The following is a 115,343-nucleotide window of genomic DNA, read 5'->3' as shown; positions in this document are numbered from 1 at the left end:
GTGCTATGGCGATAACCGGAGCCGATATTTCTTTCATGGCATGGTAAGTAGCCTCTTTTGGAGACATCTGGTGCTCATCGATATAGTGCTGAACGGCTTCAACTACGATAATGGCATCGTCCACCACAATACCTATCGCCAGCACAAAACCAAACATGGTTAATGTATTAATCGTAAAGCCCAGCGGAATAAAGAAGCAGAATGTTGCCAGTATAGAAACCGGGATAGCTAAAATAGGAATGATAGTAGAACGCCAGTTCTGCAAAAACAGGAATACTACAATAGCCACCAGCCCCAATGCTTTTAATAAGGTGCCAACCACCTCATTCATTGAAACTTTGATGATGGTAACCGACTCAAATGGCACCACATAATCAACATCCTTAGGGAATGACTTTTTGAGTTTAGCAAGAGCAGCATACACGTTCTCTGCTGTTTGTAAGGCATTACTGCCAGGTGCCTGGTAAATTTGTATGGTTGAAGCACGGTTACCATCCACAAAGGCATTGCTTGAAAACGTAAACTTACCCAGTTCAACCCGGGCTACATCCTTTAGATGTATCAGTTGCCCAGTGCCGGGAATGGTTTTAACGACAATCTTTTCATAGTCTTTAGCTTTATTCAGCATGCCGTGAACCAACAAGCCCTTCTCAAAAACCTGTGTAGAAGCTTGTGGCGGAGCACCAACTGATCCTGCTGCTACGTAAACGTTTTGAGAGTTTAAGGCCGCAATTACATCAGCAGGTGTTAAGCTATAGGATGCCATTTTATCAGGATTCATCCATATCCGCATACTAAAGTTATCGGTACGCGCACTCACATCGCCTACACCCGGCACCCGCAGAATAGCATCCTCAATAAATGTATTGGTGTAATTATCCAGAAAGGTAATGTTGTGCGTATGCTTTGGGGAGTATATGGCGACCAGCATCAACTGATCGGGGTTACTTGCACGCACCGTTAACCCCAGCTTGCTCACTGCCGATGGTAGTAAAGGCGTGGCAATACCTACCCTATTTTGTACGTTCAAGGCAGCAATATGCACGTTGGTGCCTATTTTAAAAGTGACGCGTACACCCATACCCCCGCTGTTGGTATTGGTACTGGTCATGTATTCCATGCCGGGCGTGCCGTTAATCTGCTCTTCAATAGGTGTGGCCACTGTTTGTTCAACAGTTTGGGCATCAGCACCTGTATATGAGCCATTTACAGATACACTTGGCGGTGATATATTAGGGTATTGGTCAACGGCAAGGTTAAAAAGGCTGATGATACCCGAGATTACCAAAACCAGGGATATCACAATTGCGGTGACCGGTCTTTTGATGAATGTATTCGCTATCATGCTTGATGGTCTTGATGTAACTGCCTTGATTTTTCAATTTCATACTCCAGTTCCGGGTCAATGTTCTGCGCTTCTACCTTTTTGGCTTTTTCTTTCAAATCAGCCTGATGTGCCCTTAAATACGCCAGTTTTTCTTTACCATAAGAAAGGCGGGTGATGACCACAAAAAGCACAGGCACAATAAATATGGCTAAGGTAGATGCAGCCAGCATGCCCCCTAACACGGTATAACCGATAGTGCGGCGGGCTACTGCACCCGCTCCGGTTGCCAGTACCAATGGCAATACGCCTAAGATGAAAGCAAGCGAAGTCATGATAATCGGGCGCAAGCGGAGCCGGACAGCTTCCAGGGTGGATTCGAGCAGGTCTTCGCCCTGGTCAACCCTTACCTTGGCAAACTCCACAATCAGGATGGCGTTTTTTGCGGCAAGGCCTATCAGTGTAATTAAACCGATCTGCGCATAAACGTTGTTAGTGAGATCTGGCACTAAAAATAAGGCAACGATAGCCCCCATGGCGCCAACCGGAACGGCAAGTAATACAGAGAACGGAACCGACCAGCTTTCATATAAAGCCGCCAGGAACAGGAACACGAACGTAATAGAGAAGATGAAGATATAGATCGTTGTGGAGCCGGCCTTAACCTCTTCATAACTTAGTCCCGAAAACTCGTATTCATAACCTTGAGGTAAAACCTGCTTGGCAAGCTGTTGCATCGCTTTAAGTGCATCTGTGCTGCTGTAACCCGGAGCAGCTGAGCCATCAACTTCCGCAGTTCTGAAAATATTAAAGTGCGAGATCAGCGGCGGCGCGTCGACCGGTTTATAACTAATCAGCGTTCCCAAAGGCACCATCGTACCCGCCTGGTTGCGTACATAATATTTATCGACGTTAGATACCAGCTTGCGATAGGCCGTATCTGCCTGAACTACAACGTGGAAAGTGCGGTTGTAAGTGGTAAAGTCGTTTACGTAGAGGCTACCCATGTAAGCCTGTATGGTAGTAAACACATCAGACACATTTACGCCAAGTTTCTCGCACTTTTCACGGTCAACGTTAAGGCTATAGTTAGGCGTGTGCGATGTATAGAATGTAAACGCTTTGGAAATGACCGGATTTTTATTGGCCTGTGCCACAAAATTATCGACCACTTTCTGAAAAGCCTGCGGGTTATCGGTAGTGCTGCGCTGCTCTATCTGCATACTAAAGCCTACCGTAGTACCAATCCCTGGCAATGGAGATGGTTGTATGACCTCCACATTGGCATCCTTTACGCCTGCGTCAGCAATACGCTTTTGTAATACACTGATGATGCCGGGTACTTGTTCGCTGCTTTTCCCACGTTTGTCCCAGGGCTCCAGCTGGCAATAAATGGTGCCGTTATTGGAGTTGCTGGCATTGGTCACCACGTTTAAACCAGACAAGGCCGCATAATGCGCCACACCCGGGGTTGAGCCTACTACCTTCATCAGTTTAGACATTACTTCAACAGATCTGGCTGTGGATGATGCTGCCGGTAGCTGAAAGGTCACATACAGGTTTCCGTCATCCTCTGAAGGGATAAAGCCAGATGGCTTCTGCTGGAAAAGAAAGTAAGTACCCGCACAAATACAAACCAGCAGGATGATGATTAACCGCGAAGCTTTAATACATTTTTTTACGCCTTCGGTATAGCGTTCGGTAATTCGGTCAAACCATTCATTAAATCGCAGGAACAACTTATCAAGCCCCTTAGCCTCTTTTTTTGATGGCGAAGGTTTAAGCAACAAGGTACATAAGGCAGGTGTAAGCGATAGGGCGATAAAAGCAGAGATGATAACCGAGATGGCAATGGTAATGGCAAACTGCTGGTATAAGCTACCCACAATGCCCGGGATAAAGCCGACAGGTACAAACACCGCCGCCAGTATCAGCGCAATGGCAATAACCGGTGCCGATATATCCTTCATGGCGGTGTATGTAGCCTCTTTGGGCGACATTCCGTCATGATCGATATAGTGCTGCACGGCCTCTACCACAATAATGGCATCATCCACCACAATACCAATAGCCAGCACAAAGCCGAACATGGTTAATGTATTGATGGTAAAACCCAGCGGTATAAAAAAGCAGAACGTACCGAATATAGATACCGGAATAGCCAGCACCGGTATTAATGTAGAACGCCAGTTTTGCAGAAACACAAACACCACCACAGCAACCAGGGCCAGTGTTTTTAATAGTGTGCCTACTACATCTTCCATGGAGACTTTAACCACCGTAACAGATTCAAAAGGAACGCTGTACTGCACATCGGGCGGAAAGTTTTGCTTCAGTTTTGCCAGTGCGGCATAAATGCCATTTGCTGTTTCAAGTGCATTGCTACCCGGTGCCTGGTAAATTTGCAGGTAAGATGCCCTGCGACCATCGACAAAAGAGTTGCTTGAAAATGTAAATTTACCCAACTCAACCCTGGCCACATCTTTTAACCTTACCAGTTGCCCTGTACCGGGGATAGTTTTAACAATTACGTTTTCAAACTCCGATACTTTGCTTAAACGCCCGTTTACCAGAATACCCAGCTCGTATGTTTGTGTGGATGCCTGTGGCGGCACGCCGGCTGTACCTGCGGCTACCTGCACATTTTGTGCGTTTAAGGCGGCAATCACATCAGATGGAGTAAGGCTGTAGGATGCCATCTTATCAGGATCCATCCATATGCGCATGCTGAAATCATCCGTAAAACGGTTAATACTGCCAACCCCGGGCACACGCAATAGTGCATCCTGAACAAATATATTGGTGTAGTTATCTAAAAAAGTGATGTTGTGGCTTCCCTTTGGAGCATATATGGCGACCATCATCAGCATGCTCGGATTAACCGCACGTACGGTAAGGCCAAGTCGGCTTACTACAGCGGGTAATAGCGGCGTAGCAATACTTACCCTGTTTTGTACATCCAGCGCAGCAACGTCTATATCCGTTCCTGGTTTAAAGGTAACGTTCAGGCTCATCTGGCCGTTATTTGTACTATTACTTTGCATGTATTCCATGCCAGGGGTTCCGTTTACCTGCTCTTCTATAGGCGTAGCAACAGTTTGTTCAACAGTTTGGGCATCGGCTCCCGTAAACTGCCCATTCACCTGCACAATAGGCGGTGTGATATCAGGATATTGATCTATAGGTAAAACCAATATGCTTACCGTACCGGTAATCACCAATACAATAGATATGACTATTGCTGTTACCGGCCGTTTGATAAAGGTATTTGCAATCATAAGTGTCTTTGTGTAAAAGATTAAAAGTTCTGACTACGACGTTACTATCGGCCACCTCTACCACCTGCGGAAGGAGCCATCTTGTTTGCCGTAGTAATCGGCGATCCGTCATGAAGTAGTTGCACGCCATCTACGATCAAACGTTCACCATCGCTAATACCACTTGTGATGATGGTGTTAGGGCCGATGGTTTCGCCTACCTGAACTTTTTTCTGCTCGGCAACCAGTTTTTTGATCTTGTATTTAGCTGAGTCGGCGCCAGCCTTTGGATTATTCATCAGGCTATCTTTGGCGGTGTACACAAAGTATTCGCCCATTTGCTCAACTACGGCTTTACCCGGCACCAACAGCTGCGGACCGGCTTCCTGGTTATGTACGCGTACCACACAGCTCATGCCTACCCTTAATAGACCATTGCTGTTAGGGAAAACCAGCCTGATAGTAACCGACCCTGTTTGTGCATTTACAGCCCGGTCTATCACAGACATTTTTCCGGTATATGGATAAACTGTATTATCAGGCAGCAGAATGGTAAAAAGCGAATCTACCGGCTGATGCTTCTGTTGCGCAAGGCGCTCAAATTTTGGAAGCTGTTTTTCATTGATCACAAAATCAACAGCCATAGGATTATCTGTAGAAATGGTAGTTAGTATGGTAGAGCCTGTGTTAACAACGTCCCCCAGTTTAACCTGACTGAAGCCTATGGTGCCATCAAAAGGCGCATAAACAGTCGCATAATTTAAGTTAGTTCGTGCTGATTTTACAGTTTGTTCAGCAGCCTTTACCTGCGCCTGTGCATTTTGCAGCGTAATTACGGCATGGTCATACAACTGCTTTGCAACCGCATTGTACTTATTCAGATAATCATAGCGGTCTGCATCTTGTTTAGCTTGGGCAAGGGTTCCTTGTGATACTTTATAGTTGGCAATAGCGGCATCGTAATTATCCTGATAGATGCGCTTATCAATTTCAAAAAGTTTTTGCCCTTTCTTTACATGGGTGCCTTCTTTAAAATATATACCGGTAATGGCTCCCTGAACTTGCGGCAAAAGATTAACCTGGCTAAGTGCGGCAGTAGTTGAGGGATAGTTATCATAATACAATACTTTACGTGCGTTTACCTTTATAATATTAACCGGTATATCCTGGTTAGCAGGCTTCTCTTTTTTGTGGCATGCACTTAAAATAAGAACAGCTATAAAAACGGGGATCAATGATTGCTTATTCATCGTAATAGTTTTAATCGTTAATAGGTGATTTCTCCCATCGCTTTCTCAAGATCTATCTTGCTCGATAGCAATTGGAATAAGGAGTTAGTGTAATTGATTTCTGCGGTAATTAGGTTTGATTCGGCAGTTATGACATTTAGATAAGCCACAACACCCTGCTTATATTGCAGGTTTACTACAAAGTATACCCGCCGGGCCATAGCGACATTCTTTTGCTGTACCCGGAAACTGTATAGGTTACTTTTATAATTTGCCAGTGCCGTAGTGTACTCTTTATAGATTTGCAGCTTCAGGTCAGTCTCGTTCCAGTTAATCAGTTCTTGCTGCAGTTTGGCTTTATGTAGGTTGTGCAAACGGGCAAAACCTGTAAATATCGGTATGCTGACAGACAGGCCTACCAGCGAGCTTGGGTTGGATCTGGATAGCAGGTTTGAAAGCGTATTGTTGCCATATTGAAGGCTGTAATTAAAAAAGCCGGATAACGTTGGCAGATACGAGTATTTGTAATAACCGGTAAGCTTACTTTGCAGGTCCTTCTGCGTTTGTAGCTGTTGATATTCAATGCGTTTTTCATAGGCCAACCTGCGGGTAGTATCGATACGGATATCATTCATCATTTGAGTTGTATCAATACTTACATTAAACTGCTTTTCGGATTCATAACCCATTAATTGTTTTAATGCGGCATATTGCGGTATAATGTTTTCGTTAGCCTGTTTAAGCTGCGCAACAGAGTTGTTCAGAGAAATACCGGCTTGCAGGTAATCCGTTTCATCAACTATACCGCCTTTATACTGATGATAAGTATCACGTAATGTGCGGCCAAGGCGTGCGGTATCCTCTTTCAGTACGTTAATTTGCTCAAGGGTAAGCAATACATTATAAAATGATTTGCTCACTGCCGATACAACGTAAATCTTTGTACTGTCGGTAACCTGGTTGGCTTGTTTAACCAGTAGTGGGGCTGTTTTGGCAGCATAGATCAGATTAGGGCTTACAATAGCCTGTGAAACTGCAAGTTCGGGGATAAACGTATTGACGTAGCTCGTACGCACATTACCCGTGTTCCCGGCATTACCGCTACCGGTGGTTGATCCGGCATTGGTGCCAATGCCAGTGGATATATTGCCGCTTGACTGTTGCAGGTAATGGATAAAATTACCATTGGTATTTACCTGTGGCAGCCAAGCCGACAAATTGATCGAGTTATTGGTTTTAGCAATATCTGTATTGATCAGTGCTTTGTTAAGCCCGGGTTGATGGGTAAGTGCATAATCTATACACTGCCTCAGCGTTAAGAACGGTCCGGGATTTTTAGTCGAGTCAGGAACGGGTAAAATAGGGAATCCTAATTTAGAAGTATCCGGCATAGGGTCTTTAGGAGGCACAAAACTGCTGGACTTTTTTTTCTGCGCGGTGGCAGTTAAGCATAAGCAGCATGTTAAAGCAGTTACAAGAAACGCATGCAAACCGCTTAACTTGAAAAACTTATTTTTCATTTGTTAAGGATATAAGCTTGAATTATAGAGGGTGTATACATACTTACCCTACCATCAGAAATTGACGGTGATAAGCCGGTATCAAACCCTGAAATAAATTACATGTACCAAAAAATGGCGTGGAAAGTCATAGTCGAATACGGCTGCCGCAAAAAAGCATCCCTATTCAATGTAATTAAGCTAATACGAAGATCAAATTCTGAGTGTGCGTAACGTAAGGTACGCATGAGGAGTAATGATATAAACTGGTCTTAACCGCCTTGTTGACGTTGCAACAGGTTTAAGCAGGTAAAGACAGCTAAAAACAAGTGAAAGAAACAACACACAAGCTTCTAATTTGGGAACAATTACTTTTCGCTTATTCTCGAATGTAGAACGGAGACCGCCATGATGTATAGAATTTCCGTTTGTAGTGCTGTGATTCTTATGGATAAACTCGCTACCAACAGAAGTTGAGAACAGTACTTTATGTAAGTTAGGCAGGTAAGCAATGTGCGTTAACGCAACAAAAAAATACACAAGTACAATTGTCATAATTGTACATTGTTGTATTGTATTTCTTTGTCTTTTCACAATTCGGGCGTTTGTTAATGTTGACAAACAAATATACAACGGTTTAACGGTTGTTGTTTGTAACTGTTCAGATACAAAACCGTTGTTATATAATTGATCATAAAAGCAAGTGCTTATAAACGGAAAATGCAAAAAAGTAATCCTTGTTACTTAATAACATTTCCACTACTGGCGTTTTCCTTCATCATTAATGCTTTATTACCAGAATATATCATTACTTGGAATCATTTTTCATTTTTTACCATTTTATTTCAGGAATATTTAAAGATTATGATTGTTCTATATAATTTATTTTAGATAAATCATGTGAATTTTAGTTAATGTGATATATTTTTTGATATAAAATTATCCTACATCGAAATAATCCGAAAAAACCTGTTATTAAGATGAATTTTTCATTAAAAAGCTGATTTTATTACTAATTTGCCATGATTTATTTTACTTAATTAAACTATTGGCAAATGAAAAAGATTTTACTTATCCTTTTTGCATTCAATCTCTTTGCTATTCAATATGCAATAGCCCAAAGCCGTAAAATTTCCGGAATTGTTATCAGCGCTGATGATGGCTTACCAATCCCAGGAGTATCTGTTGTGATACAGGGAACTAAACAAGGCGTACTTACATCGGGTGATGGTTCCTTTACCATTAATGCAGCAACCGGAAAAATCCTGGTTTTTACCTCGGTTGGTTTTGCACCGCAGCAAGTAACTATACCTTCAGGTGCATTCCCCTCAGTAAAAATGAAGTCAGATACGCGCATGCTTTCAGAAATTGTAATTAAAGATGCGTATGGCTCCCAATCTAAAAAATCATATACTGGTGCAGCGAGCGTAGCTTCAGGTGCTGCAAATGAGAACAAGCCGTTTTCTACCTTCCAACAAGCGTTACAAGGCCAGATACCAGGCGTTAACGTCCAGATCAACAGCGGCCAGCCTGGTGCGCTTAATCAGGTACGTATTCGTGGTATAAACTCCATCAGTAGTCTGGCTGCTGCACAGCCGCTATACGTCATTGACGGTATGATCGTCAATGGTGGCAGCGACCTTACGCAAAGAGGCGGTGCAACACTAAGCCCTTTAGCTGGTATTAATAATAATGATATAGAAAACATTACTGTTTTGAAGGATGCTGCAGCAACCGCTATATATGGTTCGCGTGGATCAAACGGTGTAATTGTGATTAACACTAAAAGAGGAAAATCGGGTAAAACCGTTGTTCGTTTTGACGCAGAAACCGGTGTAAGTTCAAACTTATCGCTGCCTGACGCAGGAAAGCCCTTAACACCAGATCAATACCGCTCCATGTTTAATGAAGCTTTTTCAAACGCTGGTTATACCGATGCGCAAATTGCTACTTTAGATAACACTTATGCACTAAACAGCCAGGGCAATAACTGGTATGATTTAGTGACCAAAAGAGGAAGCCAGCAACAATACAACGTTTCACTAAGTGGTGGTAACGAAAAAACAAGAATATTCTCATCTGTTGGCTATTTTAAGCAAGATGCTACTGTATTAAAATCTTATATGAACAGGGTATCAGGTACACTTAATGTAGATCATACTATTAATAGCCGTTTTTCTGTTTCTACTAACTTAAATATATCCAGCATTAAGCAAAATGCGCCATTGCAAGGCAGTGCTTATTACAGCAGCCCACTTGCATCTGCCTATTTTTTAAGACCATTTCAACTGGGTTATAATGCTGACGGAAGCATCAACTCTTCTGTAACCGGAAATGGTAATTTCCCAACTTCTTCAAACTCTAACCCGCTTTACATTGCCGAGCATGATCAAAGGGGAATTAACAATTTAAGGTTATTAGGTGCAGAAACCATTCATTGGAACATCTGGGATCAGTTAAAATATACAGGTTACGCAAGTATTGATTACCAGACCAACGAAGAAACCAGTTTTTTAAATGCACAGATGGGTGATGCCCGTAGCTTAAGCGGCTCCGGAACCAGCCAGTATGGAAGGTACTTTAACTGGCTGGTGCGCAATCAGTTAGACTATCGTTATAATGTACCCGGAATACAGGATTTTTATGCTGATGCAACGGTAGGTTACGAAGCTCAAAGATCAACCAGCTATTTTAATACTGCTTACGCAACAGGCTATCCGCTTACCCAGCCCACTTTAACAGCTGTTGCAAACGCCGCAACCCCAACCACTGCTTCTCAAAACATGTCTAATTATACTTTTGATGCCATTTATTCAAGAGTAGGTATCAATTATCAAAACCGATATTCATTAAGCGGATCATACCGGCGTGACGGTGGTTCGAGGTTTGGAACCAATAACCAGTATGGTAACTTTTACTCTGTTGGTGGTGCCTGGAATATTGACGGAGAAAGCTTTTTCCAGAAACAACACATACTCACAACAGCAAAAATCAGGTCATCATACGGTACCACAGGTAACGCTAATGTACTGGGCAACTACCAGTGGCGCCCAACAGCAGGATATGGCTTTAACTACAATTTAGCTAACGGACAGGCTTATAATACGGTAGGTAACCGTAACTTAACCTGGGAGTCTTCCAAAAAGTTGGACATTGGTATAGATTTCGGCTTTTTGAATGACCGTTTAGTATTCAACGTTGATTACTACAAAAATGATGTTGACGGCCTTATCCAGATCGTGAACGTACCTTGGGAAACCGGCTTCAGTGGTACCCAAAGCGGCCAAGCCCAAAACGTCGGTGCTTTGCAAAATAAAGGTTGGGAATTTGCGCTTAAAGGCGTACCCTTTAAGACTAAAGATTTTGTATGGAACGTTAACCTGAACGCTGCTTATAATGCTAATCGCATGACCAAGCTGGCTCAAAACAACCAGGCTAATGGCAGTTTCTGGTTAGCAAACAATTATTCCTATTACACCTATTATACCCGCATTTATGCTGGTGTAGATCCTGCTAATGGTAACGCGCTATGGTACGCTGATGCAGACCGTACAAAAACCACTACTAATTACAGCGCCGCAGCACGTGTACCTTATGGCCACGCAGACCCTAAAATTACCAGTGGCTTCAGCAATAGCTTTACCTATAAAGGCATCAATTTAACAGTTGATTTTTACGGCAATTTTGGTAACCGTATCAGTGACAGCTGGTCTTACTATCTTAATGATGGTACGTATATTACAGGTGCCAATAAATACCAGTATACCTGGCTAAACCGATGGACAACACCTGGACAGGTTACCGATGTTCCGAAAAATGTTTATGGTGGTGGTTCTTCATCAAGCTCATCAAGTTTTTCATCACGCTTCTTGTACTACGGCGATTATATCCGCCTGAAGAACGTTTCATTAGGATATGATTTCAAGGATCTTGCTTTTATTAAAAATGCAGGGATCAGCAAATTGTACTTATATGCGCGGGGTACAAACTTATGGACAAAAACTTATGATAAACGCTTACCGTTTGATCCCGAAGTGCCTATCAACGGATTCAATACCGAAGATATTCCACAAATCAGAACGATTACAATCGGTTTAAATGTTGGCTTTTAATTAAGAACAAAATGAAATTTAATAAAATCACCTATATACTTTTGGGTTTGGCAACTGTAATGACAGCTTGCAAAAAAAGTTTCCTTGACGAAGAACCCAGTACATCTGTAACTGTAACAGAGTCCATAAAAACCACTAATGACCTGGCCGATGCTGTTAATGGTATGTATAACGTAATGAAAGCCACAACGCTTTTCGGACGTGATATACCAGTATTGGGCGATCTTCTTGCTGATAATACCTATGTTAACGTTTCAAACTCGGGACGTTACTTACTGGAAAATAACTATCAGTTCATACCCACAACTGCCGAACCAGCTAACATCTACTCAAGGGCCTATTATTCCATATTACAGGCAAACCGGATTATTTATGAAGGCAAGAAGCTTCCGGCTACAAGTGACAATAATCAATTGATAGGCGAAGCTTATGCATCAAGGGGTTTAATCTACCTGGAATTGGTTAACTGGTTTGGCGCACCATATACGGTAAACCCCAATGCCAGCGCTGTTCCTGTTATTACCCAACCGTCATACGCAACCGGTTTCGACATTAAACTGCCGAGAGCTACTGTTACTGCTGTATACAATCAGATTATCAGTGATCTGGATAGTGCCTATACACTTATGCCTGAAGCGGGAACATCTTTCCATGCAACCAATTCTGATTATATTGCAAAGTATGCTACCAAAGCTATCGAGGCAAGGGCTTATTTATATAAAGGCGACTATACGAATGCCCTTACCGCAGCACAGCTTGTTGTTGATAAAGGAGGATATAGCCTTGCTCAAAATGCAACTACGTTTTCAGGTTATTGGTCTAACCCGGCTGCACAAACCGGCAAGCTGGAAACAATTTTTGAATTAAACCAAAATGCATCAAGCAACTTAGGTAACACCGGCTTAGATGCCATTTTTTCTCAGGCTGGCTACGGCGATATTCAGGCAACTGACGATCTATATAAAGCTTATACTGCCACAGACTTAAGGAGAACCCTGATTGTAAACGGTACAAGAGGCGGTCAGCAGGCATGGATTATCAATAAGTTTCCGAACTATTCAAATACAGATAAAGACGAAACAAAAATCATCCGCTATGCCGAGGTTATTCTGACGCTGGCTGAAGCTGCTGCCCGTACAAACGACCAGGCAAAGGCGCTCACTTATTTAAACCAGTTGGCTAAGCTTCGTGATCCGTCATTTGCCGGTTACACCTCTACCGGTGCACAGCTTATTACCGATATTTTGAATGAGCGAAGAAAAGAACTGGCGTTTGAAGGATTACGTTTCTTTGATTTTACCCGTTTAAACATGGTGATCAACCGCCCTAAACAAGCGTACGGTTATGTTTCATATCCAACAGTTTCATTGACTGATTTCCGCAGAATACTTCCTATTCCGCAATCAGCAATTGATGCAAATAGTAACCTAACTCAAAATCCGGGTTATTAAAAATCTTATTAGTTCAGAAGTTACCCAAGATGGCCGGAGGATAATATCTTCCGGCCATCTTGCTTTTTAGTGCGATGTAAGCTAAAACAAAATAATGCTCAGGTGTTTCAAAAGCTTACGCATTTTGTCGAGGGCAATGCTGATCTGCCGCTCAACCGTTTTCGGTGAAAGGTTAAGTTCTTCAGCAATTTCTTTATACTTCTTATTTCCGAAACGGCTCATCACAAATATTTCTCGGCATTTTTCGGGCAAAGCATCAAGCGCAGTTGTAATCTGGCGGCTCATCTCTTTTTCAAAATAGCGGCTTTCTGTAGTTTCTATGATCTCATTAAGCAGATGATTCCTTTCCAGGTAACTTACATACAGATTCTCAATTTTCTTATGCTTTAAATGGTTTAGGCAACGATTTTGCACCGCTTTAAAAAGATAACTGCTTAGTGTTCCGGTAAAATTTATTTCGTGTCCTTTTTCCCATAAAACAGCAAAAACATCACAAACAATTTCCTCTGAAACGTCCAGGTCGTTTACAAAACGGTTGGCAAATAAAATCAGTTTACGGTAGTAAATTTTAAATAAAGACTCAAATGCCGCTTTATCATAAGCAGTAAGTTTATTTACAAACAGATCTTTTTCGGCAGGCATCAAGTCTGAATTTCTCTAAAGGAAATGAATTTGAAAACAAGATAATTATAATCTTGATAATTGCATAATTAACATAGATCTCATTATAAATTTATAAAGGCCTCAATGCTATAACAAATATTTAAAAAAGTTTGAGGGAAACCCCGCTTTCAGTTGTCTTTAATATATACACATGAGTAAAGACGACATTAATCTGTTATTAACAAGGTACATTACCAACCAGGCTTCAGATAAAGAGATACAGGAAGTTAAGGAGTGGCTTGCCCTTCACCCCGAAAACGAATTGTATTTTATTGAGATGTATGAAGCATGGCAGAATATGTTGTATACCAATGAGAACATTGTTGATGAAGATGCCGCTTTTGATAAATTGAACAACAGGCTTTTCAACAAAAAGACTTATTCTAAAACATGGCTTTACATTGCGGCGTCATTAATCATTATCGCCTCTGCCGCTATCATTTTATATCCAAGACAACTTGTTTCACAGCGAAACACCATTGCTGCAGGTAAAGGAGTTATTAAAAAGTTTATATTAAAAGACGGCACGCAGGTATGGCTGAATGCGGGTTCTGTAATGGAATACGACAGCGGCTTTGGCATCACCAACAGAAATGTTAACCTAAAAGGCGAAGCGCTTTTTGATATTGGCCACCGTATTAAAAACTTGCCATTCATCATTAAAGCTAAAAATTATATCATCAGAGATATTGGTACCCGTTTTAATATAAAAGCCTATCCGGGAGATAAAAACCTGGAAGCGGTAGTTTTACAGGGAGAAATTGCTGTTGAAGATAATGCCGGCACAACTGGTGAAGGTAACAGGATATATGTAAAGAAACATCAGCTACTTAAGATCAACGGCCAGTTAAAAAACGAGAACAAACCCGATCAAATAAGTGATGCCACATATAATAAACTTAATGATGTGCAGATCATGCAGATCGATTCATCACAGACATACATATATGAAGGCTGGAAAGATGATCATTTAGTTTTTGAGGATATCTCATTCGCTGAAATGGCTAAGGTATTGGAAAGAAGATACAACGTTAATATCACATTTAATAGCCAGGACTTAAAGGACATCCGTTACTCGGGATCTTTTAGAGGTATACCAAACATTGAAAAAGTGCTGGCCATTATCAGGCAAAACACCCCTATTAACTATCAAATTCAAAACAATAATATTTTATTAACCAAGGTTGAACACTAAGTTAAACGAGGCTTATGAAAGAAAAATAATTACTACTGCATGAAAAAAGCCCGGAATGCAGGAACATACCGGGCAACAAATCTTATTAATAGCTAATACCCGACGCTTGGGGAAGCACTGTATTAACTAATAACACCACAAATCTATGATTAATTTCTATAGGAGGCATTGTATTGCCCTTACCTACTGGCAAAAAACGCTCAGAATCATGAAGCTTGCTACAATTTTGCTCTTTGTTGCAGTAATGCAGATACATGCAACTGCTTACTCTCAGAAAACATTTAGCTTCAACGAACATGAAGTAACTGTAAAGCAGATGTTTAATAAGATTGAGCAAAACTCAAAGTATACCATATTTTACAGGCTTGATCAGGTTAAAACCAACCAAAAAGTTGACGTTGACCTTAAAGACGTTGATATTGAATCAGTAATGAAAGCCGTGCTGCAAAACCAGCCGCTTGATTTTCAACTGGTGGATAATATGATTGTCATTAAGCCTGTGAATATTAATGTTACAGCACAAACCACCACCGGTACGGTTACAGATGCTACAAACGCACCGTTACCGGGCGTTACAGTAAAGCTTAAAGGCACTAATATAGCAACCACCACAAACGGACAGGGTAAATATAGCTTAAACATACCAGATGCCCAGGGAACGCTTGTATTTTCATTTCTTGGTTACGCTACACAGGAAATAGCCATTGGCGGCAGAAGTGTGATAGACGTAAAAATGAGCGAAGCGATAAAGGGTTTGAATGAAGTTGTAGTGGTGGGTTATGCAACGCAGAAGAAAAGAGACCTTACCGGAGCCGTTGCCGTAGTTGATGTTGCCAACCTTAACAAAACACCAACATCTTCAGTAAACACACAATTACAGGGACAGGCATCAGGCGTTACGGTAATCGGATCGGGCCAGCCAGGGGCTGAGCCACAGGTTAGAATCAGGGGGTTTAACACCTTTGGCAATAATTCGCCGCTATATGTGGTAGATGGTATACCTACGCAGGATGTAAGTACCATTAACCCTAATGATGTAGAAACCTTTCAGATACTGAAAGATGCCAGTTCAGCTTCTATCTATGGTTCACGTGCCTCTAACGGTGTAATTATTATCACAACCAAAAAAGGTAAAGGCAAAGTAACCATTCAATACGATGCTTATTATGGAAGGCAGGTACCCAAAGGCGGCAACGTTTGGAATACGTTAAACCCGCAGGAAATGGCTAACCTTAAAAGGATAGCACAAACCAATTCGGGTATCACAAATTTTGATGATCCGCAGTATGGCGACGGTCCTACCTATGTACTACCAGATTATATTGCCCCAGCGGGTGCACATGCAGGTGACGCTTCTGTAGATCCATCTCTTTACTATATCAATCCTTATTATACCTCGGCAGACGATTACAATTCATTCTATCGTATCGTTAAAGCCAACAAAACAGGCACCGACTGGTACCATGCCATATTTAAAACAGCGCCAATGACCAGCCACAATCTTGCTATAAGCGGTGGCGGTGAACAGGGCAGCTATTTATTTTCTTTAAATTATTATAACCAGCAGGGTACCCTGATTGATACTTATGAAAAAAGGTATACTATACGCTCAAACAGCACTTATAACTTCAACAAAAACATCCGCATAGGCGAAAACCTGGCTTATTCTATTACACAAAATCCGCAGGTATCCACTAACAATCCGGATGCGGTAATTACTATGGCTATCCGTGAGCAGCCAATCATCCCGGTTCACGATATCTTTGGCAACTATGCCGGCAGCTACGGCACCGGACTGGGGGATGCCAATAATCCGGTGGCTATACAGGAGCGTTCGCGCACTAACCGTTCTAATTTTTATCGCTTATTTGGTAACGTATTTGCTGAAGCCGACTTTTTGAAGGACTTTACCATCCGTACCAATTTTGGTGGCGAAACCGCTTCTGGCATTTCCAGCTACTTCACCTACCCTACTTATGAAAACGCTGAAAATTCGATCACCAATGGTTACAATGAGGACAGCTACAGTAACTATAACTTTACCTGGACTAATACCTTAGCATGGCATAAAAAAATAGCCAAACATGACATCCGTGCAGTTGTGGGCACCGAAGCTAACGAAGAACACTCAAGTGTATTAGGGGGCAGCCGTAAAAATTACTACAGCTTCGATCCCGACTATGTAGATCTTTCAACCGGCGATGCTTCAACGGCATCCAACTATAGCAATCGCAATGTTACTTCACTGTTCTCTGAATTTGCACGGTTGGATTATACATTTGATGATAAATACCTGTTTAACGCCACAATAAGGCGCGATGGTTCATCCCGGTTTTCAACCAAGTATCAATATGGCTGGTTCCCGGCATTTAGTGCAGGCTGGCGCATATCACAAGAGTCGTTCCTGAAAAAGGCCGCATGGTTAACAGACCTGAAACTTAGGGGCGGTTACGGCATTATGGGTAATCAGCTGAATGTTGATCCGGCCAACCGCTTTGCAGCTTTTAGTTCTGATATAGGCCAGTCTTACTATAACCTCAATGGCACCAATTCGGTTATTCCTGGATTTTACCAGTCAAGAATAGCCAATCCTAACGCTCGCTGGGAAAAAGATGCCAATAGCAACTTTGGTTTCGACGCCTCTTTCTTTGGCGATATGCTACAGGTAACGGCTGACTATTACCGAAAAGACATACGTGACCTATTATTTGCGGCCGAACTGCTTGGCACCAATGGTAATGGCGCTGCACCGGCTGTAAATATTGCACGCATGAGGACTGACGGTATTGATGCATCGGTAACCGGAAACTTTAAAATTCAAAAGGATTTCAGGATCAATGCGACCTTAACTTTTACCAGCTATAACAATAAGATACTAAAGCTGAGCGATAATGCTACTTACTTCGATTCTGATATCTCGAGAAGATTCGACAATACATTTGTACGCAACCAGGTTGGCCACGCCATCGGTGAGTTTTATGGATACAAGATTGTTGGTTTCTGGAATAGCCAGTCGGAAATTGATGCAGCTAACGCAGGTGCACAAAAAGCGAGTGGCGACCCTAATGCGGTTTACCAGACAGATACCAAAGTTGGCCGTTTCCGTTATCAGGATACCAATGGCGACGGTAAAATTACAGATGCCGACCGTACCTTCCTGGGCAACCCAAGCCCTAAGTTTAATACAGGTTTAAACCTGGGTGCAGTTTACAAAAACTTCGATTTCAATATTTTGCTGTATGCCACAGTTGGCAATAAGGTTTGGAACAACGTAAAATACTGGCGCGATTTCTATTCGTCGTTTGAAACGGCAAAAAGCAGCACTGCGCTATATGATTCATGGACACCTCAAAACCATAACGCCAAAGCGCCGATTCAGGAGCTTGATGCTTCTTTCAGCAGCGGCTCGGTTCCTAACTCTTACTTTGTTGAAAATGGCTCGTACCTGCGTGCAAGAAATGCACAGCTGGGGTACACCTTTGCTGCAAAGGCGCTGAATCGCATCGGGGTTAAAAAGCTAAGGGTTTACGTGTCTGCCACTAACCTGTTCACCATTACCGGATACTCGGGTATTGACCCTGAGCTAAATGGCGGTGTAACCAATTTTGGTATCGATGAGGGTACTTATGCTACGCCGCGTACTTACCTGTTGGGTGTTAATCTTTCATTATAACCTTATATAAATGCTTACAATGAAAACAAAAATATTTATTTCGCTAAGTGTAGTTGGTTTAATGTCACTTAGTGCCTGTAAGAAATCATATCTGGAAAAAAACCTTACCGGATCGCTCGAAACACAATTATTAGACACCAAAGATGGTGTAAACGGCTTACTTGTGGGTGCCTACGCTGCACTCGACGGGCAACAGGGCGGCGACGCTGCCATTGGCGGCGGCGGCGCATGGGAAGCCTCGCCGGATAACTGGATTTATGGTGGTGTTGCGGGCGGCGATGCCTCAAAAGGAAGCGTAGCGGGAGACCAAACGCCGATTGAACCTATTATGAAATTTACCAGTGATGCCAGCAATGGCTTTTTCAACAGTAAATGGAAAGCTGATTATGAAGGTATATCACGTACTAATAATATTTTAAAGGCCGTAGCCAAGGTGAGCAGTTTCACTGATGCTGAAAGGAAAAACATCATTGGCCAGGCACGTTTCTTAAGGGCGCATTATTATTTCGATTTGAAGAAGATGTTTAATAAGGTGCCTTATATCGACGAAACAACAACAAACTTCAATCAGCCTAATAACACAGATATATGGCCTAAGATAGAACAGGATTTTATGTACGCCTATGAAAATTTACCTACAACACAATCCAGTGTTGGCCAGGTAAACAAGTGGGCAGCAGCAGCATATCTTGCCAAAACTTATTTGTATGAGCATAAGTATACCGATGCAAAGCCTTTGTTTGATGCAGTTATCAGCCAGGGAGTGACATCGGGCGGATTAAAATACCAGCTAAACAAAAACTTTGACGACAACTTCAGGCCCGAAACTAAAAACAGTTCAGAGTCTGTATTTGCCGTTCAAATGGCTGCCAATGTTGACCCCAACGGGCCTTCAAACGCCAACAACGGGGATATGCTTAACTTCCCTTACGGCAATAGCAGCCCTTTTAGCTGCTGCGGTTTTTATCAGCCTTCTGTTGATCTGGTTAACCATTACAGAACCAACCCAGCAACCGGGCTTCCGTATCTCGATAATTATAACACCTATGCAATAAAGAACGACATTAATGTTGCATCAAGTGATGATTTTGATCCGGATGAAGGCACGATTGACCCGCGCCTTGACTGGACAGTTGGCCGCAGGGGTATTCCTTACCTTGACTGGGGCATTCACCCGGGTGCCGACTGGATCCGCGACCAGGATTATGGCGGACCATATTCGCCGATCAAGAACGTTTACTGGCAAGCTACACAAAACACTTATGGCGATAACCACTCCTGGGCACCGGGGTCAGCCAATAATTACGATGTGATCCGTTTTGCAGACGTTTTATTAATGGCTGCAGAGGTTGAAGCACAAACAGGTAATGTTGGCCAGGCAGAAATGTATGTAAACATGGTACGCAACCGTGCCGCCAACCCGGACGGATGGGTACATACCTATAAAGATGAAAATAAACCTACTGCCGGATTTACAGATGAACCTGCAGCCAATTATCTGATCAGCCCTTACCCTACCGGCACATTTGCAGCTGGCGGAAAAGATTTTGCATTAAAAGCCATTTATTACGAGCGTAAACTGGAACTGGCTATGGAAGGGCACCGCTTTTTCGATCTTGTAAGATGGGGAACTGCCGAGCAGGAACTTAATGCTTACTTCCAATATCAAAGCACCATTACCAATGATGTAAAAGGTGGACATTACGTAAAAGGCAAAAACGACTACTACCCTATCCCGCAAAGGCAAATTGACTTAAGTGCAGTTAGCGGAGCAGCAGTATTAAAACAAAATCCCGGCTATAATTAAGCGATAAAGATCTTTCTTTTACTGATTAGTTGAATAAATCCCGTTGGGTACAAAAGCCGCTGAATTAGCGGCTTTTGTTTTTATAATTTGCTGGTTCAGTGAAACACACCTCACTGGCACCGGGTACTTTCAATAACTGCTTTCCTGTGTGCCCTGCTTAGCGGGATATCAATTTCTCCAATCTTAACATACTGCAGCCCTATACTACTAATATAAGCTCTCGCTACAAGGTATGATTTATGGGTACGTATAAAACCACTTTCAGGAAGCTGCGCTTCAATACCTTTCAGGCTGGAGTAAACAGTATACTTGCGCGCGGAAGAAAAAATGTTTACATAATTGGCCATTGCTTCTATGTAATGGATGTCAGCTATGTAGATTTTTTCTAAACGCTGATCACATTTCACATACAAATAGCCGGGTTGTTGTTTCAGCAGGTTTACTCCCGCTATACTGCTTACGTTACCAAGCGCCCGTTCACAGGCTTTTGCAAAGCGTTCAAAAGTTACCGGTTTGAGCAAGTAGTCAGCAACCGCCAGGTCGAAACCCTCTATTGCATACTCCGGAAATGCGGTGATTAAAATGACTTGTTGTATAACGTTCTCTGTACGCAGAAATTCAATACCTGTCATCTGTGGCATTTGTACATCCAACAATATCAAATCAACCGGATTATTATTCAGTATCGCTTTAGCCGCAACGGGATTAAGCGCTGTACCTGCCAATTGCAGAAAAGGCAGCCTTTCTACATAGGAAACAAGCTGTTGCCTTGCCAGCGGTTCATCATCTACAATCAGTACTTTAAGCATATATGAAGGTTTACCTGGTAAATATGATTTTCTGTATTGATGTTTAACTTCTGACGGTCACTATATAACAATGACAAGCGTTTTCGCACATTGTCAAGGCCAATACCATTACCATGGTCATTACTTTGAAAAGTGTTTATGCATTTAAAATGCAATTGATCATTATTGATGGTAATAGTTATTTCAATAAAATTATCCGCAAGGTCATCCGATACATGTTTAAATGCGTTTTCGACAAAGGTAATGAGCAATAGAGGTGCGATTGACAAACCATCAGTAATACCTTGCTTAATATATCTTACGTTGCAATTATCAAGTCTCAGCCTTTGCAGTTCGATGTAATCTTCAAGATAAGTTAAGTCTTTCTCTAACGGAACAAATTGCTTACCTGAATCATAAAGCTGGTAACGTAACATATCAGCAATTGAAGACAAAGTGCCTTTAGGATCACCCGTACCAAGTTCCAGCTGGCTATATAAGCTATTGAGTGAATTAAAAAGAAAATGCGGATTAAGTTGTGCTTTCAGATAAGCAAGTTCAGCCTCGGTATGCGCCTTTTCCAAAGCGGTTAAGTTGCGGCGTAGCTCAAACCGATCAATAGCCAATTTCACAAAGATACCCGCAAGTACACCAACAACAGCCATTAACAGACGATTGTACTGCATATCTTTATAAGTCCAGGTAAAATTGAAATGAATGGGAACTATCATATGATGTAACATCAGATTCATTAACCACACAGAAATAACGGTAAGTACCAGAATAAACAAACACGACATTAATAATAACTTAACCCAATGCTTGTGTCTGAAATATGAAGGCACCAGATAGGCATATACGCCATAAAAAGCCACCATGATCAGCCCGGTATCTAATGCAGAAAAATAAAGTTTGTTCCATTCATTGTCTATGTAGAAATAAAGCAACCTGTTCCACATCAGGAAAAACACTAACCAGAAGATTGCATGCAGCAATATTTTTCGCATCATCTAAAATAGCCATCAATTTACAATGATGTTTACCGCTTGCATAATTTTTTCAACCGTTCGTATAATAACTTTTTAAGACAACTTATCGCCTTATATTTTAGTTGCATGAAGAAACTTTTGTTCCTGTTATGCATTGCCATTCAAGCACACGCACAAAGCGAATTGGCTGCTCAATATTTTAAAGAAGCAAGGACAACTTCAAAGAATCAAAAACTTTGGAAATTGCCCCTGTACGGGCCCATGCTCTTCGTTGACCGGCAAACCCGGATGACTTATGCCAACATGCCGGATAGTACGGGCATTCTAAAACCTGAAGGAGAAATATTCAGTGGTACTTTGCCTGAAAGCGTAATGGTGGCTAACACTGCCATTCATTGGGGAGGCCGCACATGGTCGGTAATCTTATGGCCCCTGCCTAACGATAGTAATGAACGTTTAAACCTCATATTGCACGAGTCCTTTCACCGTGTACAAGAAGATCTGGGTTTTCCAGGCAAAAGCCCTACAGCAGACCACTTAAGTAGTATGCAAGGCAGGGTGTATTTTCTTTTAGAACTTAAAGCGCTTGAAACTGCTTTAAAAAAACCGGTTAACAAACGCCAGGCTGATCTGGCGAATGCTCTTGGCTTCAGATACAAACGGCAAAAGCTTTTCCCAAAAACTTTTGGCAACGAACGAATACTTGAAATGAATGAGGGGCTTGCAGAATACACGGGAGCTGTGCTTGGCAGAAATGATTTGCGCCAGCACCTTTATTCACAGGTAGACACTACAGGTAATCGTAAATCTTTTATTCGCTCTTTCGCTTATCTTACCGGGCCGCTTTACGGCTTGCTTTTACAAGAAAAGGCGCCAAGCTGGACTAATAAAATAGATTCTACTGCTGACTTTCCTAAATTGATTGGTTTATATTATAAAGTAAAGCCTTCCACATCGCCAAACGAGCATCTCTATAACGGCGAAGCAATACGCGCTTCAGAACAAGAAAAAGAAGATGCACGCCTACAAAAAGTAGCTGATTATGTAACTACTTTTACATGCAAACCTGTGTTAACTATCACGTTGATTAAGATGAACATCTTATTTAACCCAAATACCCTCTTTGATCTGGGCTCTTATGGTACAGTTTATCCAACCGGCGAAATAAGCGATACATGGGGGTATCTGAAGGTTGACCATGGAGGTATGTTATTAAAAGATTGGCATATAATTACAGTGCCGTTTTCATCTCCATTAAATTTTGATTCTAAAACTATAAAAGGAGACGGCTGGACATTAAACCTTGCAGACGGATGGAAACTTATAAAGGATGACGATTCACATTATACACTAAAACAGGATAACAAGTGATAATAGTGCCAAATATCTTTCCCATTAATTAACAGCCTTTCAGTTCCTTGACATCCGTTTCAAAACAAGAGCCGCTGAATCAGCGGCTCTTGTTTTAATCTACCAAGGGCAGCTTGCAGGCTCAGGAAAATACTCTTCACTGATAAATTTACCGGTTGGCCCATCATGCCCTATAAGTGCATATTTGGCAATACGTGCACCTGCTTCCTGGGCAGTACTTGTCCCCTGCTGATTGGTAAAATCCGTTTTGGTATAACCCGGACAAACCATATTCACTTTAAAAGCTGTATCACGCAATTCATAAGCTAAATTAACCGTATACATATTCAGCGCTGTTTTGCTGGACTGGTAGATAGCGAGCTTATTGTGGTAGGTGCCACCCGATGGGTCACCCGCCAATGTTAGCGAAGCCATTGCTGTGGTTACATTTACGATACGTGGTTCGGTGGATTTTTTGAGCAAACCGATAAATGCTTGTGTAACCCTGATTACTCCGAAAAAATTGGTTTCAAAAACGGTTTGATATTCATCGACTGGTGTACCCAATGCCGATTGCGGCAGTACACCGGATATGCCTGCATTGTTGACTAATACATCCAAAACTTCGCTTTTATTTGCGATGGTTTGCGCAGCAGTGTTTACCGATTGTTGGCTGGTAACATCTAATTCAATATCTTCAACATTATTAAAGCCTTCTGCCTTTAGCTTTTTAATTGCAACGCGGCCATTCTCTATGTTTCGACAACCCAGATAAACAAAAAATCCGTTTTGGGCAAGTTGCTTTACAACCTCAAACCCGATGCCTTTATTTGCACCGGTTACTAATGCTGTTTTCATTTTTGTATGATTATTAAGTTCATGGCAAAAATGGCACATGTATAACTTACAGCATTTACCATTTGGTAAAAAATACTCAATGGATATTTTTTCTGATCCTACTTAATGATTGCTGCGTAACGCCAATGTAAGAGGCAATATAGCCAAGCGGAACACGATTGATAAGTGAGGGATAATTTTCTATAAACTCAAGGTAACGGGTTGTTCCGTCTTTTGAAATAACAGGCGCTTTTCTCGATTTTTGATACATGCAGACCTGTACCATTTTATTTCTAATATTGTCCCACCCTTCTACAAGTTCAGAAAGCGAATCCCAATTCTTTTTTGAGAATACCATGAGCCTGCAGTTTGTGCAAGCCTGTAAATACTCGGTAGATGCAACAGCTGACTCAAAGTTTAAATAATCAACTACCAGGTTATTCTCACTGATAAAACAGCGTGTTATTTCCTCACCAGTATGATCATAATAATATCCACGCATTACTCCTTCCAAAATGAACCCAACCTGATGAGGTACTTTTCCCGCTTCAGAAAAAAGCTCATCTTTTTTAAGTGATATCTCTGTCGCCTTGCTTACAATCAGTTCTGTTTCCTGATTATTCAAGTTGCCATATTGTAAAATATATGCTATTAATTGCTCCATATGCGCCTCATAATATGGCTAAAGTATAACTACGAAGTTGTCTGCTATGTAAAATTTAAAAATAGCCTGAACTGATAGAACGTTTCACTGTGTTCTAAGCGCATTCGTTTATTACGCCGCCCTTATCCTGCAAAATTAAGTTTATATTTATATTACTTTTGTATATGGTGCAACAGCAAGCCAACAACCCGCTTCATGGCAAAACCCTGGAAACTATATTAAACGAACTGGTAGCCTATTATGGCTGGCCTGAACTGGGGTCTCGCATTCGCATCAATTGTTTTAATGACAACCCAAGCATTAAATCAAGCCTGAAGTTTCTTCGCAAAACAGACTGGGCAAGAAAAAAGGTGGAAGACCTTTACGTTTCCACCTCATTCGATATTTAATTAAAAAAATTGTACAATGGATTTCCATTGACTAAGCATTTAATGCTTCTTCTTATTGGTCATTTTGGCTTTTAAACCAGCGCCGTAATTGTATGTTTTAGCATTGCTGGCCTTCTTTTGATGAAAAGCGGCTCCGGGGGCATCGTCATCTGCTTTTGTTTTGGCAACTTTCTTTTCAGCGGCATCAGCATACGATCGTTCTTTTTCAATAATCAAATCTCCCGGCAACTCGCCCAATGGAATTTTCTGGCCGGTGGCTTGCTCAATTTTTTTTACTGCAGTTAGTTCAAGATCTGTAGCAAATGTAATGGCCATGATTTCGTCTTCAACATCCGACGAATCTTTCGCCACTCGGCTGATATAAGTTTCTTTTTCACCCGGCAATTCAAAATGAATCAGGAAAGGGATATCATCCAGATCCAGCTTCTGTTCTCCATCGTTAACCACAATTAATACACGGGTGGTTGAATTTTTAAACTCATGCAGAGATGCAAAGCCATCCATCTCGAAAAACCAGGGGTTTAACAAAGCAACTGTATTTTTCCGGTCATGCAAGGTTTTGTAAAGTTTTTCTGCTGTTGGGCGGGTGTTTACAAACAGCACTACTTTGGTAAAAATTTCTTCATCTTGCATAAACAGGTTCAGCAGGTTCACTTTGGTACCAAAGTTAGGCAGCAGGTATAACAATTGCGGGTGCATTTCAAACTGCGGCTCCCCTATTTCTTCAACCTCAACAGTGGCCGGCTGTTTCATGAAAGGCGTTATCATTTTATTCAAACGCTCATGCATTACTTCTGTAAAAACAAGGTGCTGGCATTTAGGGATGCTATGAGCCAGTTCAGCAACGGGTAATTGCAAACCTTGTTTAACAACCAGTTCTGCATCATCAATAACCAGCAATTCTATCTTATTTACATCAAGGCCAAGTTTCAGGTAAATAGCACGCGCCCTGTCGGGTGTTGCAACCACAATATCTGCACCATCTGCCAGGGCATTCATCTGTGCTTCTGTGCCAGGTGCTGCAAATAATGGAACTATAGAAAGCGTTTTATTTTTATTGATCTGACTGATTTTAGCAATAACCTCTTCTACCTTTTCTTTATCGGGTACCAGTATTAAAACTTTGGGCACGCCATCAGGGGTATAGTTAAACTTGTTGAGCGTGGCTAATATATATGTTGTGGTTTTACCGCAACCTTCGGGGCCAACCACTATTACGTCCTGACCGCCGTTAATACGCGCCAACGTTTTTTGCTGAATTTCTTTAGGAGCTACAAAACCTGCTTCATTTAAAGATTGTACCAACCCTTTTTTCAGCTTTAATTTATCTAACCACGCCATATCATGTATTTTTTAAAAATCCCGGAGGGGCGACAAATTTATCCTTTTTAAGGCGCATTTTAACGCCTGGCTTAAAAATGATTTTAAAAAGCAGCTTAATATCAGTTTGTTGGGTTTAGCCATCATTGCGGTAAGCCATCTATTAAATGGCTTATATTCTTTTTATATATTCGCATTAGCCATCAATCACAAAGGTCATTTAATGAAACATCATCTACTCTTACCGACCGTTTTTTGTCTGTTTTCACTGGGCGCATATGCGCAAAATAAACAGTCATCCCTTATTCCCGTTCAACCCTCGCAGGCACCAGATTATTTTTGTACCTGGAACATTCAAGGCTATGTTACCAGTTACAAGTCACCTGAAATAATGAGGCAAAGCATGACTGGGCAAAACGTTTTTGGAAACGGCACTTATGAGCATTGGGCCAAAATGTTTTCAAAATTGCACAAAGATCTTTTTCTGGTATTGGATGATGACTGGGAAACACCACTTAACGGAGATCGAAGCTATTACGGAAGCTTAATTACCGATGATGGCCGTTTTCCTTCGGTAAAAGGTTTAACCCCCGATCAAAAATTAAAGTGGTTATCCACAAAATCAAAAAGCTTTGGATGGAAAGGACTGGGTTTATGGATATGCGCACAGCAGGCGCCTAAATATAAAACCAAAGATAGCGTAGCTTATTGGACAAAACGCCTTACCTGGATGAAGAACGCAGGAATTAACTACTGGAAAGTAGATTGGGGCAGTGATTCGGAAAAAGCCCACTGGAGAGCATGGCTAACCAAATTAGGCAAACAAGTGGCCCCAAATCTTATTATTGAACATGCTATGACACCGGCTGTACTATCAACAGCCGATGTGTATCGGACTTATGACGTGGAAAATATTATTGCTATACCGCATACCATTGACCGCATCAGCAAATTGTTGACCGCTTTGCCCAAATACCGGGCCGTTAGCATTATCAATTGCGAAGATGAACCTTATATCGCGGTAGGTACTGGCTGCGCTATCGGCATTATGCGACATGAATTTAATGGTAACTTGCCCGATGGCAAGCAGGACAATGTGTTTCCGCCGGTTGGCCGTGATCTGAAAAGCAGGCTTGACGAAGTGACCCGCGCAGTAATGTGGCACAGAATAGCCTTGCCGTTTGGCATTGATAAAACAGACTTTTATATTGATACTACCTTACTCCATGACAACTGGTTAATGAAAAAGGACGAATCATGGATGAAAGACCATGGCGAAGGGTATGTCAATACTTATCAAGCTCCTGCTGTTATCACTCGCGGACTGGAAAAACCTGTAATTACGCTTGAAAAAGGCGATACAATGCCTCCTTACATTCTGGCATCCCGCTATCCCAACGGCGCTATCGCAATAGCAGCTATCGGCCGCACCATTAAACACGATTACCTGACTCCACGTGCTAATGTAGTATTAAAGGTTGAGGGAATAGAAAAACCTTTCGGCGTTTTTGGCCATTACAACAGCCTTACGTTACAGGTAGCTCATCTTAAACCTTACCGTAAGGTATTTGCTCAGGATTTGGCAGGAAATGTACCTGTAGATATTACGACCCAAATAATCAGAAAAGGAAATTCAATTACTTTGACAGGAAAATTGATTGATCAGGTCGGTTTGGCCGCAAGATCAAAAAATGACAAGTCAGAGCCTGGTCTTGTATTGATATTTAAACCTTAGTTTACACGCATTTTATCTTCTTAAATATGCCAGGTCGCATTTACAATTAAAAGTAGCAGTTATTATCGAATACTTCCCAAAAGAAAAAACAGACACCGCCTCGCGCTGTGTCTGTTTAAACTAACTAACTGACAGAAAATTTTAATGTTCTTATAAAGAATAGCTTATGATTTGAATTGCTATTAGCTTAATATTATAAATAGCCTCCCGCACAGTGCGCTGACTAATTCCTGCGGGATTTAGTGACATCAGTTTTTATAAATTTCTCTTAACTTATTGTCCAAGTCTTCGCCGCGCAGGTACTTAGCAACGATACGTCCTTGCGGATCAACCAAAAAGTTCATTGGTATTGCTTTTACGTCGTAAAGAACGGCAGCAGAGTTGGTCCAGCCTTTTAAGTCAGACACCTGGGTCCAGGTTAAACCATCGTCTTTAATGGCTTTCAACCATTTATCTTTAGCTTCAGGTTTATCAAGCGAAACACCTAACACACGGAAACCTTTATCTTTATACATGGCATAAGCTTTAACCAGATTAGGGTTTTCGCGGCGGCAAGGTGCGCACCATGATGCCCAAAAATCCACCAGTACGTAGTGCCCTCTGAAATCAGAAAGCTTAACCGGTTTACCATTCACATCATTCTGTGTAAAATCAGGAGCAAGCTCGCCTTCCTGTGTTTTCTTTACTTCAAGTATTCGTTTTAAAGATGATTGTCCAAGCTCCGTGTTTCTAACTTCGGGGCTAAGCTTATTGTATATTTTTTCAGTGCCTGCCGCATCAAAACCATCCTTCATGGTTGAATTAAGTGCAACAATAGCCAGGTATGAATTGGGGTGAGCAAGCGCATAGTCCTGCTTTGCCTTAACCGTTTCATCTTCAACATCCTTAGCCCTTTTTTCTAAGGATTGAATATATTCACTGTTAGATTGTTCCGTAGGATTTTTGCTTTCGTACTCTTTGTTTAAGGCTGTAAACTTATCGTATATAGGTTTCAGGTAAGCTGTAAGCTTTGCATTCTCATCATTTAATGGAGAACCGGTGATTTTGGCATTTTTAATAGAATCGGTAGCTACGATGGTGATGTCTTTGTTTTCAATATAAAAAGGAAACAGATCCCATACTGGCCTTACTGTAGGGCTTTCTGGTGCATCATCATGCTTTACCCTGATACCAGCTTCTCTCACACTGTTTACTTTTCCCTTGAACTCGAAATTACCGTTAACAATGTATGTAGAGTCTACAAGCCGGTTATCGCCAATTTTATATGACAAATAAGCTTTAGCCGGTTTATTAAGGTTGCCTATTTTACCATGAATAACATATCCCTGCTGCGCCGCGCATAACAGAGGTGCAAATAAGCCTGCACATAAAATTGTTGTGATCTTTTTCATATTTAATGTTTTAGTTCTTTAAAATTTATTGAATTAATTACCGGTGCTTGCCAGCGTTTTACCTTGCAGGTAGGCATTGTATAGTTGTGTATTATCCAGTATTTTTTGCGCCTCTTTTATGCTGGTATTTTCAGTATTAATAATGCGCAAATAGTTTTCTCTGCCCACATAAACCTGATTAGCTACCTGGCCTTTTATTTCAAGAGCTAACAGATCAATCAAGCGTTTTTTATATTCTTTCGATGGTTTAAGCCCCTTTTGCTCGGCAGCTTTCACAATGCCGTTAATTATATACTTAGGCACTTTGTAACCTGCAGCAAATGATTGGATATCCGGATAGGTATTTTTAATCTGCTGGCGTTGTGTGTCAGCAATTTTCCACGATGCCTCATTTACGAAACCTTCTGATGCTAATGACTTAAGCCATGATGCTTCTTGCAAAGTATCTAACGGCACAAACTTATCCGGCGTAATACCGCCACCTGCGTAAATGGTGCGCTTGTTAACCAATGTTTTAAATTTTAGTGAATCTGGTTTTGGTTGACTCGTTTCCTTAAATAATTCACCCGTAGTGTATCTGTTGCTAATATCTGCTTGGTAGTTTACCCCTTTATATGGTTTTTGAACCGATCTGCCGGCAGGGGTATATAAACGACCAGAAGTCAATTCAAGCACAGAGCTGTCAGGTAAAGCAATTGGCTGTTGTGTAAGCCCTTTACCAAAACTGCGGCGGCCAACTATCACTCCCCTATCCCAGTCTTGCAGTGACCCGGCAAGTATCTCACTGGCCGAAGCTGTGTTTTGATCTATCAACACGGCTAATTTTCCGCTCCATGAAGTACCAGACTGCGAAGCATAGTAATAATCCTTGCCTTTATCCTGCGTCATAACATAATAAACCAGCTGGTCACGTTTAAGAAACTCATCTGCAACGCCTAAAGCTGCCTGTACGTAACCGCCGCCATTGCCTTGCAAATCAAGTATTAATTGTTGCATACCTTCCTGCTTTAACTTCTTTAAAGCATTTTCAATTTCGTTACGTGTGCTTTGACTAAATATGCGGATAGCGATATAACCGGTCTTTTTATCATCGAGCATATAAGCAGCTGTAACAGAACGATCCACTACCGAACCGCGGGTAATACTGAAATCAAGATCCTTTTTGGCAACAGGGCGATAAACCTCCAGCTTTACAACCGTTTTATTTTCACCTCTTATGGCATTCAGAATATCCATGTAAGATTTCTTTGCACCTGCCACCTTCTCATTATTGATCTTTAACAAACGGTCACCAGCCATTAAGCCCGCTTTTTCAGCCGGTCCGTCAGGTAAAACCTGTGTAAGATACACCGTGTCGTTCTGCATCATGTATTCAATGCCAACACCTACAAAACTGCCGCGCATGGCACTGGTCATTGCTTTGGCTTCTGCTTTACTGAAATATTTAGAATGCGGATCAAGCTCAGCAAAAATTCCTTTTATAGCTGCATCTACCAGTATTTGATCACTCAATGAGTCTATATAATTTTTCTTGATCGCATTAATGGCTGCCTTTAGTTTATCCTGCTGCGAAACCTGCGCATTGGCCACTAATGGCGCGGATAACACCAGGGCAATAATTATCTTTTTAAACATCTTATTTGTCTGCTTTTAATAATTCGATGGCATATGATATTTCATCTACCAGTTCACTTGGGCTGCCGCCGTAACCTTCGGTTGTATAGCGCAGTACACCATTTTTAAGAATAATTTTGCGAGGAATACCCGAAGAATTAAACAGTTTAGCATACGTGGCGAATACCTCGTTTTGCTCACCTGTTTTCTTATCTACGCCATCATGCAGCACTTTAAAGCGCCAGCCTTCGCGTTTCATAAAGTCCTTTACTTTTTGCTTGTAATCGCCAAACTGCATGGTACCAACAAAGTAGAAATCTACATCAGGGTCCTTTGCATATTTGTCAACCAGCATCTGCATGCCAGGGAATGCCATGATACAAGGGCGGCACCAGGTAGCCCAAAAATCAATGACTACAATTTTATCTCCCCAGTCTGTTGAACGCACTATGTTTCCGTTCATATCTTCCATGGCAAAAGGCATCACATCCTGATTAAGCATGTGCGCTTTAACTGACGCATGCAATTCTGACATTTTATCTGCCGACTTTAACGAAGCGAGGTAATTATCGTAACCATCAAGGTTACCGTGCTGTTGTATATAGAGTTGCTTTAAGCGATCGAACATTGCCGGTGTAACTGCATTAGCCTTGACACTACTTTCCAATACCGGTTGCATCAGTTGCTTTTGACCTGTTTTGTCCAGCATTTCTACGTGAATGGCATTTAGATCAGCATCGGCATATTTTTCCTGTGGGCGAAAAACATCAAAATACGTCAATGCACCTTTATAATCGCCTGCCTGGTAATGGATATTTATCTGGTCTCCGGTACGGTTTTTTAATTGTTCATAAGCATTCTCTTGTGCCTGATTTTTTGAATCAAAATCAACCATGTATGAGCCATCATTCACTTTTGTTAGCAATCCTTTGTAAAGGCTGTCTGCAAGGGGTTGTAGTTGGCTTAACGGGACCCTTTTGCTCATGTATGCCCGCATAACATTCCAACGGTAAACCTCATTCTGTGTTTTAAAATCCCAATCAGGGCGAAGGCGCAGCAAAGCATCATAGTTGCCAGTATCAAAATAAGACGTAGCCAGGTTACGGTAAACACCATAATAAACGTAATCCTGATTGTTGGGATGTTTACGCCATTCTGCAATAGGAAAATTTTTCAGAAATACTTCGCTGTTAGCAATAATTTCCTCTTTAGTACTGTGAGTATTTATAGTTTTTTGGAAAGCTTCTAACCTTGCATAATTGCCATGAGGATATTTTTCTAAAATCTGTTTTTTTAGTTTAAGTCCGCCGGCTTCATCTTTCAACTCAAATTGCATTACACGCTGAATTTCTTCCATGCCCCCTTCTGATAAGTCAGGGTCTTCCAGTAACTTACTGAGCAGTGCAGGTGCTTCAGCTTTAAACTGAGTACCTTTAATAGCACGTTGCAGCGCTAAATATTGGTTTACAAATTTTGATGGCTTACTACCCTTTTGTTTTAACTCTTCGTTTAATAATAAAGCAAGCGAGTCTGAGGACATTTTTGCGGTGTTACCTTCAAAATAACCCGGCAAGCCGCCGCTGTATCCCGGTAGTTTAAACAAGGCTTGTGCTAACGCACCGCCAGGCAGTTTTTTACCTTTTGCATTAGTTATGGCTATAGCGAAGCCTTTTTCCTGATTATTATCAGTCGAATCCGGCATACGCAAACTTCCCTGGTAAAATTTTACAGCAGCAAATGAGGCTTCAGGCAACAGGTTGAATGTAGCCTTAACGTTGCTGCCCTGAACTTCCATAATAGCGGTATCAGTATGCCATTTATAATCGCTGAATTGATAAAAAGCGGCTTTTACCTGTTTGCCATTATTAAGCGGGCCAAGTTTTACGTTGTAGGTTAACTCTACAGGTTTACCCGGCGCGGGTTTTTGAGGCACAACCGATAAACGGTTTGAGTTTACCTGCGCCTTAGCGCAGGTAAACAGTAGCATTAATGATGCCAATGAATATTTAAACATAGATATGATTTTACTTATCGTGGATTTTGCTGTATCTCGGGATTCATCAGGATATACTTTTGCCCTATCGGATACACGTAGCGGTTACTAGTTGGCGCAAGTGTATAAGTTACTCCTTTAAACACCCTTGTTTTTGTTACTGCAAAGCTGGCATCGAGGTTTAAACGCCTTTGATCAAACCAACGGAACCCGCGACCGGTAAACTCGCGTTCGCGTTCGTCAACAACAATTTTAAGTGCTGCATTAGCGTCTGCTGCTGTAAGGTCAGTATAGTTTGCATCCAGAAAGCGTTTTTTACGAAGCGCGTTTACAACAGCCATCGCACCTGCGGCATCTCCCTGGCGTGCAAGGCATTCTGCTTTGGTTAGCATTACCTCTGGTACAGACGGGCCGGTTTGTATGGCCGACTCGCCGTTTAACATGTAACGCCAGTTTGCGCGACCTTTAAAGGATGGGAAGAATGCAGAACCATCGCGTGTAAACATCGTATAACGCAAATCGTTGGTACCTAAAAGATTTAAAGCATAAGCGCTGATAGGTATGCCTGCATAATATCCGTTTACAATTTTTGATAAGATTACTTCTGGGTCAACAAGCCTTTTTGGTATAGTACCAGGTTCATCGCTGTAAGCTTTCAGGTCAAGCAGTGTGTTCTGCAATTGCAGGGTGCTATCAGCATATAAACCAGCGGTTTTAAAGTCACGCAGGTTTAAGTATGTTTTAGCTAAAAGCGCATAGCTTGCTGCCTTTGACGGGCGGATGTTATAAGTCGGCAAAGCAGGCAACGCCGCTACAGACCGTTTAAGGTCATCCAAAATCTGGCTGTAAACAGTGGCTACCGTTGCTCTTTTTAAGTTAGCAAAAAGATCCGGGGTTAATAAAAGCGGAACACCCAAATCTGTTGCAGCGGTTGCGGCATTATATTGTTTGCTGTAAAGCGTAACTAAAGTAAGATAGCAGTTAGCGCGGTGTACCAATGCTTCAGCATATAACTCACGCTTCATTGCATCTGATCCGCCTTCTGATTTCATTACGCCATCGGTTACTGCATTACAATTATAAATGATATTGTATAACTTCTCCCAGTCCACATCGCCGGCTGTTTCCGGTACATAATAATCACTCCAGGTATAGGCATTTGCCCAACTGGTTTGTATAACATTTTGCTGTTTGGGATCAGTATATTCTGTATCGTCGCCAGATAATATAGGCGTGCTGTAACTACCTTCAAAAGTCTGCGAATTATCAAGCAGGTAGCGATAGTCGGTTGTATATTTCAGCGTACGGATACCCGGTTGAGCAATTTCAACATATTTACGGCAACTGGTTGCTGTAGCAGCCAGCACTAATATCGTATATATATATTTTTTCATGTCTTTCTTAAAATGAAGCATTTAAACGCAGTAAGTAATTTCTTGCAGGCGGCAGGTTAGCGTAGTTAGCCGTGTTGGTAAATAATGGGTCCAGGTGATCTTTATTAGCCCGCCATATGATGCCCAGGTTTTGCACATTTGCTCCTATTGATAAGGCTTTTATTGCATTTTTAGGCAATAGCCTGGTCGGAACATTGTATGAAAGGCTTATTTGTTGTAACCTGATATGGTCGCCTTTTTCTAACATTGCATCTGAGTACTGGTAACGATAAATACTGTTATAGCTTGAGTATTCTATACCTGGTACGTTGGTTATCGCCTCATCGCCCGGCTGGCGCCAGCGGTAAGCCATATCCTGCGTCTTACCAATTGAACCGTAAAATTGCGAATTACCACTGGTTGGATAATTATTAGTAGTTACAGACTGGCGCATAAATACGCTACCGAAGTAATAAGTCATTTGTGCGGTAGCGGTAAACGGCCCTACGGTAAAAGTGTTAAAGAAACCACCTGTATATGGCGGGTAAGTAACGCCTGCATATTTTAAATCAGCACGCGTAAAATTTAAAATAGACGTGTTAGCGGATATTACTTTACCATTTCTATCATAAATCTGAGATTGCCCCTGGTTGTCAAGACCGGCCCAACGATAAACAAAAAGCGACCCTACCGGCAAACCGTTCACACTTGAGGTTCCGGATACCAAATTATTAGCCTGAGTCTCAAACCTTTCGTCTGTTATTTTATTGGTGGTGTAACTAAAGTTAAAAGTAGAGCTCCAGTGGAATTGGCTTGATTTAATAATCTCACCTGTAATACCCAGGTCAATTCCATGACCGGTCATTTTTGCAGTATTGTAGTATAAACCAGACCAACCATAAGTTGGGTTAAATGGCAGGTACCTTACAATTCCGTCTGTCCTTTTATTGTAAATGTCGAAACTTCCAATTAAACGGCCTTTGAAAAGGCTAAAATCTGTCCCTAAGTTTAATTGTCTTGTAGTTGACCATTTAAGAGACGCATTAGCTGGTGTATTGATAGCAGCTGCTGTTAAACCTGTACGGTTATCTGCTAAATTTCCTACACTAATTACGGTAACATTTGAACCTGTTGTAGGTATAGTACCAGAGGTACCGTATGAGGCGCGAAGTGCTAAACTTGATAACCAGCTAATATTGCTTAAGAAATCTTCTCTTGTTGCATTCCATCTTAAGCCTGTTGACCAGAAAGGCCTTGCCCTTACACTGCGTGCCACACCGACAAGCGTTGCATCGTCAAAACGGAAACTTCCGGTTGCAAAATATTTATCTTTAAAACTATAACCAGCGTTACCATAATAAGATAAATATCTTCTCCTTGTCTCAGTTATGCCTGAAAGATTATTACTTAAAGTTTGAGAATAGCCATACAATGTCATGTAAGGCACTGAGGGATTAAATGGCCCTAAGCTGTTCGCGTCCTGATTAAAACCATACCTGGTAGAATTGGATTCTTTACTTCCTGTTTCGCGTATTTCTGTACCCAGTAAAGCCGTTACCTGGTGATCATTCTTAAAAGTATGATCCAAATTCAGTTGCCCTCTGAGATCTGAATCATAAGCACTGTTATTGTCTTCATAATAAGTGCCTCCATAAGGAAGCCCATAAACCAATTGCCCGTTATCTGCAACAGATGTTGCCGTATTTAACTGAATACGGTTAGCATAACTGTTCAGTTCATTTACACCAACAATGCCAAGCACTTGTCGTTGGCTCATAGCAGAAATGTCAGCGTTTAACCAATTCGTAAATTTGCCTGTTAAGCCGGCAGTTACCCTGAAATTGTTGGTTGTAGATACTGTGTTTGAATAATTCAACTCATCAAGCGCATTGTAACTAAATGGCAGATAACCTTGCCTTACTAAACTATCTGCAATTGATTGCCTGAAAAGATAGGTGCGTTGTATGTGGTTGCCATTTGCATCTACCAGATTATCATACGGCCTTAACGATGTGGTTGTATTGGATAATGCATCAATTGCGGCACCATTATATTGCGTATTATCATACTGATAATTTAACCCGGTATGAAAAATCAGGTGTTTGTTAAACAAGCCTGAAGAAAGGTTTGAATTTAAATAAAATGTTTTCCCGTAGTTATTCTTGTAGAAAGGTATATTTTTTGTATAATTTCCAGATACACTGTAAGTTGTATTTTCGGCCCCGCCAGACACAGAAATATTGGCTTGCTGTGTAACACTGTTTTGCAGCAGGTATTTATTGATCTGTTGGCGCGAGTCGTGTGTGCTTAGCTCAGCCAGGGCAGCATCACGTTGGGCAGGTGTCGCTGTCCCTCTTTGTACACGAAACATCCATTCTGTAGCATCGCTGTTATTTTGCGTGTAAATGGCATTGTAGCTTGGTGCCAAAGCAGGGTCTGTAAGAATACCACGATTAACCAGTTCCTGTTCAAAATCAATATACTGGCTGCTGTTCATCCACGCCAATTGATTAAGATTAGGACGCTGGGTAACACCTAATGTATAATTTACATTAAGAACCGGCATGCCTTTTTTTCCCTTACGTGTTTCAATAACGATAACACCATTTGCTCCGCGTGACCCCCATATGGAAGTTGCAGATGCATCTTTTAATACTGTGATCTGCTCGATATCGTCCGGATTAAAACGGTTGATGATCGCATTACCTGCTACGCCGCTTAGTGGTGTAGTAATTTGCGGTTGATCATTTGGGCTGATCAGTGGAAAACCATCAACAACAATTAGCGGTTGGCCAACGGTGGAATAATCGTTTACCCCCCTTACCTGAATAGTATTTGACTTAAGATCAAAATTTACGCCCGGCATTTTACCTACAAGCCGCTCCATCAAATTGGCGCTTGGAGTTACCTGAAGTTCTTCATGTCCAAGTGTTGCATAAGCACCTGCTGCACGTTCTTTAGAGATTGTTTGATAACCATCATATACCACCTTAACCTCGTTTAATCGATTCATGGACGGCTTCATGATGATTTTGAAGGGGCTTTTGTCGCGGGTATTGAAGTATACTTCCTGGGTTTGATAACCTACATAAGATACGACAAGTACTACACCGGCTTCACCTACGTTAGGAACAACAAACTCGCCTTTTGAGTCTGCCATATACCCCACTTTACTAAACTTTACATAAGCTGAAGCACCAGGAAGTGTATTGCCAAGACTATCTGTTACAATACAACGAATATCGACAGATGCAGGGAGGACATCCTTTATTTTGTCTATCAGCGATTTTTCCCTGATAATGATTTTTTTATTATCTACCTCGAAATAAAGCTGCCTTCCTGAAAGAGCGGAAGCCAGAGCCACCTGAATGGTAGCGTCTTTTAAGTCAAGTGTTACAGGTTTTGCTTTATTTACAACATCAAGGTCATAAACAATGTCAAAACCGCTCTGACGATGTATTTCTTGTAATACACTTTCAAGCGAAGCATTTTGCTTCTTCAGCGTTACGTGCTGGGCCAGGGTTGCCGCACTAACCTGAAGAAGACCAGCCAGTAGAAACAGGGTCGTCCATCGCATAATACGCAGGGTTTTTTGGAGCTGTCGTTTGGGTACGACAAAATCAATAGTATAAATTTTATACATTTGTTAGTTTGTTATTGCAAAGCGCTATTGTTTGGAAGCATCAGCGTTTTTGCAGGTTTAAATGATAGTTTAAATTTGGGGAAAGCCCAGGCAAATTACAGCCAGAAGTGTTCGCAGCACTTTTGGCTTTTTTATTTTATGGGCTTGATGATGTGTAGTTTTACTCCGTAACCAAAACCCTCCTTCCTTCAAGTTTAAGATGAACTTTGCCGGTGGCTTCTATCATATTAAGCACATCTGACAAATTGTTTTTCCGTGAAATCCATCCGCCTAACATCAGGTGTTGGGGAGCACCAGGCAGATAAACTACATCCACATCGTACCAGCGGGCAATCTTTCTTAACGCACTGCTCACGTCTTCATGAAACACAAAGTCACCGTTTTTCCATGCAATGGCCGCTTCAGTATTGGCCTGCACTACATCAAAATTATGCTTTCCGTTTATTAATTGCTGACCCGGATGCAGCAGGGCTTCACGCTTTTGATCAGCATCCGTCACCTTCACACTACCTTCAAGAAGCGTAGTTACCGCATCGGGTTCGTCCTGGTAACAGTTAACATTAAAGTGTGTACCTAATACCTCTATATACTGTACTTTACCATTTGCATTTGGTGTGGTTTTAACAGTAAATCTTATTCTTTTGCCTGTCTTAGAATCAACCAAATGCGCTACCTCAAAATATCCCTCTCCGTTTAGTTCTACCTCCCTGCCATTTTCAGGGAAGGCTTCGGGATACTTCAATGTAGTTTTGGCGTTGAGCCAAACCTTTGTCCCATCCGGTAAAACAACCATGTATTGCCCTTTTGCAGGCGTTTCAATGGTATTAATGCCAACCAGGCCTTTATCGGCCAAATTTGATTTAGGATTTATTTTGTAAACAACCTGTCCATCGGCATTTTTAGAAATACTGATTCCCTTTTCATTTATAAGCAATCCGGCTTTGGCATTGGTCAGGTCTATCTTTTTACCATTAGCCAAAACAAGCAGTGCATTGTTACCACCCGGTGTTACATCATGTTTTTTGTTATAGCTATAATTATTAGCAGTAGTCTTATGTGCAACAATAAAGTATGCACCAATAGCTATCAAAGCCAATACGCATGCAGCTGCGTAATAAAATATGTGATAAGGTTTAAGTTTTTTAACGTTTTGAGAAGACTGTTTTATGCTTTGTTGCAGCAGTGTATATTGCGCTTCTGCCTGCTGTTGTGCAGCAACCATGCCTAAGCCCGTAACAAAATTTTTAAGTTTAGTTATTTCAGCCTGATCTTCCGGATGTTCATTGATCCATTTTTGCCAATAAAGAATATCACTCTCGTTTTTTTCGAGACAGTAATTTATAAACGATTCGTCTTTTAGTAGCTTTTCAGACTGAGTTTGATCCATTTCTATTGTTTTTCACACAATAGAGTAATTAAACTCCCGTTTTCACTATCCTTATTTGAAAAAAATTAAAAAAAATAAAACAAAAATGGAAACCAGGCTATAAAGAAGTAAATCTTCGTCATTAATATTGTCGCGGAGATTAGAAATAGCCTTATATATGGTGTTATAAACTGTATTTATAGAAACATTATTAGTATCAGCTATCTCATTGTACGAAAGGCCAAGATAAAATTTCTGATAGATCATTAAACGCTGCCGCTCGGGCAACTGGTTCACCACTTTAAGTAGTGCTTCGGTATATTTAGTGCTATTATTATTGTAAATATGAATGGTTTCTGCCGAAGGCACCAAAAGAGATTCCGGAAGATCTGTTAAACCGGCAATGTCCTCTGTTTTTATATTATCGTCTTTGTAAAGCTTACGCAAAAAAGAAGTGATCAGATAGTTGTGATGATTTTTAACGTGTAACAGGCGATCTGAATTTTCCCATATATATAGGAATAACTCATTTATAGTATCTTGTACCAATACTGCATTAAATCCTTTTTTGTTGCCAATAAAGGATAAATAATGGTAGTAATGCGTATAGATACGCTTAAAGGCTGGCTCACTTGATTGATGAAGGAAAGTATGCCAGTCAGACGCTAAATCGGATCCTCTTGAAATTTTATCTGCCCAACCGTTCACAACAAACATTTTACATTCACCTAAGATAAACATAATATGGGGATAACATACTATAGCTGGTAAATTGATTAGGCCTTACATGTCAGTTGATTTAAATCGGCATATCTATTTATCAAAATTCACCTAACCACTTTTTCAGTTGTCCTGACTTTTCGCGACTTAGCAGTATGCCTTCATCCGTTGATGGATTAAGTTCAATTTTTATTTGCCCATTGAAGGACTGTGTAATTTTACCGACAGCTTTAACACAAACAATGATCTGCCGGCTTGCCCTGAAAAACTTCGACGGATCAAGCTCTTGTGCTAAACTTTCAAGCGTTTGATCGATAGCATAACGTTGCGCGTTATGCATAATAATGAACGTGGTTTTATGTTCTGAAGAAAAGTAAGCGATATCTTCAATAGGGATAATGATATACCTATCGCGGTAATTAACCAGAAACCTGGAACGGTATATAGGCTGCTGCACCTGCATGCTTTTAATCAATCTCAGCAAGCTATCATCGCTTGTTTTGCCACCCATCAGCTTTGCCTTTTTAAGTGCCTTGTCTAATTTATCAGCGTCCAGTGGTTTTAGCAGATAATCGATACCATTTACTTCAAAAGCTTTCAGCGCATACTCGTCATAAGCGGTGATAAAAATTACAGCTGTTGTTATTTTAACGGCATTAAATATTTCAAAGCTGATACCGTCCGTAAGGCGGATGTCCATAAAAATAACGTCCGGATGTGGATTGGCACTCAACCACTCAATGCTATCCTTTACGGTTTGCAGGCTCGCTAACACCTCAATGCCGGGATCGGCAATACCTAGTAATTTCTTAAGCCTTTGTATATTGGGTAATTCATCCTCAATAATTAACGCAGTTGTCATTTCAGGTATTTTGTAGTTCGTCTATATTAATCAGCTGTACTTCTACCCTGAAAACATTGGGCAGGTCAGAAATTATTGGCGGCGTTTGATTCATCAGCATATAACGTTCACTTATATTTTTAAGTCCCACCTGCGTGCTGCTTTCCTTGTCTGAGACAAGCCTTTTGTTGTTTTCAACAACCAAGCGATTATCATAAGTAAAGGTAATGTTGATCTTTAACGGCGAAGCCATACTAAAGGTGTTATGTTTAATGGCGTTTTCTATCAAAAGTTGCAGCGTAAGGGGTGGCAGTCCCATAGCGGTTTTATTAGCAGTATCATCAATCGTTACAATAATACCTTCACCATAACGCACCTGATATAAATACAGGTACGATTTAATAAAGTCGAGCTCGGCACTAAGTGGTATTACATTTTTTAACCTGGTGGTGAGCATGTACCTGTATATAGAAGATAGATTAGAGATATAAGAAAGTGCCGTCATTGGTTCAGTATCGATAAGTGCAGAAACCGTACTGAGATTATTGAACAGAAAATGAGGATCAAGCTGCAATTTAAGTGCATCGAGTTGTGCCTGTGTGGTTAACTTTTCCATTTCGACACTCATTAAACGGGCGTCGTTCCATTTGTAGAAAAAGTGCTCCGCTGCAAAAACAGCCGTGATCAGCAATGAAAATATGATGCCGATAATAATGGTTTGCCTTTCCATGGTGGTATCATATCCAAAATATGCCGGGAATCTGAATGTGAAAAACAGGCGGATCATTACATAAATTATAATGATATGCAGCACAAATTGTAGTACAAACCGTGTTTTTAAGAAGTTCTCCCATGACCTGAACCGGTTGAGCAATGCGGTAAGTTGTATCCCGGTTTCAAATAACAATATCGTGTAAGCGATATTAAAGCCAAACTCCAGTAAAAAATCAGTCGCCGCATAGTTACGCCAGCTTTTGTAAACATTATCCAGTGGGTTTATTAAGATAAGGATAAGGTATAACAGCAGGGCAAAGCCGGGATAGCCATAGATGCGAAATAATTTATAACTGTGTTTACGCATGCACGAATATAATTAAGATACGATACCCTAAATCATTTTAATCGCTTCCAGGTTTCATTAAAACTTAAAAAGCCCCATTTAACCTTCAGTTGCAACGCCTCACCATTATTGTTTAGAATAAATTTGCCGTTATACTGCTTGTTATCTTTAGGGTCTATAACCGTACCTTCAAAAACAGTGTTTGAAACGGGCTTTAATTCTTTGGCTACTATTTTACCGTTATAAGGTTTGTCCTTATCCGTTTGTGTATTTACCTGCCTGGCAATAATTGCAGAACCATCGTTATAAAACTCGATAACGTCTTTATCAGGCGTTTCCCACTTTCCAATAACGGTGATGGGTAATTTTTGTGCGTAGGTTAATGAGCTAAAGGCTAAGCCCATTATTTTAGCTAAAATTAGTCTCTTTTTCATGATTGATATTTAATTATAGTGGAGCTTTGATACCTATAAGGGCACTTATGCCGCTTAAATGTGTTGAAGAATTTTTAGGCAGATCGGGTATCGTTGATCCTTGCCCTTCCAAGAAAATGGTGAACGAGCGCGAGATTTTGTAGTTAATACCGGTACCTATGTTGAAATATAGGTAGTTGCCCGAATTGGTTGTGTAGCTAACCGTTTGTGTACTGCTGTTAAAGTTTGTTGCTGGTACATCAATAAATGAAACCCCTGCCCCGGCAAGCACAAATGGCTGCCACCTGCCATAAGTACGCTGATAACCTGCTGCAAGGCCTAAATTAGTGCTGTTTGCCTTTGCGTTTACGCTGGAGGTAATGGCGCCAAATTGATTTTGCGATTTAAAATCTACCGTTGTTTGCCCAAATTGTAACCTGAGCAAATAATTCTGGTGATAGTTTAATTGCAATACTGTCATGGCGTTTGAGCCATTTTTTGTAGTGGCATTTTTAGCATTATCAACCGGGATGAACAAGCCAACCGAGCCGCCAAAATCTAAATAAACTTTTCGCAATGCAGGGTCATCATTAGCCTGTGCATGCGCAGCATTTGCAGATAGACAAACAATGGTCACAATGGCTAAATAGCCAAGCAATGTATTCTTCATAGGGTATTATAAAATGTTTCCTGCTGCCTTATAATATCCGGCAACAGCTGTGAGGTAATCAAAAACGCTTTGGGTATAATCATTATCGGCTTGCAGCAATTGCAATTCCGCATCGGCTACATCGGTATATTTTGCAAAGCCCATAGCCCATCTGGCTTTAATAAAATCAAGCGCCTGTTGGCGTGCTGAACGGACATTTTGAAGCCCTTTCATTTTTAGCAAGTTTTCCTTGATCGACAAGCGGTTGTTGCGCATTTGTAAATCTGCGGCGCTCAGCAATTGGCTGCGTTCGGCATAAGCTTCTTCAAGTACAAGCCTGCTTTGTTTCACCCGCGCTTCGGTACGGAAGCCGGTAAAAATTGGTATAGTGAGTTGCAGCCCTACATAAAAGCTGTTTGGATACGCATACCGGCTGAAGTCAAAATTATCTGACTGGGCCTGCATCATGTATTGGCTTACAAATCCTAATGATGGCAGATACTTTGATTTTTCAGTTTTGATCTGCTGTGTGGCACTTGCAGTTTTCCACTCGTTGGCTTTCAGGTCCGGGCGGTTGGTCTTACTCACTAATGAAGTATCGTTTAAATTAGCTATGCTAATAGGAAGCAAGCCTGCACCAATGGTATCTGTAAGGTTTACCGCAGCATTGGCGGGTAGGTTAAGTAAGGATTTCAGGTAATTTTGTGACTGGCTAACAGCGGTAATTGCTTTGTTAACATTGATTTTCATCAATTCAACATTAGCGCTTGCCGTAAGCGTATCACTTTTGTTGGCGTAGCCTTTAGCAAAAAGCTTACGGCTGTCCTGCATGTTACGTAGCGCACGCTTGCGTGCGGCTTCTGTAAACTGCTGATTCTGTCGGGCGATCTGGCAGTTGAAGTAAGCCTTTCTTATTTCGTCGGCCAGTTCCCAGCGACTAACCTCAACGTTAGCTTTATTAAGGTTTTCATTCAGGTGGGCTGTGGCAACATTACCATCAACTTCTTTATTAAAAATAGGCATGTTTAAATTAACACTTCCCGAATACCCATTTTTAGCCGTTGCCGGGATAGCCTGAAATTTGCTGTTATCAAAAACGATTTGCGAAGATTGGTTAATACCGAATACAGGTAAGAAGAATACGGAAGGCTTGATATTTCTGATATAATCGGCAGAGATATTTATCTGAGGATACTCGTATGACTGTGCTTCCTTTAACCCATATTTGGCTTTTTCCGCTTCGAACTGGGCAATCTTTATCTGCTGGTTATTTTGAAGCCCGGTAGCAACTGCCTGTTTTAATGACAGCTGTTGTATTTCCTGCGCCTGGGCATTGTTTATAGTACCTAACATGCTTGCCATTATAATAACAGAAGCAAGCGCTGTCATTTTTACCATTTTTGGCTGGCCCTTATTTGCCTTGAAGCGGTCTTTAATTGCAGCAACAACACCATATACTACAGGCACAACAATAAGCGTAAGGAACATACTGCTGCTTAGCCCGCCGATGAGCACCCAGGCCAGCCCGCTGCTGAATGCCGATGAACCACCAGTAGCCAGCGCTAATGGCAACATACCGATAACCATTGCCAGGGTTGTCATCAGTATAGGCCTTAAACGTGCCTTTCCAGCTTCAATCAGCGCATGATTTACCGATGTGCGGCTGGTATCTTCCCCAACAATTAAATTGGTTTTATCAACCAGCAAAATGCCGTTCTTCACAACCAAGCCCATCATCATAATCAAGCCGAATATGGAAAACACATTCATTGATTTTGCAGTTAGGGCAAGTGCCAGTAAAGCCCCGCAAATAGCCAGCGGTATAGAAAAGAGAATAACCAAAGGATAAATCCAGTCGTTATATAAAACAACCATGATGAGGTAAACAAGGCTGAATGATACCAGTAACGCAATGCCGAGATCGGTAAATGAATCATCCTGAAGCTCAAGATCGCCTTCATACAATACCTTTACTCCTTTATTGATGTGCAGTTTGTCTATGGTATTTTTTATGCTTTCACCAACATCGCCAACCGGCCTGCCTGATACCTGTGCAAGTAAAGTAGCACAAGGCTGACGGTTACGGCGTTCAAGCTCAGAAGGTGATGATTCTTCAACCACATGTGCAAACTGGCTCAGATAAATCAGCTGCCCTTCGGTATTTAAGAAGGTCATGTCCATTAGCTGCGCCGTATTTTCACGGTCTTTAATATCCAGTACAATGCGTGTGTCGGTCTCTGTTCCGTTAATGCGGAACTTTTGCTCATCATCACCAAAAACTGCCATGCGTAATGTTTGCCCTACCAATGCTGTGTTCAGATGCAGTTTGGCCATCTGATCGGGATCGGTCACCAGTTTCATTTCTGGTTTACCTGCATCAGCAGTCATTCTTGGGTTAATTAAACCTTCTACAGGCGTTATGCCTTTAAGAATTGTAGCGGCAGCTTTATTTACACTATCCCTGTCTGTACCGGTAATTACAAGCTTTACAGGCGCCTCATTAGCCCCGAACAGGCCAATAGGCGATACACGTGCGCGTACACCCGTAACCTGCATAGCTATATTTTTAAGTTGCCGCGAAAGCTGCGAAAGCGTTTTTTCCCGTTTATCTATAGGCACCAATGACACATTGATGGTAGCAACGTTGCTGGCGTATTTTTCATTAAAGCCATCGTTTTGATAACCGCTGTTTGAAAATAATTTGGTGATCTCGGGAATCGAATGCAGTTTAGCTTCTATCGTTTTTACAGCGGCTTTTGTCTCTGGCAACTCGATTCCGGGTTGTAGGTCAACGAATAAAGAAAGTTCCCCTTTGTCAGCAGCCGGAAGAAATTCTGTACCAACAATGCCGGTAACCATTAATGATAGTGAACCAACCAATATGGTAAAGGCAGTAATACCAACTATCAGTTTCTGTTGCAGTCCCCATTTTAAAATTCTTCCATAAACCATTGTAAGCTGATGAATCTTTTCTTCAAACCATAGGCCAGCCTTACCCATCAGCGTTGCCGGATTTAAGTGCTCCAGTTTTGCAAAGCGCGAGGCAATCATTGGGGTAAGGGTAAACGATACTACCAGGCTCGATAGCGTTGACACCACAATTACCAATGAAAACTCCTTGATCAAACTGCCAACCAAACCCGGTACTAATGCCATCGGCAGAAATACAACCACGTCCACAAGGGTTATGGCCAGTGCAGAAAAGCCAATCTCGTTACGGCCATCCAACGCAGCATCCCTTGTATTTTTACCTTTTTCAAGATGATGGTAGATATTTTCCAAAACCACGATAGAATCATCCACCAACACACCGATAACCAGGCTTATGGCCAGTAACGTCATCAGGTTAAGCGAATAATCAAGTGCATACATCATGATAAATGCACTGAATAAGGATGCAGGAATAGATACCATGATGATTAAGGAATTGCGCACGCTATGCAGAAAAACCAGCATTACCAGTGCAACAAGCAATACCGCAATGCCAAGGTCATCATATACCTGGTGGGCAGCCGCCAGTGTAAACTCAGAACTGTCTTGTGCTACGTTAAACTTTATGTTTTTCCCTGAATAGTCTTGCTCAATGGATTGCAGTTCTTTACGTACGGTAGCTGCTACTTCAGCAGCATTGGCACCCGATTGTTTATTGATAAAAACCGCGATAGATGATTTACCGTTAAGGCTACTACCTACCGCTTCATCCTTCTGCATTAGTCTCACATTGGCAACATCGCCCAGGTACAGGCTGCTGCCGTCGGGATAGTTTTTGATTACCAGTTTTTTTACCTGGTTAGTATCTGTTAGTTTACCCGCCAGCCTTACACCAAACTGTGCATCCTTGTCTTTAACCGTGCCCACAGGATAGTCGAGATTAGCATTTCTGACGGTTTCATACAGGTCAGTAATGCTGATGTTGCGGGTTTTTAATTCGTCAAGCTTTGCTGAAACGCGCACCTCGTTAGGTGCACCGCCAAGTATCTTGATGTTGCCCACGCCTTTAACCTGGGCCAGCCTGTTTTTAATCTTTTTATTAACCAGATCATAAAGCTCGGCGGGTGGTACATTTGCAGTAACAGCCAGTTTTAAAACTGGAAGATCGTTCACGTTAAATTTTTCAAGCACCGGGGCTTTTACGCCTGTGGGGAAATCAGCCACAACGCTGTTAACCGCTCTTTGTACTTCCTGTAATGCCTGGTCGGGGTCTGCATCGGCTACAAATTCAATAGATACCAGAGAAAGGTTATCTGAAGAAGTGCCATTTACTTTTTTGCTTTTACTTACCCCTGCAACCGCATCTTCTATTTTTTTGGTTACGCTGTTTTCTACATCTACAGGCGATGCGCCTGGGTAAGCAGTGATCACTGTTATGGTTGGTGTAGCCAGGTTAGGCAGTAACTCATATTTAAGCTTTAAATAACTCATTACACTTAGCCCACCCAAAACCAAAAAGAATACGATGAATAAGATCGGCCTTTTAATGGCCAGCCCTGTAATACTCATGACAGATAGATTTAAAAGTGATTAGTTGATGATGTGAACCTGTTGCAGCTTTTTGTCTGCACCTACATTAAGCTGCCCTTTGGTCAGCACAGTATCGCCGGCTTTTAATCCTTTGGATACCGTGAGATAAGTACCAACCGGCTTGCCCGTAATTATCGGCCTAAGTACCGGCGAATTGTTACCACGCACAACATAAACCGCATTATTAGTATCAATTTTGGTGATCGAAGTTCTGGGTACTGCCAGCACTTTAGCAATAGTACCCTGATTGAATTGGACATCAACGCTCATCCCGCCCATAAGAGCGAAGCCTTTTGTATTGGTGCATCTTATCTCAACCGGGTAAGTACTGGCGGCAGATGCAACCGGAATAACGGCGTAAATGCGTCCTTTGATTATAATGTTAGGTGAAGAAACTGATTGAATCGATACTGCATCGCCTCTTTTAAGTTGACCTACCTGTTCTTGTTTTACGAAAACCGTGATGCGTACAGAATCTAAACAGGCAACAGAGCCAATCTGTGTACCTGTGCTTACAAATTCGCCCTGGTTTACTTTACGGTCAACTATGATCCCGTTAACCGGAGACAGCACAGTGGTTTGGCCAACCTGCTTACGGCTGACAGCCAATTGCGAAGCGGCATTCTGCATGGCTAGCTTTGCGTTTTCAACTTCCATACCCGAAGCATTTCCGGATTTGAAAAGTTCACTTAATTTCAGGTAATCGCTTTGTGCTTTTGTGTAAGCATCCTGGCTTAAACGGTAAGATGAAGACCGGATAGTTCGATCTACTTTAAGCAGCGTTGCGCCCTTGTTAACCGATTTTCCGTTCTCTAAACCCGAATACGTGATTTTGCCATCGCTTTCTGCACTTAGAATAACTGTTTTAATAGGCTCTACCGTACCGCGATAGGTAAAAGCTTTAGAAATTGGTATTTCTTTAACCAATATGGCTTCCGCATTGTAACCGACAGGTTTAAGTTCTTCGCGGATCTCCGTTTTAATATCTGCCTGATTTTTTCGTAGTTGAAAAATGACAGCTAAAATTGCTGCGACAAATACGCTTAACAGCAACAGCTTTTTGTAGTGTTTTTTTATCGTCTCCCGGAACATTTTACATTACTTTTAATGCAAATCTGCCCAGACATTGCACGCAGTTTATATAAAATGTGACCGAGTTGCCTTAATCAGCAACTGAAGTGACAGGAAACAAAGCTGAGTATTGATACCTTTAACGAGAAAATTTAATGGTGCGCCTTATAAGGTTTTAGAATAACTTACAACAAAGTCATTAAATGCTTGCTTATAGTTTTTCCCTATTGGAACAGCATAGTTACCTAATAGTATTTCAGCATTGTTGTAACCAGTAACATAAAAAGGATTAAAAATAAAGGAACGGTGAATTCTTACAAAGCCTGATTTAGAAAGCCGTTCTGTAAACTCAGTAATCGTATTTTTAACAAAATAAAAGGCACCGTTAACACAAAGTTTCAGATCGTTGCCCTGGCTTTCTATAAAGATAATATCATCTACTTTTATCTTTCTGTTTACACCCTCAGATTTGATCATGATACTATTTTCGAAGTCATTACCGACCTCTCGTTTCAACTTGTTTATTGCTTTAAAAAAGCGCTCAAAAGTAATCGGTTTTAAAATGTAGTCTACTGCCTCAAGCTCAAATCCTTCCACAGCAAATTCACGGTAGGCCGTTGTAAAAATCACTTTAGGTTTTTTGTCAAGCAACTTCATTAATTCTATGCCACTTAAATCAGGCATCTGAATATCTAAAAACATCAGGTCAACGTGCTGTTGTTGCAAGATCCGGTGGGCATCAATGGCATTTTGGGCAGTACCAACAAGCTGGAAACCATCTACCTTTTTCAAATGGCTCTCCAGTAATTCTATGGCCAGCGGCTCATCATCAACTATGATACACTTAATCATTTTTTGCAGGAGTAACGATCTCTACACTGAACCATTGCTTATCAGATTCAACTTTTAACACGTACTTATTTTTATAATATAACCGCAATTGCTCATCTGTATTATTAAGGCCAATGCCTGTTTTGTTATTTATTGGTTTTAAGGTACTGCTGTTTATTATTTTGAATATTGAGGCGGTAGCGTTCGTCTCAATTTCAATATTTATATCGAATATCCCATCAGCATTATGGCCACCATGTTTAAATGCATTTTCAACCAGTGAAAGATAAAGTAAAGGCGGTATTTGGTTTTGTAAGTTCAACGATATTTTCTTGTTCACATTCAATTTACTACCATATCGAAGTTCTTCCAGTTCAATGAAACGTAGAATTGCAGTAATCTCTTCATCTACCAATATCATTTTTTGAGGCCCTTTGTAAATTACATGATCCATTATCTCGGCAAAGCCGGCAATGTAATTAGGTGTTTTATCAGGATGGTTAACTGATAGCGAGTAAATATTATTAAGTGTATTGAACAAAAAATGCGGATTAAGGCGCGACTTCAACACTTTTAACTCAAGCTCTGCCTTCTCCTTCTGCAACTGTAAATTACTTTGTCGCTCATTTTTGTACCTAAGTACGTGCATAAAGCAAATGAAAATGAACGATGAGGTTACAATAGGAAATAGATAATGAATACTCAGGTAATCCAGATCTGTTAAAATCGAAGTAATACCATCCTGCGATGCATGCACAAAAAAAGGTTCGGCCACATAAACAATAAAAACACGATTGAATACGGCTAACAAATAAAGGGTAATAGCAAGACTGATTAAAAACACTAAATATTGTTTGCGCTCAAAAAAGGATACCACCAAATAATGGTAAATGATATTGGCACTTATAATTTGAAAAAGCAGGTGACAGCCATTATATATGGCTATTTCTTTTAAAGACACGGTATTAGCGTGATCATAAGCTTGCCCAATGCCAAAAAGAAAAAGAGCGAGCCAGAATATAACCTGATAAACAAGTACATTTAATGTATTACCGTCAAGGTTCTTTTTCATAATTGCAAAGCTAATGATAAGCATCTTTTAGTATCGGCAATTAACATATACAACAAGATTTTAGGACAGACAACTTCATTTTAAACATGAATGGCTTAAAGCGACACTCGTCCTCTAAAACATGGCTTACACACTTCTTCACAATTAGTACAAAATATTATAAAAGCTTTGCAGAAACATGAAAGAAAACAGATTACACGGACTGGATCATTTAAGGGCAATAGCAATACTGCTCGTTTGGTTATATCATTACCGTGCTTTCAATCACCCAGGATGGCTTGATATCGTAGGAGTGTATGGCTGGACTGGCGTTGATCTGTTCTTCGTGCTTAGCGGGTTTTTAATTTCCAGCCATTTGTTTAAGGAAATAAAACTGCATGATACAATCAGGCTAAAAAGCTTCTTTATCAAAAGATTTTTCAGAATCATTCCGCCATTTGCTTTTACTGTAGCTATTTATTTCTGCTTTCCATTTTTCAGAGAGAAAGAGGCTTTACCCTCATTATGGAAGTTTATAACGTTTACACAAAATTATAACCTCGATAATTTACACGCGGGTACATTCTCGCATGCATGGTCATTATGTATAGAAGAACAGTTTTACCTGCTGCTTCCATTCACGCTTCTTCTTTTTATGAAAACACGCTTATTACACCAACTTAAATACATTTTATTAGCACTTATTTTAGCTTCCATCCTGTTAAGGTTTCTTTCTTGGAATCATTTTGTAGTACCTGCTCTTCAGTCTGACGATGTGTGGAGAATATGGTACATGCATATTTATTACCCTACTCATACTCGATTAGATGGATTAGCTATAGGTGTTCTCATTGGTTTTCTTCATGAATATTCTGCAACCTTCAAAAAGTTTATGCATGCTAATGGAGTTCTATTTTTTATTACAGGGATAATTATGCTGGCCCTGTCGTTTTGGGTTAGCAGTCCGTTTTCTGGAACATCTTCTGTTTTTGGATTTACATTAGTTGCAGTGGCTTACGGATTACTGGTTATTGCCGCCATTTCTAAATCATTTCTACTTAGCAGGCTATCATTTTCATGGACGCGCCAACTGGCTGATCTATCTTTTGCAGTCTATCTATCTCATAAAGGCATAATTCATATGATACAATCAGCATTAAAACATACAGCCGTTCCTGAAAATTTATTAATGATCGCCTGCTTTATCGGATGCTTAATTGCAGGGCTATTTTATCGCTATGCCATTGAGCACCCGTTCCGTAACATCAAAAACAAATTATTAAAATATCAAAAATCATGAATAGAGTAATTATTGCAATTCTTTTAATGCTTTCAATAACTACAGTAAAGGCGCAAAAATTTAACAAGGAAAAGGCTGAAATCAACACCATTATCGGTCAGTTCAGAGAATGTATTATTAAAAAGGACTCTGCCACATTCATTAACCTTTTTACCCCTGAAGCTTTTGTGTGGGCTGGGGTACTAAAGAATCGAAATGTCAACCTTAAGAACTGCTACTTTAGCAACTATCATAACTTCTATAAGTTTCTGACTGCCAAAGAAAAGCAGGAAGAAGTTTTTAAGAATATCAGGATAACAAATGATGACGTAATTGGTAGTGTTGTTTTTGATTATAGCTATCTCGAAGATGGTAAAATGACTAACCAGGGAAAGGAGTTTTGGCATATAATTAAAATGAACGGCAAATGGAAAATTGTAAGCGTGATCTATTCCATAGGGACAACCGATAGTTAAAACATCAAAAACTTACATCAAATATTCCACCCGCAACAGCGCCTTTACGAGCTACAACTGGAAGGTGTTACGAATTGCATGATTATAAAAGAGAATTAAAAAGATTAAATAACCTCTTTAAGTAGTAGAAAACAGGCTATCGCCTGCTTTCTACGGTATATACAAAGCTATCAGCTTTATAGTACCCTAAATTGTATTCTATTGGCCGCTCTCCCTGGTCAAAAACAAATCGTTTTCTGAACAATACCGGGTCGCCTACTTTAATCTGTAGTTTTTCTGCAATTACCTCATCTGCAGCATGGGCGCTGATCTCTTCTTTAGATAATGAAGCTACGGTTGCATGCTCGTTCTCCAGCATTTCGTAAAGCGGTTTTTTAAAATCCTCGTCTCCAGTAAGTCCAACCCTCGGATGAAAGTAAGATATAAAATAAACAAATGGCCCGTCCGGCTTGCCCCGCACACGTTCCATTTTCAGGATTTTTTTATCTGATTTAATCTCAAAAAAACTGATCAGCTGCTCATCAGGCTGTTCCCAGGTTACATGAAGTTCAAAATTCTTGATGGTGATGCCACGCAGTTTCATTTCCTGCGAAAAGCTTAACCAATTATTTGATTTTGAGCTTACTACAGACTGGTTAACCTTAGTTCCCATTCGTTTTTTACGAATAAGCAGGCCTTCATAAACCAGCTTATTAATGGCCTGCCGAAGTGTGCTTCTGGAAATGGCCAGCAGTTTGGCAAGTTCAATTTCGTTTGGTAACAACTTGCCATTCTGGTAAGCTTCTTCTGCAATAAGTTTCCTTAACAGTTCTTCTGCCTGTGCATGTAGGGGGACCGGGCTCTTATGATCAATAGCGTATTTCATCAATTATCTTCTATGCAATGATAGTTAACTTACACGTTACCTACAAATGTACATACATATTAAAGTGCCTAATCTGTAACTTCAGAAAAATATTTGTGGTTAGTATTTGCATGTATCTATTTTGTTTATATGTTTGTACATAATTATAAACCATTTTTTTCAAGCGATAACTATTTAATACAATTTTGTAACAGACGCTATGCTGTAACAAATTAAATGTATGAACATATAAACATATGAGTGATAAATACAATCTTGATCCGACCATACATGCTGAGCAACAATTGCAACTGAGAAAAACAGAGCAATTTCTGATGCCTGCACAGCTACCGTCTTCCCTTGCTAATGCGGGCACCTACAATATTTACCCTACGGCTAAAATCGGTTCTGGTAAAATATTCAGCGGATTTGAATCATTAGCAGATTACATTTCTCAGAGCAATGCTGTTATTATCGACGGTTATGTTGGGGTGTTTTGGGATCGTATAAAAGATAGCCTTCAAAGTTATTTTCAAGAGAAAGGGTTAAATGTCAATTGGATTCACACTTCTGATTATTTTAAACATGAGCACGAAATTGATCAGCTGATTAGCCCCTTCCTTGGTGAGCATCGTTCGGTTTGGGGAACAAAGACAAACTTAGCATTAGCCGACATTTTCACAGAGAATCTTTTCTCGCAAAGCGTTGATAAATCGTTTGATCTAAATATCATCATCGGTTCGGGGGCAGCATTATCAAATTGGGATGCCCCTATAATTTATATAGACCTGCCCAAAAATGAGTTGCAGTTCAGAATGCGGGCAGGCAGTATCCATAATCTTGGTGCTACAGCGCCAGACGAACCTTTTCAGATGTATAAGCGCTTTTATTTTGTTGATTGGGTAATACTCAACAACCATAAAAAAGATATACTTCATAAAATTTCTGTATTTGCGGACGCCCAGTGGCTTGATACCATAAATTGGATGCATCAGGCTGATTTGCTTGCCGGCCTTAAACACGTTAGTACTTCTGTATTCCGAGTAAGGCCGTGGTTTGAGCCGGGTGCATGGGGAGGACAATGGATGAAGGAACATATCAGCAACCTGAATACTGATGTAGTGAATTTAGCATGGTCTTTTGAATTAATTGTGCCCGAAAACGGGATTGTATTCCAAAGCGACGATAACCTTTTAGAGGTTTCATTTGATATGCTGATGTTCAGCAATCATGAAAATGTATTGGGTCGCCACGCGGAAACATTTGGTTTTGAATTCCCGATCAGGTTCGATTTTCTGGACACATTTAAAGGCGGCAACCTGTCTATACAATGCCATCCAAGGCTTAAATATATACAGGAAAACTTTGGCGAAACCATTACCCAGGATGAAACCTATTATATTTTAGATTGCGATGAAAAAGCTTCAGTATATCTCGGCTTTCAGGAAAATATTGAGCCTGATACTTATCGTACCGCATTAGAAAAAAGCCAGAATACGGGGCAAGTATTAGAAATTGAAGACTTTGTGCAGGTACATTCTGCCAAAAAACACGACTTATTCTTAATACCAAACGGCACTGTTCATAGCGCAGGTGCAGGTAATCTGGTGTTAGAGATCAGTGCCACCCCTTACATTTTTACTTTTAAAATGTATGATTGGGTGCGCCTTGATCTGGATGGTAAACCCCGACCGATCAATATCGAACATGCCTTTAACAATCTTGACTTCAATCGTAAAGGCGAACTTGTAAAAGATGAACTGATCTCGAAGCCGGTAGTTATAGAAGAAACTTCTGAGTATTCCCTCATCCATCTGCCTACGCATAAAGAACATTTCTATGATGTTCACCGGCTGGAATTTGATGATACCATACAGATAAACCAGGACAATACCTACCATGTATTGATGCTGGTAGAAGGCACCAATGTAACAGTTGTAACCGATGATGGAACCGAACAATCATTTGCCTATGCAGAAACATTTGTGATCCCTGCGGCTACGGGCGGTTACCGCCTTATCAACCATGGAACACAACGGGCTAAAGTGATTAAAGCATTTTTAAAATGATGGGAATGACAAACACAGCACAGCCTATAGTAACTAAGAAAAGCAGCTTTTATCTTTATTTGGTATGCGTTATTGCTGCACTTGGCGGTTTCCTTTTTGGCTTTGATACAGCGGTTATATCTGGCACAGTAAGCTTAGTTAAGACGGATTTCCACCTCAATGCCGTAAGCGAGGGATGGTTTGTAAGTTGTGCCTTATTGGGCTGCATTATAGGCGTCGCATTTTCAGGTATACTAAGCGATAAATACGGCCGAAAAATAGTACTCATTATTTCTGCAGTCCTGTTCCTTTTGTCGGCAGCCGGTTGTACATGGTCGCAATCGTTTTCACAGTTAATTGCCTTCCGGTTAATTGGCGGATTAGGTATCGGTGTGGCATCAATGGTTTCGCCGCTTTACATATCTGAATTCTCGCCGGCCAGGTTACGCGGCATGATGGTATCCCTTTACCAGCTTGCGCTTACCATTGGGATTGTTATTGCTTACTTTTCTAATGCCTACCTGCTCAATCATGCTACAAATCAATTCTTTGGGGCGGGTTTTAAACAAATATTTTCTGATCAGTCTTGGCGTGCTATGCTTGGCCTGGGCAGTGTCCCTGCTGCTATATTCCTGTTTTCATTATTCGCGGTACCGGAATCACCCAGATGGCTGCTATTGAAAAACCGGGTATCAAAAGCCAGAAATATCCTGATTAAAATTGACGGGGAACAGTCGGCAGAACAGGAGATCAATGATTTTCATACAAGTGAAAAAACAGATGACCAGCAAAGCATCAAAGAGTTATTAAAACCAGTATACCGTAAGCCTTTACTAATCGGCTTGTTACTACCTCTATTTTCTCAGCTATGCGGCATTAACGCAGTAATATATTATGGCCCTAAAATATTGGAACAGGCCGGGTTTGCATTAAATAATGCACTCGGCGGGCAGGTAACCATTGGCCTTGTAAATGTTATTTTCACCTTCGTAGCTATTTTCACAGTTGATCGCTGGGGAAGAAAACCTTTATTATTTGCCGGTATCGGCGGCGCCGTTGTTGCGCTTGTTCTTATAGGCATACTTTTCTTCGCAGGCATAGTCTCGGGCTACTGGATACTCAGCGGCATCCTACTGTTTATTGCCTGCTTTGCATTCTCCTTTGGCCCGGTTTGCTGGGTAGTAGTTGGCGAGATCTTTCCGCGCGCCATACGCGGCAAAGCCATGTCACTGGCAACACTTTCGCTTTGGGTCGGCAACTTTTTCGTTGGGCAGTTAACCCCGGCATTTTTAGAGGATTTGGGCCCGGCATTTACCTTCTGGATTTTTGCAGCCTGCTGCGCTCCCGCCCTTTGGCTTACCTATAAACTGATACCCGAAACCAAAGGCAAATCATTAGAAACCATAGAGAAAACGTGGGAAGATAATTACCTGCAAAGTAAAAAACAAGCATAACCCATGCCGCTAATATGTAAACCCCATTAATAACCGATTTACCAATTAAAACCAACAAAATGAGATCTGAATTTTTACTTAAAACAAAAGAAATGCGAAGGCATGTATATCGGGCGGCCATTCCGGTGCTACTGCCCGCTGCATTTCTGTGCCTGAACCCGCCGGGTGCTTACGCCAAAATCAATAAAGATGGCAGCACCAAATTGAGCAATGTCGCAAGCATTGTGGTAACCGGTTTGGTTACCGACGAACAGGGCCGGCCGCTGCCTGGTGTAACAGTAAGATTAGTGAATACCACGCTGGGTACCATAAGTGATGTAAACGGTAATTATAAATTAACCGTTCCGGATGCAAACGCGAATGGTTCATTATCATTTTCGTTCATCGGGTACCTTACACAGACGGTAGCTATCGGTAACAAGACCCAGTTAAACATTAATTTAAAGCCAGACAATACCAAGGCATTGAATGAAGTTGTGGTGGTGGGTTATGGTACACAACGCCGCGCTACCATCAACAGTGCCATTGGTACGGTAGGTGCTAAAGACATCAATGATAAGCCGGTATTAAACCCGGCGCAGGCTTTGCAGGGGCAATCACCCAACCTGATCATTCAGCAAAGCTCGCTTGACCCGGGAAGCAGCCCGAGCATTAACATTCGTGGCGTTGCAACAACTGGCAACAATGATCCGCTTTTGGTTATCGATGGTATTGTTTCTCAATCTATTAATGATCTTAACCTTTTAAACCCAAATGACATTGCCAGTGTAACTGTACTTAAAGATGCAGGTTCAGCAGCTATATATGGTTCACGTGGCGCTAACGGCGTGCTTTTGGTAACCACTAAAACCGGCAAACTGAACCAGAAACCAACCGTAACTTATAATGGTAATTTCGGTTTGCAACAGCCTAATGTTTTAGTAAAAAAGGTAAGCGGTGCAGATAATGCTTATTACAAAAACGAGGCATTGGCAAACTCGGGCCTCCCTCCTGCTTACACACCAGAGCAAATACAGCAACTGGCTGCACAGGGAGATGGTAACTGGGATATTAACCACCTGCTTTACAACGCACCACAAACCTCACAAAACGTAAGTGTAAGTGGTGGCGGCCCAACAAATACATTTTATATTTCAGCAGGTTACCTTAACCAACTGAGTAACTTTATTGGCAATGGCGGCTCTGGTAACAAGTTCGGTTATCAAAAATATAACATCAGGTTAAACGAATCGGCTACCATTGGCCGGTTTAAGCTGTCAGGCATTTTAGATTATACCAAATCCAGGAACAAAACCAACAGCGTTGGCGACAATAACATTTTTGCCGACGCAAACCGGGTTCCGCATAATTACAGCTGGACAGATGCCGATGGCAACTATCTGACTAACCCCGTAGCTTCACAATACAATGAATACGGCATACTTGAAAAAGGTGGTTTTAACCAGGCTGACAACGACCGCATATTCGGTAACCTGACCGGTGTTTTAAGTATTACCAATGAACTAAGCCTGACCGGCGTTTTCGGCGGTACGCTTCAAAACAACGGCAACTTTTTCAGAAGAACACAAGTAAACTATCTGCCTGCAGGAGTTTATGGAAATGACCTGACTACCTACGACAATAACTCAAAAGATAACTCATTCAATACCCAGGTTTTTCTGGGCTATAACAAGTCCATTGGTGCGCATAACATCAGCGCCACATTAGGTGTTTCGAGCGAAATGTACAGCCAGCGCGGGTTTCAGTTGCAAAAAACGTTGACCGACCCGGTCTTTGGTAACGCGACCACTGGTACATTGATCGATGCAACTAACTCATACAATAGTATCACGGTTCAGGCCAACAGCTTACAGTCTGCTTTCGGAAGGATCAGCTATGATTACAGCAACCGTTACTTCTTGGACTTTGTCTTCCGCGATGATGCTTCGTCAAAGTTTGCAAAAGGTCACCGCAATGGCTTTTTCCCTTCTGTAAACGCAGGTTATGTGATCACAGAAGAAAACTTTATGGAAGGTATCAGAAACACGCTGAACAACCTGAAATTAAGGGCAAGCTATGGTGTAGTGGGTAACAATCAGTCGGCCGGTAATTATACTTACCTGACTACTTACTTCAACTATCCTGGTGCTTATGGTTTCAACAACGTGATACAGGGTGGCGCAGGTACTAATTTATCTAATCCCCTGCTTACCTGGGAGCGTGCGCATACCTTTAACATCGGTTTTGATTTTGGGCTGTTTAAAAATAAGCTGACAGGATCATTCGATTATTTTAACAAGGTAACCAGTAATATCCAGCAAACCCCGCTGGATGTCCCATCCATCTTTGGAGCTGCTCCACCGGTAGCCAACGTTGCTAAAGTAGGCAATCATGGCTGGGAGTTAGAACTTACCTACAACTGGAAAACACCTAAGGTGAGCCAAAGCTTTAGCGTAAACGTAGGCAACACACAAAACAAGTTGCTGCAATTAACCGGCAACACCCAACAGATTATTTATAACCAGGATGTTTACCAGTTAATCAGGCGTGTAGGCGAGCCTATCACACAGTATTATGGTTATGAAACCAATGGTTATTTTCAGACTGCTGCCGAAGTTAACAGCTATCCTAAACCGGCAGGTGCCATTGTAGGTGTTGGCGATGTTAAATTCAAAGACCTGAACGGCGATGGAAAAATTGACGATAAGGATAAAACCGTGATCGGCAATCCCTTTCCGCACTATACTTTCGGCTTTAACTATCGCGTAGCTGTTGCAGGTTTTGATTTGTCGCTGTTTGTTCAGGGAGTTGGCCAACGTGACGAGTTTCTACGTGGCGAACTTGTAGAACCTTTCCATTACAATTATGGTGCTACCTTATATGAGCACATGACTGATTATTGGACACCTAACAACCCGGATGCCCGTTATCCAAGACTGGCTACCATCGGGTCTCCGTCAAATACCAACAACTGGCGTACAGGTTCAGATCTGTATCGTTACAATGCCGCCTATGTAAGGTTGAAGAACGTTAACATTGGTTACACCTTACCAACGCAGCTTACCCGCAAAGCAGGTATGCAGCGTGTGCGTGTTTCTTTGATCGGACAGAACCTGCTGACGCTTTCAAAACTAAAATTCATAGATCCTGAAACAACTGAATTTGGGAATAATGTAAGCCCTAATTCATCATCAAACAGTGCGAGAAACTACCTGCTGCCTATCTTCTATGGTGCCGGACTCGACATCACTTTTTAACCTATTATTTAGAAGGACATGAAAACATTATATAAATCATTCTCCATTGCTGCGCTGGTATTAATTGCCGGATGCCGCAAATTAGATATTGCGCCTACGGATGCTTATTCAGAGCTTAACTTCTGGAACACCGATGCCAACGTTTATAATGCATTAAATAACAACTACAGCCTGATGTATAACAGTGGATTATACTTTAATGCTGAGGCTTTGTCTGATAATGCTTATTCGCAAACCAATGCCGATGCGATACAAATTGCCAGCGGTACCGCAAACGCACAAACACCTAAGTTTGCAGGCGACTGGGCTTACTACTATTCTACTATAAAATCCTGTAACCAGTTTTTAGCCAATGTAGATAAAAACACAACGCTTGGTGCAACTAACCTTGCACGTTTAAAGGCAGAAGTTCGTTTTATCAGGGCTTTTGAAGACTTTAACCTTACCAAATGGTATGGCGATGTCCCTCTGGTAAATAATGACATTTCACAAGAAGAAGCAAAAAACATTGCCCGCACACCTAAGGCAGATGTCGTTAATTTTATTTTGGGCGAGCTTGATGCAATTCTTCCTCCATTACCATCAAAAGACCAATTGCCTGCCGCTGAAAACGGCAGGATAACCAAAGGTGCAGTACTGGCCTTAAAAGCCCGGGTACTACTTTACCAAGGCAATAGAATGGCTGATGTAGTTACCGTGTGCGAAAGTTTGATGAGCGGCGCAAACGGCACTTATTCATTAAACCCGAATTACAGTAACTTGTTTAGCGATCCGGCTACTAATAAGAATAACCCGGAAACGATTTTATCACTGCAATATGTCCCGGCAACGACCCGTACCTGGAGCGACTATTGGGATTTTGCACCTAACAGTGTTGGCGGAAGGGTGAATGCACAGGCTCCAACCCAGGAACTGGTAAATGATTATGTTATGCTGAATGGCAAGACCATTACAGACCCTGCTTCCGGCTATGATGAAACCAACCCTTATGTTAACCGCGATCCAAGATTAACAGCAACTATCGTTTATGACCGTTATAACTGGAATAATGGCGGCGGTGTTAATGGTACCAGCAAAATAATTTATATCAAACCAGGCAGCGACCCAACCCGCCCGGGACCTGATGAATACTCATCCGGACGTCAAAGCTCATCTCCTACCGGTTATTATTGGAGAAAATATTTTGACCCATCAGCGTTAGCAAACTTTGTGTCAGGCAATAACCTTCATTTGTTCCGCTATGCTGAAATCTTATTAGATTATGCCGAAGCTAAAAACAGCTTGGGCCAAATGGATGCAACAGTTTGGAATAAGACCATCGGAGCGCTTCGTGCACGTGCAGGCTTCAGCGATCAGGCTGCTTTAAATTTCCCAGGTGGGGATTTAACGAATGTTATCCGTCGCGAACGCCGCGTGGAATTAGCTTTAGAGGGATTAAGGATAGATGACATCCGCAGGTGGAAAATTGCCGAAAATGTGTTAAATGGTTATGTACATGGTGCCAAATTCTCTTCGGACCCCGCTACAGACAATGGCTATATCCGTGTGCAGCAGCGCAGGTTTGATCCAAACCGCGACTACTTGTGGGCAATACCATCCGGTGATCTCAGCTTAGACCCAAAACTAACTCAAAATCCCGGCTATTAATAAATCACCAATTATTACCTGATTGATTATGAAAAAAAATTTTGGAACAGCAGCATTAGGGTTACTAATGCTGCTCATGATATCCTCTTGTAAAAAAGACCAGCGGGCATTAGATATGAATGTAAGTGCAGTAAGTACTTTATTAGCACCAGCCAATGCCACCAGCCTTAACCTTGAACCGGGCGGAGCAGGCTTGACATTTAAATGGAGCGCTGCCACCGCAGCCGATGGTGGTTTAATTTTATATGAAGTTGCCTTTGACAAAGCAAGCGGCGATTTTAGCAAACCTGTTTATCGCATACTTTCAGATGGCTCTGGTGTACAGACACAGGCTACCATCCCTGCCGATACGCTTAACAAAATTGCTTCTTTAGCTGGCGTTGCATCATCCAGCACTGGTGCAATAAAGTGGACGGTTATGGCATCAAAAGCAACAAATGTTCAGTTAAGCCAATCTGCAAATACCATACAGGTTACAAGGCCTGCAGGATTTGCGATACCACCTACAACTTTATATTTAACCGGAACCGCTACAGAAGCCGGAGCAGCCGACATTTCAAAATCGCTGGCATTTAAACAAATCACACCGGGTGTATTTGAGCTTTATACTTCTTTGCAACCGGGCACGTATCAGCTTACAGATAAAGCTAGCAGCACAGGTACCAAATATTATTTAGATGATAAAGGCATCATACAACAAGGTGCCGGAACTACTACTATAACGGCGGCTAAATCTGCATACAGGATAAGGCTTAACTTTAATGTGGCTACCAGTAGTGTTGTAGGCATTCAGTCGCTTGGGCTTTTCATGTCGGCTTACAATTCAGAGATCGGGCAACTGAGTTATATGGGTAACAGCACCTGGGAAAATCCGAAAATCCCGGTAACGTTCTACCAGTTTTCATGGGGGCGGGACGAACGGTATAAGTTTGTGTTGCACACTTCTAACGGTGTTGAATACCTGGGTAGCTCAAACGTAAATAATTCTGCGCCGGCCGGGCAGCCTGCCAGTTACTTTTATTTAACACCTGTAGGCAATGCACAGTGGGACAATACCTACAAGTTTGATCCCTCGATAGATACGCATAACGCTAAGGTAGATGTATATTTTACTGCATCAGCACCATACTCACATACGGCTACCGCAGTTAATTAATTAACCCATTAAGCTACCAGCAGGCATGCCTGCTGGTAATTTTTGTTCCGATTATGAAAAACAATTTATGTTGTGGAATAGCTGCTATTATGCTGCTGGCATCATGCGGTAAATCGAATGTTAACCCTGACAGTGGCGGCGGCAATAACAATCCGGGCAATCCCCCACCCACTCAGCCAACAGAGTCGGTTTATTTGACTAATGCAAAGGCAACGCATAGTTATATTTTGTCGGGCTATGCTACGCCCTATGGAAGCTACCGGGTAAATACAACAACAAATACCAACAGCGCTTTTGAATGGTATGTAGCCAGCCAGTTATACGCCGATGCGGCTATGGTACAAAACGGCGATGCCTCCTATAAGCCTTACATGAAAAACACATTGCAGTGGCTTAATAAACTGATAGATAAAAACAGCGTTAGCGGTGGCCTTTTTGCAGCAGCATCACTGGATGGAAGTAATGCAAACGGTGGCAAATATGTAGATGATAACGCCCTTACCGGCATGGCATTTTTGGCCGCTTATGATGTAAGCGATAGTGCGGATAAAGACGCATACCTGCAGGCGGCACAAGCTTGTGCGCAATGGTTGATAAACAGTGGGCAGTGGGATAATGATTTTGGTGGAGGCTTTTGGTGGTCTACTGATAAAACTGTTAAACCAACGCAATCAAATGCACTTGCGCTCCAGCTGTTTTGCAGGCTTTACAAAATTACAGGCATCACTGATTATAAAAACTGGGCTATATCTGTAAACAACTGGCTTAATGCACAGATGTATGACAGCAGCACGGGCTTATATATCTGGCAGATTGAGAAGAATGGCACTAAGGATACTTACAAATTTACGTACGATAACGCCATTATGATAGAAGCTGAGTTACTGTATGCAGATGCCATGCAGGACGCTACTTATAACACCAAAGCACAGGCATTAGGAAATGCTATGATCAGAACACTGTGGGACAAAACACATAACGTTTTCATTTTTAACACCAATGACATACGTATCAATCCCTGCTACAGCGGTTGGGCAACCCAGGCCATGATTAAATTATATGAATCGGACAATAACACCACATGGCTGAATTACGCAAAAGGAAATATTGATGCAATAAACGTGGTGTTAAAAAACACTGCGCTAAATGGTTATTACCAATATGCCGGACTGGACGGCGCCGGGCGATATACTAATTTAGAAGGCGTAGACCAGGCCTGGATGCAACGCTTACAAGTACTGCTATCCAAATACAAATAAACATCAGCACTTAACTGCATAAACATCGCATTTAATGAATCACTTAAAAAAAACTGCTTTAGCGCTTCTGTTCACTTCTGCTATAATTAAAAGTGCAGCGGCACAGGATATCTTATCTTATGTAGATCCTAATATCGGCACAGCACATAGCCGCTGGTTTTTCTATACGCCTGCTGCTGTTCCTTACGGCATGGCTAAGCTGGCTCCTTCTACAAACGGGCATTATGGCAATGCATCGGGTTGGGAAGCTGTTGGTTATGATACCCGTCAAAACTCGATAGAAGGCTTCGTTCATTTTCACGAATGGCAGGTAGGTGGCTTAAGTTACATGCCGACAACAGGCAAGCTGATTACCCAGCCTGGCGATCTAGAGAGAAAAACACCCGGTTATCGCTCGGGCTTTGACCGTAAAAACCAGATAGCGCAGCCGGGCTATTATAAAGTTTTATTAGATGATTATAAAATAACTGCAGAACTTACTGCAACAAAACGGGTAGGTTTTCAGCGGTACACGTTTCCTAAAAGTAACGAAGCGCATGTTATTCTTGACGTTGGCAACAAACAAGGCGAAAGCGACATTGTAACAGATGCCAGTATCAGAATGATTGACGATACTCATTTTGAAGGCTTTATAAATACTTATCCCAAGTATGTAAAAATCTATGACCCATCGGGCAAGGTGGCCATGTATTTTTACGGAGAGATCAGTAAAAAGCCCAAGAGTATTACTGCTTTTACAGCGGAGCGCATCAAACCAAATCAACGTATTGCAAAGGGAAAAGGCGCAGGTTTAGCATTAAACTTTATCACATCAGCCAATGAGAAAATTGAAGTAAAAACCGGTTTGTCTTATACCTCCATCAAAAATGCACGTAACAACTTCATGGCAGAGGCAGGCAAGTTAAGCTTTGAAAAGGCTAAAATGCTGGCTCAAACCACATGGAGGCAGGAGTTAGGAAAAATCACAGTTGAGGATGCCGATATAAACAATAAAACAAAATTTTATACCGGGCTTTTCCATGCCTTATTAGGACGCGGTATTGCAAGCGATGTGAATGGCAACTACCCTATGCATGCCGGGCAAACCGGAAAATTGCCGGCAGTAAAACCCGGACAGCTTAAACCTGAATTTTTGAATACGGATGCGATATGGGGTGGCTTTTGGAACATCACTCAACTATGGTCTTTAAGTTATCCGCAATGGTACGGCAGCTTTGTAAATACGCAGCTACAACTTTATAAAGACAAAGGCTGGTTCGGCGACGGTATTGCCAATAGTGAATATGTATCAGGCGTGGGAACGAACTTCGTGGGGTTAGCTATTGCGGCCGCTTATCAAACAGGCATCAGAAACTACGATGTGAATCTTGCTTACAAGGCCGTAAAAGCGAATGAACTTAATTATAAGAACAGGCCTGTCGGATCTGGTAAATTAGATACTAAAGCTTTTGTTAAATATGGTTATGTGCCATTCTTTGATCAGACCGGGCGTGACTTTGTAACCGATTCTACCGGCTCTAATTTTGCAGGCTCTCATACGCTGGAGTATAGCTACAGCGCTTTTGCAGCTGCACAAATGGCAAAAGCTTTAGGAAAAAGCAACGATTATCAGGAATTGATCAAACTATCTAACGGGTGGAGATACCTGTTTAATCCGCACAACAAACTGATGCAACCTAAAAGGGCAAATGGAAACTTCATTGAAAACTTTGACCCGTACCAGGCTTGGCGCGGTTTTCAGGAAGGCAATGCCGTTCAGTATTCTTTTTATGTTCCGCAAAACCCAGGTGGCTTGATTGATGCTATTGGAAAGGAAAACTTCAATAAAAGATTAGACAGCATTTTTACCGTTTCAGAAGCTCAGGGATTTGGTGGCGGTAAAACCATTGATGCATTTGCAGGGATAAATTCTATTTATAATCACGGTAATCAGCCTAATTTACACATCAGCTGGCTTTTCAATTTTTCTGGCCGCCCATGGCTTACCCAAAAATGGACAAGGATGATTGGAGAAGAGTTTTACGGTATAGAACCAATACATGGCTATGGTTATGGGCAGGATGAAGACCAAGGGCAATTAGGGTCATGGTATGTATTAAATGCATTGGGCCTTTTTGATGTGAAAGGTTTTACCGACTTGCGGCCAGTAATAGAGATTGGCAGCCCCTTATTTAAAAAAGCTGTCATTCAATTAGGCACAGGAAAAAAACTAACCATTGAAACGCAAAACAATAGCGCACAAAACGTTTACGTTCAATCGGCAACTTTTAACGGTAAAAAGCTTGACAATTGCTGGTTTTACCGTGCCGATTTAATGAAGGGCGGCATTTTAAGATTTGTTATGAGCAGCCAACCTAATAAAAACTGGGGAACCCATACTCCTCCCCCATCTGCACAATAGTTAAGCACTTAAAAATTAAGAACCTGTTTTTAAATTCCATATGAGAATCACTTTACTGGCTGTTAGGGCAACTATACTACTGATCATTTTTACTTCAGCTTCTTTTGCTCAAAATAAGCTGGGTGTAAGCTATCGTCAGCGTGCTGATTCCATGTACCGGAACGTATGGAATAAATACAGGGTGTATTCCGAAAAAGGTTTGTTTTCTGAAAACTACCCATCGGGGAAAAATGATTCGCTCAACTATTTTCAGGGCGAAGCGGTAAAAGAAAAAAAAGTAAGCTTTTTATGGCCGTTTTCCGGGATGTGGTCAGCCACAAATGTGCTTATGCGGACAACCGCATATAAAAGCAAGTTTAAACCATTTCTGGACAGCTTGATTACTGGTGTTGAACAATACAAAGATGCGAGTAGAAAACCCGTGGGCTATCAAGCATACCCGGTAAAATTTGAAAAAGCAGACCGCTATTATGACGACAATGGCTTAGTTGGTATAGACTACATGGAAAGCTATTTCAATACTCACAATCCTCTGTATTTACAGCACGCCAAAGTTGTATTCAATTTTATTAAAAGCGGGTGGAATGATGATGCCGGAGGCGGTGTTACCTGGCTGGAAGGGCATCTCGACCAAAAACCGGCCTGTAGCAATGGAATGGCAACGTTAACTGCCTTAAAAATATATCAGGGAAGCCATGACAAGTTTTACCTGGAGCAAGGCAAAAGATTTTATAACTGGATGTACAGCCACCTGTTAGATAATGCTACGGGGATCATCATCAATGACGTTAAAAGAAACGGGGATAGAAACTCTACCTTTTACTCTTACAATACAGGCTCATTAATTGAGGCGGCTGTGCTGCTTTATAAATTTACCGGGGATCGTCAATACTTACTTCAGGCACAGCAACTGGCAGAAGCCAGTTATCAGTATTTTAAAAATGTAAAGCATGATCAGCGGTTAACGCTATCAATTGACCTGCCCTGGTTTATTACCGTATTATTCAGAGGTTACGAAGCCTTGTACAAAATTGACGGTAACAAAAAGTATATCAATGCCATTGAACATGATTTAAACTTTGCCTGGAATAATTCAAAGGACAAATCAGGACTAATTACCCATAGCTGGCTGCCCGATCAAAAAGAGTTAAGAAAATACAAATGGCTTTTAGATGAAGCTTGCATTGCAGAACTATATGCCCGTTTAAGTTTATTGAATTAACAATTGAGTTAATTATTATTGCTTAATAATCAGCAGACAGTTTAATTTTTAATAAATCATATTCATGATCCTTAATTTCTAAAGCACTAATTCTTAACATAAAAACAAACTCAAATATAGTTACTGGTAGCAATCAGCAACTATATTTGAAGCTTTACAAGCTTATGAGACTAATGAGAATTATTGTAATGCTTAGCTTTGTTATAATGAGTGTTACCCTTACCCATGCGCAAGAAACCTTTGATAAACAGGGACACCGGGGTGGCAGAGGACTTATGCCGGAAAACACCATTTCCTCTATGAAAAACGCGGTTGATCTTGGCGTTACGCTCGAGATGGACATATCATTCAGCAAAGAGAAGCTGCCCATTGTATCACATGATCAGTTTATCAACCCCAAGTTTACTTTAAAGGAGAACGGTGACACGATAACTACTCAGGAAGCTCAATCATTACGTCTGTACGCTATGCCTTATGAAGAAATAAAGCGTTTTGATGTAGGAAGTAAATTTTACCCGCTTTTTCCACAACAAAAAAAAGTAAAAGAACACATACCCTTACTTAGTGAACTGATTGACAGCGTAGAAAATCATGCTAAACAAAAAGGTGCTAAGCCACCACACTATAATATTGAAACCAAAACATCGCCACGGGGCGACAACGTTGAGCATCCAGCTCCGCAGGAGTTTGTTGACCTGCTGATGGCATTGCTGAATAAAAAAGGGATATTGAACCGGGTAATTATTCAATCTTTTGACCCGCGTACCCTTGAGATTGTTCACAAACAATATCCGGATGTACAAACCGCCTGGCTGGTAGGCAATAAAAAAAGCCTGAAAGAGAACCTTTCGAGCCTGAGTTTTAAACCGACCATTTACAGCCCCGAGTTTAGAATGCTGGATAAGCAGGTAGTTGACGAGTGCCATGCTATGGGTATAAAAGTTTTACCCTGGACGGTAAATAATCCTAACGACATAGCCAACATGAAAGCAATTGGCGTTGATGGCATCATCTCTGATTACCCTGACAGGCTGTGATATGCTTAGTAAGCTAAGTCAAAATTTAATGAGTGTTTACTCTTCTTAACTTGCTATATCTTTTGAATTCAACAAACTGATTTCAAATTTCGGTTCTTTTGTTTCTGTACACGCGGTACATATATGTTCAGCATCTAACTTGATATTGCTAAAGTACCATGCCTTTTCCTGGTATGTTACTTCTTGTTGTACGCAACTAAATACATCAAGCTGATCGATAAGCCCGGTTCCGATGGCTTTCAGCACAGCTTCTTTTCTGGTCCAAATTTTACAAAATGCCGTAGCTTTATCTTCGGCATTATTGATATATTCTTGTTCATCTTTATGTAGTAAAACAACAATATCGGTGTAAAGCTTTATATCAACCACTTCAACATCAATACCTATCAAATTATTACTACAGATCAGTATAACCCAATTTCCTGAATGCGATATGCAAAAATTTTTCCAGCCTGGAATGTGCGGTTTTCCCAAACTACTAACAGTCCATTTATTAATAAGATGTTCGGCATGATCCATTCTAAGTGCATAAAGAACCATGAGCCGGGCAAGCAATTTTCTCTTTTTATCTTTAAAGTCCCGATACTTTAAAATATATGGCCAATATGAAGGCGGCAAAAGTTCAAGATAATCGTTGAACTGGTCATCCGGAAATTCCTTCAAGTGATAGTAGTATACACTGGTCATGCCCCAATTTATAATATTTCAATAAATTGAAATATTATAAAAATGATTTCTGGAAATATTTAGGTGATAATTGTGCTAAAATAAAACTCTCACTTTAAGTAAAGCCTATTTAATAACCTGGTAAATACATCACTAAGCCCCCATCATCATTTAACCATCGATACTAATACTTAGTTATTACGAAAATAGCCTTGCAAAATTTGTTTAATACAAAAACTTAATTATTTTTGATAAACCTCCAACCTGGCCAACCAGGCTATTTAAACCTAAAACCTTATTACAAAATGGAACAGTCATCTATTGACCCTGAACCCGTTTCTGAAATTTTTCTACCACCTGTAAATGATCCTGGCAAGTTGATTGTTCAGGGCCTTCAGAACGAAGATGTAATTGCAGAAAGCAGTCCTATCCTATCCCCTGAAACATACCACCGTATAATTTATGAATGGAACCTGACGGATAAAGATTATCCGAGGGACACAACCGTTCACGCTATGTTTGAAGCCCAGGCAGCTCGCACGCCCTACTCCATAGCCATTATTTACCAGGATGTAACGTTTACTTACCGAGAGCTTAACGAGCGGAGTAATCAGCTTGCCAGGCACATACGTACACAATATAAACAAAGAACAGGACACGAGCTAACCAGAGATACCCTTGTTGCTTTGTTTTTGGAACGGAGTCCTGAGACCGTAATCGGAATATTAGCTACTTTAAAAGCAGGCGGAGCCTATGTGCCGATAGATACCAGTTATCCGTTGGAACGGATCAGCTACATGCTGGAAGATTCAGGTGCACAACTCGCTCTTACACAAAGGCGCTTAGAAACTACTATACTTGCTGATAAGGCAGTTTATATAGATATGGATGAAGATCTGTATAAACATCAAGAAGCCTCCAATTTGCCTCAATACACCAAAGCAACCGACCTGGTGTATGTAATTTACACCTCTGGCACCACGGGCAAGCCTAAAGGGGTAATGATAGAACACAGGAGCATCCTAAGCAAAGCCAATTTTTACCAAGACGTTTACTACTCTGACGATAAATTGGTGAGTATATTTTACCGCAGTTATGCCTTCGACGGTTCTATAGAGGAATACCTTGTCCCTATCCTTCATGGTGGTAAAATGGTGATTTACAGGCCGGGGCTTTTTGATCTGCCTTCATTTATCGAAGCTATCAGAAATCACCAGGTTACCAAAGTCAACATGCCGCCTCAGCTTTTGTATGAGATCATGGAGGTTGATACATCGCTGTTTAACATCATAAAAATATTGGTATCTGGCGGAGATAAGCTTGATTTTGATAAATTAAGCCGCTTTAACTTTAACTGCGAAATATTTAATGCTTATGGCCCTACAGAAAGTACGAATGACACTCATATTTATAAGATTGATCTCAACAATCCGCCACTTTTAAAGGCTAAATCGTGTATAGGAAAAAATGTTTACGATTGTAAATCATATATCCTTGATGATAACAGACAGCCTGTTGATATTGGTGTAGCCGGCGAATTGTACGTAAGCGGCTCGGGGCTGGCCAGGGGATACCTTAAACGGCCCGAACTAACTGACGAGCGTTTTATCCCGAACCCTTTTCCATCCGTCAGTGATATAGAGTTAGGATACACGCGCATGTACCGTACCGGCGATCAGGTACGCTGGCTGCCAGATGGTAATATTGAATATCTCGGCAGGATAGACGACCAGGTAAAAATCCACGGCTACCGAATAGAGCCCGGCGAAATTGAATATGCTATTTCGGCCGTTGAGGGCGTAAAACAAAGCTGCGTCGTTGTTAAAGAACGACAAACCGGTACAAATACCAGCAAATATCTGGTAGGTTATTATGTAGTGGAGAACCCCCAAAATGGACCGTCTGCACTATATGTTTTACAAACTATCTCTAAAACTCTTCCTGTTTATATGATACCGGTGGCATTGGTACCGTTAGAAGCATTCCCTACCAATGCTAATGGTAAGTTAGACAGGCGTGCGTTACCTGATCCTGACTTTAGTGCCCTGCCTGATAATTATGAAGCACCAAACACTGCAACAGAAGCTGAACTTTCCAAGATATGGCAGGAAACACTCGGTGTGGAAAAAGTGGGTATTACCGACGATTTCTTCAAATTGGGCGGCAACTCTATCCTCGCCATATTGGTTTCGCACCGAATGAGTAAGGTAACAGGTCAAGATATAAAAGTTGCAGATATATTTAAATACCGCACCATAGCACAATTAATCCCGCAATTGGATAAACAGTGCGAAATTACAATACCCGTATCACACGGAAATACCGGCGAACTATCATACGCACAGGAGCGTTTATGGTTTATTGAGCAATATGAACAGGGTACCAATGCCTACCATATGCCCGATGTTTATGAATTGCAAAGCCCAGACGACATTGACGGCTTAAAATATGCCTTACAGCAAGTGGTGGCCCGGCATGAAATATTGAGGACTATTATTAAACAATCTCCCGACGGGCAAGCCACCCAGGAAGTTAGAAATGAACCATTACCAATTGAAGAGATACTGGTTACCGATGGCCGGGACTACGAGCAGTTGATAAAAGATGAGATAAACCGCCCCTTTGAGCTAACCAAGGAATATCCTATAAAAGCAAAATTCTATATTATTCAATCTCAAGACGGCGAACCTGCACAACGCAAAATATTCCTGATGGTAAATATCCATCACATGGCCAGCGACGGTTGGTCAGAAAATATATTTCAGAAGGAGCTGGCAGCCTATTACGAAGCTTATATTAATAACGATGCCGGTTTCAACCTGCCGCCATTAGAGATACAATATAAAGATTATGCGGCCTGGCAACGAAACTATCTCAAAGGCGAGGTACTGAAAAGGCAAATGGATTACTGGAAGGAGAAGTTGTGCGGGTATCAAACACTTGAACTATCAACGGACTATCCAAGGCCGCAAAACATCAGTTATAATGGCGCCCATTATTCCTTTACGATAAAAAAACAGTTGAGCAATAAGGCAAGGATGCTGGCGCGGCATTATGGTGTAACGCTAAATACTATTTTGCTGAGTGCTATGAACGTGCTGTTGGGTAAATATACCGGGCAGGATGACATTGTTATGGGCAGCCCTATTGCCAACAGGCATCACCGGCAAACCGAAGATATGATCGGTTTCTTTGTTAACATGCAGGTAAACCGCACCCTCTTGCATGCCGGGCAAACCTTTGCACAACTGGTTCAAGATGTAAACCGGCAACAAGTTGAAGGACAAACCTACCAGGATCTGCCTTTTATCAGGCTGGTTGACGAGATGGGTGTTGAAAGAGACCCCTCAAGGCACCCGATCTTTCAGGTGGTTTTCGTGGCGCAAAATTTTGGTAATCAGAATAAAGCATCAAGGCATTTAAAAAAATATATTAATCCGCATCATGCGGCAGATGTTTATGAGGTAGAGAAGTTTGATATATCAGTATTTATTGATGACGGCAAAGAAGAACTTGGTGGATTGATCAGCTATGCTACCAGCCTATTTCATAAAGACACCATTGTAAGGCTCACCGAACACTATATTTATCTGTTAGATCAATTGGTGAGTGCTCCCGATAATATCTACAGCCAGGTTAACCTGCTTCTTCCGGAAGAATATGATCGCATTATTCATAAATGGAACGCAACGGAAAAAACTTATGCCAAAGAAAAAACCATTTGTCGCCTGTTTGAAGAGCAAGTAGAAAGAACACCCGGAAATACGGCCTTAGTTTATGACGGCCGAAGTGTTAATTATAAAGAACTCAACGAAAAAAGCAATAAACTGGCCCGGCATATCAGAGTGCAGCACAAGCTACGCACCGGTCAGGATATGAAATCCGATAACATTGTTGCTTTATGTCTTGACCGTAGCATTGAGCTGACTATCGCAATTTTAGCGGTACTAAAAGCTGGCGGCGCCTACGCCCCTATGGATCCATGCTACCCTAAAGAAAGGCTTAATTTCCAGATCGAAGATACCGGCGCCGCAATCGTTCTTACGCAGAAGTACCTTGGTCTTAATTCAAAGTTACCGGTTGAAAAGATAGTTTACATAGATCTGGAGGAAGCATTTTATACCACTGAAAACAAAAGTAATCTTGAAAGCCATTGCGGCCCCGGCGACATCGCTTATGTGATCTACACTTCCGGAACTACCGGGAAACCAAAAGCTTCGCTGCTGGAGCATCATTCATTGGTAAACTTGCTTACATGGTATACAGATGAGTTTAATTTAACAGCATCCTCTTCCTATATCATCTGCTCAGAAATATGTTTTGACCTTACACAGAAAAACTACCTGGCACCACTTATTAACGGAGCTACGATCTATATACCCCGCCGCGGTCCATTCGATCCACGCAATATCTGCAATATCATTGTAGATCATGCGGTTAGCCGCATCAACTGCTCGCCAAGCGCATTTTCACTGATATTGGATGAGCTTTATTTCCAGGTGGATCATTATTCTTTTGAATACATATTTTTAGGCGGAGAGCCAATCCCTGATAGTGTTTTACAAACCGTTAAAGCAAAAATGCACAATGGCTATTTCGTGAACAGCTACGGCCCGTCAGAGTGTACCGATGTAACTACTTATTATAAAATAGCTTATGAAAATCTGCCCGACAAATCTATCCCATTGGGTATTCCTGTCAGTAATTTCAAGCATTATGTGCTCGATAGCAGCCTGAATCCCGTTCCTGTGGGCGTTAAAGGCGAGCTGTATATCAGCGGTATCGGGTTATCAAGGGAATACCTGAATAATCCGGAGTTAACCGATGAACGTTTTACATTCAATCATTTTGCAACAGATACTGATAAGGAAAAAGGTTATGACCGTTTATATAAGACCGGGGATGTAGTTAGGTGGCTTGCAGATGGCAACCTGCAATACCTGGGCCGCAACGATGACCAGGTGAAGATAAAAGGATTCAGGGTAGAGCTGGGCGAAATTGAACAAGCTTTGAACCAGATTGAGGGCATTGGCCAGTCATGTGTGGTGGTTAAAAACAGAACATCGGAAAAAAGAACGTACAAAACGCTGGTGGCCTATTACACCCCGGACATAAATTATAATAAGACAGATCACAAGGAAATATTAGCTGGTTGGGAAGGACTCTACGACAGTGAATACGATAAAACTACCGAAGAGCTGATATTGGATGCTGATTTTTCAGGATGGAATAGCTATATCACCGGTGAACCTATTCCGTTGGATGAAATGGAAAAATGGCGAACTAACATCTTAACAATAATTAAAAACTTAAACCCTGGCTGTATACTTGAGGTGGGGGTAGGTTCCGGCCTGTTGATGTATCCGTTGCTAAGCCACGTAAAAAAATACGTCGGGGTTGATCTTTCACTTGCAATCATTAACAGGCACAAGGCACAATTTAAAGGTAAACCTTTTAACACTGCCTTCTATCACTTAAAGGCAGATCAGCTCGACTTATTGCCAGAAGGTGAATTATATGATACGATTATCATTAATTCGGTTTGCCAGTACTTTCCGGATATTAATTATTTTGATGATGTAGTTGAAAAGGCAATTACCAGGTTGAAGGCTAACGGCTCGATTTTTCTTGGTGATATAAGAAATTACGATCTGCATAAAGAATTAATTAAAGAAAGGCTTGATCACAATCGTATGCCAGCCTCCCGACATGACGTTGATCGTGCAGCGTTTAAGGTGAATGAGCTATTAATTAGTCCGGCTTATTTTTCAAAATTCAAAAAAGCGCATAAAAACATAAGAGTTGAAGTGATTAAACGGGATACGATATTTAATCATGAGCTGGGCAAGTACAGGTTTGATGTAATTATTTCGAAAACACCGGCAAATGATTTCATATCAGGTTTTGTGGATACAGTATTTAATGAAAACAGCAAATACAACCGCTATCACAACATCCCCTATCTGAACCAATTGAGCAGGGAAAGCATCATTCAAACTATTTCATCTTTCCTTCCATCTTATATGGTTCCGGCAACATACGTAGCGATGGAGTCGTTCCCGTTAACGGTTAACGGCAAGCTGGATAAACGCGCCCTGCCTGACCCTGATTTTAACCTTGCTGAAACAGAACGTGTGGCACCTGTTACCGAAACAGAAAAGGAAATATGCAAAATATGGGAGCTGATATTCGGTATGGAAAACATCAGCATCACCGATAACTTTTTCAGGCTGGGCGGCGATTCTATTTTAAGCATACAGGTTGCCGGCCGTATCAGGCAGGCCGGGTATCCTTGCAAAGTGAGAGATATTTTCGAGCATAAAACCATTGCTGAGCTGGCTGCTCATCTCCATATCAATTCCTCAGAAACCATTATTGATGCCGAACAGGGAATTTTGACCGGCGAGTTGGACTTCCTGCCCATCCAGCAATGGTTCCTGTCGCATGTTGGAGAATCAATAACCAAACCGGGACATTGGAACCAAAGCTTTTTAATAAAAGTGCCAGAACTGCATACCTATCGTTTGCAAAGTATCATTCATGAGCTGATTGACCGCCACGATGTATTCAGGATTGCTTATAGCAGGCCATCAGACCAACTTCAGTGGAGGCAGCGTTATCAGCAAAGAATTGACGTACCTGCTTTAAAAACGCTGAATGTAAGCACTCTCACTGCTGCCGAAATACAGCAGACATTGACTGACTGGCAAAGTAACTTCGACCTGGAGCATGGACCCTTATTCCAGTTCGGTTACCTGCATGGTTACAGCGATGGCAGTGCCCGCATATTTATGGCGGCACACCACATGGTCATCGACAGTGTGAGCTGGCGGATAGTAGCGGATGATCTTAAAGCGCTTTATCAAGGGGTACCATTGCCGCCAAAAAGCAGCAGCTACAGGCAATGGGTAACCTGTGTTAAAAAATATGCCTTGCAGCACCCGGATGAACCTGCCTTTTGGCAAAACCAACTTAAGGGCATGCCTGCTTATCAGCAGGAGCCTCTGTTTAAACCAACCGTTAGCCGCTTTGAATTAAGTGAGGCATTAACCGGTTCACTGTTGCAGAACGCACCGGCCGCCTACCATACTGAAATCAACGACCTGCTGCTGACTGCGCTGGCCTATGCCCTTAAAGACATCAATCATTCAGATATACAAGGAATAACATTAGAAGGGCATGGAAGGGAAGAGATTGATCCTTCCATCGATCTGAGCCGTACAGTGGGTTGGTTTACCACGATGTTCCCCGTTAAGATGGAGCTGAAAGGATCCCTGAAAGAAAGCATACAACTTATTAAAGAAAGCCTGCGAAAGGTCCCTAACAAAGGGATAGGTTTCGGAGCATTGGCAACATGTGAACAGACCTCTTTTACTCAATGTCACCTGCCGCTTATCAGCTTTAACTACCTGGGACAATTTGATGGCCCAGCCAGTGACTGGAATTTAATTGATGATAATAGTGGCACAAGCATTAGTATTGAAAACAGGGAGCATAACCTGATATTTGTGGAAGGTATGGTAATCGGCGGTAAATTGAAGTTTACTATAGAAACGCAGCTGGGTAAAAACGTAACCGACCTACTAAGCAACCATTTTGAGACGCACCTAAAGGCAATTAACGAGCATTGTTTAAACGTGCTGCAAAATAAAACCGGCACCCTTACGCCAAGTGATTTTAAAGCCGTAAAGATCAGCCAATCTTTGTTGAACAAATTACAAGCGAAGGGATAGCTATGTCTAACGAAATCAAATATATCTATCCCGCCACCAGTTTACAGCAGGGGTTTATTTATCATGCGCTAAGCCAGCCCGATGATGACGCATACCGCATGCAAATATTGTATGATTATTACCAGGCTTTAGACGTTGAAAAATACATCCGGGCCTGGGAGTATTGTATAGCCCGCTATCCTATTCTAAGGACGGCCTTTAACTGGGAAGAAGATGTTATACAGGTTATCTACAGTAATGGTAAGCTGAATTATCGACTACACGACCTAAGCCAACTTGCAACCCAGGAGGAAAAAGATCAGGCCATTGATTTTATACAAACTGAGGATCGTAAAGTAGGATTTGACCTGACCAACCCTACCCTGCTTCGTATTCATATTATTAAACAGGCTGAAAATTATTATACCGTACTGAAAAGCGAGCACCATGCCATAACCGATGGCTGGAGCGAACCTGTGCTACTGGCCAGCCTGCACCGGTATTACCAGGCCGTTATTGAAAATCGTGAAGTATGTATAGATGAAGATGTCGCATATATATTGGCCCAGGAATATATAGCAGAAAATAAACAGGCGACGCAGGAATACTGGAGCAACCATTTTATCGCCGAAGAAACTGCCAATGATATTAATTCGCTGCTCAGTAAACTGTTTGATGCAAATAGTTATCGGCGCATGGAAAACCCGGAGGAACAGCAATACGAGATAAACGGCGATTTTTACGACCGGCTGAAGTCATTCTGCCGGCAGGAAGGAATTACTGTTAATGCGGTACTGCAGTTTGCATGGCATAAATTGTTGCAGGTTTACAGCTCGAAACGAACAACGATAGTTGGAACAACGGTATCCGGGCGCGATCTGCCGATTGAAGGCATTGAAGATAGCGTAGGTCTGTATGTAAATACATTGCCATTAGCAATTGACTGGGATAATGAATTAAGCATTAAACAGCAATTGCAACAGGTTCAGCAGAATATAATGGAGCTGAGCACCCATAGCTTTGCCGACCTCGCCAAAATTCAAAAAAACGGCGAGCGGCTGTTTCATAGTTTATTTGTGTTTGAAAACTATCCTGAACCCGCAGATGAGCCGGTTGGCCTGAAAACTACGATTCGCAATGATATTGATAAAGTAGATTATCCTTTAGGCATCCTGGCTTTTGAAGATAAAAAAAGAGTTGTTTTTAAGTTACAGTATGATGCCAATTATTTGGACAGCGATAAAGCCATAGGGCATACAGAAACGCTGGCTTACCTGCTTAAACAGGTAATAACCAATCCCGAAAAAAAGCACAACAGGCTACACCTGATTACCCCAAAAGCTTATCGACAAATAGTTTATGAGTGGAACATGACAGACAGACCTTATCCAAAGGAAAAAACTCTTCATGAACTTTTTGAAGTACAGGCGATGATTACCCCGGAAAATACGGCGCTGGTTTACAAAGGCACAACACTAAGCTACCGGGAACTAAATAACAGAAGCAACCAACTCGCTTTGGAGATAAGAAAGCGGTTTAACCAAAAGGAAGGAAAGCCGCTTAGCCCTGATACACTCGTTGCATTATTCACCAATAAAAGCCTGGAGACAGTAATAGGCATGTTAGCCATTTTAAAAGCAGGCGCTGCTTACGTGCCTGTCGATCCGGACTATCCTGCAGAACGTGTGGCATGGCTGCTGAATGATACCCAAGCTGCGCTGATACTATCGCAAAGATATTTGGAAGAGCAGGGAAAATTGATATTTCCAGAAGGCAGAATAATCTTCATTGACCCGGACGAGCCGTTTTATAAAAAAAACAACATCAATAATCTTATACAAAATTGCACATCGGCAGACCTTGCTTATGTTATCTATACATCGGGTACAACCGGCAAGCCTAAGGGGGTTATGGTAGAGCATCGGTCTGTTACAAATGAAATTTTATCACAATTAAGGGCCATACCTTTAACGCCCTCTGATCAATCACTCTTAACCGCAGGGATCATTTTTGATGCCGCCGCAGAATGTATTTACATGTCGCTGCTAAGCGGTGGCACACTGCACATTGTTGACCCCAGCTCGTTGTTAGATAATGATTTCATCCGCAATTACCTGAAGAAAGAATTGATAACAGTTGTAAATACAACGCCGAGCTACCTGAAAGCGATTAGCCTTAGCCAGTCGGCACATCTGAAATATATTATTTTAGGCGGGGAGCCGTATCAACAAATTACATCCAGCGCCAAGATATATAACACTTATGGACCTACAGAAGCGACGATAGTATCAACCCTTACAGAAATAAACAGTCAAGACCCGGTACATATTGGCAAACCTATTGATAATACGCGGGCTTATGTTTTAGATACCCACCAAAATGTGGTTCCGGTTGGAGTTACAGGGGAACTTTACCTGGGCGGCATTGGCGTGGCAAGAGGGTATTTGAACCAGCCCGGACTTACTGCAGAACGCTTCATTTTAAATCCATTTGCTACTGATGCGGATAAAGAAAGTGGTTACAATCGATTATATAAAACTGGCGATATGGTACGCTGGCTGCCTGACGGTAACCTGCAATACATTGGCCGTAACGATGACCAGGTAAAAATAAATGGGTACCGTATTGAGCCTGCCGAAATAACACGGGCAGTTTTAGCTATTGAAGGAATAGAACAAGCTTGTGTGTTAGCCCGTGAGAAGATTACTGATGCAGTAACGGCCAAATACCTGGTATGTTATTATGTAGTAAATAGTGGCAAGGCCGATATAAACTCATCTGCCCTGCAAAACAAGCTGTCAAAAGTTCTTCCATCTTATATGGTTCCGGCAACATACGTAGCGATGGAGTCGTTCCCGTTAACGGTTAACGGCAAGCTGGATAAACGCGCCCTGCCTGACCCTGATTTTAACCTTGCTGAAACAGAACGTGTGGCGCCTGTTACCGAAACAGAAAAGGAAATATGCAAAATATGGGAGCTGCTATTCGGTATGGACAACATCAGCATCACTGATAACTTTTTCAGGCTGGGCGGCGATTCTATTTTAAGTATACAGGTAGCCGGCCGCATCAGGCAGGCCGGGTATCCTTGCAAGGTGAAAGATATTTTCGAGCATAAAACCATTGCTGAGCTGGCTGCTCATCTCCAGATCAACTCCTCAGAAACCATTATTGATGCCGAACAGGGAATTTTGACCGGCGAGTTGGACTTCCTGCCCATCCAGCAATGGTTCCTGTCGCATGTTGGAGAATCAATAACCAAACCGGGACATTGGAACCAAAGCTTTTTAATAAAAGTGCCAGAACTGCATACTTATCGTTTGCAAAGTATCATTCATGAGCTGATTGACCGCCACGATGTATTCAGGATTGCTTATAGCAGGCTATCAAACCAACTTCAGTGGAGGCAGCGTTATCAGCAAAGAATTGATGTACCTGTTTTAAAAACGCTGAATGTAAGCACTCTCACTGCTGCCGGAATACAGCAGACATTGACTGACTGGCAAAGTAACTTCGATCTGGAGCATGGACCCTTATTCCAGTTCGGTTACCTGCATGGTTACAGTGATGGCAGCGCCCGCATATTTATGGCGGCACACCACATGGTCATCGACAGTGTGAGCTGGCGGATAGTAGCGGATGATCTTAAAGCGCTTTATCAAGGGGTACCATTGCCGCCAAAAAGCAGCAGCTACAGGCAATGGGTAACCTGTGTTAAAAAATATGCCTTGCAGCACCCGGATGAACCTGCCTTTTGGCAAAACCAACTTAAGGGCATGCCTGCTTATCAGCAGGAGCCTCTGTTTAAACCAACCGTTAGCCGCTTTGAATTAAGTGAGGCATTAACTAGTTCTCTGTTGCAGAACGCACCGGCCGCCTACCATACTGAAATCAACGACCTGCTGCTGACTGCTTTGGCCTATGCGCTTAAAGACATTAATCATTCAGATACCCAGATAATAACGCTGGAGGGGCATGGAAGGGAAGAGATTGATCCTTCCATAGATCTGAGCCGTACAGTGGGTTGGTTTACCACCATGTTCCCCGTTAAGATCGAGCTGAAAGGATCCCTGAAAGAAAGCATACAACTTATTAAAGAAAGCCTGCGCAAGGTCCCTAACAAAGGCATAGGTTTCGGAGCATTGGCAACATGTGAACAAACCTCTTTTACTCAAAGTCACCTGCCGCGCACCAGCTTTAACTACCTGGGACAATTTGATGGCCCAGCCAGTGACTGGAAAATAATTGATGATAATAGTGGCGATAATGTTCATCCTGAAAACAATGAAAATAACCTGATATCCGTCGACGGAATGGTTAACGCAGGTAGATTAAAGTTTATTATAGAAACGCGTTTAGGCGCAGCTGTGACAAAACTATTAACCGATAGCTTTGAGTACCATTTAAAACTAATTATATCCCATTGCACAAACGCGTTGCAAAACAACTTTACTCCAAGCGATTTTAGGGCCGTAAAAATCAGTCAGTCTTTGTTAGACAGACTGGCAGACGATGCCCGGCATGATCAAAATCAAATAGCATTTATCTATCCTGCTTCCAGTCTACAGCAGGGGTTTATTTATCATGCTTTGAATCAGCCGGGTGACGACACCTACCGTATGCAGGCCATATTTGATTATCATCAACCTATCGACATCGAAAAATACTTACAAGCATGGGCATATTGCATAGCCCAGTATCCTATTTTGCGAACTGCTTTTAACTGGGAAGAGGAAGTTGTACAGGTTATTTACAGTAATGGTAAGCTGAATTATCGACTACACGACCTAAGCCAACTGACCACTCAGGAGGGAAAACACCAAGCAATAGCTGTCTTTCAGTCTGAAGACCTGAAAACCGGTTTTGATCTTACCGTTCCTGGTCTCTTAAGGCTAACCATTATTAAACAAGCTGAGGATCATTTCACCATAATTAAAACCGAGCATCATGCCATAACCGATGGTTGGAGCGAGTCAATATTGCTGGCCAGCCTGCATAGATATTACCAGGCGCTTACCGGAAATAAAATTATTGAGGTAAAAGAAGATACTGCTTACATTGCCGCCAGGGAATATATTGCCGTACATAAAAACACTGTACAGAAATACTGGGACGATGCTTTCGCGGCACCTAAACCAGCCAATAATATCAATTCGTTATTAAGTAAGCCGCTCCACACTGAAAATTACAGGCGCGTAGAGAGCCAGGCCGTACAAAACCACATAATCAACAGCGAAAAGCATGCTGATCTTAAATCCTTCAGTCAACAGGAAGGTATAACCATTAACGTGCTTTTGCAATTTGCATGGCATAAATTATTACAGGTTTATAGTTCTGCACAGGTAAGTATTGCAGGAACTACAGTATCTGGACGTGACTTGCCGATTGAAGGCATTGAAGATAGCGTAGGCTTATATATCAATACCTTGCCCTTAGTTATAGATTGGGAAAATGACCTGAATATAAGGGAGCAATTGCAGCACGTTCAGCAAAAAATAATGGAGTTGAACACCCATAGCTTTGCCGACCTCGCCAAAATTCAAAAAAACGGCGAGCGGCTGTTTCAAACATTGTTCGTTTATGAAAATTACCTCGAACCTGTAGAAAACAGCTCCTCAATAACAGCCACGGCATGGGATATGGCCGATAAATTAGACTATCCGTTAGGCCTGATTGTTTTTGAGCAACAGGGTGCGTTGGTGATACGACTGGTTTATGATGCAGCTTATTTAACTGAAAGCAGGGCAAAGTATTTGTTGAACACCATAAATCGGATTATCCGGCAGATAATGGATAACCCCGGCAAAGCGCATAAAAAAATATCATTACCTGACACTGATGAATACGATAAGATTATAAACGGCTGGAATGTTACAGATCGGCAATACCCTTTAAAAACAGTAGTGCAATTATTTGAAGATCAAGCTTATAAAACACCTGATAGTATTGCGCTTATATATACCGGGCAACAGTTGACTTATGAAGAGCTAAACAATAAAAGCAACCAACTGGCCCTTTACATAAGGGCACAATACCTACAGGATGTAGGGAGGGAATTAACCCGGGATATATTGGTGGCACTCTATCTTGACAGGGGACCCGAAATGGTGATAGCCATCCTTGCGGTGTTGAAAGCTGGCGGAGCATACGTACCTATCGAAATAAATTATCCGCGCGAGAGGGTTGAATATATATTAAATGATGGCAATATTAAGCTGGTTATAAGTAACAGACTCCTGGCTGGGCAAATGGATTTTTCTGCCCGGTCGTTTATTTTTGCTGATCTGGCTGAAAGCTTATACCTCACCGGATTAAAGACCAACCTCCCCGCCTTTAACGGGCCGCAAGACCTTGCTTGTGTAATTTATACTTCGGGCACTACCGGCAAACCTAAAGGCGTAATGCTTACGCATGCTTCGCTCACTAATCGGATTCTGTATATGATCGAACGCTCCGGTATCGATGCGGAGGATCATTATTTGTTCAAAACAAATTATGTTTTCGACGTATCCATTACCGACATATTCACACACCTGTGCGCTGGCGCAAAATTACAGGTTACTAAAGAGGTTTTTGACCTGGCAGAATTGAACAACTTGTTAGAGATATCCGGTGTTACTTCGCTTCATCTGGTTCCATCTCAATACGAATTGCTGGCCGATGCTATTAATGCAAGCAACATCATCAAAGTATATTTTAGCGGAGAGGCCATTACTCCTAAAATAATTACCCGTGTAAATAAAAACATCCGGATACTTAACTATTACGGACCCACTGAAACCGGAGAAATAACGGTATATGAACCTAAAAATGAAAATGATTTCGCCACCATCGGAAAGCTATTCCCCAACAGCCGCCATTATGTCCTCGGGCAGGGCGATATACCTGTGCCCATAGGTGTCATCGGTGAATTGTTCATAGGTGGAATTAGTTTGGCGCTCGGTTATTTGAACCGGCATGCTCTTACTGATGAACGCTTTATTGACAATCCGTTTGCCACTAAACGAGACCGGGAACTTGGGTATAACAAACTATATAAAACCGGCGATTTGGTGCGGTGGCTATCTGACGGCAACCTGGAGTACGTTGGCCGTAATGACGACCAGGTAAAAATCAGAGGCCACCGCGTAGAATTAGGAGAAATAGAGCAGGTTTTAGCACAGGCAGACGGCCTGAAGCAAAGCTGTGTTTTGGCAAAAGAAAGAAAAACAGGCAACAGCATTACAAAATATCTTGTGGCATACTATGTGCCGCACAGTGATAATCACAGTCTCAACGAAAACGTCCTCGGCAAATATCTCAGACAGCTCCTACCCGCTTATATGGTTCCTGACATGTTTGTGGAAATGACGCATATGCCGCTAACACCCAACGGTAAATTAGACAAGCAAAGCTTGCCCGAACCTGACTTCAATACGCTGAATTCACAATTTATATTACCGACTACTGAACTGGAAGCCGGAATTTGCAGGATTTGGCAGGAAGTACTGGGTGCAGAGCGCGTAGGTATTCAGGATGATTTTTTCAGAATAGGCGGCAATTCTATCCTGGCCATACAGGCAGCGCACCGGATGAGTAAGTTACTTGGATACGAATTGAAGGTAGGCGATATCTTCAGGTATAAAACTCCTGAACAGATATTAAGCTCTCCGGTCAACGAAATAATTCATGATGAAATAACCGGAAAGGAGTTTGAGATATGAGCATCATTAAGCTGATCAACGATCTTAAACAAAATGGTGTGTGTTTGTGGCTTATAGGTAACAACATTAAAATATTTCTACCTGATCATATTGGAGAGCCCGGCACATATTTAGAACGGATAAAGCAAACCAAGCCAGAAATCATTAACTGCCTTAATTTAAACAGCATTTTCTCAAAAGAAGACTTTCTAAGAACCACCATATTTAAATCCGACGGAGATAAAGAAATATTATCTTTTGCGCAGCAACGACTTTGGTTTATAGAGCGATATGAAGAAGGTACAAGTGCATATCATTTACCATCGGTGTTTGAGCTTGCTGAGAAAACTGCTATTGATGGGCTGATTTATGCCATTAATCAGATCGTTACCCGACACGAGGTATTAAGAAGTACAATTTTAATGGGCGACAGTGATGAAAATATAATCCAAAAAGTAAACGCCGAACCATTAACAATCGAAACTGTAACGGTAGCTGATGAAGCAGCTTACCTACAACTTCTTAAGGCAGATATCGAGAAGCCATTCAACTTAAGTAATGAATACCCTATCCGGGTAAAGTTTTATCAGCTGGAACAGGCCGGACAGAAGCGATTTCTGCTCATCAATATACATCATATTGCTACCGATGGCTGGTCGAAGAGTATATTTGAAAATGAGCTATCCGCTTATTATGAAGCTTATATTCAAAACAATCCCGGTTTTTGTCTCCCTTCTCCAACCATACAATATAAGGATTACGCAACATGGCAACGTACATATTTAAGCGGCGATACGTTAGTCAAACAGCTGCGCTACTGGAAAAATAAGCTATCGGGTTACGAGCCTCTTAACCTGCCTGTAGATCATCCCAGGCCGGAGCGTCCTGATTACAAAGGCGCAATTGTGTCGTTCCAGATAGGCCCGGAAACAAGCAAACAGCTTCGGGCGCTTTGCCGCCTGTATGGCGTTACCCTACATTCGGCACTGCTTGGCAGTATCCACGTACTGTTATCCAAATATACAGGGCAGCATGACATTGTTACCGGCAGTCCCGTCGCAAACAGAAATGAGCGGCAAACCAGTGATGTGATCGGTTTTTTTGTGAATGTGCTGGTCAACCGTACCTTACTATCAAATGATGAAAGCTTTGCTGGTTTGATCAAACAGGTACATGACGAACAGGTGCAGGCGCAATTACACCAGCATATGTCTTTTGAAATGCTGGTGAATGAACTGGCGGCAGCAAGAGATACTTCACGTCACCCTATTTTCCAGGTATTGTTCGAGGTGACAAATCATACAAACAAACCGGAAGAACAGCTTAATTATATTAAGGAGATGGAGATCGATGACGTTTATGACGTTGAAAAGTTCGACCTATCAATCTCACTGAATGACGACCAAACCGGGCTTGCCGGACAGTTCAGCCACACGACAGCTTTGTTTACACGAAGCACTATTGAAAGGATGGCTGATTATTACATTCACTTGCTTGAGCAACTTGTGTGGAAACCAGATATGCCGTTCAGCAAATTTAGCCTGCTTAAACCGGATGCATATCACCAACTGATTTATGAATGGAATAAGACCGGAAAGCCATACCCAAAAGATAAAACCCTTCATAGCCTGTTCGAAACACATGCAGAGTCAAAGCCCGCTGATATTGCAATTGTTTACAAGAATGAAAAACTGAGCAACAAAGAACTTAATGAAAAAAGTAACCAACTGGCCTGTGAAATAAGAAATAAATTCAATTATCTGAATAAAAGGCCGCTTAGTCCGGATACGCTTATTGCTTTATTTGTTGACAGAGGCCTGGAAATGATGATAAGCATTCTTGCCGTATTAAAAGCTGGTGGAGCTTATGTACCGATTGACCCTGGTTATCCGCCAGAAAGAACGGCCTACCTGTTGGAAGATACGCAGGCTGCATTGGTATTGTCACAAAAAACGCTGAAAGATAAGATACAATTCCCGCAAGAAAGACTTATCTATATCGACCTCGATGAATCTTTTTATAACGAAAACGATACATCTAAGCCCGTCACTATTAGTACTTCAACCGATCTTGCTTATGTAATATACACCTCCGGTACAACAGGCAAACCTAAAGGCGTAATGGTTGAACACCGGTCGGTAGTGAACTTGTTAGTTGATCTACAGCATAAATATCAAATAGCTGCACAGGAACGATTTCTGCTGTTTGCCAACTACATTTTTGATGCCTCAGTTGAGCAAATGTGGTTATCGTTGATATCAAGCGGGACGCTTTTTATTATCGATACAGAAACATTGTTAAATGCCGGTTGCTTTACAACTTATATTAATAATAACGGGATAACGCACCTGCATGCCACCCCATCTTTCTTAAACACTATTGACCCCAAAGGCTTAAAAAAACTGAAGCGGGTTATTTTTGGTGCTGAGCTTCTGCACAGGAAATTATTCGACCGCTATAAGGCGGCAATTGAGATGGTTATTAATGAATATGGCCCTACAGAAACGACCATCACATCGCTTATTGGTATCAACTCCCATATACTAAGCAAGCCATCAATCGGGAATATTACAGCTTACGTGCTCGACATCAATCGGAAGCCTGTTCCAATTGGTGTGTCCGGCGAACTTTACCTGGGCGGCGCTTGCCTGGCAAGGGGCTATTTGAACCGGCCCGAGCTAACTGCAGAACGCTTTATTTTAAATCCATTCGCTACTGCTGCAGACAAAGCAAGTGGCTACACACGCTTATATAAAACCGGCGATATGGTACGCTGGCTGCCTGACGGCAATCTGGAATACATTGGCCGTAATGACGATCAGGTAAAAGTAAACGGCTACCGTATAGAACTGGCTGAGGTTGAGCAAGCAGTGATAACAGTTAAAGGAATTGAACAGGCTTGTGTATTGGTAAAGGAAAGAACAACAGATTATAACGCTGGCAAATACCTGGTTTGTTATTATGTAAGTAAGAAACCCCAAGAAGCTGTCAGTCCATCAGTATTACAAAACGAGCTATCAGCAAAGCTTCCAGCCTACATGGTTCCGGCAGTGTTCGTGACAATGCCATCATTTCTATTAACAATTAACGGAAAGCTCGATAAAAAGGCTCTTCCGGATCCTGTTGCTCTCAATATGGAAGAATATGTTGCTCCTTTTACTGAAATAGAAAAAGAGATATGTAAAATATGGGAACGTACACTGGGAGCACATGATGTGGGCCTTAATGACGACTTTTTTAAAATCGGCGGCAATTCGATATTGGCGATACAAGCATCGCACCGAATGAGCAAGCTGTTAGATCGTGATATAAAAGTTGCAGATATATTTAAGTATAAAACGATTTCACTATTGCTGACACATTCAGCAGGTATAGAGCCGGTAATTATTCCGGTTATTCAATCCAATGAAGGGATACTATCATTTGCGCAACAGCGGTTATGGTTCATTGAACGATATGAAGAAGGTACTAATGCGTATCATCTGCCATCAGTATTTGAACTGACAGCGGACGCCGACATTGATGGATTAATGTACGCTATTGAACAGGTAATTGCCAGGCATGAGGTGCTGAGAAGTACCATAACTATGGATGACAGCAATGAAGATGCTATTCAACAGGTGCATACTGATCCCCTACCTATTGAAATGGTAACGATAGCCAATGAAGTTGATTACCAGCAATCGCTCAAGGCCGACATTGACATGCCTTTCGATTTAAGCAGTGAATATCCCATCCGGGTAAAGTTTTACATCATAGGCAACAATGGTTTGATACAAAAAAGAGCATTGCTGATCAACATACATCATATAGCAACTGATGGCTGGTCGAAGGAAATATTTGAACATGAGCTGGCCGTGTATTATAACGCTTATTTAAATAGGGATAAAGCTTTCTGCCTGCCTTTACCTGAAATACAATACAAGGACTACGCCGCCTGGCAAAGATCATTCCTTCGGGGCGAGATATTAGCTAACCAGCTCATTTACTGGAAAACAAAGCTATATGGTTACGAGACGCTTAATTTACCCACAGATTACCCCAGACAAGAGCGGATTGATTATAAAGGTGCAATTACTCCGTTTGAAATTAACAGGGAAATAAGTGAAAAGCTGCGTTTGTTGTGCCGGCAATATGGTGTTACGATGCATACAACCTTGCTAAGTAGCATCCATATCCTTTTAAGCAAATATACCGGGCAGGATGACATCATCACGGGTAGCCCGGTAGCGAACAGGCACCAGCGGCAGACGGCAGACGTTATAGGCTTTTTTGTAAATGTACTGGTCAACCGCACTCTTTTGCAAAAAAATGAAAGCTTTGCCGCTTTAATCAAACAAGTACACGCTGAGCAGATACAGGCGCAGCTTCACCAGGACCTTCCTTTTGAAATATTGGTGAGTGAACTGGGGGTTACCAGAGATGCTTCCCGCCATCCGGTTTTCCAGGTATTATTCGAGTTATCCAACAGCGGCGACCATAAAACCGGGAAGCGACTTAACTGTCTCAAAGAAATTGAAGTTGATGATATTTATGACGTTGAAAAATTTGATCTGTCTATCTCACTCAACGATGACGGGACTGTGCTTACCGGACACATCAGCTATGCAACGGCTTTATTTGGCGCAACCACTATTGAACGGCTGGCAGATTATTATGGCCACTTGCTTGAGCAATTAATCTCAGCGCCTGAAGCTTCTTTCCATAAATTCAGCCTGATTAAACCAGAAACCTTCCACCGGCTGGTTTATAAATGGAACCAAACCGACAAACCCTATCCGCAGGATAAAACCCTTCATGCTTTGTTTGAGGCGCGTGTTAAGCTAAGCCATAATGACACGGCATTGGTTTACAATGGTGAGAAACTGAGTTATATAGAACTGAACGAAAAGAGCAATCAACTGGCCCGGGAAATTAGAGACAGGCTCAAGCAATTAAATGGCCGCCTGCTTAACGCTGATACTTTTATTGCTTTATTTGTTGACCGGAGCCTGGAAATGGTGATCAGTATTTTAGCTGTATTAAAAGCCGGCGCAGCTTATGTACCAATCGATCCGGGCTATCCTCAAGAGCGGATAAATTACCTATTGGAAGATACGCAATCCTCATTAATACTGTCGCAAAAAAAACTACGGAAAAAGCTGTATCGGCCTGAAGAGATGATTGTATATATTGACCTGGACCAACATTTCTATACAGAAAATGATATTGCTAACCTCGGTCCTGTCAACTCTTCCACCGATCTGGCCTATGTGATCTACACTTCCGGCACAACAGGCAAGCCTAAAGGCGTTATGGTTGAACACCGTTCTGTAGTAAACACTATCGATGCCCTATCCCCTGTTTATCATAAAAAAGGAGGCATAAGAGTCACTGCATTTACCGCCTATGTTTTCGACGTTTCTGTATCTGAAATATTCTGTGGTTTATTAAACGGGTTAGAACTTCATATACTGGCAGACAACATCAGAACAGATAGTGCTGTCCTATCCGTCTATCTTATTTCAAACAAAATCAATATTGCCTATCTGCCGCCCGTGCTGCTAAGCCAGATGCCGCTGATTGATTATCCTGATCTTACTACGATGATTTACGCCGGAGAACCCTGCGACAGGCAAACGGCAAGTAATTGGTCGGCTAAAACAGACCTTTTTAACTACTACGGGCCTACTGAGCTAAGCATTTACGCAACCGGGAAACGTATTTATACGAACGAAGTTGAGCAGATAGGAAAAGCTATTCAAAATATCCGGTCATATGTGCTGGACCCCGATAAAAACCCGGTACCTATTGGGGTAACCGGTGAACTTTACCTGGGCGGTGCAGGCGTGGCAAGAGGTTATTTAAACCAGCCGGAACTTACCGCCGAACGCTTTATCCCCAATCCTTTTGCTACGGAAGAGGATAAAATAAAAGGTAATACACGCTTATATAAAACCGGCGACCTGGTGCGCATGCTACCCGACGGTAATCTAAAGTACATAGGCAGGAATGACGAACAGGTTAAGATAAACGGTTATCGCATAGAACTGACTGAAATTGAATACGCTGTAAAAGCAATAAACGAAATTGAACAGGCGTGTGTATTGGTTAAAGAAAGAAACATAGATGGTATAATTACGAAATACCTCGTTTGTTATTATATAAGTGAGAAAGAGGTTAGTCGTGTAGTGATACAAAACAAGCTAATGGAGCTACTTCCTTCTTATATGGTTCCGGCAATGTTTATGCGAGTAGAAGTATTTCCGCTTACTGTTAATGGCAAACTGGATAAAAAGTCCTTTCCCGATCCTGAATTTGAAGCCTCCACAGCATATGTAAAGCCGGAAACTATACTTGAAATAGAACTTTGTAGGGCATATGGTAAAGTATTGGGCTTGCCGGGCGAACAGATTAGCTGTTACCAAAACTTTTTTGAGATTGGCGGTAACTCCATCCTGAGCATTCGGCTGAAGCAGGAATTAAACAAGCTGGAAGAGTTTAAGCATATCACCATTGCCGATCTTTTCAAATTCAATAGCATAAACAAACTTGTACTAAGCCTACGTAAAGATAATGATCCAGGCTACAAGCTTCAAAACAATACTGTTGCTATTAAAAAGCATGAGATTGCCATTATCGGTATGTCAGGTTCATTTTCGGGTGCTAAGAATATACCAGAGTTATGGAAACTAATTAAAGATCAGCGTGAAGGAATCTCTTTCCACACGCGCGAGGAGTGTAAAAAATCCGGTGTTGAACCGCATGTACTGGACGATCCCGGTTTCATTAGCGTGTCATCTCCGATAGAGGGTATCGAATATTTCGACCCGCAATTTTGGGGAATGTCGGCCAGGGAAGCACGGCAGTTGGACCCGCAATACCGTAAATTTATGGAGCATTGCTGGTATGCACTGGAAGCTGCAGGTTATGTAAAACAAAGGGGCGAGCATAATATTGGTGTTTTTGCCGGGAGCAGTGATAGCGACTATTTGTCGACTCACATTTTAAACGGAAATCCTGATGTGAATGCATGGGAAGCCATCAATTCAAACAGCAAAGATGCACTGGCCACAAAGACTGCTTATTTTTTAAACCTGTCAGGCCCGGCTTTATCCATTAATACGGCATGTTCTACCGGGCTGGTTTCGGTGGTAGAGGCCTGCAAAAACCTGCAATTGGGCACCTGCAACATGGCTTTGGCTGGCGGAGTATCATTGACTATGCCCGATGAAAAAATAGGTTACATTTATGAAGAAGGATTGATCTTATCCCGGGATGGGCATTGCAAAACATTTGACAAAGAGGCCTCAGGTACTACACTTGGCGCAGGCGTAGGTGCTGTGCTGTTAAAGCGCATGGAAGATGCGATTAATGATAATGATCACATCATAGCTGTTATAAAGGGATATGCCACAAATAATGACGGCGCGCGTAAAACAGGCTATACAGCGCCCTCCGTAATGGGGCAAAGCGAGTGTATCATCAATGCCCAACGCATGGCCGGCATAGCAGCTGATGAAATAGATTTTGTAGAATGTCATGGTACCGCAACCAATTTGGGCGATCCAATTGAAATACAAGCGCTTTACGGAGCATTTGAATTTAACCGGAACAGAGAGCACAAAGTAAAGAATCATCGCACTTGGTTAGGGGCTGTAAAAGCAAATATAGGTCACGCAGGATCAGCGGCAGGTATTGCAGGCTTGGTTAAAGTGTGCGCCATGCTGGAAAACAATACCATTCCGGGTCAGGTTAATTTTAGCGAACCCAATCCCGAGCTGCACCTCGAACGCGGTAATTTCAATATTACTACTGAAAATCTGCCGTGGCTTCCGCAGTTACACCGGCAGCGGCTGGCCGGGATAAGTTCATTTGGCATTGGCGGGACCAATGCGCATGTGGTAGTTGGAGACTATCTTAACCAGAATAAAACTGAAATACTTGTTGCTGAACCAGTACAACCCGGCAAAAATTATATCATTCCGCTGTCGGCAAAAAATGCAGCCTCACTAAATCAATTTAAGCAAGCGTTGTACAAGTGGCTCATAAATGCTAAGGCTAACAATGTAGTGTATAATATAAGAGATATCGCCTATACATTGCAGGAGAGAAAAGAACATTTTGATTGCAGAATAGCTGTTTGTGCAAACAATACCGGCCAGCTTATCGATGAATTAAAAACGATAGACCATCCAAAGCAGATTATCACCGAAAGTAATAATAAGCTCGTTTTTATGTTTCCGGGCCAGGGGTCGCAATATCCCAATATGGCGAAGGATCTGTATGACCATGAGCCTGATTTTAAGAAAATCGTTGATGATTGCATAAAAATTGCCAACCGGTACATCGATATCGACTTGTATGAAATTATGTTTCCTGCATCAACTTCAAACCAGACCGCCATCGATGAAACGAGATGGACTCAGCCGGCTCTATTTATTATTGAGTATGCCTTAGCCAGGTATTTAAATCACAATGGGATATATGCAGATACTTACATTGGGCATAGCATTGGTGAATATGTGGCAGCAACGCTATGCGGCGTATTTAGCCTGGAAGATGCCATCCGGATCACGGTCCTGCGTGGCAGGCTAATGCAATCGATGCCACGGGGCAGTATGTTAGCAGTAAATAGCAGACATGATATTATCGCCCCCTTAGCCAAAGCATATAGGTGCGAAATAGCGTGCATTAACTCACCTGATGATATTGTCATATCCGGCAATGAAACTGATATAGAACTATTGAAAGAAAATTTGGATCACAGTTCTGTTCCGGCAATGCTATTGAATGTTTCCCACGCCTTTCATTCCAGATTAATGGATGCTGCAATTGATGAATTTAAAGAACATATAAAAGGAATTAAATTAAACACGCCTAAAAAGCAATTTATCAGCAATTTAACCGGGAATATTGCCGACGCTGAGGTAGCGACTGCACAATATTGGTGCAATCAACTCCGGCAAACAGTTCAGTTTAATAAAGGGGCAGAGACTTTGTGCCGTAAGTATAATTACCGGGTGAATTTTATAGAAATAGGCGCAGGTAAAAGTTTAGGGTATTTTATTAAAAAGCTTGTTAATGAAGGCGGGCATAAATTTATTAAGGCCCTGCAGCTTTTACCTTCGGCGAAGGAATCTATTTCGAAAGTATACCATGTAAAAACCAAGGAAGACCTCATTGCAAAACTTTGGGAATACGCAATAATTCAAAAGCCAAATGATGTCACTACATTTAAAAATGCCTTGTTTTTGAACGATATGCCGCTGTATCAGTTTGATATGCAAAAATGCTGGATAGAGAAAACCGCACTTGTTAATACAAGAAAATTCAATGCCATTGATAATATATTTTATAAGCGTTCATGGCAACGAAATGATTTAAATAACATTACAGAAAACATTGAAAATCTTCGTAATAAAAATATCCTGGTATTAATTAATGAAACATCAGAAAATCATCCTAAAACTGACATTTTACTCGAAATTCTGAAGAAACACTGCCGGAAACTAAGCTTTGCGTTTCACAGACAAGCCAACAACATAAGCCCCGGATCTGACATCGACTTTTGTAGCTCGGCTCATATTGGGGCGCTTTTAAACAAAGTTGTTTTAGAGGACGCAATAGATATTCTTGTATACATTTCTCGCACTACTAATCCGGATGACCCATGCCTTGATATTCTTGCCCTAAAAAACATATTCCATTGGTGCGAAAGTACAGGCAACAAGATACCGAAAGTAGTATCAGCATCATTTGACAATTTTGAAGTAACAGGAATTGAGCAATTACAGCCACGGCCCTCTGTTATTTATGGCGTAACTAAATCTCTACCCGCAGAATACTTTGCTTTCGGCGTGCGTGCCTATCATATCGATCTATCTTCACAAGATAATAACTATGAACAGACTTTCTTGCCATTACTGGAAGAAGAGGTAACGACAGACCTTATTGTTGCAAGGGGCAATTATATATGGATACCTACCTATCAGCAAGATACGTCGTTTAGCAAAAATGCAGCAAACAACACATTATCAAACCATCCCGTTTTCATGGTTACAGGCGGGTTAGGTGCCCTCGGGTTTACTTATGCCAAGCAGGTAGCCAAAAACGTCAATAGCTCTATCCTGATTCTTTTAGGCCGCACATCTGAAGCTGATTTAAGCAATGAAGCACGATTGAGACTATCTGAACTGAAAGAAACAGATAATGTTGTTATTTATGCAGCAATTGATATTAGCAATAAAAAATGTTTAGATAACCTACATAAAATACTGAATTACAATAATATATCTCACATAGACGTTATACTTCACGCTGCGGGAGTAGCAGCTAAAGGTGTACTGAGGGATAAAACTTACGAGGATGTAGCAGCAGTAGTAAATCCTAAAATAACTGGTATTGAAAATTTGACCCGGCTCTCAGGCACGGTTAGTATAGGCCAATTGATTTGCTGCTCTTCTGTATCCAGCATTTTTCCTTCTATAGGTAATATGGATTATACCGCTGCCAACTTGTATATGGATGAACTTTGCCATCGCAACTACCCCAATATTCAGCGTTTATTATCTATTAACCTGAATAGGATATCAGATATAGGTATGAGTGCCGAATTCTTGAAAAATGCAGCGATTAAAGACAAATCTTCTGATTCTATAACCAGTTCCGAATTTTCTGATATTTTACAAAAGCTATTGAATTCATCTAAAACCAAAAGCATCGTCTTATCGCGATATGATGTTAATGATGAGCATATCAGCTATTTTAATTCAAGCACAGATGAGCCAATAAACAACCCAACCGAAGATGCAATAAGCATTTCAGAAACTGATTATACCGAACAACATTACAAGGCGGCTCAAATTATTTGCTCCGCGCTCGGTATATACAAGATCTCAATTCATGATGATTTTTTTGACCTCGGTGGCAATTCCATATTAGCAGTATGGGTTTCGCAGCGATTGAGCGAAGTGTTGAAGTGGAACTTCAAGGTAGCGGATATTTTCCGTCTTAAAACCATCGACATGCTGGTGTCTTTTCAACACCCGGCACCAGAATTGATAAAGCCCTACAACATTCGGTATAATACTGACCTGGAAGATATTTTCTTTATCCATCCAGGTTTTGGAGGAGCCGAGGTTTATCAAAACCTGGCAGAACAGCTTTCGCAGAAATATAATTGTATTGGTATCGACAACTATAATATTTGGAACGAAGAGAAAATTGACTCACTAACTAAAATTGCCGTCCATTATCTCGCAGCGATCAAAAAAAAATATCCACTTAAAGATAATGTTAATTTACTTGGCTGGTCACTTGGCGGACTGATTTCATTAGAAATAGCGGCTACTCTTGAAAAAGAGGGATATAAGGACATCAAAGTCACCCTACTCGATTCATTTATTCACGATGACCAAATGCTGGGCTTTTTAAATAAGGAAGATTATGAACGTATAAAACTATCTGAAAAAGACCTTATGCTGAAGAAATACGATAAAGGATATGTAGATAAAGTGTTTTCAGCATATTACGCTGAATTGGCAATTGCGAGAAAAAGCTTGAGTCGTAAGCTGGTTCATACCGACGTAGTTTTGTTTAAGGCAACACAGGTTATAACCTATAACGATGTAAAAGATGCAGTATACAAAAACGAATATATCAAGAAACTCGATGCAAACAACATCGAGACAGTGGCTGATAAAGTCAGGGTCTTTAATCTTGATTGCCAGCACGACAATATACTTGATGTTGGCGGCGAAATGATCAGTAAATATTTGCTATCTGCACAAACATCTTATGACGCTCTTTTAAATAAACCTTATCCACTATAATTGTTATGAAAGTAATTGGAACATTAAATGCTCAGGAACGAGCATTATTGCAACTGGCACAAACTAAATTGGAATACATTTATGCCGGCGATATCAGGGAGCTTGCTGAAAAGAAAAAAGTTTTCTGGATCAATTATTTTTGCGAAGGGAAGGGCCCATTTCCATTTGAAAAAAAAGAAAACGAATTACTGAAAGAGCTGATAGCGATGATTAATTCGATAATTAGTAAATATAGCCTTCCCAAACGGTTACTTTCCATTGGTATTTCCGTTAACCCGCAAGAAACAAAAGAGCAATTCCCTCATGTAGATTATAAGGGCATTACCTCAACCATATTCATCCCGCTAACGCCGGTAGTTACCCAAAATACGATCTCTTATTTTGAGCCGGAAATATCAGGTGAAGACTGGAAACGCGTAGCCATGGGGCTTACCGCGACGGAAATATATACTACAATTACTGGCATTGAGCGTGAATTACATGAGCCAATGAGAGAAATTAAATCCGGCTTTAAACCGTTTTCTCTTGTTTATCTTCCGGCAGGAACCGTTCATCGCGCTGTTGCAAATAATTCCGGTTACGACCGAAAAATGGTGGTAATTATGCTGACAAACGATAAAGATTATTTGCTGGATGAAGCTGATATGGAACAGGGCGTGTGAACAATTCTTACTTTATTAATAAAAGCTTTTTTAGCGCTTTCGCGAAAGGAGTTTATTTAATTTCTACTTAATAAAACATTTATATTTTCTTTTTACAAAAAGTTAATTTAACTTACGGAAGTAATTTAAACCTATCACAAGCAAATACCGAAACCACAAAATCACATAACATATGAAAAAGAATCAAACCCTCGCAAGTAACGCTAAAGGAAAAAGCATCCTGCAAAATGCTATTCAATCTTCCGAAAATGAAAAAATGGACTTGTACAAAGCTATATTCGGCGGTACCGGTTCCGATTGTCCCATAGTTGCAGTAGCCGACTCAGAAGACCGTGCATCTGCATATGATAAGACAGATCAGCAATTTCTGCGCGTAGCATAGTACTTAGCCTAAATAACCCATTCATTTCAATAGCTTATTCTGGTCAGTATTAAGCCTGACCGAATAAGCTATCCAAGCTAAGCTTTTTTATAATCTATTTATTGCTGAGACGAAGTCTATGACTAAGTTTATAATATCTATCATCCTTGTCCTTGCCGGAATCAATTCTTATGCACAACTAAAGTTAAATGGTACAATTACAGACCATAAAGATAAACCACTCCCTTTAGCGGTAATTATCTTACAGCAAACCGGTGCTAAAGGTTCGGGAGCTATAACAGATAGCTTGGGCAGCTACAATATAGTGAATTTGAAACCCGGATCTTATACGATGCGGGTTAGGTTTGTAGCTTATCGTGATACTGTAATCAAATTTGTGTTGCGCAGGGATACAGCGATCAATTTGCAACTTAAATCTACGCAAATGCTGTCTGAAGTAACTATCAGGGCGCAAAGGCCGGTATTTCAACGGGAACTAGACCGTTTTCGGTTCAATGTTGGTCAAACAGACTTAACAAAAGGGAATAATGTTTGGGATGTGCTTGAAAAAACACCTTTAGTACAGGCTTCAGAAGATGGATCCCTTGCTATTAGTGGCACTACCGGAGCTATAGTTTATATTAATAACAAAAAGAAAGTACTATCTGGTACCGCTCTTAAATCTTATCTGAGTGGTTTACCATCAGATAATTTGGATGCTATTGAAGTAATTACTACCCCTCCCAGCCAGTACGAAGCTGAAGGCGGAGCGGGAATTATAAATATTGTCACTAAAAAAAATAAGGAGGAAGGATTGATTGGTAGTGCGTCGTTAAGTACACGCCAAACCGCAGTCAACTCCCAGGCTGGTAGTCTCTATTTAAATGAGCGGTCAGGAAAGTGGAACATCTATTCGACAATGTATATGGGCAATCGTAGTCGCAAGCCCACTACTAATCGTGACATATTTTATCCTGGTGGTTCTATATATGGAATCAGTCAGAGAAACATTAACTCGGTAAACAAATATACAGAATTGTATCCCGGAGCTAATGTGGGTGCCGATTATCAGCTTAACAAGAATCATGTAGTGGGTATGTTGTTTGATTTTTCTGGCATTACGCACAGAGAAACGCGCAATGCCTCAACAATGGACCTTTATCCGGCTACAGATTCTTTAACAAAGACAGTCAACAAAGATCGGATTAACTCACAAACATACTCACTGAATTTAAATTATCAGGGCAAACTGGATTCAGCCGGAAAAACATTAAGCGTTGATTATGATGCGTTAGCTTATCGCTCCGGAAATAATTCCAATAGTACTAACACCGCCATAGACCCACTGACACAGCAAGCAACAAACGACTTGGCTATCTTTCGCACATCTTCACCACAGCATATTAATAACCAATCAATTAAAGCTGATCTCGACTGGCCGCTCAGTAATAAAAAAGGCTATCTATCCTTTGGGGGCAAAGCATCATTTTCTAAAATTAGAAATACCTTTTTGTTCGAAAACTTGTCAGATAACAACATCTGGTTAACAGATCCCGGACAGAGTAACCGATTTAGGTATGAAGAAAATATTAATGCTTTGTATGGCAACTTTAGCTATAAGTTAAGCCCTGTTTGGTCTTATCAGTTAGGTTTAAGGTTAGAAAATACAGCAGCCAAAGGCTGGCTCGAAGACAACCAGGTAGTCTCCCGAAACTATACTAATCTTTTTCCTACAGCCTTTTTAAAGCTCACAACTAAAGAAAAAGGTGCTTACGTGCTTGCTGTAACAAGCCGTATCACCCGGCCTGGTTATTGGGACTTAAACCCGTTTCGTACCTATACAACAGACAAAGCTTATTTTACCGGAAATCCCTTATTGCAGCCTGTTAAATATTATCGTGAAGAACTCAGTCACAGCCTGAATGAGAAGTGGGGAACACTTACCCTACAGATAGCAGCCAGTCAAACAATTGGAGAAATTTATGCGCTTCCTTATACTTCAGGGGACACTATTATCAACCAAAAAACTAATTATGGTAACCGTTACGGACAGTCCCTCACAGCAAGCTACAATAATCAGCCTAAACCCTGGTGGCGCTTATCAGGAACGTTGCTTGTGGGGTATGTAGTGACTAAAGGCGCTTATGCTAACGATATTACAATTGATAACCAAACATTGGCCATTACAATAGCTACTAATCAAACCTTTACAATATCCAAAAAAGCAGGACTTAGTAGTACGTTGGTAATAACCAACTCTTTTCCGGCCACAATAGTAAACACGCGTATTGGTAACCGGCTGGATACAGAGATTCGTTTAAGGAAAACGGCCGGTAATTTCGGTGTCACGCTGTCGGCTCAGGACTGGTTTAAAAGCAATAAAGACCGGTACAACTATATGCTTGGTGCCTTACGCGTAAAGGATAATTACTACAATGATACCCGAAGTATAGCACTGGCTATCAGCTACAATTTTGGTAAACAAACCGTAAAGGACAAACGAGACCGTGACACAGGATCACAGGATGTAAAAGGCAGATTAATGTAAAGATCACCTTTCTATGGCCGACAAGAGATCGATCAATAAGAAGGTTCATATCTGAATAATATTTAAAGTTATGGGCAGTTGCCATGTCCTTACTGATGGCTATTTATTCATCAATTTCTTATCTGTTATGAAGAAAAATCAAACCTTGGTTAGCGATGCTAAAGGAAAAAGCATCCTGCAAAATGCTGTTCAGTCTTCTGAGAATGAACAAATGGACTTGTACAAAGCGATATTCGGCGGTACCGGTTCTGATTGTCCATTAGTGGCAATAGTTGATTCAGAAGAGCGTGCATCAGCTTATGACAAAACCGATCAGTTCTTAAGAGCTTGATTAAACAACAGTTTGGCCTGTGCATAAGTGTACAGGCCAAGCTTGTTGTAATTTAAAAACTACTCTTGTATTTACATTTTGATTTTTAAACCTAAACATAGTGGATATGACCGATCAAGTTACATCTTATGTGATCAAGGTAGCTAGCCGCTGTAACCTCAACTGTTCTTACTGCTATATGTATAATCTGGGCGATCAGACTTATCTGAAGCAACCTAAATTTATGTCAATAGATACGATTACAGCCTTAGCCCAACGCCTGTATTCGTACTGTAAACGTAGTGATACCAAGTTCATACATATTATCTTTCATGGTGGCGAACCTTTGTTATTAAGCAAAGAATATTACAGTGAGTTTATCCACATCCTCAGGGAAACCTGCAAAGAAATTGAACTTATGTTTTCTATGCAAACAAACGGTGTTACATTAGATCTGGACTGGTATAATTTTTTAAACAAGGCTGGTATCAGAATTGGGATCAGTTTGGACGGACCTAAACCATATCATGACGAGTTCCGACTCTTTCATAACGGCAAAGGCTCTTATGATGAAGTATCCAAAGCCATTCAATTAGGTAAGGAGAATGAACTTGGAGGTATACTAATGGTCATCAATCCTAAAATACCGGTTAATGAATTCTATAAAGAGCTAAAAGAACTGGAAGTCAGAAGACTTAATCTTTTATTTCCGGATGGCCATTACGATCGGTTGCCTGATGGATTTAGCGCCGAACAATTTGGATACGATTACTATACCCCTTATGCCGACTGGCTTATAAGCCTTTTTAATTTATGGAAAGCAGATGTTAACCGTCCTGTAATACGGCTATTTGAAACCTTAATCGAAATGCTTGCCGGAAATGCTAACCGGGGTAATCAGGGGTTTGGCCGAACGAAAAACGGGGTGGTCGTTATTGAAACAGATGGAGGTATTGAAGTGACTGATTCTCTTAGAGCCTGCTATGAAGGGATTACCCGAAACGGGTACAATGTGCATCATAACGAAATTGATGACCTTTTTACTGAAGATATATTTAAAATCTATTATAATTCACACGATCTGGTAGCAGAGCAATGCTTGAATTGTCCGATGCTGGATATCTGCGGCGGGGGTTTTTTAGGTAATCGTTTTGCTAATCATAATGGGTTTGACAACCCTACCATTTATTGCAAAGATATCATACGATTAGTCACTCATCTGAGAGATGATTTTATTTCAAGCCTACCTGCCCAAACAATAAAAGACCTAAATATTGAAACACACAGCTATGATGATATTGTTGCCGGCCTCAAAAAATCTCCTGAAATACGGATAGACCAGGAAGTTAAAAATCAGCTTACATCTTTTAATCAGCTTATTGACTTATGATACTCAAACGTGGAATCGTTATTAAAAGCGATCTGCCTGATTTTGCAGATCAGCTAACTATTAATACAGGCACAAATCCGGCGGTTGATGATATCAATCTGTTTTATACACCAGGTTCGTTTATCCCTAAACGCGATTGGCAACCGCTAAACGACAAGACAAAAACAGCATTATTTGACCAACCTGATAAACAGAAATTAAGCAACACTATCAGAATCGGGAAGGTACCTGACGTAATTGAAAATACATTTCGTAAAATGAAATTACATGAGTGTATTAACCCTGATGATGTTTACCCAACTGTTCGTAAACATGAAGAAATTGTAAAGCATCTGGCTGATGACCTGGATAATTTTTTCAAGCAGTTTTCTACTAACAGGCAATACAAATTTCACCGGATAACCAGAGCGATGCCCAATCGCGACACCATTACCTGCTTTTATAAGAATGAGAAATTTACATACATCGGTTTACATGTAGACCGAAGCCGCTTATATAAGTTACATACTGCCTATCAATCCGGGAATCGCATATCTATTAATTTGGGTAAAGAGAGCAGGTACCTGGCTACCGTAAATCTATCGTTAATTCAAGCTTATAATATGATCAAAAAAAAGGTCAGTTGCGAAACATTGATAACGCCATATAATATTGCCAGCTTATTCTTTCAACATCACCCAGATTATCCGGTAGTAAAAATTGAAATTAAACCATACCAATATTATATAGCACCAACAGATAATTTCTTTCATGATGCCACCACTGTGGGTATGAGTTCTGTGGATATTACTTTGGTCTATACCGGAAATTTCGATAAAATATAACTGAAGGAAATTATGATACTCAGAAAAGGAATTGGCCTAATTAATTCACTGAAACAACAGCAGGATGCAATTATGATCAATTCAGGAATTTGCTATGCAGCACAGGAAAATATACCGGAAGTGAGCTTTCGGAAAATTAAATTTACCCCGCAGTTTCAAGAAGGTGCCATACTCGCTAAATCAGATTGGTGTTCGCTCTCAGATAAAGACTTGCATATTTTAAAACCTGGCAATAAGATAACTGATTATAACACCATATTTCTTGGTGATCTTCCTGATTCTCTGATAAAAAGATTCAAAAAGCTGCCTTTACATGAATCGGAAACTGTAGACGATATTTACGCAATCTTCCGGAAGCATGAGGTACTCGCAAAAAAGTTAAATAATGATCTGAATATTTTCTTAAATACAATTGCAGACAATAAGCCCTACAAATTCCGCTGCTTTGGGGTTAGCTTTCCTAATTTATTATCAGTCTCTGCAAAGTTTTATCATTTACCTAAAAACCATGCCCCAACAGATGTACAATACATAGGTTTTCATAATGATTGTACGACAGCCATGTCTATACATACTGCACATCGATATGGGAATCGTATTTCAATAAACTTCGGACGCGAAGAACGGGAATTTTTATTTGTAAATCTCTCGCTTATTCAAGCGTACAATATGATCAAAGCTAAAAATCCAGAATCTCTACCCGATGTGAACCTGGTCACAATACCACAGATATTTTTTAAGCTTTTTCCCAACTACCCTATTCTAAAAGTAAAACTTAAACCTTATCAGTATTATATAGCACCTACTGATAATTGCTTTCACGATGGGCGGACACTTGGTAATAAGACTTTTGATATGACGATGATATTTTTTGGAGGTTTTTGCAAAAAATTAACACTACAATAATGATGGAAGTAAAAAAGGGAATAGTGCTCAACAATCTACTTCCTGAGGGTTGGGGCAGCGTTTATATTAATTCGGGAACAACGCATTATCGGAACCATAATTTACAGCGGGTACAATTTTCGGATTGGGACTTTGTACCGCTTTTCCACGACAATGCTTATGTTCCTAAACATGATTGGAGAAGCCTTTCAACCAAAGAAAGCAACTTACTGGCAGGAAACAGCAAGCGTTGTCATAACACAATTACTATAGGAGATATTAGCCCCCAATTAAAGGAACTTTTTGAGCAGCTGAAAATAACTGATTTGACCAGCAGGGAAGCAGTTATGGACAGAATTAAGTCGAACTCAACAGTAGTTAAAGGCATTAGTGAAGCTATGCAACAATTTCTTGATCCGCTATCACAGGGTTTGCCATTTAATTTTAATTGCATTGCGGCTAATTTGCCAAACTTAGAACTGGTTGCATGTGACGTAAGTAAACTACACCCCGGCTTTACCATACCAGAAAGAAAATACGTCGGCCTCCACAATGATGGGACTAAATCAATGAAAATTCACACCATGCATAAACGGGGCAACCGGATGACGATAAACTTAGGGAAACAGTCTCGTATTTTTTATTTCATCAACCTAACCTTACTACAGGCCTACACCATGTTAAAGCGTAAGCTTACACCTGCTGATGAAAACATTACGATTTACAACATTGCTCCGCTTTTTTTTAAAGCTTTTCCTGACTATCCGGTATTTAAAGTAATTCAAAAGCCCTATGAATTTTATATTGCCCCTACAGACAATTGTTTTCATGACGGCTCTACTTTAGGTAATTCAACACTGGACATTAACATGGTTTACTTTGGCTCTTTTACATGTTAATACGTAAAAGATTACCTTTTCAGAAGCAGCTGGACTCAATGGATTGTGGCCCCGCATGCTTAAAAATGATTGCTGCTTTCTATGATATACATGTATCTATAAGTAGTTTGCGTGAACTTTGTAATACTTCCCGTTTGGGTACAAGTATTGGAGATATCATTCATGCTGCTGAAAAAACCGGCTTGAAGGGATTAGCCTTTAAAACAACTCTCAGCTACTTAAAAAGCCATCATCCTTTCCCATGTATTTTACATTGGCGCAAAAATCACTACATCGTTTTGTATCGTATTTATAAGGATCGATACATTATAGGAGATCCCGGACATGGTATTATAACGCTCAAAGAAACAGAATTTCTGGAGGGATGGTTACATGGGCACGAGAAGGGTATTGCTGTTTTTTTTGACCGGGCAACACCAGATACAGCAACAGCAAATGTAGTCGATCAAACGGCAACCAACTCTACGCTGGTACAAATGATGTCATATTTAAAACCCTATGCCAGGTCAATAGGGTTACTTACACTTTTTATTTGTGCCTCCAGCTTAATTTCATTAGTTATTCCCAAAACCATTCAATATATGACCGATAAAGGGTTAGCCGGGAAAAACCTGAATATTGTTTGGCAAATCCTTCTTTTACAATTCATGTTGTTTGGCAGCCTTACACTTTCAAATTATCTTCGAAATTTAATTCAAACAAAGTTAAGTACAAAGCTAAGCGTTAGTATTATATCGTCTTTTTTAAAAAAGCTATTACGTCTACCTATTTCATTTTTTGATACTAAAAACCATGCAGATCTTTATCAACGGATAGATGACCATTCAAAAATCGAATCCTTTCTGTCAACAAGATTAGTATCCTTTATATTTTCCAGTGTATTGGTTGTCTGTTATACGATTCAATTATTGTGGCTAAACCGCGGTATGATCATCCTGTTTGTATCAGCCACAGCAATCTCTTTCCTCTGGTTTTTCATGTTTATGAAAAAACGTAAAAACCTGGACTATCGCAGGTTTGGGTTGGCAATAGAGGAACGCCACTATCTGCATGATTTAATATCAGGCATGACAGAAATTAAGCTTAATACTGCTCAGGAGGATAAAGTGGAAAAATGGTCGGAGTTGCAGAATAAGCTGTATACCTTCAAGTTAGCCAGCTTAAAACTTAACAATCTGCAACAAAACGGCATTAGTATCATCAATCAGATTAAAATGCTGCTGGTAACTTTTTTTTGTTCATACTGGGTTATTTCCGGTTCAATCAGTTTTGGTGTGATGTTAAGCATCAGTTATATTGTTGGTCAGCTTGCCAGTCCTGTTCAAGAAATTATGGGATTTTTCCGTGATTATCAGGACGCAAAAATTTCGTTTGAACGCCTAAATGAAGTTCAATTAAAAAAAGATGAAAACATCTCCAAGCCGCAATCTTTTCCCAAGGAGTTCAGATTAGGATTAAATGTAAAAAACCTTTCCTTCAAATACCCCGGAGTTCATAACCGATATATTTTAAAAAATATAGACTTGTTTATACCCAAGGGTAAAATTACAGCAATTGTAGGGGCAAGTGGAAGCGGTAAAACCACGTTACTTAAATTACTGCTTGCATTTTACGAACCCCAGCAAGGCAATATTGTCGTTGACAATCAAGACCTAAGCTTGATAGATACTGATGATTACCACAAAAACTGCGGTGTTGTAATGCAGGATGGATTTATATACAATACGTCTATTGCGCAAAACGTTGCTATGCAGGAGAAAGACATTGATAAGAAAAGAGTGAAGTTTGCTTTAGAAACGGCATGCCTATGGGATTTTGTGGAAACATTACCTCAAAAGTATAACACACTTCTTGGAACTGTAGGAGTAAGCTTAAGTGGCGGCCAGAAACAACGGCTTTTGATAGCCAGGGCCGTCTACCGCGACCCTCATTTCATTTTCCTGGATGAGGCTACTAATGCTTTGGATGCTAACAACGAAAAGGCGATCATGAATAACTTAGAAAAGTTTTTTATTGATAAAACTGTAGTTGTAATTGCACACAGACTAAGTACAGTAAGAAATGCTGATCAGATTATTGTATTAAATAATGGTGAGATCGATGAAATTGGGACTCACCATGAACTTACTTCGTACCGGGGTAAATATTATGAATTGGTAAAGAATCAATTAGAACTTGGTCAATAATCAATTTAATTTATCCCTGTTATGCCGTTGAAGAATAAATGTATTTGCATACTTTAAATCTTGTTCATATTCTGTCAACAACTTTTTTGAATTTTATAACGATTGGTTAAAAGCAACAGTAAGTACATATTTATAACAATTTCAGAACTCTATAGAATTGATTAGAAATTGTGGGGATCCAAAACCTCTATTTTTTCAGATCTAAGATCAATCACGTCATAATGGTCAATCGGGACTTACGTAGTGCTATTCGCCATAAATATTATTTACGCTCTTCCAATATTTCTCGTACAAAAACTTTGCCTTTTCAACAGAATTCCCTTTTGTAGTGGTTGGATAATCTTTCCTGGCGTTTACCCATTTCCACTCCCAATCTTTAATATACGTGGTGAACTGGGTTTCATCGAAATGCTTTTTACCCTCCATATCCAGCTGAAGCTGCGTAAAGAACTGCTCCCAACGTGGTTTGTAGAAATCAGAAAGTAAACCACTCCATTGTTTACAAGCATATTCGTTTAACGGGCAGTCTTTATCGCCCCATAAGGTGATCAAATCTTTTGCGTTAAATTCGTAAAGCGATTTTTCTTTCGGCGTAATTCCCCAGCTTCTGGCATCTGCTACCCACTTGCCAAGCAAAAAGTCTTTACGGGTGGCTAACAATTGATCCATGTCGTCAATCAGTTCCAGAAACTGAGCGCTGTATTTTTTAAAACCATCAATGTCTTTGCGTTTATAGGCAGCCGCCATCTTCTGCTGCAAAGGCAGGGCATAATTTGCCAGTACTTGACGTGTTACATCTACCAGATCAAACTGGTAACCATTGCTCGTCTGCACATCATCAGACGCTTTAATTAAAGCTTCCCATGCAGGCAGCAGATCAACATCTTTATAATTCAATTTTGTACGGGCCCAACGTGATGAACTATCCAAAGTAGGGCGCGCCTGTATGATAGATTCGGCACCATCCCTGATATATTTGTCTGCAGGCACTGAATAAACAGTTTTATGGAGTATGTCCCAGGCTTTAGCGGCCTCGGCATTATCTTTTCCATAACGGTTACGGATATAGCCTTTCAACCATGACTTCGTATTAATTGGCTCGTTGCGCCAGGTATTATCCGTTAGCAGTTCATAAATAACCGGGTTCTGCTCTATACCTTCCATGGTTAAACCAATACCGGTAAGCTTTCCGCTTCGCGGATCTTTAAGTGCAGCAGCCGGTTCGGTAGCAACCGCATCCAGGCGGCCAAACAGGTTGGTATTCGCACCAAAGTTATTTAACATGTTCCATATCCAGGGTTTACCGTAGAAAGCATTGGTGCGTTTCCAAACCGGTTCTATTTCTGTAGCCAGATCCAGTATGATCATCTTGTCGTTTGGCACTGCCTTTAGTAAGGCCTCGGTTTGTGCTTCTTTCCAGAATTTGCGATCACTGTAAAAAAGCCATCCCTGCATTACCCATACCGCCTTACTATCTGCCTGCCGCATTCCCTCGTAGATACGCGCACTTAATTTCTCCAAGTAAGCAGGTTCGTCAGATGGCGGTTCATTTTCGTTAAAGGTATCTGCAGAGTAATAATGATCTGTCCCTAATAATTGTGTTTGCTTTTGCAAGAATAATTTCCCGATGCGGGCGAATAAAGGATCTTCAGAATCAAGAATATAGGTATCGGCAAAGCCATTCTTCCAATTGGTAGTTTTTAATTTGGCATTAGGGAACCGCTCTTTAAAAGACGCAGGTACGTGCCCGGTAAATGCCGGCAGCACAGGCTTCATGCCTAATGCACGCTCACGATCAACAATTTTCTTTTGAAGGGCCATGTGTTTCTTCATCCAGTTCAACGGAAGCGGGCCGCCCCAGGCATCCATATTTCCCATCCAGAACCACGAAAAATAAGCCGGACCGGTAAAGAAACCTTTCAATTCCTCGTCTGTAAAACCCAGATCTTTATAAACCAGGTACCATGTGTATTCTTCGCCGGTAATTGCCAGCGGCATATTAATGCCGTGCAACGCCATCCAGTCTATTTCTTTTTCCCATCGCGCCCAGTCCCACCAGCTCATGCTGTAATTAAAAGTACAGTAGTTCAGATAGTAACGCAGCTGGTATGGCGTACTTTTAACTACACGTTTTGCTACAACCGGTAATTTTGCAGGCAATTTTAAGTTGGTGCCGTTCCAGGTAACCTGGCAGTGGCAATATTCAGTCAGATAATAATATAACGCAGATGCTAACGCTACGCCATTATTTCCTTTTAAAACGATCTTTCCGTTGCGGCTTTCAAGTTCAAAAGCATCTTTGCTTTTAGCTGTTGTTGTTTCAATAACAAAACTGCGATAATGATTGGGCAATAAGCGTTTGATCAGCCCCGCAGTGGCTTGTGTAGATGTTTGTGCTTTTGCAGCAAATGCTGCAAGCATGATAGTGATAACTAATAAAGTTTTTCTTATTACCATATCTTTGTTTTTTACCAAAAGGCAGTATATAAAGCAGTGAGTACTCCGGTAATGATGATGGCGCCTACAGCGAAGCTGCGGCTAACGCGGAACATGGATGGATCTACCTCTATCTGATGTTCAGCATCTGGTTTCTTGCTTCCGGCTAAACTAATGATGACCATTAATACCACGATCACTACAAAATCGATCATCATCCTATCAAGGAAAGGATAATCGGGGAAAGCGCCTTTACTCCATTGCGGAAGGAATTTAAGCAATGTAGAAAATGGGATAGTGAACAGCGCACCGGTCATGGCAGCGGCTGCAGTGGTACGTTTCCAGTAAAAGCCTAACAGGAAGATAGCTAATACACCCGGTGCGATAAAGCCAACATATTCTTGTATAAACTGATAAGCCTGGTCAAGCGAGCGCAATGCCGGTGCTACCAAACCGCCGATAATCATGGCAACCACCACGGCAATACGACCGGTAAATACCAGTTTCTTCTCGCTTTGATTTTTGTTGATATACTTCCGGTAAATATCAAGCGAGAATATGGTTGAAATACTGTTGGCTTTACCCGCTAATGAAGCAACAATAGCCGCAGTAAGCGCGGCAAATGCAACACCTTTTAAACCAGTAGGCAAAAGGTTCATCAGCGTAGGATAAGCATGATCGGGTTTTACAACTCCGCCTTCGGTCATCTCCGCAGCAAATAGACCTTTGCTGTGAAGCACGTACATTACGATACCCGGAAGCACAGCGATAACCGGCACCAGCAGTTTTAAAAACGCGGCAAATAATATCCCCTTACGTGCGGTTGGCAGGTCAGCCCCAAGCGCCCTTTGTACAATGTACTGGTTGCATCCCCAATAGGCCAGGTTATTTACCAACATCCCCCCTATTAGAACGGATATCCCCGGCAAGTCTTTATAGTATTTATCGGTAGGCTTAAAGATCATGTGGAAGTGTTCAGGCGCTTCCTTTCTTAAAACACCAAGTGCTTTGATGATATTGTTGCCGTAGCCATAATTTTGTGCTAACAGGTACAGTGAAAGATAAGTAGTTACTAAACCGCCGATAATTAATACCAGCACCTGGATTACATCTGTGTAACCGATCACCTTCATCCCTGCAAGGGTAACAATAGTAGAGAACACACATAAACCAATGATACACCACTCAAAGCTAATGGATGAAATGGAAGATATCGCGAGCGCCCCTAAATACAGGATAGAAGTTAGGTTAACGAAAACGTAAACCAACAGCCAGAATATCGCCATAATGGTGCTTACCTGGTCGTTATATCTTCGCGATAGGAACTGTGGCATGGTAAATATCCTGTTCTTGAGATAAACAGGTATGATAAATACGGCCACAATGATCAGCGCTGCGGCTGACATCCATTCGTAGGAAGATATAGCTAGACCCAGCGCAAAGCCCGAACCCGACATTCCAATAAAATGTTCCGCAGAAATGTTAGAAGCGATCAGCGAAGCACCGATGGCCCACCATGTTAATGAACCTTCTGCCAGGAAATATTCCTGTGCATCCAGTTCTTTTGCTCTCCTTTTATAATAGATGTAGTAGCCGTAAGTAGCTACAATTACAAAATAAACAAAGAAGACAATAATATCAGCGGTTTGTAATTTGCTCATGTATAGGTTTAAACCAGTAAAATTATAACCTTTTATAATTTCAGGAATAGTTTTCTAAGGTATAAAAATCGGAGTAAGATTAATTGGATTATTAAAACACCTATCCATAATAGCGCACGTTCCCAAATCGGCGGTGCCATGCTTACTAATCCTCCGAAGACAAATTGCGATGTGGATAAGAAGTTTACAGCACCATGTGCAGCCAGATAGATCAAAATAGAATTTGTACCGATCCACACAAAAGGGCGGCACCATTTCTGGATCCCTGCAACATCAATGATACCGTAGAAACATGCAAACAGCAACAGGCTCCATCCCCCAGCGTACAGGGTAAAAGAGCTGGTCCACAAGGTTTTATTGATTGGGAAAATAACATTCCACGCCAGCCCGGCCAAAATCAGCATAATACCGGCACCAAACATCATCAGCATCTTTTTCACAGCAGTTATGTTCTTTGTTCCGGGCAGTAAAAATGTTCCGGTAAATACCCCTAACAAGGCAGTGGCAATTGCAGGAACAGTAGATAACAGCCCTTCAGGATCGTATATTGTACGGTGTAACTTACCAGGTAAAAAATGCTGGTCGATATAAGAGCATAAACTTCCTTCTTTCGTCAGCACACCTGCACCATGGCCCGGTACGGGGACTAAGGTTAGCAGCAGCCAATAGCCGATCAATATTACGGCAAACCAAACGATCCGCCACTCTAATTTGCAGTTAAGATAGATCAGCGCGGCAAAAAAACAACTGAGTGCAATACGGCCAAGCACACTTGCAAAGCGAGTATGCTCATAGCCCTGAAACTTTAACGCGCCGTTAACCACCATGCCTAAAATAATGAGAAGTACTGTGCGCTTGATCAGTTGCATATACCTGCGGCGTTTAACCGCCGGGTCGGTAATGTTTTTATAGGAAAAAGGCATGGATACGCCTGCAATAAAAATGAAAAGCGGGAAAATAAGATCGTAAAAGGTAAACCCGTTCCACACCGAGTGATGCAACTGGTTGCTGATGCCTACTGCGATACGTTCAAGGAGAGATAAACGGCCGTTGGTTGCAATCTGCCAATCAATGGTATTTTGAACAAGGCCGTATTTTTGTTTCACCACATCTGCAAAACCATGAAATATCTCCTCACCGCTCACGATCCAAAACATATCGAAACCGCGGAGCGCATCAAGCGAGATCAATCTCGGTTGCTTTACTGCTGACTGTATAACGGCTGCGCCTTCTGCCATAGTTGTTTCTAACGAATAAATTTAAATTGAAGATAGTGTTTGCTACAGTTAAGCTATAAAAAAACCTCCGGTGCATAGCACCGAAGGTTTTGATAAAGTTTTTGCCGGATTAATTGTAACCCGGATTTTGCGTAAGCGTATTATTGGTCTGGAATGCAGAAGTAGGGATTGGGAACAACCTGCGGTATGTGTCGCTGTTGTTTTTACCTAATCCCCAGGTACCTTCATATTTTCCAAAACGGATCATATCATTACGGTGCCAGGTTTCCCATGAAAGTTCGCGGCAACGCTCTGCATAAATGTCGTCTAAAGTAACAGCAGTTAATGCAGCAGAAGTAGTACGATTAGCTCTCAAAGTGTTAACCAATGATAGTGCTGTAGCACCAAGTGTTGGTGTACCACCGCGTAAAATGGCTTCAGCTTTCATCAGCAAAATATCTGAATAGCGGATAACCGGAACATCATTACTCTGATTTCTGTTAATGGTATTGGTATAATCTGGTAAATATTTAATGTTACGGATACCGGTGTTCCATGCAATTTCATCGTTACCCAAATCAAACGCAGTAGCGCCAAGTCTTGAGCCATTATCAACCAAAGGTGTAATCACCAATGGATAAACATAGGTACTGCCACCATCACTGCCTTTGTAAAACTGGTCGTAACCTGACTTGGTTGTTGCAACCATAATAGGTGTACCATCCTGCCAGTATTGCGGCCCGGTTAACCATTGCTTGTTACGAACATCATTAGGGTCATTAAAGTTCGCGTAGAACTGGGCAGTTGTCATCCTTGGTCCGCTTGGCATGTTGTTCGCCAAACCGTTACCCTTACTTTGGTTCATGATCGGATCGGTGAAACCACCCGGCGTAGAACCTGAATACAGGTACCTGATCCCCAGGTTACGGTTCAGATCGTAACGCGCATAAATCATGTTACCGCCGTTGGTAGAGGCGTCATAAGGAATTGCGAAGATGAACTCCTTTTGGCCAGGCCCGTTTGTTGGAGAAAACATTTGCATATAATTTGCAGGAGCTTCTATACCATACAGACCAGAATTAATTACCTGGTCGCAGGCAGCGATACAATCGTTATAACGTGGTGTACCGGTATAAACTTGCGCATTCAGGTACAATTTAGCCAGTAATGAATAGGCAAAATATTGCGTCGGCCTTCCGTAAGTTGTCATACCGGTAGTGGTACTCAGATTAGGAAGGTTTGTTTTTAACTCTTTTTCTACAAATTCAAATACTTTGGCACGTGGCGTAGTCGGTTTCAGGCCTTTATCACCATATAGCGTATCCAGCGGCACGTTACCGAAGTTATCCAGCATAATGTAGTAGGCAAGCGCACGTACAGTCTTTATTTCTGCAATTGTAGTCGTTTTTGCCGGACTTGCTGGCAGGTCTTTTAATACAGCCACGGTTTGATTAACTACGCCAATCAGGTTAGATGCGTAATACCATAATGCACTTACACCTGCATTATCCTTTGTCCAGGTATGGCGATGCAGTTCCAGGTAACGGTTACCGTCTAACCAGTTTCCGCCGAATGCTGCCAGAACAGCTTCATCTGTAGTTAAGCTTTGCGAGAACCAGTAACTGCCTGCAAAATCGCTTCGTAATGCAATATAAACCGGGCCAGATGCTGCTACGATCTGTGATTCTGTTTTCGGAAAAACATCCGGTGTTAGTTCCGTATTTACAGGAACATCCAGTTTATGACACGATGTAAAAATTGTAACTGCTGACAGCAAGCTAACAATTCCAAAAAATATCTTTTTCATATCCTTCTCGTCGTTATTAATTAGAGTGTTACGTTTATGCCCAGCAAGAAGGTGCGGGTTTTAGGATAAAAGTTGTTATAATCTACACCCGGTGCTATACCACCCTGGTTAACTTCAGGGTCTATACCCTTGTATTGAGTGATCGTGAAAATGTTGTTTCCAGTAACATATAATCTAACTGAACTCACATTTTTGATCACTTTATCAAATGTATATCCCAATGTAGCATTATCTAAGCGTACATAAGAACCATTTTCAAGGTAGCGGTCAGAATAGTATGAATTGAATGTATCTGATATCTTATCGCCAGATGCACTGTTCAGGATGTTATTCTGTGTTGCATTGGCGGTATAAGATAAATCTGCGCGGGTAGCATTATAAATCTTGTTGCCAAATGTACCTCTCAGGAACACATTCAGATCAAATTTTTTGTATTTGAAGGTGTTAGCCCAGCCAAGAATTACTTTTGGTTGTGCACTTCCTGTGTAGAAGTAATCAACACCTTGAGCCGGTGAAGTGGTAGTGCTACCATCCTTCCGGTAGAATAAAGACTTACCGTTGGCATCTTTACCTGCATATTTATAAGTAAAAAACTGACCTACAGGATATCCTGTTTTTAACAACTGTATGGTTGATCCCGATTGGCCAGGGCCTTCCGGCGAGCTGTATCGAACTGAATCTGTGCTGCCGTAAGGGCTTTGCAGGCTGGTGATCTTATTTTTGTTCATCGCCATGGTAACCATGGTTGACCAACTGAAGTCTTTTCCTTTTACCGGAGAAGCATTTAAAGCAACTTCGACACCCTTGTTATTGATGCTACCAGCGTTTGTCCAAATAGAACCACCAGGTACCAATGCCGGAGAGACGTTAAAGCGGAACAACATATCTGAAGTATTCTTATCATAAACGTCAACACTACCAGACAATTTACCCTTAAGGATAGAGAAGTCAACCCCAAGGTTTTTGGTTGAAGTACGTTCCCATTTTAAATCCGGGTTAGCACCTTGTATCGGGCTGTAAGCGCCAACCTGGGCACCGTTGTAATAAAATGTGCCATTGCTCACATAAAGCAGTTGAGCATTGTAAGCGCCGATACCTGATGAATTACCGGTTACACCATAGCTCAAACGTAATTTCAGATCGTCGAACAGGCTTTGATTTTTCATGAAGCCTTCTTCAATAATACGCCATGAAGCACCTACAGAAGGGAAGTATCCCCAACGGTTGTTTGCACCGAATGCAGAACTACCGTCTCTTCTGATAGAGGCCTGTAACAGGTATTTTTGTTTGTAGTTGTAGTTTAACCTAAAGAAGTCTGAAATCATCAGTATACGGCCGTAAGTTAAGCTGCTACCCAGATTAATACGATAGGTAGGAATAGCATAAGGCGTACCCGCGGACAGGTT

General features: G+C 41.3%; 64 protein-coding genes (2 of these 64 only partly in view). 31 read left to right on the top strand and 33 right to left on the bottom strand.

The window, feature by feature from the left end:
* The 5 genes from PQ461_RS09880 to PQ461_RS09860 form a co-directional block, all read right to left on the bottom strand.
* On the bottom strand, positions 1-1,345 hold the beginning of the coding sequence (locus PQ461_RS09880) for an efflux RND transporter permease subunit (protein WP_274303818.1). 1,925 nt of this gene lie to the left of the window's left edge; 1,345 of the gene's 3,270 nt are visible here — the first part of the coding sequence; its start codon is at positions 1,343-1,345; its stop codon lies off the left edge, out of view.
* Positions 1,342-4,602 (bottom strand): efflux RND transporter permease subunit, encoded by a 3,261-nt coding sequence (locus tag PQ461_RS09875; RefSeq protein WP_274303816.1) that lies wholly within the window; start codon positions 4,600-4,602, stop codon positions 1,342-1,344. Before PQ461_RS09875 ends, PQ461_RS09880 begins: the two co-directional genes overlap by 4 nt.
* Before the next feature lie 44 nt (positions 4,603-4,646).
* Entirely contained in the window at positions 4,647-5,831 is a 1,185-nt protein-coding gene (locus PQ461_RS09870; RefSeq protein WP_274303813.1) for an efflux RND transporter periplasmic adaptor subunit, read from the bottom strand.
* Between the two features lie 17 nt (positions 5,832-5,848).
* A complete protein-coding gene (locus PQ461_RS09865; protein WP_274303810.1) occupies positions 5,849-7,330 on the bottom strand; it encodes a TolC family protein in 1,482 nt (493 codons plus the stop codon).
* A 192-nt stretch (positions 7,331-7,522) separates the two neighbouring features.
* Positions 7,523-7,864, bottom strand: a complete 342-nt coding sequence (locus tag PQ461_RS09860) for a hypothetical protein (RefSeq protein ID WP_274303807.1) — start codon at positions 7,862-7,864, stop codon at positions 7,523-7,525.
* Positions 7,865-8,364: 500 nt separating this feature from the next.
* Between PQ461_RS09860 and PQ461_RS09855 the strand changes: the two genes are divergently transcribed.
* Both PQ461_RS09855 and PQ461_RS09850 read left to right on the top strand, forming a co-directional pair.
* Positions 8,365-11,421, top strand: a complete 3,057-nt coding sequence (locus PQ461_RS09855; protein ID WP_274303805.1) for a SusC/RagA family TonB-linked outer membrane protein — start codon at positions 8,365-8,367, stop codon at positions 11,419-11,421.
* An 11-nt stretch (positions 11,422-11,432) separates the two neighbouring features.
* The gene (locus PQ461_RS09850; RefSeq protein ID WP_274303803.1) at positions 11,433-12,872 is read left to right on the top strand and encodes a RagB/SusD family nutrient uptake outer membrane protein; all 1,440 of its coding nucleotides are present in this window, start codon (positions 11,433-11,435) and stop codon (positions 12,870-12,872) included.
* A gap of 81 nt (positions 12,873-12,953) precedes the next feature.
* Here PQ461_RS09850 and PQ461_RS09845 read toward each other — a convergent pair whose 3' ends face one another.
* Positions 12,954-13,514: an RNA polymerase sigma-70 factor gene (locus tag PQ461_RS09845; protein ID WP_274303802.1), complete on the bottom strand. Its 561-nt coding sequence runs from the start codon at positions 13,512-13,514 to the stop codon at positions 12,954-12,956.
* Between the two features lie 172 nt (positions 13,515-13,686).
* Here PQ461_RS09845 and PQ461_RS09840 point away from each other — a divergent pair, with 172 nt between their 5' ends.
* The 3 genes from PQ461_RS09840 (at position 13,687) to PQ461_RS09830 (ending at position 20,210) form a co-directional block, all read left to right on the top strand.
* Positions 13,687-14,730 carry a FecR family protein gene (locus PQ461_RS09840; protein ID WP_274303799.1) on the top strand — a complete coding sequence of 348 codons (1,044 nt, stop codon included), beginning with the start codon at positions 13,687-13,689 and terminating at the stop codon, positions 14,728-14,730.
* Positions 14,731-14,938: 208 nt separating this feature from the next.
* Positions 14,939-18,403 (top strand): TonB-dependent receptor, encoded by a 3,465-nt coding sequence (locus tag PQ461_RS09835; RefSeq protein ID WP_274303796.1) that lies wholly within the window; start codon positions 14,939-14,941, stop codon positions 18,401-18,403.
* Between the two features lie 19 nt (positions 18,404-18,422).
* Positions 18,423-20,210, top strand: coding sequence for a RagB/SusD family nutrient uptake outer membrane protein (locus PQ461_RS09830; protein WP_274303795.1), 1,788 nt, complete (start codon positions 18,423-18,425; stop codon positions 20,208-20,210).
* Positions 20,211-20,320: 110 nt separating this feature from the next.
* Here the strand turns inward: PQ461_RS09830 and PQ461_RS09825 are convergent, their stop codons facing one another.
* Positions 20,321-21,019, bottom strand: a complete 699-nt coding sequence (locus PQ461_RS09825; protein ID WP_274303794.1) for a LytR/AlgR family response regulator transcription factor — start codon at positions 21,017-21,019, stop codon at positions 20,321-20,323.
* The gene (locus PQ461_RS09820; protein ID WP_274303793.1) at positions 21,004-22,008 is read right to left on the bottom strand and encodes a sensor histidine kinase; all 1,005 of its coding nucleotides are present in this window, start codon (positions 22,006-22,008) and stop codon (positions 21,004-21,006) included. The genes PQ461_RS09825 and PQ461_RS09820 overlap by 16 nt, the downstream gene beginning before the upstream one ends.
* Before the next feature lie 105 nt (positions 22,009-22,113).
* Here PQ461_RS09820 and PQ461_RS09815 point away from each other — a divergent pair, with 105 nt between their 5' ends.
* Positions 22,114-23,358 (top strand): hypothetical protein, encoded by a 1,245-nt coding sequence (locus tag PQ461_RS09815; RefSeq protein ID WP_274303790.1) that lies wholly within the window; start codon positions 22,114-22,116, stop codon positions 23,356-23,358.
* Between the two features lie 99 nt (positions 23,359-23,457).
* Here PQ461_RS09815 and PQ461_RS09810 read toward each other — a convergent pair whose 3' ends face one another.
* Both PQ461_RS09810 and PQ461_RS09805 read right to left on the bottom strand, forming a co-directional pair.
* Entirely contained in the window at positions 23,458-24,195 is a 738-nt protein-coding gene (locus PQ461_RS09810; protein WP_274303788.1) for an SDR family oxidoreductase, read from the bottom strand.
* Positions 24,196-24,271: 76 nt separating this feature from the next.
* Complete coding sequence (locus PQ461_RS09805) at positions 24,272-24,838, bottom strand: Crp/Fnr family transcriptional regulator (RefSeq protein ID WP_274303785.1); 567 nt, start codon at positions 24,836-24,838, stop codon at positions 24,272-24,274.
* 164 nt (positions 24,839-25,002) lie between these two features.
* Between PQ461_RS09805 and PQ461_RS09800 the strand changes: the two genes are divergently transcribed.
* Entirely contained in the window at positions 25,003-25,227 is a 225-nt protein-coding gene (locus tag PQ461_RS09800) for a VF530 family protein (RefSeq protein ID WP_274303783.1), read from the top strand.
* 39 nt (positions 25,228-25,266) lie between these two features.
* Here the strand turns inward: PQ461_RS09800 and PQ461_RS09795 are convergent, their stop codons facing one another.
* Entirely contained in the window at positions 25,267-26,568 is a 1,302-nt protein-coding gene (locus tag PQ461_RS09795) for a DEAD/DEAH box helicase (protein WP_274303782.1), read from the bottom strand.
* Between the two features lie 202 nt (positions 26,569-26,770).
* Here PQ461_RS09795 and PQ461_RS09790 point away from each other — a divergent pair, with 202 nt between their 5' ends.
* A complete protein-coding gene (locus tag PQ461_RS09790) occupies positions 26,771-28,282 on the top strand; it encodes a hypothetical protein (RefSeq protein ID WP_274303780.1) in 1,512 nt (503 codons plus the stop codon).
* Between the two features lie 248 nt (positions 28,283-28,530).
* On the opposite strand, the gene PQ461_RS09785 is transcribed toward PQ461_RS09790, so the two are convergent.
* From PQ461_RS09785 to PQ461_RS09715, 15 genes are all read right to left on the bottom strand, one after another.
* Positions 28,531-29,673 (bottom strand): TlpA disulfide reductase family protein, encoded by a 1,143-nt coding sequence (locus PQ461_RS09785; protein ID WP_274303777.1) that lies wholly within the window; start codon positions 29,671-29,673, stop codon positions 28,531-28,533.
* Positions 29,674-29,706: 33 nt separating this feature from the next.
* Positions 29,707-31,308 (bottom strand): S41 family peptidase, encoded by a 1,602-nt coding sequence (locus PQ461_RS09780; RefSeq protein WP_274303774.1) that lies wholly within the window; start codon positions 31,306-31,308, stop codon positions 29,707-29,709.
* A 1-nt stretch (position 31,309) separates the two neighbouring features.
* Positions 31,310-33,301 carry a TlpA family protein disulfide reductase gene (locus PQ461_RS09775; protein ID WP_274303771.1) on the bottom strand — a complete coding sequence of 664 codons (1,992 nt, stop codon included), beginning with the start codon at positions 33,299-33,301 and terminating at the stop codon, positions 31,310-31,312.
* Positions 33,302-33,315: 14 nt separating this feature from the next.
* Positions 33,316-34,674, bottom strand: coding sequence for a RagB/SusD family nutrient uptake outer membrane protein (locus PQ461_RS09770; protein ID WP_274303769.1), 1,359 nt, complete (start codon positions 34,672-34,674; stop codon positions 33,316-33,318).
* Between the two features lie 7 nt (positions 34,675-34,681).
* On the bottom strand, positions 34,682-38,296 hold the full coding sequence (locus PQ461_RS09765) for a SusC/RagA family TonB-linked outer membrane protein (protein ID WP_274303768.1): 3,615 nt from the start codon (positions 38,294-38,296) through the stop codon (positions 34,682-34,684).
* 160 nt (positions 38,297-38,456) lie between these two features.
* On the bottom strand, positions 38,457-39,683 hold the full coding sequence (locus tag PQ461_RS09760) for a FecR family protein (protein ID WP_274303766.1): 1,227 nt from the start codon (positions 39,681-39,683) through the stop codon (positions 38,457-38,459).
* Between the two features lie 51 nt (positions 39,684-39,734).
* Positions 39,735-40,403 (bottom strand): RNA polymerase sigma factor, encoded by a 669-nt coding sequence (locus PQ461_RS09755; protein ID WP_274303763.1) that lies wholly within the window; start codon positions 40,401-40,403, stop codon positions 39,735-39,737.
* A 79-nt stretch (positions 40,404-40,482) separates the two neighbouring features.
* Entirely contained in the window at positions 40,483-41,244 is a 762-nt protein-coding gene (locus PQ461_RS09750; RefSeq protein WP_274303761.1) for a LytR/AlgR family response regulator transcription factor, read from the bottom strand.
* A gap of 1 nt (position 41,245) precedes the next feature.
* Entirely contained in the window at positions 41,246-42,304 is a 1,059-nt protein-coding gene (locus PQ461_RS09745; RefSeq protein WP_274303759.1) for a sensor histidine kinase, read from the bottom strand.
* Between the two features lie 32 nt (positions 42,305-42,336).
* On the bottom strand, positions 42,337-42,717 hold the full coding sequence (locus tag PQ461_RS09740) for a DUF2147 domain-containing protein (protein WP_274303758.1): 381 nt from the start codon (positions 42,715-42,717) through the stop codon (positions 42,337-42,339).
* A gap of 13 nt (positions 42,718-42,730) precedes the next feature.
* Positions 42,731-43,366, bottom strand: coding sequence for a porin family protein (locus PQ461_RS09735; protein ID WP_274303757.1), 636 nt, complete (start codon positions 43,364-43,366; stop codon positions 42,731-42,733).
* Positions 43,367-43,372: 6 nt separating this feature from the next.
* Entirely contained in the window at positions 43,373-47,845 is a 4,473-nt protein-coding gene (locus tag PQ461_RS09730; RefSeq protein WP_274303756.1) for an efflux RND transporter permease subunit, read from the bottom strand.
* A 21-nt stretch (positions 47,846-47,866) separates the two neighbouring features.
* Complete coding sequence (locus PQ461_RS09725; RefSeq protein ID WP_274303754.1) at positions 47,867-48,958, bottom strand: efflux RND transporter periplasmic adaptor subunit; 1,092 nt, start codon at positions 48,956-48,958, stop codon at positions 47,867-47,869.
* A gap of 144 nt (positions 48,959-49,102) precedes the next feature.
* Positions 49,103-49,789: a LytR/AlgR family response regulator transcription factor gene (locus PQ461_RS09720; protein WP_274303752.1), complete on the bottom strand. Its 687-nt coding sequence runs from the start codon at positions 49,787-49,789 to the stop codon at positions 49,103-49,105.
* Positions 49,782-50,840, bottom strand: a complete 1,059-nt coding sequence (locus PQ461_RS09715; RefSeq protein ID WP_274303750.1) for a sensor histidine kinase — start codon at positions 50,838-50,840, stop codon at positions 49,782-49,784. The genes PQ461_RS09720 and PQ461_RS09715 overlap by 8 nt, the downstream gene beginning before the upstream one ends.
* Positions 50,841-51,018: 178 nt before the next feature.
* Here PQ461_RS09715 and PQ461_RS09710 point away from each other — a divergent pair, with 178 nt between their 5' ends.
* Together PQ461_RS09710 and PQ461_RS09705 are read left to right on the top strand one after the other, a co-directional pair.
* Positions 51,019-52,119 (top strand): acyltransferase family protein, encoded by a 1,101-nt coding sequence (locus tag PQ461_RS09710; protein ID WP_274303748.1) that lies wholly within the window; start codon positions 51,019-51,021, stop codon positions 52,117-52,119.
* Complete coding sequence (locus PQ461_RS09705; protein ID WP_274303745.1) at positions 52,116-52,574, top strand: nuclear transport factor 2 family protein; 459 nt, start codon at positions 52,116-52,118, stop codon at positions 52,572-52,574. The genes PQ461_RS09710 and PQ461_RS09705 overlap by 4 nt, the downstream gene beginning before the upstream one ends.
* Before the next feature lie 136 nt (positions 52,575-52,710).
* Here PQ461_RS09705 and PQ461_RS09700 read toward each other — a convergent pair whose 3' ends face one another.
* Positions 52,711-53,439, bottom strand: coding sequence for a GntR family transcriptional regulator (locus PQ461_RS09700; protein ID WP_274303743.1), 729 nt, complete (start codon positions 53,437-53,439; stop codon positions 52,711-52,713).
* Positions 53,440-53,675: 236 nt separating this feature from the next.
* On the opposite strand from PQ461_RS09700, the gene PQ461_RS09695 reads away from it, so the two are divergent.
* The 9 genes from PQ461_RS09695 (at position 53,676) to PQ461_RS09655 (ending at position 68,878) form a co-directional block, all read left to right on the top strand.
* A complete protein-coding gene (locus tag PQ461_RS09695; RefSeq protein ID WP_274303741.1) occupies positions 53,676-55,487 on the top strand; it encodes a class I mannose-6-phosphate isomerase in 1,812 nt (603 codons plus the stop codon).
* 5 nt (positions 55,488-55,492) lie between these two features.
* The gene (locus tag PQ461_RS09690) at positions 55,493-56,920 is read left to right on the top strand and encodes a sugar porter family MFS transporter (protein ID WP_274303740.1); all 1,428 of its coding nucleotides are present in this window, start codon (positions 55,493-55,495) and stop codon (positions 56,918-56,920) included.
* Between the two features lie 59 nt (positions 56,921-56,979).
* Positions 56,980-60,156 carry a SusC/RagA family TonB-linked outer membrane protein gene (locus tag PQ461_RS09685; RefSeq protein ID WP_274303738.1) on the top strand — a complete coding sequence of 1,059 codons (3,177 nt, stop codon included), beginning with the start codon at positions 56,980-56,982 and terminating at the stop codon, positions 60,154-60,156.
* 18 nt (positions 60,157-60,174) lie between these two features.
* Positions 60,175-61,803 (top strand): RagB/SusD family nutrient uptake outer membrane protein, encoded by a 1,629-nt coding sequence (locus PQ461_RS09680; RefSeq protein WP_274303736.1) that lies wholly within the window; start codon positions 60,175-60,177, stop codon positions 61,801-61,803.
* A 28-nt stretch (positions 61,804-61,831) separates the two neighbouring features.
* Positions 61,832-62,959: a SusE domain-containing protein gene (locus tag PQ461_RS09675; RefSeq protein ID WP_274303735.1), complete on the top strand. Its 1,128-nt coding sequence runs from the start codon at positions 61,832-61,834 to the stop codon at positions 62,957-62,959.
* Between the two features lie 53 nt (positions 62,960-63,012).
* The gene (locus PQ461_RS09670) at positions 63,013-64,218 is read left to right on the top strand and encodes a glycoside hydrolase family 76 protein (protein ID WP_274303734.1); all 1,206 of its coding nucleotides are present in this window, start codon (positions 63,013-63,015) and stop codon (positions 64,216-64,218) included.
* A gap of 34 nt (positions 64,219-64,252) precedes the next feature.
* A complete protein-coding gene (locus PQ461_RS09665) occupies positions 64,253-66,619 on the top strand; it encodes a GH92 family glycosyl hydrolase (RefSeq protein WP_274303733.1) in 2,367 nt (788 codons plus the stop codon).
* A gap of 40 nt (positions 66,620-66,659) precedes the next feature.
* On the top strand, positions 66,660-67,841 hold the full coding sequence (locus PQ461_RS09660; RefSeq protein WP_274303730.1) for a glycoside hydrolase family 76 protein: 1,182 nt from the start codon (positions 66,660-66,662) through the stop codon (positions 67,839-67,841).
* Between the two features lie 173 nt (positions 67,842-68,014).
* Positions 68,015-68,878 carry a glycerophosphodiester phosphodiesterase gene (locus PQ461_RS09655; RefSeq protein ID WP_274303728.1) on the top strand — a complete coding sequence of 288 codons (864 nt, stop codon included), beginning with the start codon at positions 68,015-68,017 and terminating at the stop codon, positions 68,876-68,878.
* Between the two features lie 45 nt (positions 68,879-68,923).
* On the opposite strand, the gene PQ461_RS09650 is transcribed toward PQ461_RS09655, so the two are convergent.
* A complete protein-coding gene (locus tag PQ461_RS09650; protein ID WP_274303725.1) occupies positions 68,924-69,565 on the bottom strand; it encodes a 4'-phosphopantetheinyl transferase family protein in 642 nt (213 codons plus the stop codon).
* 284 nt (positions 69,566-69,849) lie between these two features.
* Between PQ461_RS09650 and PQ461_RS09645 the strand changes: the two genes are divergently transcribed.
* The 12 genes from PQ461_RS09645 (at position 69,850) to PQ461_RS09590 (ending at position 106,816) form a co-directional block, all read left to right on the top strand.
* Entirely contained in the window at positions 69,850-77,277 is a 7,428-nt protein-coding gene (locus PQ461_RS09645; protein ID WP_274303723.1) for a non-ribosomal peptide synthetase, read from the top strand.
* 2 nt (positions 77,278-77,279) lie between these two features.
* Positions 77,280-84,959 (top strand): non-ribosomal peptide synthetase, encoded by a 7,680-nt coding sequence (locus tag PQ461_RS09640; RefSeq protein ID WP_274303720.1) that lies wholly within the window; start codon positions 77,280-77,282, stop codon positions 84,957-84,959.
* A complete protein-coding gene (locus PQ461_RS09635; RefSeq protein WP_274303717.1) occupies positions 84,956-96,751 on the top strand; it encodes a non-ribosomal peptide synthetase/type I polyketide synthase in 11,796 nt (3,931 codons plus the stop codon). Before PQ461_RS09640 ends, PQ461_RS09635 begins: the two co-directional genes overlap by 4 nt.
* Positions 96,752-96,756: 5 nt before the next feature.
* A complete protein-coding gene (locus tag PQ461_RS09630; RefSeq protein WP_274303715.1) occupies positions 96,757-97,413 on the top strand; it encodes a hypothetical protein in 657 nt (218 codons plus the stop codon).
* A 172-nt stretch (positions 97,414-97,585) separates the two neighbouring features.
* Positions 97,586-97,795: a hypothetical protein gene (locus PQ461_RS09625; protein WP_274303713.1), complete on the top strand. Its 210-nt coding sequence runs from the start codon at positions 97,586-97,588 to the stop codon at positions 97,793-97,795.
* A 118-nt stretch (positions 97,796-97,913) separates the two neighbouring features.
* The gene (locus PQ461_RS09620; RefSeq protein ID WP_274303711.1) at positions 97,914-100,322 is read left to right on the top strand and encodes an outer membrane beta-barrel protein; all 2,409 of its coding nucleotides are present in this window, start codon (positions 97,914-97,916) and stop codon (positions 100,320-100,322) included.
* Between the two features lie 70 nt (positions 100,323-100,392).
* The gene (locus PQ461_RS09615) at positions 100,393-100,653 is read left to right on the top strand and encodes a hypothetical protein (protein WP_274303708.1); all 261 of its coding nucleotides are present in this window, start codon (positions 100,393-100,395) and stop codon (positions 100,651-100,653) included.
* Positions 100,654-100,759: 106 nt separating this feature from the next.
* Positions 100,760-102,022, top strand: coding sequence for a radical SAM protein (locus PQ461_RS09610; protein WP_274303706.1), 1,263 nt, complete (start codon positions 100,760-100,762; stop codon positions 102,020-102,022).
* Entirely contained in the window at positions 102,019-102,846 is an 828-nt protein-coding gene (locus PQ461_RS09605) for a hypothetical protein (protein WP_274303703.1), read from the top strand. The genes PQ461_RS09610 and PQ461_RS09605 overlap by 4 nt, the downstream gene beginning before the upstream one ends.
* 12 nt (positions 102,847-102,858) lie before the next feature.
* The gene (locus PQ461_RS09600; RefSeq protein WP_274303701.1) at positions 102,859-103,752 is read left to right on the top strand and encodes a hypothetical protein; all 894 of its coding nucleotides are present in this window, start codon (positions 102,859-102,861) and stop codon (positions 103,750-103,752) included.
* The gene (locus tag PQ461_RS09595; protein WP_274303699.1) at positions 103,752-104,630 is read left to right on the top strand and encodes a hypothetical protein; all 879 of its coding nucleotides are present in this window, start codon (positions 103,752-103,754) and stop codon (positions 104,628-104,630) included. Before PQ461_RS09600 ends, PQ461_RS09595 begins: the two co-directional genes overlap by 1 nt.
* Positions 104,631-104,695: 65 nt before the next feature.
* Positions 104,696-106,816 carry a peptidase domain-containing ABC transporter gene (locus PQ461_RS09590; protein ID WP_274303696.1) on the top strand — a complete coding sequence of 707 codons (2,121 nt, stop codon included), beginning with the start codon at positions 104,696-104,698 and terminating at the stop codon, positions 106,814-106,816.
* Between the two features lie 246 nt (positions 106,817-107,062).
* Here PQ461_RS09590 and PQ461_RS09585 read toward each other — a convergent pair whose 3' ends face one another.
* The 5 genes from PQ461_RS09585 to PQ461_RS09565 all read right to left on the bottom strand — a co-directional run.
* Positions 107,063-109,273: an alpha-N-acetylglucosaminidase gene (locus tag PQ461_RS09585; RefSeq protein ID WP_274303694.1), complete on the bottom strand. Its 2,211-nt coding sequence runs from the start codon at positions 109,271-109,273 to the stop codon at positions 107,063-107,065.
* 11 nt (positions 109,274-109,284) lie between these two features.
* On the bottom strand, positions 109,285-110,913 hold the full coding sequence (locus tag PQ461_RS09580; protein ID WP_274303691.1) for a sodium:solute symporter family transporter: 1,629 nt from the start codon (positions 110,911-110,913) through the stop codon (positions 109,285-109,287).
* A gap of 32 nt (positions 110,914-110,945) precedes the next feature.
* Entirely contained in the window at positions 110,946-112,151 is a 1,206-nt protein-coding gene (locus PQ461_RS09575; RefSeq protein ID WP_274303688.1) for an acyltransferase family protein, read from the bottom strand.
* A 109-nt stretch (positions 112,152-112,260) separates the two neighbouring features.
* Positions 112,261-113,937, bottom strand: a complete 1,677-nt coding sequence (locus PQ461_RS09570; protein WP_274303685.1) for a RagB/SusD family nutrient uptake outer membrane protein — start codon at positions 113,935-113,937, stop codon at positions 112,261-112,263.
* Positions 113,938-113,957: 20 nt separating this feature from the next.
* Positions 113,958-115,343, bottom strand: the 3' end of a protein-coding gene (locus PQ461_RS09565) for a SusC/RagA family TonB-linked outer membrane protein (RefSeq protein ID WP_274303683.1). 1,659 nt of this gene lie beyond the right edge of the window; 1,386 of the gene's 3,045 nt are visible here — the last part of the coding sequence; the start codon falls outside the window, past its right edge; it ends in the stop codon at positions 113,958-113,960.

It is taken from the genome of Mucilaginibacter sp. KACC 22063 (assembly GCF_028736115.1).
Taxonomy (GTDB): domain Bacteria; phylum Bacteroidota; class Bacteroidia; order Sphingobacteriales; family Sphingobacteriaceae; genus Mucilaginibacter.
The sequence above is the reverse complement of the archived record's forward strand: the minus strand, read 5'-3'. Positions and strand labels throughout refer to the sequence as shown.

What these genes read in the sequence shown, in the direction of transcription:
- PQ461_RS09845 (WP_274303802.1), bottom strand. Translation starts at nt 13,514, where the DNA reads ATGCCTGCCGAAAAAGATCTGTTTGTAAATAAACTTACTGCTTATGAT.
- PQ461_RS09690 (WP_274303740.1), top strand. Translation starts at nt 55,493, where the DNA reads ATGACAAACACAGCACAGCCTATAGTAACTAAGAAAAGCAGCTTTTAT.
- PQ461_RS09765 (WP_274303768.1), bottom strand. Translation starts at nt 38,296, where the DNA reads ATGTATAAAATTTATACTATTGATTTTGTCGTACCCAAACGACAGCTC.
- PQ461_RS09760 (WP_274303766.1), bottom strand. Translation starts at nt 39,683, where the DNA reads ATGGATCAAACTCAGTCTGAAAAGCTACTAAAAGACGAATCGTTTATA.
- PQ461_RS09680 (WP_274303736.1), top strand. Translation starts at nt 60,175, where the DNA reads ATGAAAACATTATATAAATCATTCTCCATTGCTGCGCTGGTATTAATT.
- PQ461_RS09830 (WP_274303795.1), top strand. Translation starts at nt 18,423, where the DNA reads ATGAAAACAAAAATATTTATTTCGCTAAGTGTAGTTGGTTTAATGTCA.
- PQ461_RS09855 (WP_274303805.1), top strand. Translation starts at nt 8,365, where the DNA reads ATGAAAAAGATTTTACTTATCCTTTTTGCATTCAATCTCTTTGCTATT.
- PQ461_RS09815 (WP_274303790.1), top strand. Translation starts at nt 22,114, where the DNA reads ATGAAGAAACTTTTGTTCCTGTTATGCATTGCCATTCAAGCACACGCA.
- PQ461_RS09780 (WP_274303774.1), bottom strand. Translation starts at nt 31,308, where the DNA reads ATGTTTAAAAAGATAATTATTGCCCTGGTGTTATCCGCGCCATTAGTG.
- PQ461_RS09875 (WP_274303816.1), bottom strand. Translation starts at nt 4,602, where the DNA reads ATGATTGCAAATACCTTTATCAAACGGCCGGTAACAGCAATAGTCATA.
- PQ461_RS09750 (WP_274303761.1), bottom strand. Translation starts at nt 41,244, where the DNA reads ATGACAACTGCGTTAATTATTGAGGATGAATTACCCAATATACAAAGG.
- PQ461_RS09640 (WP_274303720.1), top strand. Translation starts at nt 77,280, where the DNA reads ATGTCTAACGAAATCAAATATATCTATCCCGCCACCAGTTTACAGCAG.
- PQ461_RS09755 (WP_274303763.1), bottom strand. Translation starts at nt 40,403, where the DNA reads ATGTTTATCTTAGGTGAATGTAAAATGTTTGTTGTGAACGGTTGGGCA.
- PQ461_RS09735 (WP_274303757.1), bottom strand. Translation starts at nt 43,366, where the DNA reads ATGAAGAATACATTGCTTGGCTATTTAGCCATTGTGACCATTGTTTGT.
- PQ461_RS09665 (WP_274303733.1), top strand. Translation starts at nt 64,253, where the DNA reads ATGAATCACTTAAAAAAAACTGCTTTAGCGCTTCTGTTCACTTCTGCT.
- PQ461_RS09710 (WP_274303748.1), top strand. Translation starts at nt 51,019, where the DNA reads ATGAAAGAAAACAGATTACACGGACTGGATCATTTAAGGGCAATAGCA.
- PQ461_RS09870 (WP_274303813.1), bottom strand. Translation starts at nt 5,831, where the DNA reads ATGAATAAGCAATCATTGATCCCCGTTTTTATAGCTGTTCTTATTTTA.
- PQ461_RS09630 (WP_274303715.1), top strand. Translation starts at nt 96,757, where the DNA reads ATGAAAGTAATTGGAACATTAAATGCTCAGGAACGAGCATTATTGCAA.
- PQ461_RS09800 (WP_274303783.1), top strand. Translation starts at nt 25,003, where the DNA reads ATGGTGCAACAGCAAGCCAACAACCCGCTTCATGGCAAAACCCTGGAA.
- PQ461_RS09785 (WP_274303777.1), bottom strand. Translation starts at nt 29,673, where the DNA reads ATGAAAAAGATCACAACAATTTTATGTGCAGGCTTATTTGCACCTCTG.
- PQ461_RS09580 (WP_274303691.1), bottom strand. Translation starts at nt 110,913, where the DNA reads ATGAGCAAATTACAAACCGCTGATATTATTGTCTTCTTTGTTTATTTT.
- PQ461_RS09790 (WP_274303780.1), top strand. Translation starts at nt 26,771, where the DNA reads ATGAAACATCATCTACTCTTACCGACCGTTTTTTGTCTGTTTTCACTG.
- PQ461_RS09740 (WP_274303758.1), bottom strand. Translation starts at nt 42,717, where the DNA reads ATGAAAAAGAGACTAATTTTAGCTAAAATAATGGGCTTAGCCTTTAGC.
- PQ461_RS09605 (WP_274303703.1), top strand. Translation starts at nt 102,019, where the DNA reads ATGATACTCAAACGTGGAATCGTTATTAAAAGCGATCTGCCTGATTTT.
- PQ461_RS09620 (WP_274303711.1), top strand. Translation starts at nt 97,914, where the DNA reads ATGACTAAGTTTATAATATCTATCATCCTTGTCCTTGCCGGAATCAAT.
- PQ461_RS09610 (WP_274303706.1), top strand. Translation starts at nt 100,760, where the DNA reads ATGACCGATCAAGTTACATCTTATGTGATCAAGGTAGCTAGCCGCTGT.
- PQ461_RS09730 (WP_274303756.1), bottom strand. Translation starts at nt 47,845, where the DNA reads ATGAGTATTACAGGGCTGGCCATTAAAAGGCCGATCTTATTCATCGTA.
- PQ461_RS09820 (WP_274303793.1), bottom strand. Translation starts at nt 22,008, where the DNA reads ATGATGCGAAAAATATTGCTGCATGCAATCTTCTGGTTAGTGTTTTTC.
- PQ461_RS09590 (WP_274303696.1), top strand. Translation starts at nt 104,696, where the DNA reads ATGATTGCTGCTTTCTATGATATACATGTATCTATAAGTAGTTTGCGT.
- PQ461_RS09600 (WP_274303701.1), top strand. Translation starts at nt 102,859, where the DNA reads ATGATACTCAGAAAAGGAATTGGCCTAATTAATTCACTGAAACAACAG.
- PQ461_RS09835 (WP_274303796.1), top strand. Translation starts at nt 14,939, where the DNA reads ATGAAGCTTGCTACAATTTTGCTCTTTGTTGCAGTAATGCAGATACAT.
- PQ461_RS09850 (WP_274303803.1), top strand. Translation starts at nt 11,433, where the DNA reads ATGAAATTTAATAAAATCACCTATATACTTTTGGGTTTGGCAACTGTA.
- PQ461_RS09770 (WP_274303769.1), bottom strand. Translation starts at nt 34,674, where the DNA reads ATGAAAAAATATATATATACGATATTAGTGCTGGCTGCTACAGCAACC.
- PQ461_RS09595 (WP_274303699.1), top strand. Translation starts at nt 103,752, where the DNA reads ATGATGGAAGTAAAAAAGGGAATAGTGCTCAACAATCTACTTCCTGAG.
- PQ461_RS09615 (WP_274303708.1), top strand. Translation starts at nt 100,393, where the DNA reads ATGGGCAGTTGCCATGTCCTTACTGATGGCTATTTATTCATCAATTTC.
- PQ461_RS09840 (WP_274303799.1), top strand. Translation starts at nt 13,687, where the DNA reads ATGAGTAAAGACGACATTAATCTGTTATTAACAAGGTACATTACCAAC.
- PQ461_RS09745 (WP_274303759.1), bottom strand. Translation starts at nt 42,304, where the DNA reads ATGCGTAAACACAGTTATAAATTATTTCGCATCTATGGCTATCCCGGC.
- PQ461_RS09625 (WP_274303713.1), top strand. Translation starts at nt 97,586, where the DNA reads ATGAAAAAGAATCAAACCCTCGCAAGTAACGCTAAAGGAAAAAGCATC.
- PQ461_RS09650 (WP_274303725.1), bottom strand. Translation starts at nt 69,565, where the DNA reads ATGACCAGTGTATACTACTATCACTTGAAGGAATTTCCGGATGACCAG.
- PQ461_RS09570 (WP_274303685.1), bottom strand. Translation starts at nt 113,937, where the DNA reads ATGAAAAAGATATTTTTTGGAATTGTTAGCTTGCTGTCAGCAGTTACA.
- PQ461_RS09775 (WP_274303771.1), bottom strand. Translation starts at nt 33,301, where the DNA reads ATGTTTAAATATTCATTGGCATCATTAATGCTACTGTTTACCTGCGCT.
- PQ461_RS09810 (WP_274303788.1), bottom strand. Translation starts at nt 24,195, where the DNA reads ATGAAAACAGCATTAGTAACCGGTGCAAATAAAGGCATCGGGTTTGAG.
- PQ461_RS09860 (WP_274303807.1), bottom strand. Translation starts at nt 7,864, where the DNA reads ATGACAATTGTACTTGTGTATTTTTTTGTTGCGTTAACGCACATTGCT.
- PQ461_RS09685 (WP_274303738.1), top strand. Translation starts at nt 56,980, where the DNA reads ATGAGATCTGAATTTTTACTTAAAACAAAAGAAATGCGAAGGCATGTA.
- PQ461_RS09795 (WP_274303782.1), bottom strand. Translation starts at nt 26,568, where the DNA reads ATGGCGTGGTTAGATAAATTAAAGCTGAAAAAAGGGTTGGTACAATCT.
- PQ461_RS09695 (WP_274303741.1), top strand. Translation starts at nt 53,676, where the DNA reads ATGAGTGATAAATACAATCTTGATCCGACCATACATGCTGAGCAACAA.
- PQ461_RS09825 (WP_274303794.1), bottom strand. Translation starts at nt 21,019, where the DNA reads ATGCTTAAAGTACTGATTGTAGATGATGAACCGCTGGCAAGGCAACAG.
- PQ461_RS09660 (WP_274303730.1), top strand. Translation starts at nt 66,660, where the DNA reads ATGAGAATCACTTTACTGGCTGTTAGGGCAACTATACTACTGATCATT.
- PQ461_RS09635 (WP_274303717.1), top strand. Translation starts at nt 84,956, where the DNA reads ATGAGCATCATTAAGCTGATCAACGATCTTAAACAAAATGGTGTGTGT.
- PQ461_RS09655 (WP_274303728.1), top strand. Translation starts at nt 68,015, where the DNA reads ATGAGAATTATTGTAATGCTTAGCTTTGTTATAATGAGTGTTACCCTT.
- PQ461_RS09720 (WP_274303752.1), bottom strand. Translation starts at nt 49,789, where the DNA reads ATGATTAAGTGTATCATAGTTGATGATGAGCCGCTGGCCATAGAATTA.
- PQ461_RS09865 (WP_274303810.1), bottom strand. Translation starts at nt 7,330, where the DNA reads ATGAAAAATAAGTTTTTCAAGTTAAGCGGTTTGCATGCGTTTCTTGTA.
- PQ461_RS09705 (WP_274303745.1), top strand. Translation starts at nt 52,116, where the DNA reads ATGAATAGAGTAATTATTGCAATTCTTTTAATGCTTTCAATAACTACA.
- PQ461_RS09700 (WP_274303743.1), bottom strand. Translation starts at nt 53,439, where the DNA reads ATGAAATACGCTATTGATCATAAGAGCCCGGTCCCCCTACATGCACAG.
- PQ461_RS09715 (WP_274303750.1), bottom strand. Translation starts at nt 50,840, where the DNA reads ATGAAAAAGAACCTTGACGGTAATACATTAAATGTACTTGTTTATCAG.
- PQ461_RS09575 (WP_274303688.1), bottom strand. Translation starts at nt 112,151, where the DNA reads ATGGCAGAAGGCGCAGCCGTTATACAGTCAGCAGTAAAGCAACCGAGA.
- PQ461_RS09645 (WP_274303723.1), top strand. Translation starts at nt 69,850, where the DNA reads ATGGAACAGTCATCTATTGACCCTGAACCCGTTTCTGAAATTTTTCTA.
- PQ461_RS09805 (WP_274303785.1), bottom strand. Translation starts at nt 24,838, where the DNA reads ATGGAGCAATTAATAGCATATATTTTACAATATGGCAACTTGAATAAT.
- PQ461_RS09725 (WP_274303754.1), bottom strand. Translation starts at nt 48,958, where the DNA reads ATGTTCCGGGAGACGATAAAAAAACACTACAAAAAGCTGTTGCTGTTA.
- PQ461_RS09675 (WP_274303735.1), top strand. Translation starts at nt 61,832, where the DNA reads ATGAAAAAAAATTTTGGAACAGCAGCATTAGGGTTACTAATGCTGCTC.
- PQ461_RS09585 (WP_274303694.1), bottom strand. Translation starts at nt 109,273, where the DNA reads ATGGTAATAAGAAAAACTTTATTAGTTATCACTATCATGCTTGCAGCA.
- PQ461_RS09670 (WP_274303734.1), top strand. Translation starts at nt 63,013, where the DNA reads ATGAAAAACAATTTATGTTGTGGAATAGCTGCTATTATGCTGCTGGCA.